A 92,074-nucleotide genomic window follows, 5' to 3' on the forward strand; every position below is an offset into this window, starting at 1 on the left:
CTTCTCCTCCACCCCGCGCACCCGGAGGCCGGAGTCGGGGAGCGGGCGCCTGGTGGGCTGCGTGCTCGGGTCGGCATGCCAGACCAGCGGCTCACCGGCCAGGTCGGCCTCGGTGACCTCCTCCTTGCCGGCCAACCGGTGGTCCGCGGGCAGCACCACCATGAACGGCTCGGTGTACAGCGGAGTCACGCGCAGACCGGTCTCGTCGATCGGCAGCCGCACGTAGCCGACGTCGACGCGGCCGTCGAGCAGCATCGAGGCCTGGTCGTCCCATTCCATCCGCTGCACGTCCACGACCACGTCCGGATGCCGGGCCCCGAACGCCCGCGCCGCCGGGATGACCGGAATGCCGGCCCGGAAGCCGACCACCAGCCGCTGACCGCCGCGGGCTGCCACGGACACCCGGCGGCGAACCGCGGCCGCGGACGCCAGCAGCGGACCAGCGTCGGCCAGCAGTTGTCGGCCCGCGTCGGTCAGCACCACGCCGTGGCGATCCCTGGTGAACAGCGGGGCGCCGAGATCCTGCTCCAGCGCGCGGATCTGGCGGCTGAGCGCGGGCTGCGCGATATGCAGCTCATCGGCGGCGCGGCCGAAGTGCAACCGGTCGGCCACGGCGACGAAGTAGCGCAGTTTGCGCAGGTCCAGATCCATGGCGCCTCCCGATCCGGTGATGCCTCGAGGGTATCACCACGACTGAAAGAGGTCTTGGACACCGACTCAAGCCAATGGCACCGTTAATGGGGCCCGAGCGAATTCGACACAAGAATTCGACAGCGGTTTTTGCGGCAGGGCCGACAATCAGAACAGGTACAGCAGAAATCGAGCCCGTCCAATCGCGTCATTCGACGGCGTCGACGACACCACCGTCAGGCATGGGTCCTGTCCAGCTCCAGAAAGCAGGCACAAATGAGCAGCATCAGCGTTATCGGCCTGGGGAACATGGCCAGCGCCCTGGCCGACCGGGCGCTCGCCGGCGGCCACGCCGTCGAGATCATCGGCCGCGACCCCGCCAAGGCCAGGGAAGTGGCCGCCGCGCTCGGCGGCGCCACTGTCGGGACCGCCGGCGACGGCCCGACCGGGGACATCGTTGTCCTCGCCGTGCCGTACGCCAGCGCGGCGGCGGTGGTCAGCGAGTACGGGGACGCACTACCCGGCAAGGTGATCATCGACATCACCAACCCCATCTCCCCCGATCTCACGGGCTTTGTCACCCCCGACGGCAGTTCCGGCGCGCAGGAGATCACCAAGGCGGCCCCCGGCGGCGCGCATGTCGTCAAGGCGTTCAACACCCTGTTCTCCCATGTGCTGGCCGCCGGCCCAGCCGAGGGTCACCTGTTGGACGTTTTCATCGCCGGCGACGACGCACGGGCGAAGACTCTCGTGTCAGCGTTCATCGAGAGCATGGGAATGCGCCCGATGGACGTTGGGCGGCTGCCAATGGCGCGGACGCTGGAGAACGTCGCCCTGCTGCAGCTGGGCCTCGTCGCCCACGCCGTCAAGCACACCAACTTCTTCCTCGGCGTCAGCGTTCTCAGCTGAGCGCACGCGCACCACCACTTCGCGCCACATCATTCACAAGGAGCAGTAGCGTGCGCGTTTTCGTCACTGGTGGGACCGGCCATTCCGGTTCGTACATCATCCCCGAGCTCATCGCCGCCGGGCACGAGGTCACCGGCCTGGCCCGGTCGGACACGGCCGCGGCGGCGGTGTCCGCGCTCGGCGCGAAGGTGCGTCGCGGCGACCTCCAGGACCTCGACGGGCTCAGGGAGGCGGCCGCGGATTCCGACGGCGTCATCCACGTCGCGCACCGGCAGGACCTGCTTCCGTCCGGCGGGCTCGACGCCGTGGCCGCCGCGGAGCTCCCGATCATGCTCGCCTACGGCGATGCGCTCGCGGAAACCGGAAAGCCGCTGGTCGCGGCCGGGAGCATTGGCTCGCCCGGGAACCTGGGCCGACCGGCCACCGAGGACGACCCCGCTCTTCCCGGCGGCCACGAGTACCAGGGCACCCTGCGGGTTCGTAACGTCGTGGAAACCGCGGTAGTCGGCCTCGCCGAGCGCGGAGTGCGGTCTTCGATCGTGCGGATCGCCAACATCGCGCACAGCACGACCGATCGTGCCGGGTTCCTCGTGCAGCTGATCGCGCTGGCGAAGGAGAAGGGCTTCGTCGGCTACCCCGGCGACGGCGCGAACCTGTGGAACGCCGTGCACGTCCGCGATGCCGCCTCCTTGTTCCGCCTGGCGCTGGAGAAGGGGCAGGCCGGCAGATACTGGCACGCGATTGCGGACGGGGCCATCCCCCTCCGCCAGCTCGCCGAGGCCATCGGCAGCCGTCTGGGCCTGCCCGCCGTAAGCATTCCCGCGGACGTACTGATGGTGCCGGGATACTTTGGGGTACTCGCGAACATAGTCACCCAGAACTACCCGGCGTCCAACCTCATCACCCGCCGGACCCTCGGCTGGGAACCCGCTCAGCCCAGCCTGCTCGCCGATTTGGACAACGGCAATTATTTCTCCGCCAGCTGACGGCATTGGCCGGAGCCGAATCCCAACGGGTTTCGGCTACCCATAAATTCAACGGAGTGATCATGGGAAAGCTCGATGGCAAGGTAGCGGTGATCACCGGCGGATCCACCGGCATGGCACTGGCCGGCGCCAAACTGTTCGTCGAGGAAGGAGCGCACGTCTTCATCCAGGCCCGGCGGCAGGAAGCACTGGACGAGGCCGTCAAGCTGATCGGCCGCAACGTCACCGCCGTCCAGGGCGACGCGGCCGACCTGGGCGACCTGGACCGCTTGTACGACAACGTCAAGCGGGAAAAGGGGTCGATCGACGTGCTGTGGGCCAGCGCCGGGATGGGCGAACCGGCCGTTCTCGGCGAGATCACCGAGGAACAGTTCCACCGCGCCTTCTGGCTCAACGCGCGCGGCACCCTGTTCACCGTGCAGAAGGCACTGCCGCTGATCAACGACAACGGCTCGATCCTCATGACCGGATCCAACGCCTCACTCGGCGCCTATCCCGGCTGGAGTCTCTACGCCGGAAGCAAAGCCGTCCATCAGGCCTGGGCCCGCGTCTGGCTCAACGAACTGCGCGACCGCAAGATCCGGGTCAATGTCCTGACCCCCGGCCAGGTCGCCACCGCCAAACAGGAAGAACTGTTCGACGAGTCCACCAAGGCCGCATTCGAGTCCCTGATTCCTCGCGGAAAGATGGGCCGCCCCGAAGAGATCGCCACCGTCGCCCTGTTCCTCGCCTCCGACGACTCCAGCTACGTCAACGGCCTGGAACTGGTCACCGACGGCGGCACCACCGCCATCTGAACCGCAGTCGCGGGCACACCCAACAACAACCCGGGCGCCACAACGAACCGGTCTCGAACGCGGACATCCGCAACACCGAAAGAAAGCACACCTCATGAGCAGCATCACCATCATCGGCACGGGAAACATGGCCCGCACCATCGGCACGCGCGCGGTAGCGGGCGACAACACCGTCGAGGTCATGGGCCGCGATCAGTCCAAGGCCGATGACCTGGCCAAGGCTCTCGGCGGCGGCGCGACGACGGGACAGTGGGGCGCCGTCCCGGCCGGGGACATCGTCATCACGGCCCTGTTGTACGACGGGGTCGTTCCGGTCGTCGCCGGGTACGGAGACGCCCTCGCGGGCAAGGTCATCGTCGACATCAGCAACCCCTTCAACGCCACGTTCGACGGACTCGCCCACAACGAGGAGACGTCGATCGCGCAGGAAGTCGCCAAGGTGGCCCCGGCCAGCGCCAGCGTGGTGAAGGCGTTCAACAGCATCTTCCGCAATGTCCTGGAGAAGGGCCAGCCCGACGTCTTCATCGCTGGCGACAATGCGCGGGCCAAGGCGGACGTGGCGGCATTCATCGTGAGCCTCGGGCTGCGCCCGCTGGACGTCGGCGGCCTGAAAATGGCGCACTGGCTGGAAGGAATGGGCGTGGTCACGGTGGGCCTCGCCAGCAACGGGGTTGGCCACTGGGACTTCGCCCTCGGCGTCACCGAATTCACCGGCTGAGCCCCCAGGGCCGCGCAGCAGCCTGCCCAAGCCGTGGCCCTTGTGCCGGCTGACCTGGCCATCGATCAGCGAGAACAGGGTCCTGCCGCTACCGGGTCACCGATGTGTGGGCGAGCGTGCACAGGGTATTCGACAGTACCCATCAGGAGGAGGTCACCGATGATCCTGCGTCGGATCGCTCGGCCGATGTTGACGGCCGTTTTCGTGTCCGGTGGGCTGGACACGTTGCGCAACCCGAAGTCCCGGGTGGACACCGCCGCGCCAGTGATCGACAAAGCGGTCGAGCAGATGAAGGAGAAGCTGCCAGCGCAGGTGCCGACGGATCCCGAGCTGCTGGTGAAGTTGAACGCGGCGACGCAGGTCGCGGCAGGGGTCGCGTTCGGCTTCGGGTGGTTCCCCCGGCTGTCGGCGTTGGTCCTGGCGGGGAGTCTGGCACCGACGACGTTGGCCGGTCACCGGTTCTGGGAACACGAGGACACCGCGGACCGCGCAGCGCAGCGGACCCACTTTCTGAAGAATCTGGGGCTGCTGGGCGGTCTCCTCATCGCGGCGGCCGACACCCACGGCGAGCCGTCGCTCTCCTGGCGCACGAGGCACGCGACCGACGCCGTGCTCGACTCGGTCCACGGCACCGTAGCGGACGCGGCCGCGTCGGCACGGAGCACGGCGAAATCGCTCAGGAAGAAGTCCGCCGCGGTCCTGCCCTGAGCTGACCCATGCTGTCCGGTCGGTCACCCAGCGCGGCGGGGACGCCTCGCCCGGAACAGCCGCGCACACGCGAGCTGTTCCGGGAACCAGCGTGGTTCAGACCTCGGCCGTGGGCTCGCCGGTGAAGGCGGCGGCCATGCGCAGCCAGGGAGCGGCCTCGTGGTGGCGGCCCTGGCGTTGCAGGGTGCGGCCCAGCATGAGGTGGGCGTAGTGCTCGACCGGGTCGCGCTCGACGATCTGGCGCAGCTGCTCCTCGGCACGCCGCAGCCGCGCCGAGTGGTAGTAGGCACGGGCCAGCAGCAGCCGGGGACCGACCTGGTCGGGGACCTCGTCGACGACGTCGGCGAGCAGCTTCGCGGCTCCAACGTGGTCCTTGGCCGCGAAGAGGAGTTGTGCGCGCTCCCAGCGCTCTGCGGTGGTCTCCTCGTGCGGGTCGTCGAACAGGTGCAGGGCGGTCGCCCACCGGTCCGCCGACACCTCACCGTTCGACTGGTAGTCGTTGAAGTTGTTGATCACGAGACCCTCCACTCCGAACATCCACCTGTTGAACGCTCAACTACCACGGATCATTCCGCCCCATGTCCGGCACCCGGCTCGCCGCCGCCGGAACCGTACTGGCATCGCCGCGGCGGGCGGTCAGGTGGCCGTGGCCAGCGCCGCAGCCGGACATCGGGCGACCGTCCAGGCTCTCGTTCGACTGACCGCGCACGAGACTCCCCGTCTCAACAGTAGTGATGGGCCCATTCTGGTTCATGCCACCAGAAACGCTCGTCGTGACGGTGCGCGGCCGGCGGGGCGTGCGTGGCGAGCGCGGGCACCCTGGCCGCGGCCGGGCTGGCGAACGGCGCCAGCAACTCGTCCACCGTGTGCGCGGCACCGCCAACCATCACCATCCGGACCTCGGCCGCCGCGCGGATGTCGACCAGCGGGTCGCCGGCCACGAAGCTCAGGTCGGCCACCGCACCCGGGCGCACCTCGCCCAGCCGACCCGCGAGTCCAAGCCACCGCGCCGGGTTCACCGTGGCCGTGGTCAACGCCTCGTGCGGGGTGAAACCGAAAAGCACCATGGCACGCAGGTTCGCGTGCAGCGACACCGCGACGTTGTCCAGCGGCGCGTCCGTGCCGGCGATCACGAACCCACCGCCCCGGTGGATGCGCAGCACCATGTCCACGTTCGCGGCGAGCAGCGCGCGGGTGGCCTCGTTCGCCGGGGTCCCCGCCGCGTCGGCCTTCTCCACGTAGCGTTCGTACTCCCACGCCGGGAACAGCGTCCTGGTCCGCGGATCCTCAACCAGCGAACGGTCATCGGCGTAGATCGCGCTGGAGTTGAACAACGTCGGGGTGATCGACATCCCGGAGCGCACGAACAACGTGACCGCGTCGGCGTAGGCCCGGCCGAGCCGGGACACCGTGTGTGAGTAGCCGAGCCGGTTGGTGGCGCCGGTGTGCTCCATTCCGTCCATGCCGATGCGCTCGGCCGGGTAAAGATAGTGGGAGGAAAGCGGTATCCCCGCGCGGTGCGCCGCGGCCACCGCGCGCCGCTGCGCCGAAACCGGTAGGCGCACATAGGTCTTGACCATGTCGTAGCCCAGCGCGCGGGCCCGCTCGAACTCGAGCGCCAGCTGCGCGGTGGACCGGGTGGGGCGCATGAAGTTGTAGTAGACCCGCGACCCGTCCACCGCCTCGCCGGTGCCGAACAGTCTCGGCCCGACCCGCGCACCCGACTCCAACGCCTCCTTCGTCTCGACCAGTTGGTAGGCCGGGTCGCCGGGGGAACGTGTCGTGGTGATGCCGTAGGCCAGCCACAGCCTGCCCTGCCGGTCGCCCCACTGCCGGCCGCGCAGGTGCCAGTGGTTGTGCGCGTCGATCAGTCCCGGCATCACGGTCAGCTCCCGAGCGTCCACTGTGTACGGACGGGAGCCCTGGGGCAGCACGGCCTCGACCCTGCCGTCAGCCAGCACGATGTCCACCGAACGCCGGAGCTCAGTGGACCTGCCGTCCCACAGCGCACCCGCGCGGATCACCTCGTGGCCGCGCACCCGTGCCGGACGCCAGCGAAGCGACAACGGGATGTCGGCCGGCCGGCCGCCCTCGACGCCGACCGACCGCAGCTTCCCGTTGTGCAGGTACAGCAGGCGATCCGGGCGCAGCCACGACAGCGAGTCGGTCACCTCGCGGGTCACCTGACTCGCCGGGCCGGTGAACCGGCCGGCGGCGTCGACCGGCACGACCCACGCGCACGACTCGACGACGAACGCGAGGTGCCGGCCGTCCGGCGACCAGACCGGGCCGTCGTCGCCTCTGGTCGCGATCGAGGCGTGCGGCATCGGCTCGGTGTAGGTGAGCGCCCCGGTGTCGAGGTCGACGGTCAGGACCTGGCTGGTGCCCTCCCGGAACCGGCGCGAGTACGGCTTCACCGCGGCCAGCGCGAGGGTCCGGCCGTCCGGCGACCACGTCGGCCTACCCGGCATGAACAGCGTCGGCGTCACCTGGGTCGCAGCGCCGGTCGCGAGGTCGAGCACCCACACCACACCATCGTGGTCGGTGTAGGCGACCCGGCCGCCGTCGGGCGAGAACCGCGGGGCCAACTGCGCGCCCGGCAACCCCGACAGCCGCCGCTCCTCGCCGGAGTCCAGGTCGCGCAGCCACAGGTCCGCGTCCCCGGCCCGGTCGGAGACGTAGCCGATCGCGCGCCCGTCGGGAGTGAAGTCCGGGTCGGAGTTGAAGTAGCCGTCCTCGACCAGCTTGACCGGCGATGGCTCGCCCACCGTCAACAGCCACAGCGCGCCCAGCGCGCGGAAAGCTACCCGCGTGCCGTCCGGGGACGCGACCGGCGAGGCGATGCCCAGCGCGGGGCGTTCCCTGGCCGTGACCAGATCGGGCTCGTTGCGGCGGTACCTCGGCCGCGCCACGACCGGCACCGCGGCCGTGAACGGCACGACCGCCGCCGCCACGCCGACCCGGCGGCGCTTGACGTGCCCGTCCGCGGTGTAGGCCAACTCGTCGGCAGACAACCACGTCGCCGCGAAGCCGAACACGTCCTCGCCGGTGTCACTGACCACCCGGTCACCGACGAGGAGTTCCGCCGTGGCGCCGGCGATCCGCACGTAGGCCAGGGCCGCGCCGTCCGGGGAGAACGACGGGCCAAACAGGCTCGCGCCGTCGGGCGCGGTGACCGTGCGGGTGACGGCGCCGGTGGCCAGGTCGAGCACGTCGATCGCTATGGCGTCCACGGTGTAGGCGAGTCGCCGGCCATCCGGTGACCAGGCCGGCATCGCCTCCTCGGCCGTGGTGTCGGTACGGGCGGTGAGCACACCGGTGGCCAGGTCCATGGTGTACACGCCGTAGCGCCCGGTGCCGCCACGGTCGGAGGAGAACGCGACGGTCGATCCGTCCGGGGAGATCCTCGGCTCGCGGTGGTCGAAGGGCCCGCTGGTCAGCCGCCGCATGCCGGAGCCGTCCGGACGGATGGTCCACAGGTGGTAGTTACCGTCGCCGTAGGCCTGGAAGACCAGCGCGCGCCCGTCCGGGAACCACGACGGCTGGGTCGCGTCGGTGTCATCACCGGTGAGCCGGACCGCGGGCCCGCCGGCGACCGGCACCGTCCAGATGGCGGTCACCAGGTCGATCGCCACCGTCGACCCGTCCGGCGAGACGTGCGCGGCGATGTTCGTGCCCTGCGCCAACGCGGCCGTGCCATCCCCGGTTTTCGCGGCGGCCGTCCCCCCGAGCACCGACGTGCCGGCGAGCACACCCGCGCCGACAAGAACGTTCCGACGAGTCAGTTCGGCCTCATGCATGTGCCCTCCCCGAAGAACCGGGTGCCGCGATCAAGGAAAATTGTCCCATCCGTGGCAACACTGTCACTTCCGGCGACGAGGCACATGGTGAGCCTTTTTCATCCTGTGGTGGGTTCGTAGTCACGGGGTCAGGTTGGCCGGACCGCCTCGGCTGGCTGCATGCGTGCCGCCCGGCTCGCCGGGTAGAGCCCGGCCAGGCCGCCCACGGCCAGTGCCGCGAGCACCCCGCCAGCCAGCCCGGGCAGCGGCAGATCGATGGGCCAGTCCATGACGAGCGCGTAGCCGACGGTGATGAGCGCGCCGAGCACCACGCCCGCCAGACCACCGAGTCCGGACTGGATGAGCGCCTCGGCGAGGAACTGGACGCGCACGTGCCTGCGGGTGGCGCCCAGTGCCCGCCGGACGCCGATCTCGGTGCGCCGTTCGAGAACCGAGATGACCATGACGTTGGCGATGCCGACGCCGCCGACGAGCAACGCCACCCCACCGAGGCCGAGCAGGAGCGTGGTGAACGCGGAATCGGTGACAGCGCGGGCTTCCAGCGCGTCCGACGGCCGGGTCACCTGCACCTCCACCGGGTTCCTCGGGTTGGCGGTGGCCGCGGCGACGCCGAGTACCGAGTCGATGTGCTCGGGATCGGTCTGGACGTAGACGGTGGTCGGGGCGCCGGTGTAGCCGAACTTCTCGGTCGCGACCGGCGCACCGACCAGCGCGGCACCGTCCAGCTCCGGCGCGAGCGGCATCGGGTCGAGCACCCCGACCACGGCGAACCACTGCTCGCCAAGCCACACCAGCTGGCCGTCGCCGGTCAGGTCGACGCCCTGGTGCTTCGCCGCGGTCGCGCCGAGTACCACGGTCGGGTACTCCCCCATCCCGTCGTCGAGCCAGCGTCCCTTGGCGAGGCTGCCGTTCAGGGTGTCGAGCAGGTTGGGGGCGACGGCGAGCACGACCGTGCCCTTGGTGTTGGTCGCGGGCAGCACGTCCGACCGGCGCACGGTGACGTCCAGCTGGGCGGTCGACGCCACCGCCGCCACATCGTCCACAAGCGACAACCGGCCCGGCGACTCGGCTGGCAGCTGGGGATTCTGGCCACTGGTCAACGACGGGCCCGGCGTGACGGTGAGATAGTTGGTGCCGAGGTTGTCCAGTACGGACAGGACATTCGCCTTCGAGGAGGCGGAAATGCCGACCACGGCGATGATCGCGGCGATCCCGACCGCGATCCCGACCGCGGTCAGCAGCGCACGCCCGCTCATGCCACGCATACCCAGCATCCCGGCGGCCACCGCATCACGCGGCGTGAACACCGAACGCAGTTCCGCCTCCCCGCGCTGGCCCGCCTCCCCGCGCTTCAGGGTGTTGGTTGCGTTGGGGATGGAGGGTGCCGGTTGGTCGCGTACTTGTGGCGGGGTTGCGTCACGTTCCCCTGAGGTGCGGTTGGGGAGGGCTTGGGATGGCTTCGGTTCTGGGGTGGACGGAGGGTGTTTCATGGCAGGGCCTCCGGCTGGGTGGGTGTTGGTGTGTCGCCGGTGACCTTGCCGTCGCGGACGTGTAGGCGGCGGGGTGCTGAGGCCGCGATGGCCTCGTCGTGGGTGATCAGTGCGATGGTGGCGCCCTCGTGGTGCAGTTCGGCGAACAGCGACAGGATCTCCGACCCGGCGCGCGAGTCCAGGTTGCCGGTCGGCTCGTCGGCCAGGACCAGTGCTGGGGCCCCGACGAGCGCGCGGGCGATCGCCACTCGCTGGCACTCCCCGCCCGACAGTTGCGCGGGCCGGTGGTCGACCCGGTGCTCGAGGCCGACTCGCGCCAGCGCCGCGGCCGCGCGGTCGTGCCGTTCGCGGGGCGGTAGTCCGCGGTAGGTCAACGCGGTGGCGACGTTGCCCAGCGCCGTGAGGTTCCGCAGCAGGTGGAAGGACTGGAACACGAAACCCAGCGCCTGCCCGCGCAACGCGGAGAGCCGCTCGTCGGAGAGGCTGCCGACGTCGTGGCCGTCGATGCGCACGGCGCCGGACGTCGGTTTGTCCAGCGCGCCCATGATGTTGAGGAGGGTGGACTTTCCTGAGCCGGACGGGCCGACGATCGTCACCCACTCCCCCGACGTGACCGTCAGGGTGACCCCGTCCAGCGCGTGCACCGGCGGCGTGCCGGGATAGGTCCGGACCACGTCGGTCAACTCCAGCACCGGTCGGCTCATGAGGGCACCTCGACGGTGTCGCCGTCGTCGAGGTCGCCGGTGACCTCGACGTAGCCGTCGCCCCACGTGCCCAGCGTGACCGGGACCCGGTCGGTGGTCCCGCCGCCTCGCACGACCGTGACCGCGTAGCCGCCGCCGGGGACGCCGATGATCGACGAGACCGGGACCGCGAGCACGTCCTTCGCCACGGTGGCGACGTAGTGCACGGTCACCGGGGCCAGCGCGAGGCTCTTCACCTGGTTCGGGTCGGCCAACTCGACGGTGACCTGGTAGATGTTCTTGCCGTCCGCGTTCTGGCTCAGCGTGGTGCTGACCGACGTGATCTTCCCCTTGACCGGGCCGCCGCCGGGCAGTTCCACGTTGACCGGCGCACCCTGGGTGACCAGGTCCCGCTTCAGTGGGTCGACCTCCAGGATCACCACGCGATCGGTGCTCTGCACGGTCACCACCGGCACCCCCGGGTTGTTCGTCCCGCCGACGTGCCCGTCGACCTTGGCGATGTGCACGTTCGTCGGGGTGAACACCACCTCGCCGAGCGTGAGCACGCCGTCGTCGGTCGCGCCGACCTTCCGCTGGAACGCCAGCACCGCGTCCGTGGTCGTCGTGCCCCAGTGGGTGTCCGGGTAGGCCGTGCTCTTCTCGCCGTAGCCGAGCGCGAGCAGCGACGACTCCAGTTGCTTCACGTCCGGCCCGTCCGGCATGCCCGCGTGCATGTCCCGCCACGCGGGCAGTACGCCGGTCAGCAGGACCACCGGCTGCGCGTTGACCGACAACAGGGTGTGGCCGGCGCCGAGGTCGGTGCCGACCACCGGCAGCCGGGTGATGACCCCGGCCAACGGCGAGGACAGCCCGCGCATGTCCTTGTACGCGACCACGCCGTCGAACGTCTCCGTACGGGTCAGGTCGATCGTTTTCGCGGTGGCGGTCGCCTGCGCGCCGGTGACCTCGCTGCCGGCGTCGGCGTCTCGGCCGGCCCACAGCACCGCGGCGACCGCGATCGCGGCGACGACGGTGAGTACCGAGGGCACCAGGATCCGCTTGCTCCTGGCGCTCACTTGCCCGGTTCCGTCCTGGCCTGCGTGCACTTCCCGAGTGCCTGCGCGACCGCGGGGTCGGTCCGGTCGAGGGAGTCCCCGAAGGGCTTCGACGTGCCGGGCACCGGGTCCGGCACGTCGATCCCGTTGTCCCGCAGGCACTTCGCCAGCGCGAGCAGCTCCTCGTGCTGCGCCGCATCGTCTCCGCCGCCCTCGTTCTTCCGCTCGTCCACGACGCCCTGCAGGATCGGCGAGCACACCTCGTCGGCGGACTGGAACGCGGCCGAGGCCTGGTCGACGCCCTCGTACATCGACCCGGCCGAGCCATCGACCGGGTCCGGCAGCTCGACTCCGTTGTCCCGCATGCACTGCGCGTACTTCAGCATCAGCTGCTGGCTTTCCGAACCCTGGTCCGCCGGCTTCTCGCCGGAGCTGTCCGCACCGCACGCCGTCAGCGCGAACACCAGCGCGACCAACGGCGGCACCACACGTAGCGTTTTCATGGTCGTTCTCCTCAACACGATCAACTGTCCGGTTGGGAACGACCTTGCCAACGCTTGCTGAAAACTGGCTTAGCCCACCTTGTCCTTGGCTGAACGGGGAAGGCGCACCAGGAAGCGTGCCCCGCCCAGCGGCGACACCCCCACGTCGACGGCACCGCCGTGTGCCTGGGCGATGCGGCGCACCATGGCCAGCCCGAGCCCCGTCCCACCGCTGTCGCGCCCTCTGCTCGAGTCCGGCCGGTAGAACCGGTCGAACACCCGATCCCGTTGTCCGGCGGGGATTCCGGGGCCGTCATCGTCCACTGTGAACACCGCGGCGTCCCCGTCGGCCGACAGGCGCACGACAACCCTGGTCGCCGCGTGCCGGTCGGCGTTGTCCAGCAGGTTGCGGGCCAGCCGCGCCAACTCCGGCACCACGCCGGTCACGACAACCGGCGTCACGTCCACGTCGAGCGCGGCCCGCCGCACCACCGCCAGCTCGCCCGCCACGACCTCGTCCAGCCGGACCCGCTCGAGCCGCCGCCCACCGGCGGCCCCGGTCGCGTCGTCCAGCCGGGCGAGCATCAGCAGGTCGCCGGTCAGCCGGTCGAGCCTGCGGTGATCGTCGATCAGGCGCCGCGCGGTCACCTGCCAGTCGGTGCCGTCCGGGTGGGCCAGTGCCACCTCCAGGTCCGCGCGCATCGCCGCGAGCGGTGTGCGCAGCTCGTGCGACGCGTCCGCGACGAACTCGCGCTGCCTTCGCGCGCCCTCACCGATCCGGTCCAGCATCTCGTTCAACGTCGACGTCAGCCTGGCGACCTCGTCCCGGGTGCTCGGCGGCGGCAGCCGATCGTCCAAAGAGGAATGACTGATCGCGTCGGCATGCCGCCGGACCGCCTCGATCGGCCGCAGCGCCCGGTGCACCGCGAACCAGGTCAGCGCGCCGACGAACACGACCAGCAGCGGCGCACCCACCAGCAGCGCGTCGACCACCACCTGCACGCTGGCGGTGATCGGCCCCAGCCGGGACAGCGCGAGCACCGTCCGCGTCCCGTCCGGTGTGGACACCGTGCGCCAGGCCAGCACCACGTCGTCGGTCGGCCGGGCCGCCCGCGACGTGCCGTCGCCGTCGCCGTCGTCCAGCGCCGCCGCCCGCGCGTCCCGCAGTTCCTTCGGCAACTGGTCGATGGTGATCGTCCTGGCCGGTGCGTCCGGGATCTGCTGGACGACCCGGCCGTGCCCATCCTGGATCTGGATGACCGTCAGCGCCTCGGCACGCGGCTCCGCCGGCAGGGCATGCCCCGACCGCAGCGCGTCGGCCACCTCGTCGACCTCGGCGCGCGCCAGTTCCTCGGCGTCGCCGACGAGACTGCGCGACAGCCCGGTGACCAACAGCACCGAGGCCGCCGCCAGCGCGAGGCCGACCGCGACCACGACCAGCACCGTCAGCCGCACGCGCAGCGACCCCGGCCAGCTAGGCATCGGGATCGACCAGCCGGTATCCGAGGCTGCGCACGGTCTGCACCCGTGTCGCGCCGATCTTGCGCCGCAGGTAGGACATGTGCACCTCCACGAGATTCGGCTCCGCGTCGGCCGCGATCCCCCACACCGCGTCGATCAGCCGGTCCTTGGACAGCACCCGGTCCCGGTTGCGCAGCAACACTTCCAGCAGCGCGCGCTCCCTTGGCCGCAACGCGACCGCCGCACCGTCCACAGTGCACTCACCGGTCGCCGGGTCGAGCGTCAGCCCGCCATGGGCGAGCAGCCGGGGCCGCGGCGTCGACCCCCGCCTCGCCAATGCCCGCAGCCGCGCCACCAGCACGACGAACGAGAACGGCTTGCGCAGGTAGTCGTCGGCGCCGACGTCCAGCCCGTCCGCCTCGTCGTACTCACCGTCCTTCGCGGTCAGCATCAGGATCGGCGTCCACACCCGGTCGGCACGCAACCGCTCCGCCACCACGTACCCGGACAGCGACGGCAACAGCACGTCCAGCACGATCACGTCGTGCGCGCCCTCCCGCGCCTGCCAGTACCCGTCGGCCCCGTCGTGGACGACGTCGACGTCGAACCCCTCCGCGGTCAGCCCGGACGACAACACGGCCGCCAACCGCACGTCGTCCTCCACCACCAGCACCCGCACCCCGCCAGCCACCTCCCTCGCCCCCACGATCACACGACGGCCTTAACGCTGGCTGAGCGGACCGGCGGCGGCGAGGAGAAGCTCTCAGCTGTCGCTGGTCAGCTGATCCCAGGATCCCGTTGGCGGGGCGCCCGTCAGTGGACTGGTGTCGAGATACCGTGGCTCGAGAACGCGCTCGGTGAACTTCCAGCCCTCCGCGGTGCGTCGGTAGCGGTCGTGGAACACGCCATGCATGACGACCGACGTGCCATCACGCTGGCGGCCGGTCTCGGAGACGAACTCCCGGCCGGACGCGGTGTCGCCGTCGAGCCGGATCGTGCCCGAGTGCGTGTTCTGCACCCAGAACTCCCACGCGCCCTGCAGACGTTCGATACCGGCGCGGATCGCCGTCCGCCCAGCGAGTTCGACGTTCGCGAAGGGAATCCGCCACACCGCGTCCTCGGTGAACAGCGAAGCGAACCGGTCGTAGTCACCGACCGTGGGCGCGTCGACATGCTCGCCGCGCAACGCCTCGATCTCGACCCGATCAGCGACCACCGCGAAATTCATCCGTGTCCTCCTCAGCTCAGAGGTACGACGACACGGCCCTACGGAATGTGATGGGCGAAGGGGCCGCCGCCCGCGAAGGCGAGTTTCGCGAAGCGGTCGCCGATGCGGCGGTGGGTGGCGGCGTCCGGGTGCAGCCGGTCCGGCAACGGAAGGTCGGCGAAGTCCGCCTCGCCGTACAGGTCGAGCCCGTCCAGGTAGTGCAGGTGCGGATCGTGTGCGGCGCGCCGCGTCATGATGCGGGCCAGTTCGTCGCGGATCACCCGCAGCGTCAGTTTCCCGGCGGCCCGGTCGGCGGGGTCGCCGGTGGCCATGAACCTGACCTGCCCGTCCCGTAGGGCGTCGGGGTCGAAGGCGCCGGGACCGGGGGTGTCCTCGTGGATCGGGCAGTGGATCGGGGAGACGACCAGCAGGGGCGCGGTGGGGTGCCCCTCCCGGATGGTGTCGAGGAAGCCGTGCACGGCCGGCGTGAAGGCGCGCAGGCGCATCAGGTCGGCGTTCACCACGTTGATGCCGATCTTGACGCTGATCAGGTCGGCCGCGGTGTCCCGCAGGGTCCTGGCGGTGAACGGGTCGAGCAGGGCGCTGCCGCTCAACCCCAGGTTGATCAGCTCCACACCGCCCTGGGCGGCGGCCAGCGCCGGCCAGGTCGTGGACGGGCTCGCGGCGTTGGAGCCGTGGCTGATCGAACTGCCGTGATGTAGCCACACCGGCCGGCCGGTGCGGGTGGCGGGCGCGAGCGGGGCGTCGGTACGCAGGGCGACCAGATCGGTCACCTCGTTGTGCGGCAACCAGATCTCGACGTCCTTTTCGGTGTCCGGCAGCCCGCTGAACGACACGGTGCCCACCGGGCCGGTCTGGTGATCGGTGGTGCCGGTACTCAGGTCGATGGTCAGCGTGTTGCCGCCGGGCACGCTGCCCTGCCCGGCCAGCCGGCCGTCGACGAGCAGGTCGTACACGCCGGCCGGCCGGGCCGGCAGGCCGGCGTGGACCCGCCGGGTGGCCACGGCGTCGAGTTCGACGGCCGTGGCACGGGTGCGGAAGCTGATCCGTACGCCGGAGGGCTGCGCCTCGACCATGGCCAGCTGCGGGTCGGGGCTCTGCGCCAGCGCCCAGGCCGGCAGCCGGTGCGGGCGCAGACCGCGCTCGACGCGTTCCACCTCGGCGGCGCCGCGGAGCAGGCCGGCGGTGATCGGGGTGGTGATCCAGGTGTTGATGAAGTCACCTCGGGGGTCGAAGCGTGGGGGTCACTCCGCGGGCCAGTTCCGCAGGAGGGCGTCGAGACCGTCCATGATGCGGGTCCAGGACTGCTGGGAGTCGGGGCTGCTGTGGTCGAAGCCGCCGGCCAGCTCGAGGCTGAGGTAGCCGTGGAAGGTGCTGCCGATCAGCCGGACGGCGTGGGTCTGGTCGGTCTCGCTCAGCTGGTAGCCGCGCAGGATCGCCCGGATCAGCTGCGAGTGTCGTGCCCCGGCGCTGGCGGCCGCGGTCCTCGGGTCGAGTCGCATGCGCGCCGCGGCGTACCGGCCGGGGTGTGCGCGGGCATAGTCGCGGTAGACGTTCCCCAGGGCGACCAGCGCGTCCTTGCCGGCCCGGCCGGCCAGCGCCGCGGCGCTGGCGTCGGCGAGCTCCTCGTGGGCGAGCAGGGCGATCCGGGTCTTGAGGTCACGCGAGTTCCTGACGTGTGAGTACAGGCTCGGGACCTTGACGTGGAACTGCCGGGCGAGCGCGGAGACGGTGACCTCGTCGAAGCCGACCTCGTCGGCCAGCTCCGCGCCGGCTCGCACCAGCCGTTCCGGCGTCACACCCGCTCGCGCCACAGTCACCTCCTTATTCCTAAGGCAACCGTACATCTACCTAATAGATTTAGGCAAGACTGGTCATCGGCGCTTGTCGAGACGGGCGTGCAGCTCGGTGTAGTCGTGTTCGGGGAAGAAGCGGGGGAAGACCGCCAGCATCTCCGCCAGTCCCTGGGAAAGGGGGAAGAAGCCAAGGCCGCAGTCGGCCGGATCGCAGTACAGGTACTGCCAGCCGATCACCCCTTTCGTGATCAGCAGGGCCTCCAGGTATCCGGGGTAGTCCAGTTCCGTCCTCATGGCGCCAACGCGCATGTCGAAGAACCAGATCTCGGGGTCGGTCGCGCCGGGGACGGCGCGCAACAGGGCGCCACGGCCCGAGCCGGTGACCGGCGTGTCGTCGATCCACCGCAGTTCCCGGTGGAGCGCGCGCTCCCGGTCGTCCTCGCCCTGCCAGACCTTGTCCAGGCGTCTGCTGGACACGGCGGTCGTGATGTGGTTGAGGTGGAACTCACCGACCAGTCTCGAGTCGGCACGCCCGCTTCGCCAGGCCGCCCGGATCGCGCCGTACCGGAAGAAGTACTCCCGCACCCGTTGGCTCAACGGCAGGTCGTCCTCCTCGACGAGGTCCTCGAAGACGCGCTCGGCGACATCGAGGGCGTAGACGACCTCGCCCAGTTCCGCCCGTTCCACCTCGAACTCGTCGGTCTCCCTGAGCTGCCGGAGAACCCCGGCGCAGCGTTCCTCGAAGGGATACCGGAACACCTCGTCACCTGACACGGCGGACAGCCTAGGAGGCTTCGCCCTGCCGTCGAGCGAGGCTTCTGGCCTGCCCTTCGTGGATGTCGTTCACCCACTCCCAGCCTGGCTTCGCCGACGGGCCGAGCCGCGGATCATCGGGGGTCTGGCCGGCACGCAGGGCACGCACGTACGCGCGGTCCTGGTCGATCCGTGCGCGGAGCTGATCAGCTCCGCCGACGGACCCGTGACCGGGGACGACGACCTCGACGTCGTCCGCAACGTCCTCGAGCAGCCGCAGTCCGGTGAGGTACTCCGCTACCGGGTCATTGGCGCTGCCGAAGTCGTCGAGCATCGGGATGAAGACATCGGAGAGCATGTCGCCCGCGACGAGAACCCCGCGTTCTTCGATCAACAGCGCCGCATGGCCCGGGGCATGAGCCGGATGCTCGATAATCCGGACCCGCGGGCCATCCCAGGGAATCCACGAGGTTTCGGCGGGCAGACCGGTAATGCGGCCGAACAGGTCCAGCGGTGTCTCCTCGGCGATTTCCGGCGGCAATCCCTCGGCGACACTGGTCCGCCAGTCCGCGCTCGACAGCCGATCTCGCATGAAGGCCGCGCAGCGGGCTGTGCCGTAACGGGGCGCTTCGCCGAGTTCGGCGTGCCAGAGCACGTGATCCCAGTCAGGATGCGTCGCGAAGCCGGCTACCACGGGCTGGTCAAGTTCGGACAGGTCGCGCGCGAGGCAGGTCAGTTCGTCGGCCGTGATCCCGGGGTCGACGAGCAACACGCCGGTCCTGCCGCGCACGACCACGGTGTTGTTCTGGAGTAGCTCGCTCTGGTGGACCAACACGCCCTCGGCGACCTGCTTCAGCATGGGATTCCCTCCGGATTGTGGCCGGCCGACGCTCAGGTGAGGGCGGACCGCCGCATTCGATCATGCTTTCGTGTGCTTTTGGTGCGAGACACACGGGTGGCGGATTGCGGGGGGAGTTTATGGCCGACAGGCTGGGGGTGGTCGCTCAACGTGTTTCCATGACTACGGTTGGGGCTGGGGCGGATGAACGTGCTGATGCGGCTTGCCACCGCCGCGGTTCTCGTGGTCGGGATGGCGCTGGTCGCCGCGCCGGGCGCGAGTGCGGAGGTGCGGGTCGGGCTTGGCTACGAGACCCGGCCGGCGCAACCGTATGCCAACAATCCGGACGCGGCGGACTGGATCGGGTCCTACCTCGTCGGCGGCGAGCAGGTGTGGTGTGTGCAGTTCGCCTATCTGGCACCGGACACCGACGAGCAGTACCAGCCGGGGCAGGAACTGCGCACCAAGTGGGGCACGCCGCTGCCGGTCGACGTCGCCGCGGACATCTCCTATCTGCTGTTGCGTTACGCGGAGACCGACAGCGCGGACGAGGCCGCCGCGCTCGCGCATCTGGTGCACACCTGGACCTCCGGGCCGCAGAACCCCGGACAACTCGACCCCGCCAACGATTTCCGGCATGTCGCGTATGACGCGCCCTTCCACCTGGCCAGGTTGCCCGCGACCGCGCAGGCCGCGGTGGCCGCGTTGACCGAGGACGCCGCGGCCAACCGTGGGCCGTGGAGCGCGTCGGTCACCGCACCCGAGACGGCACAGCAGATCGGGACCGCGGCCGAGTGGCGCTTCGAGGTGCGCAACGCCGCCGAGGTCGGCGTCGGCGACGTGCCGGTGACGGTGACGGCCACCGACGCGACCTTCACCGATCCGGTCACCGGCGAGCAGGTCGCCACCGCCACCCTGCCCACCCCGCAGGACGGCAGCCCGGTCGCCATCGACGTCACGCCGACCGGGGTGGCCCCGGCCATCGACATCACGCTCGCCGCGCCGGCCGCGGTCCCCGTGGTGCGGCAGGCGGTCGATGTCGACACCCAGCGGGTGGTCAGCACCGGCGGCGAGGAGGAGCTGACCGCGGCGGGCGACACCACCGCGAGCCCACCACCCACGACCACCACCACGACGACGACCACGCCACCGGAGGTGCCCTCGACGATCCCCGCCGGCGAGTCGCCGACGCCGGCCGTCGCCAAGGCCGCGGTGACCGGCACGCCCACCTCGTCGTCGCTCATGCTGCTGGCCATCGTGGCCGTCGTGGCGGCGGTGTTGGTCGCGCTGTTGGTCGCCCACGTGCCATCCGGCCGCGGCGGGCGACACCTGCGTCGCCGATGAGTGCGCGGCACGCCGCCACGGCCGTCGTCCTGGCGATGGTCGCGACCTGCGGCGGAACCGTCGCGATCGGCGGTGCCGGACCCGAGTCGGTGGCCGGCGCGGCGACCGCGACGCCCGTGCGGATGATCGGCGACCCCGGCGGACCACCCGGCGTGACCCCGACGGCGCCGCCAACGCCGATCCCGGCGCCCACACCGACACCGACACCGACACCGCCGCGGGCGACCGAGCACGCGCCCGAGCCGGCACCGCGACGTGCGCAGGCGGCGGGCACGGTGCGACTGGCCGAGGGCGGCACGGCGGTCCTGGTGCGTGCCGAAGTCCTCGACGGTGTGCTCCCGGTGCCGGACGACCTCGGCGAGGCCACCTGGTGGGGCGCGGACCCGGGCGCGGGCGACGGCGCGACCGTGCTCGCCGGCCACGTGAACTGGAACGGCGCGGTCGGCCCGTTCGCCGAGCTGTGGCGGGCCAGGACCGGCGATCTGGTGACGGTCGTCGACCAGGCCGGGGACGCCCTCGGCTACGAGGTCACCGACGTGCTCACCCTCGACAAGGACGAGTTGCCCCAACGCGCCGCCCAGCTGTTCGACCAGGCAGGCGCGCACCGCCTGGTCCTGGTCACCTGCGGCGGCAGGTGGGTCGGCGGAACCTCCGGCTACGCCGACAACCGGGTCGTCATCGCCACCCGGCGCTGACCATCCGGAGAAAATCGAGTCGCTGCCTCACCACGTGACGGGCAGGGCGCGCACGCCGTAGACGATGTTGGCCGCGCGGAAGTCCAGCGACTCGTACGGCTCGGCCAGCGCCAGCGCGGGGAACCGGCGCAGCAGCGCCGGGAACGCGATCCGCAGCTCGGTCCTCGCCAGCGGCGCGCCGAGGCAGTGGTGCAGGCCATGGCCCAGGGCGACATGCCGGGTCGCCGGCCTGGCGAGGTCGAGGCGGTCGGGGTCGTCGACGAGGGTGTGGTCGCGGTTGGCCGCCGCCAGCGAGGGCGCTACCAGTGAGCCGGCCGGAATGGTGGTGCCGGCCAGCTCGACGTCGGTCACGGCCCGGCGTGGGGGCATCCAGTTCACCACCGACAGCCAGCGCAGCAGCTCCTCCACGGCGGTGTCGACCAGGTCGGGGTCCGCGCGCAGCGCCGCGAGCTGGTCGGGGTGGCGCAGCAGGGCCAGGGTGCCGAGGCCGAGCATGTTCGAGGTCGTCTCGTGGCCGGCGAGCAGCAGCAGTTCGGCGATGCCGATCAGCTCGTCGGTGTCGAGGTCGTCGCCGTGGTCGCGGACGAGCATGCCGAGCATGTCCTCGCCGGGGTCGGCCTGCGCGCCGGCGACCAGGTCGGCCATGTAGGCCCGACCCTCGCCATGGACGACCATCCGGTCCGCCATCGACAGGGAGGTGTCCAGCAGCCGCACGGAGCGCTCCTGGAACGCGGCGCGGTCGGCATAGGGCACGCCGAGCAGCTCGCAGATCACCAGTGACGGCACCGGCAACGCGAAGTGCGCCACCAGGTCCGCCGGCCGGCCGGCGGCCTCCACGTCGTCGAGGGCCGCCTCGACGATCTCGGTGATCCTCGGCACCAGCCGGCGGATCCGGCGCGCGGTGAACTCCGGGGTCAGCATCCGGCGCAGCCGGGTGTGCTCCGGCGGGTCCAAGCTGATCAGCTGCCCGGCGCGCAACTTCGCCGCCTCCTGCTCGTCGAGCAGCTCGGCCCCCGGGATCGGGCTGGCCGCGCTGCTGAACCGGTCGGAGTCGGACAGCACCTCGCGGACGTCCTGGTGGCGGCAGACCAGGTAGGCGGGCCGGCCTGCCGGAGTCGTGATCGGCCGCACGCCCTCGTCGTCGCGGACCCTGCCCAGTTCGTCGACCGGGTCGAGGCCGTCGCGACGCATCGACATCGGCAGGTTCATGGCCTGGGTCATCGGTTGGTCGGTCGTCTGGTCGGTCGTCTGGTCAGTCGTCTGGTCAGTCGTCTGGTCAGTCGTCTGGTCAGTCGTCATCGTCGGCTCCCCGTCAGTCGCTGCGGCTGGTCACCTTATGACGAGACAGCACGACGATTTGTGATGGCGAGCCGGCTCAGCGCGCGAGGCGGTCCCGGGTCCTGCGGTGCAGTGGGGACGTGACGGCGCCGTCCAGGAGCGGGTCGCCGGTGCGGGCCATCCAGGTGTGCAGCCGGGCCGACAGCTCCTCGACCGTCGCCGCGTGTGCCGGCTCGGCCGCCAGGTCGGTCAGCTCGTGGGGGTCCTCGGCGAGGTCGTACAGCTCGACGGGCGGGTGGTAGGCCATGGGCTCGACCCGGGGCGTGCAGCGCCGGTTCCACGACTGGCTCGGGTCCATGAACGCGTAGGCGTTGCTGAAGTTGGCGATCAGCTTGTGGCGGTCGGTGCGGACGCAGCGGCGCGGGTCGTAGTAGTCGTGGTAGGTCAGCTCGCCGAAGATCTGCTCGTGGGGCCGGTAGTCACCGCCGTCGAGCAGGCCGAGGAAGCTGCGGCCGTGCAGCTGGCCACCGGGGTGCAGACCGAGCAGGTCCAGCAGGGTCGGCACGACGTCCACATTGGACAGCAGGTCGGCGTGCGCCCGGCCGCCGAGCCAGCCGCGCGCCGGGTACCGGACGATCATGGCGACCTCGAGGCCGGGATCGTAGAGGGAGCATTTGGCCCTTGGCAGGGCCAGACCGTGGTCGGTGGTGAACAGGACGAGCGTGTCGTCGGCTATGCCGAGACGGTCGAGCTGGTCGAGGATCCGGCCGGCTGCCTGGTCCATGTGGGCGACCGCTCCCTGCAACTCGGCGATCTCCACTCGGGCGGACTCGGTGTCCTCGAGGTAGGGCGGGATCCCGATTCCCCGCTCGTCGTCCGGCTCGACGTGGTCGCCGAGGAAACCCTTGGTCCCCACCGGATCGCGGGCGCCGCCCAGCCGATGCGGCTCGAAGAACCCCACCTGGAGGTAGAAGGGTTGGCCGCCCGCCAGTGCCGCCAGGTGCGCGCACGCGAGGTCGGCGACGGGCGTGGCCATGATCCGCGAGGTGTCGACATGATCGAACCCGAGCTGGGCGGCGATCTCGTTGTCCGGCAGGGCACGGGACTCGTGGTGCACGCCGAGGAGCTCGCTGCGGTAGCCGGCCGCGCGCAGCAGGCCGCCGAGGTGACGCTCGCCGGGATGCAGGTCCCAGGCGAAGTCGCCGTGGGTCAGGCCCATGACGCCGTTCGCGTGGGGCCACCGCCCGGTGAACAGTGACGCCCGCGACGGGCTGCACTGCGGCGCGGTGGCGAACGCGCGATCGAGGCGGATCCCGTCCTCGGCAAGGGAGTCCAGGTTCGGTGTGCGCACGGTCGGCTGGCCGTAGCAGCCGAGGAAACGCCCGAGATCGTGGCAGTGCAGGACGATGATGTTGGGGCGCGCGGTCGTCACCGGCCGACACGGTAACGCGATCAGGCCGCACCTGGCCAGATCGCGTCGTGCCGCGGCTCAGCCGAGCGGCACGTCGGTGGACTGTGATCGGGCGGCGGCCAGCGCGGCGATGGCGGTGTCGTCGAGCGTGATCGTCCCGGCGGTGATGTTGGCCTCGAGGTGGTCGGGGTTCGCGGTTCCGGGGATGAGGAGCACGTTCGGCGCGTGGTGGAGCAGCCAGGCGAGGCCGATCTGTGCCGGGGTATGGCCAAGGGAGCGCGCGAGGGCGGTGACGGCCGGGTCGTCGGTCACCTTCGGCATGGCGGGAAAGGCACCGCCCAGCGGGAAGAACGGAACCCAGGCGATGTGCTCGTCGGTGCAGAGCCGGAGCATGTCCTCGTCGCCGCGGGCCACCAGGCTGTAGGCGTTCTGGACGCAGGCGATCCCGGCGGGAAGGGCGTGGCGCAGCCCGTCCAGGGTGACGGCGCTCAGGCCGATCGCGCCGATCTTGCCCTCGTCGCGCAGCGCGGTCAGCACCGCGAGCTGGTCGTCGAGGTCGACCAGTTGGTCGCCATCGGCCCGCAGGCCCGGCCCGGTGTCCAGGCGCCGCAGGTTCACCACCGGGATCTGGTTGAGGCCGAGGGAGACGAGGTTGTCCTCGACGCTCGCCCTCAGTTCCGCTGGGCGCTGGGCCGGACGCAGGGGGATGGCGCCGCCGGGGTTGGGATCGGCGCCGACCTTGCTGACGATCACGACACCGTCCTCGGGGCCGAACGCGTCGCGGAGGAGCCCGTTGACGAAGCCGTCGCCGTAGAACTGGGCGGTGTCGACGTGGTCGACGCCGAGTTCCCGCGCGCGGCGCAGCAGGGCGATAGCGGCGGGGCGGTCGGCGTGCAGGCGCTCCAGCTGCATCGCGCCGTAGCCGATGCGGGACACCGTGTGGGCGCCGAGCGGTGCGGTGGTGGAGTCTGTGGTCATAGGAGGTCCTCCGCGTGCGACGATCGGTGAAGCGGAGGATCCTCCGCTTCACCACACTATAACGGAGGTGCCTCCGCTTTGAGCTCCGCCGACCCGAAGAAGCGGGCGCCCCGTGCCGACGCGCGGCGCAACCACGACACGCTCCTCACCGTCGCCAGGGCCGCGTTCGCGGCGGCCGGCGACGCCGTCGCGCTCGAAGGCATCGCCCGTGACGCCGGCGTCGGCATCGGCACGCTGTACCGCCACTTCCCCACCCGGGAAGCCCTGGTGGAGGCCGTGTACGCGGCCGAGCTCGACGAGGTCACCGGCTGCGTTCCCGCCCTGCTCGAGCAACTCCCGCCAGCCGCGGCGCTGCGCGCGTGGATGGAGCGCTACGCCGTCTTCGTCGCGACCAAGCGCGGCATGGCCGAGACGCTGCGCGCCGGCTGGGCCTCGGGACGGATCGCGACCCCGGCCAGCCGGGAACGCGTCTCCGCCGCCGTCGCCACGATCCTGGCCAGCGGTGTGGCCGCCGGCTCGCTGCGCGCCGACGTCGACCCACTGGATGTCACCGTGATGCTGCTGGGGATCCTCCTCGCCACCGCCGGCAACGCCCCCGACCAGACAGGACGACTCCTCGACCTGGTCATGGACGCGCTCCGGACGACGCCCGACCAACCCGGGGAGAAGCTCAGCGGGTCCCGGCGAGATGGTCGGCCAGGATCGCGGTGACCGCCAGCACGGTGTCGAAGTTCGGCACGAGCCGGGTCTTCGTCAGTGCGAAGGCGATCCCGCGCGCGGGGTCCGCGTAGGCGTAGCTGCCGCCCCCGCCCGGCCACCCGAAGGCCACGGAGTCCTCCTCCGCGGGGGCGCCGATCCTGCCGAGCGGGAAGCCGAGCGCCATCCGCGCCTGAGTGCCGAAAACCTGGTCCACACCGGCGAACGCGAGTGCGGACAGGTCCGCCAACCGGGCGGGATTCACGAGCGTGCCCCGCAGCACGGCGTTGTACATCGCGGCGAGTCCGTGCGCGGTGGCCACGCCCACCGACGGGATATCGGCGCGCAGGATCTCGACGTCGTTGCCGAAATCGGCGCTCGGCCGGCTTTCCCACGGCGCGAGGACGCTCGCATCACCGGGCCACTGCCCCGCCTGCTGCGCCAGGCGCGCCAACCCCGGCAGCGACTCGCGCGGAGTGGCGAAGTGGAGCTGCCCCTCGATACCGAGCGGCGTGGTGATCCACTCGCGCAGCAGCGCGCTCATGGAGCGCCCGGTCGCGCGGCGGGCCAACTCGCCGACGAGATAGCCGAAGGTGTAGGAGTGGTAGCCCACGGCGGTGCCCGGCCGCCAGCGCGGCTCGGCGGCGGCCAGCGCCGCGCACACCCTTGGCCAGTCCGCCAGCTCGCCCGGCGTGATCTCGCGCGGCATGGCCGGCAGACCGACCGTGTGGGTCAGCACGTGCCGCAGCGTCGCCGTGGCCTTGCCGTGCACCCCGAACTCGGGCCACAGGTCGGCGACCGGGGTGTCGCAGTCGAGGAATCCACGCTCGACGAGCAGCTGCGCGAGCGTGGCCGCGATGTTCTTGCCGGTGGAGAAGCTGAAGATCGGCGTGTCCGCGGTGAGCGGTCGCCCGGTGGCCGGGTCGGCCGTACCGGCCACCGCGTCGACGACCAGCGCGCCATCCCGGTAGACGGCGACCTGCACCCCGGTCTCCGCGCCGGAGTCGACCAGCTCGTCGAGCCGGCGCTGAACCTGTTCCTGGAGCACGCTCATCACCTCGTCCTGGTCGATGGAGTGGTCGTCAGGTGCCTGATCGCGGTCAGGGTCTGGGTGATGGTGGTCGGGAGGTCGGGGTCGCCGCGCTGGTTGAGCCAGCGGGTCACCGCTACCCGCAGCGTGGTCACGGCGAGCTCGGCCGCCAGTTGCGCGGTCGGGTCGTCGACGCCGCGGTCGCGGAAGCCCTGTTCCAGCGCCGCCGACATCAGCGAGAACTTACGCAGCTCGCGCTCGTGCAGGGCGGGTTCGGCGTCGATCGCGGCGCGTCGGCGGAGCAGGTAGTCGAGGCCGCGGCCCTCGAAGATCTCGGCCGCGGTGGGGCCGAGGCCCTCGGTGATCAGCTCCATCGGGCCAAGCGACGGCGGGGCCTCGGCCAGGAGGCGGGCCACCTGCTCGGGCACCAGCTCCTCGCCGGCGAACAGCACCTCCCGCTTGTCGGCGAAGTGCCGGAAGAACGTGCGGGTCGTGAGCCCGGCCCGCGCCGTGATCTGCGGCACAGTGGTCTCGGTGAAGCCCTGCTCGAGGAAGAGATCGAGCGCGGCCCGCTCGAGCCGTTCGCGCGCACCCGGCTGCCATCGACCCATGCGCCAGAGTCTAGTGATGACACGTCATGTCATGCTGTGCGATAGTGATGACATGACGTGCCATGACTGGTGGAGGCGACCATGACAGGTGAGATCTGGGTACTCGGCGCGACCGGACGGGTCGGCCGGGAGGCGGTGGCGCGCCTGCGACAGACGGGCGCCGAGGTGGTGGTCGCCGGCCGCGACCGGGAGCGGCTGGCCGGGGTGGGCCAGGACGCCCGGGTGGTGACCGGCTCGCTGCACGAGGTCTGCGCGCGACTGGCCACCGAGGCGCCGGCCGTCGTGATCAACACCGTGGGCCCGTTCACCCGCACGGCACCGCAGGTCGCGCTGGCCTGCCCGCCGGGCACTCACTACGTCGACGTCGCCGCCGAACTGAGCGCGTTCGCACTGCTCCACGACATGCACCGGGAGGCGGTGGCAACCGGTCGCACGTTGGTGTCCGGGGCGGGCTTCGGCGTGCTCGCGACCGAGGGCATCCTGCTGCACCTGCTGGCGGAGGAGGACACGCCGTCGCGCGTACGCATCGACGCCGTCGCGTCCGTCGCGATCGACGCCGGCGCCATCGGCGACGCCCTGGCCGCCACCATCGTGGACACGGTGCGCGCAGGCGGCCGCGAGGTGCGGCGGGGCCGGCTGGTCCGCGCCAGGGCAGGCGGTGCCGCCGAGCGACTGACCACGCCGGACGGCGACGTGGTCACCACCGCCTCCGTTGGCGGCGGTGAGCTCTTCGCGGCCTGGCGGGCCAGCGGCGCCCCGTCAGTGATCGGCGCGTCGGCGCTGGTCCCGGCCAACCCGGCCGCCCGCGCGGCGCTGCCGGCCATCGGTGGCCTGCTGCGGTTGCCCGGCGTGGCCGGCTTCGCCACCCGGCGCCTCGCCGGCATCACGACGGCCACGGCCACGCCGCGCCCGCGCCGATCGTCCTGGGCACGCGCCCGCGTCGAGTGGCCGGGCGGTCGCGTGCGGACGGGCTGGCTGCGCACCGGCGAGGGCATGACGTTCACCGTCGGCGCCGTCACCGAGGTGGCCCGGCGCCTGGCCAACGGCGACGGCCGCCCCGGGGCGTTCACCCCGGGCAGGCTCTTCGGTCCCGAGGTGGCGCTGGCCGCCGGCGCGGAATTCGTTGACACGACAGGCTGAACGCCACCGCGATTCGCCAGAGACATTCCGTGAAGCGGGGTTTCCGCAGTTCGAGCTGGCCGCTTCGGCCCACCGTCTCGTCTTCTTCGACAACCCGCTGATGCGGAACCCCACTCCGCCCGGCGATGACCGTGCCGGTCGCCTCAGCCTGCGGTGGTGGCGAGCCAGCGGGTGAGGTCGGCGGAGAGTTCGGCCGGGGCGTCGAGTTGGATCAGGTGGCCGGCGTTCTCGATGAGCGTCAGCGAGGCGTGCGGGATGGCCGCGCGGAGGCGGTGTGCCCGGTCGACGGGGATCCAGGTGTCGGCCGTGCCCCAGATGATGTGCACCGGCTCGTCGATCGACCCGTAGTCGGGTTCGATCTCGTCGGTGAAGCGTTCGTCCGCCTGGGCGATCTGCCGGTAGAACGCGTCCTGGCCACTCCTGTCCAGCCACGGGTTCACCAGCATCGCGAGATCATCATCGCGCAGGCCTCGGTGGCTCGCGCCGCTCACATACGCCTCGACCACACCGCGGTGGATGGCGGGCGGAAGCTGGGCGAAGACGTCCGCGTGTTGTCGCACGAGCGCGAAGAACGGCGAGCCCCACGGCGAGAGCGCCACGACGTCGACCAGGCAGACCGACGCGTACCGCGCGCCGTGCAGCAGCCGGGCGCGCAGGGCGACGGCGCCGCCGAAGTCGTGCGCGATGACCTGGGGGCGCTCGAGCCGCCACTCGTCGAGCAGGTGCGCGAACAGCTCTCCCTGGGTGGCGAGGTCGACCGCGTGGTCGGCGTCCTTCGACGAGGCGCCGTAGCCGGGCATGTCCCAGAGATAGACGGTGAACCGCCGCGACAGCGCCCCGGCGATCGTCCCCCAGAGCGCGGACGACCACGGTGTTCCGTGCAGGAACACCAGTGGCGGACCCTCGCCGAGGCGGTCCCACGCCACCAACCGTCCCCGCCAGCGCAGCGTGCGGGTGAGTGCGAAATGAGCCACCGCCCAATCTTCGCAGTTCCGCCTCCCCGGGATTGAATGTGTTGGTCACGTCGGGGACAGCGGGTGCTGTTTGGGTGCGACCGAGCGGTCACTCGCCGGCGATCGCGTCGCTGGTCCGGTCGGCGGCGCAGCTCAGTCGACCAGCAGCTCGACCGCGACGGTGAGGCGTTCGAGGTACTCCACGCGCGTCCGGACCTGATGCTTCAGCCCGACCGACACGCTGATCAGCGTCTCCGCGACCCGAGCCGCCGGCGCGGGCCCCCGCGCCAGCGCGCCGACGACGAGCTCCGCGAAACGGGTCGGGGAGGTGTCGACGATCGCGCCGAGCAGGTCCGGATGCTGCTCGATCAGGCCGGGGACGTCCCGGCTCAGCGGTCCGACGTATCGGCCGGCCCACAGGTCGAACGCGCCGACAAGCCGCTCCCGCAACGGCCTGCCGTCCTCGGCGAGCAGCCGCTCGGCCGCGGCCAGGTCCAGCTCCAGTGCCCGGGTGACCGCCGCCCGGAACAGCGCCTCCTTCGACTCGAACAGGAAGTACAGGCCCGGCCGGGAGATCCGGGCCGTGCGCGCCACCTCCTCCATGGAGGTCCTGCGGTAGCCGTAACGCGTGAAGGTGCGCAGCGCGGACTCGAGCACCGCGTCCCGACGACCGGTGTCGGCGATGACCATGCGGCCAGTATACGAACTTTACAAATAGAGTCCACTATGTAAAGTCGCGGCATGGCCACCGCGCTCATCACCACGCCGTTCACCGCCACCACCACCGCGGCCGAGGTGCTGGCGGACGTCGATCTCACCGGCCTCCGCGCGATCGTGACCGGCGCGTCCTCGGGTATCGGCGCCGAGACCGCCCGCGCGCTGGCCGCCGCGGGCGCCGAGGTGACCCTCGCGGTCCGGAACCCGACCGCCGGCCAGGCCGTCGCCGCCGCCCTCCCGCGCGCCCGGGTCCGGCCGCTCGACCTGGCCGACCCGGCGACCGTGCGCCGCTTCGTCGACGACTGGGACGGTCCGGCGCACCTGCTCGTCAACAACGCCGGCCTGGTCACCGGCGGGCTGGCCCGCACCCCGCAGGGGTGGGAGCTGCAGTTCGCGACCAACCACCTCGGCCACTTCGCCCTGGCCACCGGTCTGCACGACGCGCTCGCCCTCGGCGCGGCCGACCGGGGCGAGGCGCGGATCGTCGCGGTCAGCTCCACCGCGCACATGCGCGCCGGCATCGACTTCGACGACCCGCACTTCCGGCGCCGGGTCTACGACCCCCAGCTCGCCTACGCCCAGTCCAAGACCGCGAACTCGCTGTTCGCGGTCGAGGCGACCCGCCGGTGGGCGGCCGATGGCGTCGTCGCGAACGCCGTCAACCCCGGCGGAGTCGCGACCGGACTCCAGCGCCACTTCACCGCCGCCCAGCGGGAGTCCCTCGCCGCGGCCGAGGCCGCGGGCGTCTTCACCTACAAGACCGTCGCCCAGGCCGCCGCGACCAGCGTCGTCGCCGCCGTCGCGCCCCAGTTCGCGCACACCGGCGGCCACTACCTCGACGACGCCCAGGAGGCCTACACCGTGCCCGACGACGCCGACCTCGCCGACCATCCCCACGGCGTCAAGCGATGGGCCATCGACCCCGCCACCGCCGACCGCCTCTGGGCCGTGTCGGCCAGCATGATCCGCGGCTGACCCCGCCACGGCCCCGCGCGGAGGTCAGCCCTGCGCCGGCAGGGAGCTGAGCAGGGCCGCCATCCGCTGCGCCAAGTGGGGGCGGATCTCGTCGCCGGTGTGGATCCACGGTGACCGGGCCTCCATGCCGGCGACGACCATCTCGCCGACGGCGTCGATGCTGGCACCGCCCTTCAGGAACGCCTCGACGTCCGGCACGAGGTCGTCGTGCAACGCGACCGAGTCCCCGCCGTCCGAGGACCGGGTGTTGCGGACGATGTCGGTGTCGACCGGGCCGGGGCACAGCACGCTGACGTCGATGCCGTACTTGTCCACCGCCAGCCGCAGCGACTCCGACAGGCCGACCACCGCGAACTTGGCGGTCACGTACAGCACGCCCGGGTCGGCCACCAGTCCCGCGCCCGACGAGGTGTTCACGACATAGCCGCCCTCGGCGCGCTCGATCATGCGGGGCAGGAAGGTCTGGATGCCGTTGATCACCCCGGTGAGGTTGACCCCGAGGGCCAGGTCCCACTTGTCGTAGCTCAGCTCCGGGACCGTCGAGAACGGCACGATGCCGGCGTTGTTGAACAACAGGTTGACGTGCCCCAGTCGCCATTCGGCCTCGTCCGCGGTCGAGGCGAAGGCCACGCGGTCCCGCACGTCCAGCCGGAAGGTCTGCACGTCCGTCACCGCCGACAGCTCCTCGCCACCGCGGGACAACGCGGCCTCGTCGACATCGGCCAGCGCGAGGCGCACGCCGCGTTTGCCGAGTGCCCGCGCGATCCCCAGGCCGATCCCCTGGCCGCCGCCCGTGATGAAGGCGACCGACCCCTGCCAGTCCCGCATGAGGTCACGTTCCTCTCCGATATGCCCACCAACAGTCTCTATGCTGACTGACATAGTAGACTGCGATCCACGACCGCACCACTACGTCCGGAACCGTGACGAAGGGGCAACCGATGTCCGAAGAAGGTCACACCGCGATCAGCGATCCCCGAGCCGACGAGAGCACCCCGCCCGAGCCGACGATGACGTTCCGGCGGGTCCTGGCCGTCGGGGGGCCGGCGACGCTCGGCGTGCTCGTGGGCCTGCAGTTACTCGACAGCGTCGACAACGTGATGTTCGTCGTCTTCGCGCCCGAGATCCGGGACTCGCTCGGGCTCAGCTCGGCGGCGGTCGCCGTGGTCGGCGCGCTCGCCGGCGTGCTGGTGTCCCTGGCCGCGCTGCCGCTCGGCCTGCTCGCCGACCGCTACCGGCGCACCACCATCGCCGGGGTCTGCACCCTGGTCTGGGCCGCCGCGGCCGGCCTTCTCGGCATGGTCCAGAACCTCTGGCAGATCGTCGTGATCCGCATCCTCGCTGGCATCGGCAAGGCCAACGAGGGACCGGTGCAGAACGCGATCCTGACCGACACCTACCCACCAGGCGGTCGCGGCCGGGTGTTCGGCCTGCACCGCGGCGCCCAACCCCTCGGCATCGTCACCGGCCCGCTACTGGCCGCGGCCTGCGCGGCGCTCATCCCGGACGCGCACGAGCCGTGGCGCTGGGCCTTCGCCTTCCTCGCCGTACCGGCGCTGGTCCTCGGGCTGGCCGCCCTGCGCCTGCGCGAGCCGGTTCGGGGGCGATTCGAGCGGGAGGCGCTGCTCGCGGGCGCGCCGGCGCCCAGCGTCCGGCCGGGGTCGCCGCGGACCGCGTTCCGGCGGTTGCGGCAGATCCGCACCTTCTCCTTCGTGATGGTCGCGCTCGGCGCCTTCGGCCTGTGTGTGACCACGGCGCCGATCTACCTGAACCTCGTCCTGGAGGACCACCTCGGGCAGGGTGCCGCCGCGCGCGGCGTGATCACCTCGGTCAGCGCCGTCGGCGGGCTGGTCGGCGCGGCACTCGGCGGCGCGTTCAGCGACCGGTTGTTCCGGCGCAACCCCGCCGGGTGCCTGTACCTGGCCGCCGGGGCGCTCGCCCTGCTCGGCATCGGGTTCGCGGTGCAGGCCTACGCGGCGAACGTCGCGACGTTCGTCGTCGTCGGGACGCTCACCCAGGGGATCACCTTCGCCGGCATCGTCCCGCTGAGCCTCGTCGTGGCCTCGGTGACCCCACCGGCGATCCGCGCGACGGCGTTCGCGCTGGTCGGCGTGTACATGGCGCTGTTCGGCGGGCTCGGCGGCGCGCTGCTCACCGGCGTGGTCGAGGGCGTGTGGGGACCGAGGGCCGCGATCGCCGTGGTCGCGCCGACCGCGTCGGTCCTGGCGGGCCTCATCCTGGCGTTCGGCGCCGGCCACGTGCCGCGCGACATCCGCCGCGCCGCCGCCGACGTGCGTGGCCCCCGGTGAGGCCGGATTCGGCCACCGGGTCGCGGAAAACCGCTGCTCTACGATGGTCACCGTGAGTTCTCGAGCGCGGCGCCGGATCGACGAGATCGGCGAGGAGAGTCGTCGCCGCATTCTGGACGCCGCCGAGGAGCTGTTCGCCGAACGCGGGTTCGACCGCACGTCCTTCGTCGACATCGCCGAACGCTCCGGCATCAGCCGAGGGTCGATCCCGTGGCACTTCAAGAACAAGAACGGTCTGGTGATGGCCGTCGTCGAACGCGCCATCGAAGCCACGATGCCCCCGGAGCGCTACCACTCCACCACGCCGCTCACCGAGATGTTCGAGGACACCACCGAGCTGCTGCGCAGCGGCAAGTCAGCGCTGCTGTTCATGATCCTGGTCGAGGCCCTCGGGGACACCGGCATCGTGCACGAGCAGTACCGGGAGTTCTTCGCCCAGCGGCGCGCGGGTCTCGAGCTCTGGCTGCGCGCCCACCGCCCGGCCGACGCGGCCCCGGACACGGCGGCCGCACAGGAACGCGCGGCCGCGGTGGCGCTCAACGGGGCGCTGCTGGGCATCCACCTCCAGACGCTGGTCGACCCGGACAACGTGGACCTCGACGACGCCCTGCGGGCGGTCGGCGCGCTGTTCGACCAGAACCTGGCCGACGTGTGGTCCACCCCGCCACGGTCGAGCGGCGGCCGCGAGAGCACGAACGAACACGCCGGCTGACGGGTCGGGTGTCAGGTCAGCTGCCGGAAGGCGTCGACGGCCAGCCAGACGCCGAACAGGAAGAACAGCGCCGCCGCGCCGTAGCGGATGGTCTTCTCGGGAAGGTTGCGGCCCAACGCGCGCCCGATCACGATCGCGAGCGCGTCGGCGGCGACCATGCCCACGGTCGAGCCGATCCACACGCCGAGCCAGCCGTGGTCGGTAGCCAGGGTGATGGTGGCGAGCATCGTCTTGTCCCCGAGCTCGGCGAGGAAGAACGCGGTGCCCACGGCGATGACCGCCGACCGGGTGACGCGTTGGGCCTTGGCCTTCTCCTCGTCGGTGAGGGTGTCGCCGCGCAGCGTCCAGAACCCGAAGCCGACGAACGCGAGCGCCGCGGCGAGATTGATCCACCCGGTCGGCAGCGCGGCCCCGAGACCGTGGCCGATGGCGACCGAGGCGAGGTGCACGAGGGCGGTCGCCAGGGTGATGCCGAGCAACACCGGCCAGACCTTGTACCGGGTGGCGAAGGTCAACGCCATGAGTTGGGACTTGTCCCCCAACTCGGCGACGAAGATCACCCAGAACGACACGAGTGTGCCGGCGACTACCGCATCCAATGGTCCGGTCCTTCTGTTCGGCGCCGGACCGGGTTGCGCCGTGGGCGACCTCGATCCGGCACATGACTGTGCCTGGATCGAAGGTCTCGCCCGCCCCGTTCGACAGCGAACCGCCGACGAGGCCGTCCGGCCGGACCCGCGAGCGGATCAGTATGTCGACCGGGACGTTGGGGGCTACTCCCCTTCGCGTACGACCCGCACTCTAGGCCAGATCGGGGCGCACTGTCCAAATAGGTGTGACCCGCTTCACCGGGTAGTTCAGTCAAGCACGGCGAACGCTTCGACCTCGACGAGCACGTCGGGCTCGAACAGGTAGTCGACCCCGATCGCCGACAACGGCGGCAACGGGTCCGGGAGTCCGAGCTCGTCGGCCACCCGCTCGATACCCGCGACGAAGTCGGGGTACTTGTCCGGGTGCCACCGCGTGACGAAGAACCGCAGCCGCACCACGTCCGCGAAGCTCGCCCCAGCGCCGGCCAGGCCACGGGCGGTGCTCCGCAGCACGTGCGCGACCTGCCCGGCGAGGTCACCGGTGGCGACCGGGTTCCCCCGCTCGTCGCGCGCGATCTGGCCGGCCACGTGCACCTGACGGGCACCCGTGCCGATCGAGACGTGGTGATACGGAACGGGCGCGAACATGCCCTCCGGGGTCAGCAACCGCACTGCCATGAACTGTTCCCTTCACCGCGCGAGTAGGTATCCCACATCTACCTGGTATCCGAAGGAAACTTCAACGAGACTAGGTGTCGTGCAGGAAACCACTCCGTCTCCGCAGACCCAGCTCACCGAGCGACACCGCGAACTACTCGACCAGGTACTCGACAAGTGGTCACTACAGATCCTCGACGCCCTGTGCGAACAACCGTTACGTTTCAACGAACTCCGCCGAACGATCCCCCTCGTCACCCAGAAGTCGCTCACCGCGGCGACCCGACGCCTGGAACGCAACGGAATGGTCGACCGCGTCGTCACCAGCACTCGCCCCCTCGCCGTCGAGTACCGCATGACGCCGCTTGGCAAGTCACTCCAGGAACTCATCGACGCACTCCTGCACTGGACCACCCTCACCCTGCCCGCCGTCGAACGCGCCCGCACGCGCTTCGACGACCTCGCGTAGCGGCCGGCGGGCAGGGGCCCACCCGACTGCCCGCCGACGTCGGCGTGACTATCCACAGTGGACTTCGACTCCCGAAACTCAACACCCCGATTGGCGTCGCCCGTTACCGACTCGCTCGCGCTCAGGTCGATGACGGCGCCGGCCATGGCGGGTCGGGGATCTCGCGGCTGAGCACCGGTGCGATGTCGGCGCCGAACAGCTCCAGCGACTCGCGGTGTTGCTTGTCGGACAGGCCATCTGGCTCGGCGTGCAGGTGGATCACCTGGTGGCCGAACTGTTCGTGGTAGCGGTGCACCTTGTCGATGATCTGCTCCGGGCTGCCGATGAGCGCCGAACTGCGCTCGACGAAGTCCTCGAAGGTGGTGAAGACCGGTTCGAGGCCAAGTTGGCGCTGCAGCTCGAACCGGGACTCGACGATGGGCCGGTAGACCGCGAGCGCGTCCTGGGAGTTGCGAGCCGAGTAGTAGCCGGCGGTGCCGGCGCCGACGACCGCGTCGGCGGGGTCGTGGCCGTAGTGCGCCCAGCGTTCCCGGTAGTGGCGGATGAGTTCGGCGTAGGGCTCGATCGGGTTGGACACGTTCGCGGAGAACAGCGGGTCGCCCCATTTCGCGGCGAGGTCGACCGACTCCCTGCTCGTCGCGCTGCCGTGCCAGACCCGAACGGGTCGCTGCAACGGGCGCGGCCAGGTCTCGGCCTCGGTGAGCGATGGCCGGAACCGGCCGCTCCAGGTGACCTTGTCCTCCCGCCACAGCCTGCGGAACAGCTCGTAGCTCTCGATGTTGCGCGCCCACTGGTCGTCCTCGGTGACGTGGAACAGCTGGCGTTGCGCGGCACCGTTGCCCTTGCCGATGATCAGCTCCAGCCGGCCGCCGGAGAGGTGGTCGAGCGTGGCGTAGTCCTCGAAGGCGCGCACCGGGTCCAGCAGGCTGAGCGTGGCGACCGCGGTGAACAGCCGGATCGTCGACGTGCGGGCCGCGATGTGGCTCAGGATCACCGGCGGCGAGGAGGAGATGAACGGCCGCTCGTGCCGCTCGCCGACGCCGTAGCCGTCGAAGCCCAGCTCCTCGGCGAGCACCGCGTTGTCCACGACCGCGCGTAACCGTTGTGTGGTGGGCACTTTCTCGCCGGTCACCGGGTCTGGCACGTGGAACACGAGCGTGATCAGCAGGAACTTCACCCGAGCCCCCACTCCGCCGCGAGCAGCTCGTAGGACCGCACCCGGTCGGCGTGTTCGTGGGTGATCGTCGTGATGACCAGTTCGTCGGCGCCGGTGGCCTCCTGTAGCTGGCGCAGTTTCGCGGCCACTGTGGACGGTGTGCCGACGAACTGGGTGTCGACCCGGTCGGCCACCAGCGCGCGGTCCTCGTCGGTCCAGTCGAGCTCGGCGGCCTCGTCCGGGTTGGGGAACGGGATGGCGCCCTCGCCCCGGCGGATGCTGCGTACCCACGGCGCGTACCCGGCGGCGGCCTCGCGGGCCGTGTGCTCGTCGTCGGCCACCACCACGTCGGCCGACACGGCGACATAGGGCGCCGGCAGCCGCGCCGAGGGCTGGAAGGCGGCGCGGTAGGCGTCCACCGCCGCCAGCACCGCCGACGGGCTCACGTGGTAGTTCGCCGCGAACCGCAGCGCGTGCTTGCCCGCGACGGTGGCACTCTGGCCACCGCTGCTGCCCAGGATCCACACCTCGACGTCGGCGCCCTCACCGGGAACCGCGCGCGCCGCGATGCCCTCCGGCGAACGGTAGCTGCCGGCCAGCAGCGCCAGGATGTCGTCGACCTGCTCGCCGTAGTCCGGCGACTGTGCGCCAGGTTGCTGCAGCAGCGCGAAGTTCAGCGCGATCCTCGGCGACGCGGCCAGCGTCGAGAAGTCGAACGGCTTCGGGATCAGCAACCCGTTGTCCGGCTGGCGCCCCGGCGGTTTCGTTGTGCCGGCACGACGTTCCGTGAACAGTTGCTTGCCGCTGCGCCCGAGTCCGAGGTCGAGCCGGCCGGGATGCAGCGCGTCGATCAGGCCGAACTCCTCGACGACCGCGAGCGGTGTGCGGTGGGCGAGCTGGACACCGGCCGAGCCGAGCCGGATCCGTTCGGTCGCGGCCGCCACGAGCGCGATGACCACGGGCGGCGAGGTGCCGGCGACTCCGGGATTGAGGTGGTGCTCGGCGAACCAGTAACGCCGGTAGCCGAACCGTTCGGCCCGCTGGGCGAGGTCCACGGTGTTGCGCACCGCCGCGGCCGCGTCGCCGCCGGAGCTGATCGGGACGAGATCCAGTACGGACAGGGGAATGCGCGTCAACTTCACTCCTCAGGCAAGCGGTTTCCAGTGGACCGGCCGAGGTGGACTGCCTTGCTCACGAGCATGCGACGGGCACCGGCGGGATGTCCATGCCCGACGCACCCGTCTCATATCGCGGACAGAAGTGACCGCGCAGCACGGTTTTCCGGTATCCGGGCTCAGGGCATGCGGGTTTCGGCCCTGGCGCCGTGGAGGAACCGGGTGACCAACCGGTGGGCGGCGGCGACCCGCGCCGCTGTGGTCGGCACGGTGAGGCCCGCGTTGGCCATCAGGAGTACCGCGATGTCGTCGACGGTGAAGTCCTCGCTCAGTCCCGCGGTCTTGGCGCGGGCGATGAGTCGGGCAATGCCGCGCATTCCGACGGCGCGGTGGACGGTGAGGGTCTCGGCGTCGCCGTGCCGGGTGGCGGCGGCGACCAGGCGGGGTTGGGCCGCGTTGGCCGCGCAGAGGCGGTACAGGGTGGTGGCGAACCCGCGCCACGGGTCGCGGTCGGCAAGGCCCTCGTCGATGAGGGTGACGCAGTCGGCGACGCGGTCGGTGAACGCGGCGGTGACCAGCGCGGCCTTGGAGGGGAAATGGCGGTAGACGGTGGCGACGCCGACCCCGGCGCGGCGAGCGATCGCGGCCACCGGGACCTCGACCCCGTTCTCGGTGAGCACGGCCTGGGCGGCGGCGATGATCCTCGCCCGGTTGGTCACGACGTCGGAGCGGGTGGGGCGAGAAGGCTGAGCGCTCACCTTTCTCACTTTAGGCCGAAGCGGAACATCGGTTCTCCCGCGCCGGCTGGACTGGGCGAACCCACCCGCTCGACGACTGGAGAACCGATGTTCGCACTGCGCTTCCACACCTACGGCGATCCCGAGGTCCTGGCCGTGGACCACGATGTGCCAGAACCGCACCCCGGACCGGGACAGGTGCGCGTCGCCGTGCGCGCGGCCGGGGTCACCCCCGGCGACGCCAACCTGCGGCGGGGCCGGTTCCCGCTCCCCCGGGCGCTGCCCCACATTCCCGGGGTCGAGGCCGCGGGGATCGTCGACGAGCTCGGTGACGGCGTGACCGGGACCGCGGTGGGCGACGCGGTGTTCGGGATCGTGCCGCTGGACCTGCTCGGCGGGGCGGCGGCGCAGTTCGCCGTGCTGGACCTGTGGGCGCCGACGCCGCAGGCGTGGGACTGGGACCAGGCGGGCGGGGCCGCCGCCAACACCGAGACCGCGGCCCGCGCGCTGCGCCGCCTCGACCTGCGCCCCGGGCAGACGCTGCTGGTGGAGGGCGCGGCCGGCGGAGTGGGCACGATGGCCGTGCAGCTGGCGCTGGCCGCCGGGCTGGTGGTGGTCGGCACCGCCAGGACGGCCAACCACGAGTTCCTCACCGGCCTCGGGGCCGCCCCGGTGACGTACGGGCCTGGCCTCGCCGACCGCGTGCAGGGACGGACGGTCGACGGGGTCCTCGACGCCGCCGGGTCCGGGTCGCTGCCCGACCTGGTCGCGCTCGCCGGGTCCCCGGACCGGGTGGTGAGCGTGGCCGACATCGACGCCGCCGCGCACGGCGTGCACCTGAGCTCCACCGTCGGCCCCGGCGCCGACCCGCAGCACCCCACGGCCCTGGCCGACGCGGCCGCGCTCGCCGAGCGGGGGCTGCTGCGGGTGCCGGTGCACGCGGCCCTGCCGCTGGACCGGGCGGCCGAGGCACACACGATCAGCGAGTCGCGCCGGGTGCGCGGCAAGCTGGTGCTGCGTGTCGGGCGGCCGGACTAGGGCCGGGTCGCCGGTGATCGTGACCTGGCCAGCTCGCCGGCGAGGCGCCAGGTGCGCGCCCGGTCGGCGTCGGTGGTGAGGCCGGTCTGGGTGAACACCACCTCGGTGGCGCCCGCGTCGAAGTAGCGGGCCGTCTCGGCGGCCACGTGCTCCTCGTCGCCGATCACCACCAGCTCGGCCGCCGTGCTGGCGCCGGCCAGCTCGACCACTCGCTGGTAGGAGGGAATCCGGTCGTAGAACGCGGTCTGCGCCGCGGCGACGGCCCGCGCGGCGTTTACGTCCGAGGTCACCACGGCGGCCACGGCGGCGATGACCCGCGGTGCCGGGCGACCGGCGCGTTCGGCCGCGCCGGTCACCGCGGGCACGATGTGGTCGGCCAGCACCTTCGGCCCGGCCAGGAACGGCACGGTGCCGTCCGCCAGCTCACCGGTGACCCGCAACGCCTGCGGTCCCATCGCCGCGACCACCACCGGCACCGGTGGTTGGGCACCGGGCACGACGGCGGGCCACGGGGTGACCGCGGTCAGCGTCTCACCCCGGAACTCGACCGAACCGGTGTCCAGCACGCTGCGGATCGCGGTGAGGAACTCCCGCAGCCGCGCGATTGGCCGCTCGAAGGGCAGGCCGTACACCGGTTCGGTCAACGACTCCGCGCCGAGCCCGACGCCGAGGGTGAACCGGCCGCCGGTGGCCGCCTGCGCGGTCCGCGCCTGGCTGGCCACCAGGATCGGGTGCCGGCCGAAGATCGGCACCACCGAGGTCCCCACCGTGATCCCCGGAACCTCGCGACCCACGATCCCGGCCAACGTCACCGCGTCGAAGTCGAACCGCTGCGCGAACCACACCGAGCCGATCCCGGCCTCGGCCGCCTCCCTCGCGGCGATCACGACCTCGTCCACCACGTTCCCCGTCGGCGCGACCGCCGGCAACACCAGACCAATGCTCATGCCGGGCTCAACCCGTGCGGCTGTGGGTTTCGTCCACCGCCCAGCATCTGGGACGCCGCTCAACCCAGTTCGATCTCCCGACCGATCTGCCAGAGCGTGTCGATCTCCCGGCTGAGCTGCCGCCCCAACTCGCTGTCATTGCCCCTGATATCGAACTGCGGCGAGTCGATCGCCAACTGGCCGTGCATGAACATCGACGCGAGGTACCGGTCATCGGTCTGGTAGACGGCCATCGAGGGAATCGAGTCGAACATCCGCAGCCGCAGCCCCGACCGGCACCCAACAGGTAGCCGTCGATAGATGAGGCTGAGGATCTGCACGCAACGATCGACCTCGGCGTGCACGTCGAAGCCGACCCGGTCGACCCCGCCATCACGCAAGGCCTGGTCACGCAACTTGGCCACGTGCGATTCGGGTGCGACGAGCAGTACCCGCACCTCCCCACCGCGCCGAACCACACCTTCCAGGGCGTCTTCCAGGCGCACGAGGTAGGGAATCCAGGTGTTGAGGAGAATGACCCGATCAGCGGCCCGCACCCGCCGTTCGAAATCGGTGTGGTCGAGTCGGGTGTGTACTTCTTGCAGTCCGGCGTACGTGTTGTTCCTGGCCGCGGCGATTTCGGCGAGATTGCCACTGATCGAGTCGATCTGGTGGAACCGGTCCAGTTCCAGCAGCAGGAAGAGAGTGATGCCGCACAACACGAGCAGGGTGATCTTGGGTAGTGAGTCGGGTGGCAGTATCCGGTCGAGCCAGCCGAACTGATCGGTCACGACCGCGGCTATCGCCACGCCCGCCATGGTGAACATGCCGACGCGCTCGACGCGTCGTCGAAAACTGTTGGTCATCTGCGCCCCCAGAATCGATCCAGTATGACGACAGTCATATTCACCAATGCTCCATTCAGCTGTCAACCTCGTCACCCGGAAGACGTAACCCGCAGGGGTTAGGCGCGCCGATCTTCTCCGCAAATAATTGTTTTCCTTCTTTCGCGACCGTCTTCTCCTCGTCGATGCCACGCCTGACCAGGACCAGCATTTGACACCTTGTATAGTCACGAGTAGTTGCCGTACGGTGACGATGTGACATCACGGGCGGCGCGCGGAGAGGAGCAGAAGGCAGCCACCCGGCATCGCGTGCTGGACGCGGCGGTGCGGGTGTTCACCGAGACGCCGTTCGTGACCGCGAGCGTCGCCGATGTCGCGGCGGCCGCCGCGGTCACGCGGATGACCCTGTACGCGCACTTCCCCGACGGGAAGGCCGACATCGTGCGCGGCCTGATCGCGCGGGTCTACGCGACCGCGGACCAGCTCTACGCCGACCTCGCCGCCATGCGCTGGACACGGGACGCGATCCGGCACTGGGTGGCGGCCATGGCGGACGCCTGGCAGGAACTGGCACCCACCATCCGGGTCGTGACCACGGCCGGTCCCAGGGTGATCGCGCGGGAGCCGGGCGAGCGCGGCCAGTACGTCGAGGCGCACGAACGTTATGTGGCACAACTGTCCACCGGTCCTCGGTGGGCTGGCGTGCCCGCGGCGCAGGCACGCCAGCGCGTGCTGATGGCGGTGTTGCAGGTCGAGTCCGTGCTGACCGTGTCGGCGGTCGGCGCGTGGCCCGACGTCGGGCAGCCGCTCGACCTGCTCGCGGACGCGGTGTGCCACCTGCTCGGCCCCGCGCTCGAGTGAACCAACAACGGAGGAAAACCGGGGATGACCACCGCCGAAGTCAGGAACTACCCGTTCACCCAGTCCGACCGGCTCGACACCGACCCGCTGTTCGCGGTGCTGCGCAAGGAAGAACCGCTCTGTCGCGTGCAGCTGCCCTACGGCGAGCCGGCGTGGTTCGCCACCCGTTACGCAGACGTGAAGACCGTCCTCGGCGACGCCCGGTTCAGCCGCGCCGCCGCGACCGGCCGCGACCAACCCCGCGTCCGCGCGCACGCCGGGCCGCCCGGCAACATCATGAGCTTCGACCCGCCAGAGCACTCCCGGCTGCGCCGGCTGGTGATGAGCGCGTTCACCATGCGCCGGGTCGAGGCGCTGCGGCCCCGGGCCCAGGAGATCGCCGACGGCCTGGTCGACCGCATGCTCGAGGACGGCGCGCTGGGCGAGCTGGTCGAGGGGTTCGCGCTGCCGCTGCCGATCACCGTCATCTGTGAGCTGCTCGGCGTCCCGGTCGAGGACCGGCACGACTTCCGCGTGTGGTCCGACGCGTTCCTGTCCACGACCAGGTTCACCCCGCAGGAGGTGATGGACAACGTCGGCCGGCTGCGCGCGTACATGACCGGGCTCATCGCCGACCGCAGGCGGGCCACCCGCGACGACCTGATCAGCGCGCTCGTGGTCGCCAGGGACCAGGACGACCGCCTCTCCGAGGACGAGCTGCTGTCCATGGCGGAGGCCATCCTCGTGGCCGGGCACGAGACCACCGCGTCCCAGATCCCCAACTTCGTCTACGTGCTGCTGAACAACCCCGATCACCTCGCCGCGTTGCGGGCCGACCCCGACCTCGTGCCGAAGGCCGTCGAGGAGCTGATGCGCTGGGTGCCGCTGGGCATCGGCGGCAGCACGGCCCGCTACGCGACCGAGGACGTCGAGCTGGGCGGGGTGACCGTCCGGGCGGGCGAGCCGGTGGTGGTGGCGATGCACTCGGCCAACCGTGACGAGACCGTCTTCGCCGACCCGGACACCATCGACTTCGCCCGCGACGACGTCCCGCACATCGGGTTCGGTCACGGTCCCCACCACTGCCTTGGCGCGCCGCTGGCGCGGATGGAGCTGCAGGTCGCCCTCCGCACCCTGGTGACCCGCCTGCCCGGCCTGCGGGTGGCCGGCACAGACGCCGACATCAGGTGGAAGTCCGGCCTGGCCACCAGGGCGCCGGAGCACTTCCCGATCGCCTGGGACTGAGCACCCCGACACCACTCTCCCGATGCCACCGCCGCGGGCGCCCCAGCGGCTAACCTGCGGTGTCATGGCTCGCGCACGCCTCTACCGGCATGGTGTCCTGGAAGCGGAGGACTTCCCGCTGTCGGCGGCGCCGGACCATCTGCGGGATCCGGCCGCGACCGTGTGGCTGGACCTGTGCTCCCCGACCGCCGAGGATCTCGCCGTCCTCGGCGAGGAGCTGGACCTGCACGAGCTGGCGGTCGAGGACGCGGTCCTCGACGAGCGGCAGCGGCCCAAACTGGACCGCTACGCCGGTCACTCCTTCCTGACCGCCTACGCCGTGCGGCTGGACGCCACGACCGGGGTGCTCGCCGGCACCGAGTTGGCCGTGTTCATCACCGACCGCGCCATCGTGACCGTGCGCAAGGACGACTGGTTCGACATCGACGCCGTGACCGCGCGCTGGGACAGCGTGGCCGAGCTGGCCAGGGACGGCTCGGGGTTCCTGCTGCACGGCCTGCTGGACTACCTGGTGGACACCCATCTGGACGCGACCCGGGCGCTGGACGAACAGGTCGACGCGTTGGAGGACCTGGTGTTCGCCGACCACACCGACCAGACCGAGCTGCAACGAAGGTCCCTCGACCTGCGCCGGAGCCTGACCACGCTGCGGCGGGTGGTGCTGCCGATGCCGGAGGTGGTCGGCACGCTCATGCGCCACGACCACCTCGTCGACGATGACCTGCTGCCCTACTTCCACGACGTCAAGGACCACGCGCTGCGGGCCACCGAGTGGACCGAGTCGCTGCGGGACCTGCTGGCCACCATCCGCGAGGCCCAGCTCAACATCCAGAGCAACCGGCTCAACACGATCATGAAGAAGGTCACCGGCTGGGCCGCGGTGATCGCCGTGCCCACCGCGATCACCGGCTACTTCGGACAGAACCTGCCCTACCCCGGCTTCCAGCAGTACTGGGGATTCTGGATGTCCACAGTGGTCATTCTGGTGCTCTCCGGCCTGCTGTACGTGCTGTTCAGACGACGCGACTGGCTCTGAGCGACGGCAGGTGGTGCTCAGCGAACCCGGACCGCGGTGATGGCGAACCGCTCGACCTCGACCACGTGTCCCCCGGACCAGGCGACGACGGTCAGCGCCGGCGCGGTGGCCCCGGTGATCGAGACCTGGGTCGACCACGGGGTCGACTCGCCACCGGCGGGCACCCCCGCCGCCTCGCCCAGCGGCGCCGCGGTGTCCGGCTGGCGCACCCGCACCTTGATGTCCTCGTCGACGCCGGTGATCCGGCCGCCCACGGTGAACGGCGAGGAGACCACCTCGCCATAGCCGGGCTCGGTCAGCGTCAGCGTGGTGTCCCGGGTGCCGACCACCTCCCACGGCGCGTCCGCGCCCGCGCCGAACCTGGCCAGGTGCACCACGGCCGCGGTGCCCGGCTTGGCGTTCTCGATCGGGAAGCCCACCGTCACCCACGCCTCGTCGTCCTCGACCGTGGCCGACAGCACCTGGTCGATCCCGGTGAAGCCCAGGTATCCGGTGGTGAACTCGACCGCGGTGGCACGCGGGTCGAGGTGCCAGGCGTCCTGTCCGGTCGACTGGTGGGCGGCCTGCCATTCCTCGACCTCGGCCAGGCTGGTGAACGGCCACAGCGGCTCGTGGTCGAAGGTCGGTACGGCCTGCGGCGAACTGGCCGGCGTCGGCGTGGTCGAGGCGGTCGACGGGGGCACGGCGGACGTCGACGTCGGCGCGCTCGGGCCGGCGGCCGACTCCTCTTTCTGGGACAGCACCACGATCAGCGTAGTGGCCGCCGCGAGGAACGCGACGACGACCACCACCGTCACGATGACGGCCAGGCGACTACGGCGTGGTTCGGATTCGGTGTGCATGCTTTCCTCCGTCCCGTCGCCTCCACTATCCAGGCATTCCAGGCATCATGGTCGGCTCAGCACCACAATTCCCGTCCCCGTACCGGATTTTCGACCGCGGGAAACTCCAACGGCCGGTCACCGGTCGAGGGGCAGCCGGATCCGGAAGGTCGCGCCGTGCCCCGGCGCGGTGTCCACCTCGACCGTGCCGTCGTGCGCCGCGACCAGCGACCACGCGATCGCGAGGCCGAGACCCGCGCCGCCGACCCCGTCGCGGGCTCTGGACGTGTCCGCGCGGTAGAACCGTTCGAACACCAGCGCCGCCTGCTCGGCCGGCAGACCCGGGCCGGTGTCGGCGATCTCGAGCACCGCGTCGCCGCCGTCGGTGCCGACCCCGACGCGGACCGCGCTGCCGGCCGGGGTGTGCGCGACGGCGTTGCCGACCAGGTTGCTCACCACCTGCCGCAGCCGGGACTCGTCCCCCAGCACCGGGGCGGGGCCGGGGTCGGTCTCGGTGCCGAGGCCGGTCAGCCGCACCGGGCGAGCCGGGTCCAGTGCCCGCACGTCGTGCAGCGCGTCGGCGGCCAGCGTGCGCAGGTCCATCGGCGCCCGGCGCAACACCAGACCGTGCTCGTCGGCCTGGGCCAGCAGGAGCAGGTCGTCCACCAGGCCGGTCAGCCGCAACGACTCGCGCTCAATGCGGTCCATTGTGGACTCGATCTCGGCGCCGCCCATCCGGTAGAGCTGCGCGAACCCGCTGATGCCGGCCAGCGGGGTGCGCAGCTCGTGGCTCGCGTCCGCGACGAACCGGCGCAGCCGCTGCTCGGACCGGGTCCGCGCGGCCACCGCCGCCTCGATCTGGGCCAGCATCCCGTTGAGCGCGGCGGTCAACCTGCCCACCTCGGTGGCCGGTGCCGTGGTGAGCCGCACGCGCCGGGACAGGTCACCGCCGGCGATCGCGGCCGCGGTCTGCTCGATGCGGTGCAGCGGACGCAGCCCGGCACGCACCCAGAACCAGCCGACGCCGGCGAGCAGCACGAGCAACCCGGCGCCGACCAGCAGGCACAACAGGCGCACCCGGGCCATCGTCGCGTCCACTTGCGACAGTGAGCCGGCGACGACCACGCTGCCGTCGCCGGAGCGGGCGGGCAGCGCGAGCACTCGCCAGCCGGGCACCTCGAAGTGCTTCCCGGCCAGCGCGGCGACCTCCGCACTGTCCAAAGTGGGCAGTTCGGGTACCGATTCGCCGTGCAGTGACAGGGAAGTACGCCCATCCGGCGTGAGGTAGCCGAGGTAGATCTCGTCTGGCAGGTTCTCTCCCGTGGCGGCGGAGGTGGTCGCCGCCAGGTTGCGCACGAACTGCTCCGGCACGATCGTCAGCAGGCCGGTGGCGGCGGTCAACTGGAAGTCCACCCGGTCCACCAACGGTTTGCGCAACGCGACCAGCACGACCGTGTCGCTGATCACCATGCCGGTCACCAACAGCGTCATCGCGATGACCAGGATGCGGGCGCGCAGCGACAGCCGGCTCATCGTGGCCTGCGCAGCACGTACCCGACACCGCGCACGGTGTGGATCAGCCGGGGCTCGCGGTTGTCGACCTTGCGCCGCAGGTAGCTGATGTAGGACTCGACGATGCTGGCGTCGCCGCCGAAGTCGTAGCGCCACACGTGATGCAGGATCCGCCCGCGCTCGAGCACCCGGTCGGCGTTGTCCATCAGGAACCGCAGCAGGGTGAACTCCGTTGGCGACAACGAGATCGGCTCGCCGCCGCGGGTGACCAGCCGGGCGACCGGGTCCAGCTCGAGGTCACCGACGGCCAGCGCCGCCCTGGCCGCGCCCGCGGTTCGCCGCAGGATCGCCCGGATGCGCGCGATCAGCTCCTCGAGCCGGAACGGCTTGGTGACGTAGTCGTCGCCGCCGGCGGTCAGCCCGGTCACCTTGTCCTCCCCGGCGTCGCGCGCGGTGAGGAACAGCACCGGCACCTCCCGGCCGGCGACCGCGGCGCCGCGCAGCCTGCGCAGCACCTCGAACCCGTCGACGTCGGGCAGCATCACGTCCAGCACGACCAGGTCGGGTGGCCTGCTCGCGGCGATCCGCAGCGCCTCCGCGCCGCTCGCGGTGGTGGACACCGCGAACCCGGCGAAGCGCAGGCTCGCCGCGAGCAGCTCCCGCAGCGTCGGGTCGTCCTCCACCACGAGCAGGTTGGCGGTCATGTGCGCTGACCATGCCAGGACCGGAAGGCCCGCACGAGCAGACATGCCGCCGTCCCCGCGAGCAGCCCGACGCCGATGGCGACGAGCACGTCGCCCCGCACGCCGAGCGCGATGCCGAACGGCCCGGCCCGCAGCGCCACCTCTGCACCGCCAAGCGCCGTCATGCCGCCGAGGCACAGCGCGCCGACCCAGGGCGTGTGCCAGCCGGCGAACACCGCGACCAGGACCACGAGCACGGCGGCGGCCACGGCCAGCGGCCACCCGGGCACGGCCAGCGGCCCGAGCCCACCGGTGTCGATCGTCGGCATCGGCAGGTCCGGCCCGCGCACGGTCCACGGCACCCCGAGCCCCCTGGTCAGCGCGACGCAGAGCAGGTTGGGCGCGGCCAGCAGCATGGTGCCGAGCATCCGGGCGCCGCCGGCCACCGAGGCGACGGCGCCGACCACGGTCGCGAGCGCCGCGGCGCCGAGCAGCACGAGGACCACCGCCCCGACCCAGGGCCGCCACCACATCGCCACCCGCACCCCCAGGACCACGAACAGCCACGCCTGGCTGCCCAGCACCGTCGGCCAGGCCTGGACGGTCAGCTCACCGGCGGGCAGGGACGCGACCGCGACGAGCCCGGCGACCAGCACGACCAGGAACCCCAGCACCGCGCCGCCGACCCGCCGCCAGGACGTGAGCCATGCGGTCAGCAGCACGGCGCCGACCAGCGAGACCCCCAGGGGCAGCACGGAGATCGACCCGGTGAGTGCCACGTCCCGGGTGAGGCCGGCGGAGCCACCGACGGCCAGCGCCACCGCCGCGGGCGCGGTCGCCGCGCCGAGCCCGGCGAGCGTCACGCCCAGCAGCGCCCAGCCGGCCATGCCCGCCCACGCCAGGACGCCGGCCGCCACCCCGACGAGCACCTCACGGGCCGGCCGCATCACGCGTCCCTGGCGCGCAGCACCGCGTAGCCGCCGGCACCGATCAGCGCGACGAACCCGCACAGCAGCGCGAACCCCGACCACGGCGGGAGGTCGCCGGCCACCCACACCGCGGTGAAGATCTTCTCGCCGGCGGCCGTCGGCCAGTACCGGTCGAGCCACTCGGCCCACTGTTGGGGCAGCATCTGCGCGAGCAGCCGCACCAGCAGCGTGAGCGACACGAGCGTGCCGATCGCGCCCGCGGTCGAGCGGAACAGGGTGCCGAGGCCGAGCCCGAGCAGGCCGATCGCGGCGAGGTAGAGGCCGCCGCCGACGACCCCGCGCACCACCTCCGGCTGGCCCAGCGTCGCGTATGGCACGCCGGCGCCGGCGAACACCGCCTGGCCGACGAGGAACGAGGCGAACCCGATCACCTGGCCGAGCAGTACCGCCGCGGTCGCGAACACGCCGGCCTTGGCCGCGAGCAGCCGGCCTCGCCGGGGAACGGCCAGCAGGCTGGGCTGGATCGACCCCGACGCGTACTCGGCGGTGATCACCAGCACGCCGAGCACACCGATCGCGAGCTGCGCCAGGATGACGCTGGTGAGACTGTGCGCGGCCGGGTCCCAGGCGGCCAGGTCGGCCGGGGAGAGTTCGCCGTAGCCGCGCGCCAGGCCCGAGGTGGCCAGCGCGCTGACCCCGACGCCGAGTACCACGGTCACCGCCGCGGTGAGCCAGGTGGAGCGCAGGCTGCGGAGTTTGGTCCATTCCGCACGGAGGACGCTCACGCGCGCACCCCGTACTCGACCGAGTCGCCGGTCAGCGCCATGAACACGTCCTCGAGCGAGCCGCGCCGCGGGGTCAGCTCGAACAGCGCGATGCCCTCCTCGGCGGCGAGTTTGCCGACCTCGGTGGCCGTGAGCCGGTCGACGAGCAGCCCGTCGGCGTCCAGGTCGAGGTGCGCGCCCGCACGGCGCAGCACCCGCGCGAGCCGGTCCTGCTCGCCGGAGCGGACCAGCACGGTCTCCGCGCCGTGGCGGTGGAGGAACTCGTCGATGCCGGTGTCGGCCAGGAGTCTGCCCCGGCCGATGACCAGCAGGTGCTGGGCGGTCAGCGCCATCTCGCTCATCAGGTGGCTGGAGACGAGCACGGTGCGGCCCTGCGCGGCCAGGTCGCGCATGAGCGTCCTGATCCAGCGGATGCCCTCCGGGTCGAGGCCGTTGACCGGTTCGTCGAACAGCAGCACCGGCGGGTCGCCGAGCAACGCCGCCGCGATGCCCAGCCGCTGGCGCATGCCGAGCGAGAACGTCCCGGCCCGCCGCCCGGCGACGCCGTCCAGCCCGACGAGCCCGAGCACCTCGGCCACCCGCGCCCGGCCGATGCCGGCGGTCTGCGCGAGCGCGAGCAGGTGGTCGGCGGCGCGGCGGCCGGGATGGACCGCGCCGGCGTCCAGCAACGCGCCGACCGTGTGCAGCGGCCGGGGCAGGTCGGCGTAGCGCCTGCCGGCCACGGCGACGGTGCCCGCGCTCGGCGCGTCGAGCCCGAGCATCAGCCGCATGGTGGTGGACTTGCCGGCCCCGTTGGGGCCGAGGAAACCGGTGACCCGGCCGGGTTCGACGGTGAAGGTGAGCTCGTCGACGGCCAGCGTGCCGCCATAGCGTTTGGTGAGGCCGACGGCCTCGATCGTGTCGGTCATGGCGCCAGGCTGTCGCCGCCAGGTGACGACTTCCTGGGAACGAGGCGCCGTCCTCGGCGAATCGGCCGACGTTCCCAGGAAACTCCCAGGATCGCCGAACGGCTCAGGTGACCGGTAGCCGGATGGTGAACGTGGTGCCCGCGCCCGGCCTGCTGCGCACCTCGATCCGGCCACCGTGGGCGGCGACCAGGTGATGGGTGATCGCGAGGCCGAGGCCACTGCCGCCGGAGCTGCGGCTTCTTGACCGGTCGGCGCGCCAGAAGCGGTCGAAGATGTAGGGCAGCGACTCCGCGTCGATCCCGGAGCCGGTGTCGGCGACGTCGATGAGCACCTCGGCGCCGGTCTCCTGGCGTGCCCACAGGACCACCCGGCCGCCGGCCGGGGTGTGTCGCAAGGCGTTGGACACCAGGTTCCCGAGCGCCTGGCGCAGCCGGGTCGGGTCGGCGGACAGGTCGGGCTCGCCGTCGATCGCGACCCGCAGCTGGACGCCGGCCGCGTGCGCCTGGCTGTGGTGGGCCGAGGCGACCTGCCCCAGGATCGACCGGACCGCCACCTGTTCCGGGTGCATCCGCAGCTTCCCGGCGTCGGCCAGGGCGAGGTCCTGCAGGTCGTCGATGATGTGCTGGAGCAACACGGTCTCCTCGACCAGCGAGGCCACCAGCGCGGGCTCCAGGTGCGCCATCCCGTCCTGCGAGGCCTCCAGCCAACCCCGGATGTTCACCAGCGGGGTCCGCAGCTCGTGCGCGACATCGCTGACCATGGTCCGGCGCTGCCGTTCGGCGAGCTCGATCTGCTCGGACATCCGGTTGAACGCGGTCGCGAGCTCGCCGATCTCGCCCTTGGTGGTGGTCTCGACGCGCGCGGACCGGTCGCCGTCGCCCATCTTGCGGGCCGCGGAGGTGATCGCGTGGATGGGCCGGACGAGCCGAGTGGCGGCGAACGCGGTCACGCCGACGGTCAACACGAGCACCGCCAGCGCCGTCCACGCGAGCCTGGAGTACCCCACGGTGGACAGGTCGACCGGGGCGGCGGCGTTCGCGCCCGCTCTGCCGATGTACAGGTACGCGGGCGCGGACACGTGCGCCGCGAGCTGCTCGCGGCGCGCGGAGTCCACGCAGCGCTGGTCGTCGGGCGCGGGGCGCAGCTGGTCCGGCGAGGTCAGCTCGTCGGGCGTGATGGCCAGCGGGGCCGTGCCCTGCCGGTCGAGGCACGCGTTGACCAGGGTCAGCAGTTCGGTGCTCGCCGCGCGCTCGGTGTTGGTCGCGCGCGCCGGGTCGGTGCAGTCCATCCGGCCGGACGACTCCGCGGAGTCCCGGGGCTGATCGGTGGACGGCTCGACGGCCGGCGGCGGCCGCGCGGCGCCCGGCGGCTCCACGTTGACCGGCGCCTCCTGGTTCACCCCCGTATCCAGCTCCCGGTCCGGCTCCGGGTCCGCCGCCGGCGTCGGGGCCACCGGTTCGGCGGCCGAGTCGGTCACCTCGTCGACGACCGAGCGGCCGTTTGGCTGCTCGACGATCACCCCGGCGAGACCGAATCGGCGCATACAGTTCAGCTGTGCCTGCGCGGCCGCGCGCAGCTCGGCGCGCTCGGCGCTGGTCAGGCGGTACGGGCCGACGGCCCGCGTGTCGATGCCGGCCTTCCCGGCCGCCGGCTTGAGCACCGGGTCGACCGCCAGCGGATCGACCACCGCCGACGGCGTCTTCGGCAGCGGCGAGTCCTGGGCGCCGCCGGAGTCGGCGATCGGCGTCCGTGACGGGGTGGTCACCGTGATGCGCCGTCCGGTCTCCGCCGAGACGCGGGCCACCAGCCCCCGCACGCCCGACCAGTTCGGGTGCGTGGCGGCGTGGCCGAGCAGCCGGTCGTAGATCTCCGCGTCGGTGGCCAGCGACGCGGAGATCTCCTGGTTGATCGCGCCGCTGGTGGTCTGCGCGGCCAGCCACGCCGAGGCGCCGACCGCGCAGCCGGCCACGACCACCGACATCGCCAGCAGCCGGGTGAGCAGGTTATGCCGTCGGGTCATCGGCGGGGATTTCCCTCAGCTTGTAGCCGACGCCGTACACCGTCAGCAGGTGTACCGGGTTGCGTGGGTCGGGTTCGAGTTTGCGGCGCAGGTTCATCACGTGCACGTCGATGGTGCGCTCGGTGACGAACTTGTCCATGCCGAACGCCTGGCTGAGCAGCTGACCACGGCTGAAGGTCCGGCCAGGCTCGGCGACCAGCACCGCCAGCAGCCGGAACTCCGCCGGGGTGCAGTCCAGCATGGCCCCGCCGAACCGGACCTCGTGCCGCTGCTGGTCCACCACCAGGTCCCCGGCGCAGAGCACCGACTGCCCCCGGCCAGTGCCCCGGTGGGACCGGCGCAGCACCGCGCGGACCCGGGCGGCGAGCTGTCTTGGGCTGTAGGGCTTGGTGATGTAGTCGTCCGCGCCGAGGTCGAGGCCGAGCAGCACGTCGTCCTCGGTCGTGCGCGCGGTGAGTAGCACGATCGGCACGTCCGACTCGGCGCGCAGCACCCGGCACACGTCCAGCCCGTCGACCCTGGGCATCATCACGTCGAGGACCACGAGATCGGGTTTGCGGCGCCGCGCCTCGTCGATGGCCGCCCGCCCGTCGTGCACGACGATCACCGTGTGGTTGTCGTGCACCAGGTAGCGCCGGATCAGCTCGGCCTGCTTCGGATCGTCCTCGGCGACCAGTACCTGTGCATACACCAGCACAGTATCGGTGCCGTCCCGCCCGGGGTCTCGCGATGGGCCGCGAGTGGGCGCAAAACCGAACAGGTTCTTCACAGTTGGCACACAGGATCCTGAAAACGGCTCCCCAGACTGATCATCATCCGGCAACGGCCGGGTACCACCATCGAGGAAGGACATCCATGAAGCTGGGCCGAGCATGCGCCGCGGGCGCCGTGCTGTGGGCGGTCGCACTGCCGCTGACCGCTGGGACCGCACTGGCCGACGACGAACCGTCCGCGCCCGTGGCGACCACGCCACCGGCGACGGAAGCGCCCGCCCCGCCGTCGGCCAACGACCCGAAGGAGCCCGAGGCCGCGCCCCCTGCGCCGGACCGGGCGGACCCGACTGACAGGCGCGAACCGCCGAGGGCCGTCCCGGCTCCTGGCGATCCGCAGGTGTCCGTGCGGCCGGATGGTGCGCCGGAGACCGGGGGCGGGCCGGAGTCGGGCATCGACCTGGCCGTGGCCGGTGGCGCGGCCTCGGTCGTGGCCGTCGCGGCCGGTGGCGTCCTGGTGGCGCTGCGCCGCCGCGCTGGCGCGCGCTGAGAGTCCGGGCGATCACTGTGCGATTGCGCACCACGGGAGGCCGCGGCATGGTCGCGGCCTCCCTGTGCCTGGTGGTACTGGCGTTGGCCGGCTGCTCGACCGCCGAGACCGACGCGGAGCCGAAGACCCAGACCCAGTCCGAGTCCCAGTCCGGGTCCGCGCAATCCGCGCCGGCGTCGGGCACGCTCGACGCGTCACGTCCACTGTGGATCGACGTGCCCGGGATCGGCGCGCACTCGTCGCTGGTCCCGCTCGGGCTCAACGACGACCAGACGGTCGAGGTGCCGCCGGTGGACCAGCCGATGCAGGCCGGCTGGTACGAACACAGCCCGACGCCGGGCCAGCTCGGGCCATCGGTGGTACTCGGTCACGTCAACGGTGGCGGCAAGGACGGCATCTTCGCGCGGCTGCACGAGCTCGAACCGGGCGCCGAGATCAAGATCGGCCGCGAGGACGGGCAGGTCGCCCGGTTCGTGGTCGAGCGCACGGAACAGGTGCCGAAGAGCGGCTTTCCCGCCGACGAGGTGTACGGCAACACGACCGAGCCGCAGCTGCGGCTGATCACCTGCGGCGGCACGTTCGACGAGGCCGCGGCCAGCTACCGGGACAACGTCATCGCGTTCGCCGTCTACACCGGCGTGGTCGACGCCGCCGAGCCATCGTCGTAGCCGGCACATCCCGACGGTAGTCTGCCGGCGTGACCGAGGTGCCGGCGAACAGTGGCTTTCGGTGGCGGACCCGATATCCGCAGTACTGCGTGACTGTTGTCGAGGACAAGAGCGCTGCCGAGGTGCTGGCGGGGTTCGGCGCGGTGGCCGAGGACGCGGTCCGTGGTGGCCCGCGCGAGGCCGCAGCGCTGACGACGGCGCGGTACGGCTATCGGCCGGTCATCCGCGCCGTCGCCGTCGGCCACTGGGTGGTCGTCGTCGAGGAGCGCAGTCTCGAGGGGGTCCGCCCGGAGGTGTTGTGCCGGCTGTCCGCGACTGGGCGGGCGGTGTCGGTCGGCACGAGCGGCGACGGGATGCGCTGGCTGGGATACGGGGAGAACGGCACCGCCGGCCGGGTCGAGACCGCGAGCGCGGGCGCCGATGGCGATCGGGAATGGGACACGTTGCGCGCGCTGGCCGACCAGGCCGGGGTGTCGCTGGCGGACTGGGCCGTCGCGGATCTGCCGGCCAGTTCGCTGCGGTTCGTCGCGGCGGTGTGCGGGTTCGCGATCGACGACGAGATCGTGGGCGCGCCGGGACTGCTCGGCGTGGCGCTCCCGGTGCTTCCCCGGCTCACGCACGCCCCGGGTGCGCCGTGGGCCGCGGCCCTGCGGTCCGTGCCGGACACCGAGCTGGCGGCGGTGGCCACCCGGCACACCCGGGACCTGTTGGCCGAGGCGGGGATGGCTGAGCTGGCCGAGGTGCCGACTGCGCCGGCGCCCACCGACGAATCGGCGACCGGAGTGGCGTTGCGGGAGCTGATCGCGCGGGAGCTGGTGGCCATCGGGACGGCGACTGACCCGAATGGTCCCCCACTGCTGATGGCGGACCGGATCGCGCTGCACCGGCAGGCCGCCACCGGCCGCGTCGCGCATGCCCTGCTGGCCGGCGGTCCCCGGTCGGCCATCCAGACCATGCTCGAACAGAGCCGGTTCATCGGGTTGAGCCAGCGGCACCTGTTCGCCGAGTTGGGCATCGCCGACCAGGACGAGGAAGCCAGCCACCAGGCCAGACGGGCACGATCGATCCCGGTGGACCAAACTCGGACCACTCTTGAACCGGAAAGTCGCGGACTGTTAGGTTTTCCTGACAAAATGTGACGCATCTGGGGTGTGGTGTGGACGAGGTCGAACCGGTCTCTGTCGCGCGGACGCTCGGTGCCGCGCTCCGGCAGCACCGAATGGCCAAGGGAATGTCGTTACGGGCGTTGGCCAAGGAAATCGGGCTCAGCGGTCACGGCACGTTGGTCGACTACGAGCACGGCAGGCGGATTCCGCCGGAGGACCTGTTGGTCTCCTGCGAGAAGGTCCTTGACCTGGACGACGGAACGCTGCGGCGGCTACGACTGGAAGCGCTGGCCGAACGCGCCGGGACCCGGTCCGCGGCCCTGCTCAGCACCCCGGCCGAGGCGCCGCCACCGGATCCCGCGCCGGCGCCCGGTCCGCGACCGCGGTGGCGCTATCTGGTGCCGGCGTTGGTGGTGGTGCTCGCGGCCGCGGCCGGTGGGGTCTGGCTGGCCGGCCAGGACAGCGACGAGCAGCCCCCTCCTCCCAGGGTCGACACGCTCCGGTTCGGGTTCGAGGGCCCGGAGGCGGAATGGGAAATCCTGTGGGGCGGCCACAAGGCGACCGCGGGGATCACCACGGAGCGGCACTATGAAGGGTCGCACAGCTTCCAGGTCATCTCAGTCGGTCGGTCGGCCGAAGGACCGGAGGAGAACACCGGCTACGTGGGATTCGGGACCGACGACCGGGAGACGTTGGCGACTCTGCACGCGGGCATGCGAGTGACCATGAAACTCTGGGTCCTGCATCCCCACGACGGGTTCCAGTTCATCGTGCGCAATGAGAACGGCGATGACGTCAAATCGCTGGAAACGCCAACGGATGGCGCCGAGATGCCGATCAAGCCCGGTCCGGACGGCTGGGCCACGGTCACCTGGACCGTTCCGGACGTCAAGAAAGTAACCGCGCTCGTCCTGCAGCCCTACCAGAGCGACGGCACGTCCCGCACGTTCGCCGTGGACGCGGTCAGCTGGTAGCCGCTCTCCATCGTCGGGCACGCGTGGTCCGAGCCTGGTCCGCGATCGGTCCAGCAGCGGCAAACCACCGCGCACAGCGCGCACAGTCGACCGGTCATCGCTACCACCACCAGCATGTACCGGAGGACAACCATGTCCATAACCACCGCCCTGCGGCGGGTAACCAGCCTGATCGCACTGGCCGCCGCGCTGGCGACCGGCGCGGTCGTCGGCGCCTCGACCGCGGTCGCCGAGGACCCAGGATGCCGAGTGGTATCCATCAGGAACCAGCACAGCGGCACCTACGTGTCGGCCGAGTTCAGCTGGACCGGCAGCAACAACGGCATCCTCCGCGCCCGCGCCAACTCGGTCGGCCCGTGGGAACGATTCGAACTCTGCCTGTCCGACGGCATCCACACCATTCGATCACTCCACAACGGACTGTACGTGTCCGCCGAGTACAGCTGGACCGGCGACAACCACGGCATCCTCCGCGCCCGCGCCGACACGGTCGGCAAATGGGAGCGGTTCCACCTGAACGGCAACCTGTTGTCGTCCGCGCACACCAAGATGTACGTGTCGGCCGAGTTCAGCTGGACCGGCGATAGCCACGGCATTCTGCGCGCCCGCGCCGCGACACCCGGCCCGTGGGAACGGTTCACCGTGGAGCGAACCCCGTGACCCACCGCCACTGAGCCCGCGGGGAGGACACCGCAGGTGCCCTCCCCGCGGGGGTTCGCTGACCGAGGCTGTGGGAGCGCTCCCAGGGCAATCTCCACATAGTCACCCATGCGACCATGCCCTGGCAATACCGAAACAACTTTCAGGCCAAACGGCCCAACATCCTACGTCCACCGGTTCACAACCAAAGTAGGGTGCCGACCAGTCGGTTGACCCCTGGGCCGAGGCCATGAATTCGACCACCCGACGCCGACACGGTGGCACACCTACGAATCATTCGACGAATATCAGAAGCGATCGACAACCATACCGACAGCACCATTCATCCAGTCACCCGCCAGGCCGAGGCGACCCCGACCCTGGCAGCGTTCCGCGATCTTCCCGTCCCGGGCCCCAGCGGCCACCCATGGCCCAACCAGCATCTTTGCCCCCGAACGGAAGATAAGTGAAAACTATTCAGGTGTCACTCGGCCAGCGCGTCCAACCAGCCCGACCGGGCCACCAATCACCCTCGGCGCACAAGTCGACGCCGGAACCGAAACACACCGGCATGACCGGCCGCCGACGATCAGCATCGTCGCGCACATATAATCTCCAACAAAACCACAGAAAGACATTTGTTTCCGATTCAACAAATACCTCGATAATCGTTATCACAGTTGCCATCGAAGCGGTGGGGATTATTCCGTCCAAGCCCACGTCAGCCGCGCGGACGATGCAGTCCAACGCTTGTTCGAATGATGGCCCGAACGTAAGATAGGGCGTCGGCAGCACTTCGCCACCAGGCCCAAACGGGGCGGAGTCTCCCACATATCATGCGGTCCGAGTGTCGCAACTTTCTATTTTATTATCGGACAATTACCGAAAGGTCATTCAATGCTATCCATGATTGCTGCCGCGGGCATCGCGATGTCCCTGGCCGTCGCCCCAGCGGGCGCGCAGGACAATCCACCTGACGACCGGATAACCGTCGACATAGTCACGGTCAACGGTTCGGGTTGCCCCGCCGGCACGGCCGCGGTCGCCACCTCGACCGACAACACCGCGTTCACCGTGACCTACAGCGACTACGTCGCCCAGGTCGGCCAGGGCGCCGATCCGACCGACCTGCGCAAGAACTGCCAACTGGTCCTTCAGGTGCACATCCCCCAGGGCTTCACCTACGCCATCGCGCAGGCGGACTACCGTGGCTTCGCCCATCTGGCAAGAGGAGCCAGCGCGCTCCAACAAGCCAGCTACTACATCCAGGGCACCTCGCCGACGACAAGATCGAGCCACCCGATCAACAGCCCCGTCAGCGACAACTGGCAGTTCACCGACCGGACCGAGACGGCTGAACTGGTCTACGCGCCCTGCGGCGAGGAGCGCAACCTCAACATCAACACCGAGTTGCGGGTCAGCTCGGGCTCATCGGGTACCGCCAGCAGTTTCGTGACGATGGACTCCACGGACGGCGCGGCGAGCACGAAGTACCACTTCCACTGGCTGCAGTGCAACTGACGACGTGAGCGCACAGCGCGGCGACCGATCGGCGCCATAACGACGATCGGCCGCCGCGCTTAAAAAATCTCGGTGTATTACCGGTAACACATATCGTCTTATCTCCCCAAATATCGGAGGGCTTCAGCCTGCCCGAAAACAATCGCCCACTGGGCACGTAACTCGGAGGTAATCTTCCATGTTCGCCACGCTCACCGCCGCTGCCATCTCGGCCGCCCTGATCTCCGCACCCACCGCGGCCGGCTCCGGCTCGCACTTCACCGACCCGCCGACCGACCAGATCGTCATCGACATCGTGACGGTGAACGGATCCGGTTGCCCGGCGGGCACCGCCGCGGTCGCAGTATCAACCGACAACACAAGATTCACCGTGACCTACAGCGAATACATCGCGCTGGTCGGGGTGGGTGCGGGCCCACTCGACTTCCGCAAGAACTGCCAGCTCAACATGGTTGTGCATGTTCCGTCGGGCTTCACCTACGCCATCGCGCAGGCGGACTACCGCGGCTACGCGAACCTGGCGGCGGGCGCGAGCTTCACCGAGAAGGCGAACTACTACTTCCAGGGCATGTCCCAGACGACCCCGAAGTCCCACACCTTCAGCGGCGAGATGGACGACAACTGGCAGGCCACCGACCGGGTCTCGGTCGACCAGCTGGTCTACAAGCCGTGCGGTGAGGACCGCAACTTCAACATCAACACCGAACTCCGGGTGAACGCCGGCACGTCGAACACCTCCACCACAACGAGTCTCGCCATGATGGACTCGACCGACCTCGACATGAAGACGGAATACCACTTCAGCTGGATCCCCTGCCCATAGGGTTCAGCACCGCGGCGCCCAGCGAGGGACCCTCGCTGGGCGCCGCGTCCGAGGAAAGCGCGGACGCTGGTTGGCCACATCCTCCGCACTGGCGGAGGCCCCGATTCGAACGGGTTCTGGGAGGAAGCGTCCGCATGGCCTCGGCGGTCGTGCTCAGGCCGGGATCAGCTCACCGAGCCGGTCCACTGTGTACACCTCCGATCCGTCCGGCAGGTCCCTCGGGGCCTCGATGCCGATGAACGTCACCGGCTCATCGGGCACCTGCCCGTCCCAGGTCAGCACCTCGGTCCGCGTGCGCCACCGGTCGAGCAGGTAGGACACGGTCAGGTAGCGCCGTTCCACCAGCGCCCGCACCTGCTCGGCGACGGTGAAACCGTTCTCCTCCACCCGGTTGAACGCCGGCAGGCCGCGCAGGTACAGGTGCACCCACACCGCCTCCCAGCCGCGCTCCCCCCTGGCGAACACCACCGGCAGCGCCACCCGTCCCGAACCACGCATGCTCGACCGCGCCCGCACGGTCCGCGCGTCGAACGGCGCGCCCCGCTGGTCGGGCGCGCGGGTCTGGTACCCGAACATCGACTCCGCGACCTCGTCGAACGACTCGCCGGCGTAGATGTGGACCTGCGGCACCACGTAGTTCGCCTCGAGGTCCAGTGGCACGTCGATGAACTCGGTCGCCCCGTTCGCCGCCTCGGTGAGGTCGCCGGAGTGCACGACACCGCCGTGGTGGTAGTTCGTCCACGACACCTGACCGAGCGCGTGGAACCGTTCGTCGAGCAGCAGCACGGACAGGTCGTAGTCGGTGCGGCGCGCGGTCTGGCGCCAGTAGGTGAAGAACCGCAGCAGCGCACCGGCCACCGACGCCCGCGAACCCCTCGGCAGCACCGCGAACCCGCTCTCGGAGGCCTTGCCGGACAACGGCAACGCCACGTCGAGCACGTCCGGGTCCACCAGCACCGGCCGGTCGAACTCCCGCAGCCGCCCGGCGATCTCCGCGTCGAGCCGCGCCGAAAGCTCGGCCACCAGCCCGGCGGGCAGCGCGGGCCGCTCGTCCGGCCCGACCCACGCGCGCCGCGACCGACTCGCGTACATCCTGGCCGCCGCGGGTGCCAGCCGGTTGCCGACGTGCTCGCGCAGCGAACACAGCACCCGACCAGACGCCGAGCCGAGCGCGCCGGTGACCGCCTCGACCACCGTGGCCCGCTCCGCCGCCGAAGCCAGCCGCAGCAACCGGTCCGCGGACCGCAGGAGCAGTCCCGGCGCGGTCGACAGCACCGACGCCGCGGACCCGATCGCCCCGGCCCGGATCGCCGCCTCCGCCCGACCGGCGACACCGCGTACCGTGCGCTCGCCGCGCGCGACCGCGAACACGGCCCGCGCGTGCGGCCACTGGCCGTACTCGTGCGGATGCAGCCGCTCCCCGAGCCGCTTCCACGGCTCGGCGTACCGCGCGACGTCACCGAGCTTGCCCTGGTGCGCACCGACGATCTCGTTCAGCGCGGCCAGCAGGACCCGGCGCTCCCTGCGCCGGAACGACCGAAACCGCGTCGGCGTCGCGAGTGCGACATCACCACCGGAAACCTGACACGCCAAGCGAAGCACGTCGGTCGTGGTGTCCATCGCGACCAGCGGCCGGCCGAGGGTGAGCCGGATGCCGTTGAGCACGGCGCGGTTCTCCCGCACCGGGACCGCGGCCGGCTGCTCACCGTCCACACAGACGGCAGCCAGCTGGGACAGGATCGCGAGATCCGCCTCCCCGTGCGGGGTCACGGTCCCGGCCATGGCCAGGTAGAGGCGCGTCGCCTCCACGTCCACGGTGTCCCCGAGCCGCAGCCCGGTCAGCCGGTCGCCCACGGTCGCGATCAGCTCGTCGCGCGCGGCCAGCAGGTCGGCGTAGGTGTGCTGGTAGGTGCCGTAGCCGGGCAGCGAGAGCAGATCGATCCCGCCGGCAAGCTGTGCGTCACTCCCCTCGTGGTGTCCGGTCAGGACGGCGGCGCGCAGCCGCTCGACCCAGAACTCGACGGTGTCCGGCACGTCGTCCGGGAAACCGATGAAGTAGGCGTTGTGCTGGACGTGGTCGCCGACCAGTTCGCGAACCGCGGCCACGACGGTGGAACCGAGGTCCAACGCCGGCCCGATGGCCAGCCCGCCGACGTGCTCCAGCAGCGCGCGCGACGCCGAGAACCCGGCGTCGAGCAGCGCCGCGTCGAGCTGACGGGCCACCGGCGTGCCGTCGCCGGCCGCCCCGGTGCTCGCCGGCACGCGCAGGGTCCTGCTGATGATGAGTGTTTCGAGCACGGGTCCTCCTCTCGGTGGCGCTGTCTATCCACAGTGGAGCAGTCAGCGTGGGCCGCCGGGGACTCGAACCCCGAACCTGTCGATCAACAGAGGAGAAGGAAGCACCTCCATGCCCGCGTACGCGGAGAGCGGATGCGCTATCCATTCGACTGCTCTACCAGTTGAGCTAACGACCCAGGTCGATCTTCGTCAGTCGCGCGCCGTGGTGTCGATCCACGTCGGCGGGGCTTATGAGGCCTCGCTGGCTGCTGAACCGCGCGCGGTCGATCGCCGAGGACATCCACGGCGAGCTGGGGTGGCCGACCGGACTCGCACCGGCTTCACCCGGGGTCACAGCCCGGGGCCTCGTCTCCTTCGGCTTCGGCCACAGCTCCCCTGCCAGGACTCGAACCTGGTACCTCCCGAGTAACAGTCGGGTGCGCGGCCAGTCGCGCCTCAGAGGAAAGAACATGATGGTGCCCCCAGCAGGAGTCGAACCTGCGTCCCCGGCTTCGGACGCCGGTGTCGTGTCCGTTGGACCACAGGGGCGTGGTGCCCTTACCAGGATTCGAACCTGGACTGGCCGGATTCTGAGTCCGGTGCCTCTTCCGTTGGGCTACAAGGGCTTGGCGATAACACAGTGCGGCTCCGGGGAGTCGAACCCCGACTGGGCTGGTTCTCGACCAGGTGCCTCTGCCAGTTGGGCTAGAACCGCGTGACGACGTACCCCTACCAGGACTCGAACCTGGAGCCTCCGCGTTCGTAGCGCGGCGCTCTGTCCACTTGAGCTACAGGGGTGTACCTGGCGGGAAGCCAGGAACGTGGTGGAGGAGGGAGTCGAACCCCCTGTGTCACAAGGACGCCCGGGTTACAGCCGGGTGAGGCTCCACAGCCCCGTCTCCACCGCGATGTGCTCCACTGTGTAGATGTCAATGATCAGCACCCGACCAACGTCAATTGGGCAGGGGTAAGCACAAACAGAAAGAATTGTTTTCGGGTACCCAAAACAGAGAAAACCGCCCGGATCGGTTACCCGATGGGCGGCTCCCTCGACATGACGTGGACTACATCATGACGGGAAGCCTTCGCAGCTCAGATAGCACCACGACAGCCGGGGCAGCAGATGCGACCCTGGCTTTCGCATGTTCGTCATGACTGCTCCTCGGTTGATTGTGTGCACACATCATCGCGCAGACCACAGCGGACGTCAACGCCGTTTACCGGCGACCACTACGGCTGCGTCAAGGAACTGTGCACGCCCGGTCAAGGACAGTCCGCGCGGGCCGGGTCATGGTGGAGGCATCCACACCGGAGAGGACCTGTTCATGTCTCGTACCTACCGGCGCGTGTTCGCGCGTATCGGTCTGACCATGGGTCTCGCGCTCGCCTCGGTCACGCTCGGGGCCGCACCCGCCTCGGCCCACACCCTCGGCGAAGCCGTCGTCTCGGCGCAGGGTTGCGGCTGGTCGAACGGCGCCTACACCGAACTCACCAGAACCGATATCTGGGATGACGGCAACAACATGCCGCTCGGCGAGGTGTACGTGTTGTGGAGCGGCAGCTACCAGGAGAACTGCGTGGTCACCCTGCGGGTCGGCCGGGCACACGGCGTCGCCAGCTACACCGAGGCCGTCCTGGAGCGCCAGGGCAGGCCGACCATCACAGATGAGGGAAACTACGCCCACTACGCGGCGGCCAGCGGCAAGGCGGCCGGCACGTGCATCAGGTGGACGGGCTCCATCGGCGCGATCTACGGCGGCGGGATCCACGGCATCACCACCACCGAGTGGCAGTACTGCGATTAGCTCCAATGTGGACACTCCGATTTGTCCGGGACTTTGTTCGCGCATTGATCAACAAAATCATGATCGTCGACCAACCCGCACGAAATGCTCACGTGGAGTGTTCGGACAGATACGGAAATATCTTCAGTTGGCTACCGGGTCGAACCTCTGGTACTAGTGGAATCAGGCGCGCAGGGGGCGAGCCGGTCTGGATTATCGAATGATCCAGACAGAGCATTCTTGGGGGAAATCCATGAAACGCCATGCTCGCGACAGCTTCTTCGTCGTCGGCGAAGGAGTGCTCGAGTTCGACCGGACCGGCACCCCGACAGCCAGAGAACCGCTGACCGCCGAGGAACTGCGCCGGTTCCGGTTCTCCCGGCTCGGCCCACGGGGCGCGCAGATCGACGAGGAGACCAGGATCGCACTGGCCACCGCGATGACCGACCCGCAGGTGGCCCAGCCGGACTCGGCGGAGCCGGCGATCCCGGCCGGCTTCACCTACCTCGGCCAGTTCGTCGACCACGACCTGACCCTGGACCGAACCGAGGTACAGCTCGGCGAGGACGTCAACCTCGACGAACTGGTCCAGGGCCGGTCGCCCGCGTTGGACCTGGACTCGGTCTACGGTCGCGGACCAGCCGACCGGGAGGACCGCAAGTTCTACAACGAGGACGGCGTGACCCTCAAGCTCGGCCGAACCACGGCGGCCGCCATTCCGCCCAACGACCAGGGAGTGAGCGTCGAACTCGACGGTTTCGACCTCCCCCGGGTCGGCGGCACCGAGGGCACGCTGGCCGACCGCAGGCTGCCGCTCATTCCCGACGCCCGCAACGACGAGAACCTCGTGGTCGCGCAGACCCACCTGGCGTTCATCAGGTTCCACAACCGGGTCGTCGAGGAACTGGCCCTCAAGGGCCTGAACGGCAGGCGGCTGTTCGACCAGGCACACGAGCAGGTCGTCCGGCACTACCAGTGGATGCTGCGCACCGACTTCCTGCCGCGCATCGTCGACCCGGCGATCGTGTCCGATGTGTTCACCAACGGGCGCCGGCACTTCGAGGCGCGGGGCCGCCAGGGAATCCGGCCGACCATGCCGCTCGAGTTCGCGGTCGCGGCCTATCGTCTTGGCCACAGCATGATCCGCGGCGCCTACCAGTGGAATCGGGTGTTCCAGACCGGCGGTCCCGCGCTCGGCACGCTCGAGTTGCTGTTCACCTTCACCGGGGTCGCCGGCAACTTCGCGGGCGGCGACCTGGACGACCCCAACTCGGGGATCGTCGACCGGCTGCCGACCAACTGGATCGCGGACTTCCGTCGGCTCTACGACTTCAGCACGGCGGGCCGACCGGACCTGGCGCCACCGGCCGCCACCGGTGGCAACGTCACCAAGCGCATCGACACCCTGCTGGTCGATCCGCTCCGGCGCCTGCCGGCCGGCACGTTCGGCGGCCGGGGAACCGAGTTCCCCGAGATCCAGCGCAACCTCGCGTTCCGCAACCTCACCCGCGCGAACATGGTCAACCTCGCCAGCGGCCAGCAGATGGCGAAGATGTTCCGCGTCGAACCGCTGTCCGCCGAGCAGATTCTGCGGGGCAACGAGGGTGTGCTCCTGGATACGCTCACCGACAAGCAGAAGTCCGTCGTGACCACCACGACTCCGTTGTGGTTCTACATTCTGCGGGAGGCCGAGTTCAACGGCGGACGACTCGGTGCCGTCGGCGGCCGGATCGTCGCCGAGGTGTTCCACCGGTCCATTGAGGGCAGTCGGGTCTCCATCGTTCGGGATCCGTCCTGGCGGCCGAGTTTCGGGCCGGACCGGAACACTTTCCGGATGACCGACCTGATGTTGTTCGCTTTCGACGGAAAGACCGACCTGCTCAACCCACTTGGCGACTGAGGGGGTAGTTCGCCACCATGACAGGGCGCCCCGACACGTCTCGGGGCGCCCTGTTCTCCGGCTACCAGATGCCGGCCGCACGCAATGTGTCGGCCCACTGCCGCTGGTTGTCCCATTCTCGGGGCAGACCGGAGATGACGCCGGTCTCCGGACTGGCGCGCACCGCGAGGTACCGCGGTGCGCCGGCGGGGTTGACCCTGACGATCCTGGCGACCCACTGGTGGCGGTATCGTCGCCACAGCACGGCGGTCAACCTGCTGACGACGAGGTCACCTACCGTCTTTCGGGGTTCGAGCGCAGGGGTGCCCTGTCGCAACAGGCGATCCGGCGAATCGGGGGCCACCAGGCCGTGCACCAGGTCCATGAGGACGGTGGCGGACAGCGTCTCGGTCTCGCTGACGAACCCGGCCGGCACCGACATGGGCTGCCACGGCGGGGGACCGGATGGCGGCGCCAGGCTCACTTCACGGCGACCGTGCCGGGTGAGTACCAGGCGGTCGGTTCCGCCGCCGAGACCGACCAGGGCCGCGCGGATCAGCGCCTCGGCACTGCCGAGCAGCACCGTCCGTGGCATGGTGAGCACCGACGCCAGCTCGTCCACGGTGGCGCCGTTCTGGCCACACGCGTCCAGCGCGCGCAGCATGAACTCCTCCACCAGGGTGAAAGGTTCGCCCGCGGCCAGGACATAGGTCACCGCGAGCCGCTGGGTGGGCACGCGCACGCGCACGCTCATCAACGAAACCCCGCTCCCCTGGCCTGTTCGAACAACTCTCGCTGCTCCCGGTCGGCGTAGCCGGCGTGCACCGGGACGCGGGTCGCCCAGCCCTGGTCGAAGCCGTCGGCCAGCAACGCGAGCAACTTCCGCCAGTGCCACAGCGGATGCGTGAGCCCGCGGAGCGGCACGTTGCTGACCTGGGCGTGGAAGAACTCCCAGTTTCCCGCGAGCACGAGCAGTCGCTCGGCTCTGGAGACCAGTACGTTGATCCGCTGCGCCCGTCGCAGGAAACCCAGCCCGGTGCCGGGGAACCGGTGGTTGGCGCGGGTGAGGCTGACCACCACGACATCGGCCTGGTTTCCCTGGAAGGAGTCCACTGTGAACACACCGAGGCGGCCGCGTGCGCTACGGGACACCGCTCCGGCCGCCATCACCGGCTCCAGCCCGGCGGGAAGCCGGCACCGGTTGGCAAGCAACCACGACAGCAGCTGCACCTGTGGCGCGTACGGCGAGAGCAACGCGAGATCGAGCGGATGCGCCGCCGACAACCGCACCGACGCGAGGAAGTCCATGATCGCCAGCCCTTCCCCGACATTCACGTACTCCGCGACGTTCTGCTCTGGCCCCCACTCCACCGCGCTGTCACCGAGGTGGGAGGTGTCCAGCCAGGCGACCGCCCGGCCGGCGAGTTCGACCGGCGCGGTGAGGTGATGGTGAACCGAGTCGAGCGGCACCCCGGTCTCGTCGACGGTGCTGTGCCGCAGCCGGCCGTTGTAGTACACAGTGGACACGAGGTCACCGATCCTCGGATGCATGCGGTGCTGCACGGTGAGCACGCCTGCCTGGGCGGCCACCGGGCGGGTGACGGTGCGCCGCCGCGCCTCGCCGAGGCAGCGGTCGCGCACCTGCCGAAACGGTTGCAGCCATCGCCGACACTCGGCGACGAGCTCGGCTCGACTCCGGTCATCGCGCTGGTCCCAACTCCGGATGAGGCCCCGGTCGATGAGGTCCTCGTCGTTGGCGCGCAGGTCGCGTAACGCGTCGATGATCTCCTCCGGCCGGTCGAGGGCGGCCTCGTAGTCCTCGACCCGGTAGGGCAGCAACTGTGCGGTGTCGCCGATGAGCAGCCACCGGCGCGCGGTCGCGAGCGGCGTGCACAGCTCGAAGCCGGGGATCTTGCCCGCCTCCTCCAGCACGCACCAGTCGTAGCGGTTGCGGGTGTCGGCGATGTCCAGGTCGGGAGCGCTGGAGGTGCAGAACACGACGGCGGCCGAGGTCTCGACCCGGCGGACGAAGGCGGGAAAACGTCTGGTGCGCCAGTTCTCGGTCTCGTGGTCGGCGAGCTTCTGCCGTTCGACCTCATCGAGGGTGTCCTGGCACGCGTCCAGCCACGCCTGCCGTACCGCGGCCAGTTCCGGACGGGGTACCGGCAGTTCCCAGCCGGCGACGACGCGGTCGAGCAGTTCGTTGGCGAGTTCGCCTCCGGTCCCGATGTCCTGTGACTCACCGTCCTCGGAACGGTTGCCCCGCCGCAACATCAGCGGGCCCGCCTGCTCACAGACCGCCTGCGTGCGTGCCATCAGGACCTCGATCGCGGCGTGGGACTGGGCGGCGACGAGGATGCGGGTATCCGGGGCCTTGTCGAGCAGCCAGCGGATCAGCCAGGCCACGAAGGTGGTCTTGCCGGTGCCCGGCGGGCCCTGCAGGGCATACAGCGGTTCGGCGGCGGCGATGTCGGCGAGGGCGGCGCGTTTGCTGTCATCCAGACCGGCGTCCGCCGGCAGCGCCACCGGTGTCCGGAGGGTGCCGACGCCCCGCAGGGTTTCGGGACTGGTGAGCCCACGCAGCAGGTAACGGTTGTCGCCGACCGCCCGCACCGTCCGCTGGTGGCGGCCGACCAGGTTGAGCTGGCCGGGCGCGTCCACGACGCGAATGGTGCCGGTTTCCGGCAGTGCGCGCGGCTTGCCGTCGCGGTCCCAGACCAGGCGCACCGTGTCGGCGGCGACGTCGACCTCCTCGACCCGCCAGCCCTTGCTCTTCCTGTCCGACTTCGGATCGACGGTGTCCTCTTCGTGCTCGACCAACACCGGGATGGCGGGATTACCGCCGGCACGACGCCGCATGAGCTGTTCGAAGAACCGCGCCACCGTCGGCTGGGTGCGCAACAGATCGAGTGGTTCCCGACCGCGTGGGGTGCCACGCACCACGACGCGCCGGTCCTGAGAGGACACCAGCGTGTATCCATAGGACTCCGCGTCCTGGAGCAGCAACTCGATCTGTGCGGCGAACCGGAGCGCCTCGATGATCAACGTCCGTTCGGGCACCGGTTCCGGCGGCGTCAGCGGAGGCAGGAACGGAGTCCACGGCTGGTGACCGGTGGTCTCTGGTTCGGATCGCACGACGACCCTGGTCGGCACGACAACCCCGGCCGAGGACGCCGGCACCTCGGCCGGTGAGATCGCGCCGGCACACCGCGCCGCCTGCCAGCCGCCGGAGTCCTCCCCGGCAGGCGAGAGCCGCAACGTGAGGTCGGTGCCCGACAGGGCGAGTTCATGGCCGTTCGCGTAACCGCCGGACAAGGTGCGCAACAGCACACCGTGCGTGTCGAGATCGTCCTGGACGGCGCCGAGGACATCCGCCGGTGTCGGGTTGGGTGAGGTCAGGCCGGCGCGTCGAACCGCGCTCCGCAACGTCGGCTCCGCCGGGTCCACGAGCAGCGACAGCGGTTGCCCATCGGGCGGAGGCGGCGTCCACGATCCGACGTGCTCCGCCAGCGTCGCGCGGATCTCGCTGATCCGCGAGACGATGCTGCCGCGCGGCACGATGGCGCGTCCCGGTCCGGTGCGCACGAGATGCCGGATCAGGTCGCGCTCGGCCGGGACGAGATGTGCGGCCCGCGCCAGCATCGCGTCGATCCACCCGGCCCGCTCGGCGGCGCCGGTGTCCGCGAGCGCCTCGAGGTCGAGCAGGCACCGTGCGGCGAGCATGCCGAAACCGAACCAGTCCTGGCCGGTGTCGCACAGCGTCGAGGCGTCCGGGTCACTCGCCCAGTTCTCCGGTAACGGCTCCACCGGCTCGCCAGGACGGGCAGCGTGCGCGAAACCGCCCAGCCGCAACGAGACCGGACCGACCGCCGGGGAGACGAACACGCTCTCCGCGCTCACCAGGCGATGCAGCACGGCCTGGTCGTGCAGCAGGTCCAGGCCGGCGGCGATGCCCGCGAGCCCGCCCCACAGCGCGGCCCGGGAAGCGGGGTCCGTTGCCACCAGCCACGGGCAGGTGGCCCGTTCGGCCAGCAGGTCGACGAGGCGGTGCCCTCCGGGCGCGGCGTACACGAGGACCCCGTGCCCGCCGCTGACACCGCAGGCGTGCAGGGTGAGCAGGCCCGACTCCGAACCCGGGGCGGCGGAGATCCGGCGCAACAGATCGACCCGATGGGTCCACTTGGCACGCCCGGTCTGGTCGTCGTCCCAGGTCTGGAGCAGACGTTCGGTGCCGGAATGGTCGCGGGCCAACCACAGCGCACCGCCACGCTCGTGGGCCATCGGTCCACGAAGGATGTCGTAGCGCTGGTCCAGGACCCGAACCAGGCTACCGCGGCGAATCGCCATCGGTGGCCCCGGCGGAAGGCTCTTCTTCCCGCGCGGTTCGTTGTGCGATATGGGTTTTGAGCATGACTGCCAGTCGGGTCAGGCTCCTGCGCCGATACTTCAGCTTGCTTCGCCTGCTGGCCTTGCGTTTCGTCCTGGCTACCGGCACCACCGGCGCGGAGTCCGCTGTGGACCATGGCCAGACCAGCAGCTCGAACCGGAGGATGCCCTGGCGAGCCGCCACCATGACCGCGTGCTCGTCCGGCACCGCGGCCAGGTCCGTGACGGCCCCTCTGGTGGGTACCGCCCGCCAGTCGGGCCGGGTCACGTCGTAGAGGTGGATCGTGCCGTCCGCGCTGCCGATGACCGCGATGGGCCGGGTCGGGTCGCCCGGTGCGGTCGTGATCGCGATGGCCCGGACCGGGCCGCGGCCGGCGAGCGTCGGCGGTCGCATCGTCCCCCGGACCCGGTTGCCTTTGGCGTCGCGGCGCGGTTCTGGGCTGCCGAGGCCGATGACGTCGATGTCACCGCGGGCGGTGCCGAACAGCACCAGCGAGGCGGTGTCGGTCTGGGCCACCGCCAGTGCGGTGATCGGTTCACCGATCCGTGGAGGGTTTTTGGCAGCCTGACAGAGGACGTGCTCGCCCTTCACCCTGCGCACCTGCCAAGTTTTCAGCACGCCGTCCCGGCCGCCGGTGACGAACGTCGTCGGCTGGCTGCCCGCCGCCAGGCTCAGCACGGGACCGGCGTGTGCGGCGGGCTCCCTGGCAAGCTCGCACCCACCGAGCAGGTCCCACAACCGGACACCGCCGTCGTCACTCGCGGAGATCACGACCGGCCGCCTGGCCGAACCGTCCTCGAGGATGCCCGCCGCGAGCGCGTTGATCGTGCGCGTGTGCCCGCTCATCGGTCCACCGACGGCTTCGCCGGACAGTCGCCAGGCCAGCAGGTTGCCCGTCTCGTCGCCGGCCACGACGATCGGCTCCCCCGACTCGTCGCGCACGGAGGCCAGTGCGGTCACCTTCCCGTACGCCGGCGGCAACCGGTCCGGGCTCCGGAAGCCGGACGTGGCGTGCCATTTCGCCAGTTCGCCTCGACGCCGCCCGGTGACCGTCCACTTGTGACCGTCCGCCTGCGCGACGACGACCGCGTTCTCCCCATCCTGTCGAGGGTTCCGCGCCTCGGTCAGGTGCCCGCCATCGTGGTCAGGAAGCCGCCACAGCAACACCGCCCGGTCGTGTCCACCGGAGGCGAGCACCGGACGTCCGGCCACCGAGGTGAAGGCGAGCGCGGACACCTTGTTGGTGTGGCCACGCAGCGGTTCGGCGGCCGGTTGACCGGTGTTCAGGTCGTACACGCGGACCAACTGGTCGCGCCCGCTGACCGCGGCCAGGGCGCCGGCCGTCGCGATGGCCGAGATGCCCCGGGAGCCAACGTCGATGACCCGACTGCGGCGCCGGGACTCCACATCCCACACGTCGATGGTGCCCTCCGGCGTTCCGAGGACGAACCGGCTCGTACCGTCCACTGTGGCCATTCGGCTGTTCTTCGCGACGACCGGCGAGGAGATCGACCACAATGGTCGGATCGAGCCGAGCAGCCAGGCGCTGAGCCGGCCACGGTAGTCAACGCCGAGCAGCACCGGTTCACTGATCCCGCCGTCCCCCGGGGCGAGGACGCGCAGGGTGACGAGGCCAGCCTCGGTGAGCTGGAACGAGTCACACACCTCGGTTCCGTCGGTCAACGAGACGATCTGGACCACGCCGTGGTTGTCCCCGACGATCGCCACCGGCGTGCCGTCCCGGTCGGCGACGGTCATCGCCGTGATCTTGCTGTCCGCGCAGAGTCGATCCGCGATCGGCTCGTTGTCCACCAGGTCCCACACGCCGAGCCCGGCCGCCGTCGCCGCGACCACGTGCGGCTTGTCGTCCACGACCGCGAAGGCCAGGTGGTTGACCGACCTGCTGGGGAACAGCTCGGCGGCCGGCCACAGCGTCGTGCCGTCCTCGGCCAGCCAGGTGCGCGTCATCCCGTCCGCGAACACGGCCAGCACCACCGGTAATCCCTGCCAGGAGATCGTCATCAGCTTGGCGACCGCGCTTCGGTGATATCCCAACGGCAGGTGGGAACTCGGCGTCCGCCAGTCCGCCCACGGCACCCGCCACGGCTGGGCCACCGGGAGCTCACCGAGCCGTTCGGCGAGCTTCGGCCGGTCGAAGTAACGCGACCCGAGTTCGAGGAGTGCCGCCCGGTGTCCCGGACTCTCGGCCAGGTCATCGGCCGCCCACCGGTAGATCGCGGCGGGTACGCGGTTGACATCCTCGTCGGACGCTCGCCTGCCCGACGCCGAGGCCAACGGGGCCAGGCTGTGCGGCGCGGCCGCCACCAGGAACCTCGGGTCCGTCAGCAGGCGCCCGTCCGCGCTCATCCCGGACTTCCTGAGGTGGGTCGGCAGATGGGCGCGGATGTACGGGTCGGCGCGCAGCCAGTCCCGGCCGCCGGCCATGGCCTGGCCACCCGTGACCTCGGGCGTCAGCTTGATCAGCGCGGAGGCGATCCGCTGGTGTGACTTGGCCACGTCGTGCCCCGGGGCCTCCAGCAGCGCACCCGCGAAGTTGTCGTGCCGCAGCCGGTACACCGACTGTTGCTCGAACAGGTCCTCGACGATGTAGGTCGGTGCCTTCCGCTGGATCCACCGCACGTCGTCGCTGGTGTAGTGCTCGCCGGAGAGTTCGGAGGCGACTTTCGGCCAGATGTCCCCCCATGGAAGACCGTTGCCCTCGGCCATGGCCAGCGGCAGGAGCAGGTCACGTGCCCGGCGGGGGCGATCGGGGTCCATGGTCTCGACGGTGTCCGCGAAGAGCCGGAACGGGTTGGGAATCACCGTGTCGAGCAGTTCGTCGGGACGCATGACGTCGTCGAACGCCAGCTCGGGTAGCCGGGGCACCAGCCGGTCGACGTGCAGGCGCGCGGCGACGAAGTCGGCCCCCACCCGGGTGCCGACCGCCATGGCCAGCCCGTGGGCGGTGCCCGGTGCACCGTGCCCGACCCAGCCCGGTGTGTCCGCCAGCCTGCGCCTGACGTAGGACACCAGATCGGTGCGCCCGTCGGCCTCGTCGACCCGGACCAGGACGTGGTCGACGACGTCCAGGCCGGCGACCGCGTGCGGCTGACCGCCGACCACCAACCGCGCATGCTCGTGCAAGGCCAACGGGATCAACAGGTTGTCCCGGATTCGGCCGAGCTCGGCGGCCTCGTCCAAGGCGTCGACAATGATCGTCACCGGGCTCGTGAGCTCGTCCAACGCATTCAGGAACGCCTCGGTGCCTGGATACCTGACGGCGAGCCAGTCGCACAGTTCGGCCACCAGCTCGGTGACTCCCTTCTGTCTGGCCGTCACCGCCACCCCGGCGAGCGACGAGTCAGCCTCCCGTTCGGTGGCGAACCGCACCAAGTGCCCGAGGATCGCGGACTTCCCCGAGCCGGGGGCGCCGGTGACGATCCGCACCCGGTGATCGGTGCTGGCGGCGGCGAGCCATTCGGTGAGCCGGCGCAGCACGTCCTCCCGGCCGGTGAAGTAGTCGCCGACGTCCTCGGCGCGATCCACCGAACGGGCCAGGACGCTCCAGTGCTCGGCGTCACGTGCCCGGAACACACCATCCGACGGCGCCGGTCGGCGCATCGGTCGATACCGCGGGTTGGGCAGCGCCTTGCAGGCCTCGGCCCAGGTGGACGGGCTGAGCGAGACTCCCTGCCCGGGAGCCAGCCGATCCCGTACCTCCTCGACGATGCCGTCGATATTGAGGTAGGGCGACTTGGGGCCGCCGTGGGCCTCATTGCCGACAGCGGCCACGAACGCCTCGCTGAACGCCCCCTCGGCCGCGCGCTCGAACGCCTGGGCGGCGGACAGCACCCGGTAGGTGCGCCCCTTGCTTTCTCCGTCCCAGCAATAGCTCTGCAGCAACGAGTTCGCCTCAGCGGCGGCCTGCTCGGCGAAACAACAGTCCAGGATGAACAACGCGTACCGAACCGCCGTGTCCCGCACGGCGTCCACGATCTCGCTGAGCTTGACGCCGTCATCGGTGAGAAACAGTTGGTGCGCGTTCTCCGCCCGCCCTCCGTGCCCGGAGAAGTAGCAGACGAGGACGTCGTGTTCGGTACGGTCCTTGCCCGCCCACCGCGCCAGTGCCTGCGCGAACTTCGCCTTGCCGATGTCCGAGTCGTGCACGACATCCGCGCCCAGCCGCTGGTAGAGCGTGGTCATACGCCGCACATCGTCGTCGACCGACGGCAGGGTCTGCAGACGCAGGTCCTCGTGATAATGGGTCGCGCCGACGATCAGCGCGTGAATGCGGAGATCCGGCCGTTCAGTGGAGAGCATCACAGATCACCTTGCCGACCAGTCGATCGGTCAGATAGGACGCGATGGCGTGCGCGCGGGCCCCGTTGTGCACGATGCGGTCCACCACCGGCCCGTCCGCGCACTCGGACAGCCGCAACGGCACCGCCACGAGATCCGCGGTGTCCGCCACGTTGACCCACCGGCGCACACACCCCGGGCGCGGCAACCGCGCCAGCCCCGGCGCGCCGCGCAGCCGATCGCGGAACAGCCGGTTCCCCAACGGGGATCCGAGAGTCAGGAAGGTGTCGATCCGCCATTCGGGGTGGGCGTACAGCACCTCGTAGGCCACGACCGAGCCGAGCGAATGCCCGACCACCACACGCGTCCCGCCGTTGATGGCCACCGCCACCCGGCGCCACACCTCGTGCCGGACGGCGTTGTCCTCCAGGTAGCGCCGGGTCTGGCGCGCGCTGTCGACCAGTGGCCGGATGGTCTGGAAGTACCTGGTCCTCGCCAACCGAAGGACCCGCCCCGCCGACTGGCCATGGCCCTTGCCCTTGCCCTTGCCCGGGAACTGCCGGAGGCGGTCGGGCTCCACCTCCATGGCCCGCTGCCAGTACACCTCGAACAGCGCGCGCTCGATGGCCGTCAGATCGTCCAGTTCGGACTTGTCGGCGAACTCGCCGGTCGCCTTGCCATCCTGGCGAAAGACGTCCCCGTAGAACGGGACCGACAGGCCAACCCCGTCCGGATCATGACAGCCCGCGAGTGCCAACCCGTCGCGCGCCGAGTTGCCCCACTCCGCCGACAACGTGCGCGGACCCTTCACCTGCTGGCCGACCCCGTGCACGATCACCAGCTCGGCCGCGATCGGGTCGGACATCGGCTCCCCCCTGACCTCAGGTATCTGGTCGCCGACGCTGCCAGCGGTCAGCACCCGGTCGACAGCCGATGGACCAACCGCGGACCAAACGCGGACCAGCCGGCTACCAGGGTCAGGAGGAGGGTGTCAGCACGATCCGGCCGAACACCTCGCCGGCTTCCAGTTTCTGGTGCGCCAACGCGGCCAGCGCCAACGGCAGCACCTCGTGCGTCACCGCGGTCAGCTCGCCGCGATTCGCGGCCGCGAACAACTCGGCGGTCGCCGCGCTCCGGTCGGCCGAGGACACGGTGTCCGCGCTGAAGGTCGCGAACGACATCGACTTGCGGAACGCGGTGAACAGCTCCATGCCGAAGTCCGCCGGCGGATGGCCCGCGACCGCGCCGAGCGCCACCAGCCGGCCGTTCGGGTTGAGCCTGGCGAAGAACGACGGCAGGTCCGCACCGGCGACGATGTCGATGATGACGTCATAGCTCCCGCCGCCATCGCCCGCGCGGTCGAGCACCCGCGTCGCGCCGAGCGCGCGCAGCCGGGCACCGCGCTCGGCCGACGAGGTCGTGACCGCGACCGCGCTCGCCCCGCCACGAGCCGCGAGTTGCACGGCCAGCACCCCGATACCGCCGGCCGCGCCGCGCACCAGCACCGACTCACCGGCGGTGAAGTGCGCGTGCCGCAGACCGAAGTGGGCCACCGCGCCGGAACCGCCGAGGGTCACCGCGTCCACCGCCGAGATGTCCGCCGGGAGCGCGACGAGCGTCTCGACCGGGACGATCGCCTGCTCGACGTAGCCGCCGCCGACACCAGTGAACGCCCACACGCGCTGACCGGCCCAGGACGGGTCGACGCCCCCGCCGACCGCGGTCACGGTGCCCGCGACCTCGCCCCCGAGCACGTAACCCTCCTCGAACCCGTACGCGGACAGCACCCCGCTACGGATCATGGCGTCACCGCCACCGACCCCGATGGCCTCGGTCGTGACCAGTACCTGCCCGTCGCCGGGGCTCGGGTCGGGAAGGTCGATGACCGCGAGACCGTCGGGACTTCCGAATGCCCTGATCGCTACTGCCTTCATGTCACCGACGCTAACGGACGCCCCCGTCCGGTTAGCTAAAGTGAGACAGTGCCCCACCGTTCACCCCAGATCCTGCGCTCCGACGCCCAGGACAACCGGGAACGCATCCTCGACGCCGCCCGCACGGTGTTCGCCGCCGACGGCCTCACCGTGCCGATGCGCGAGATCGCCCGCCGCGCCGGCGTCGGGCCCGCCACCCTGTACCGCCACTTCCCCACCAAGGAAGTGCTCGTCACCGAGGCGTTCACCGACCAGATGCACGCCTGCTACACGATCGTCGACGACGGGCTCGCCGACCCGGATCCCTGGCGCGGCCTCTGCTTCGTGATCGAGAAACTCTGCGAGCTGCACGCCCTCGACCTCGGCTTCACCACCGCGTTCATGTCGACCTTCCCCAACGCGGTGGACCACACCACCAACCGCCGGCAGGCGAGGCGCTCCCTCGCCGAGCTCACCCACCGCGCCAAGGAGACCGGCCGGCTACGCGCCGACGTCGTCCCGGACGACCTGATCCTCATCCTCCAGGCCAACAGCGGCATCCACGCCCCAACGCCGGCGGCCAGGGTCGCGGCCTCCCGCCGCTTCGCCGCCCTCGCGATCCACGGCCTCCGCGCCTGACCCAGCACCGGTCAACCGCCCTGAATGCCCCATTCAGGACGTTGAGCGTCGCCAATGCCTCATTCAGGGCATCGCAGCCGGGGGGTGACGGGGTCAGGTGAGTGGGTCGGCGAACAGTGGGACCGCCTTTTCCACGGCGTACAGCGTGCCCAGCGCCGAACCGCTGGAGAACGCGTTGGCCAGCGCCGGGTCGTCCAGGATCACCAGCCGGCCGGCGGTGGCCGACGGCAGCTGGTTGAGCACCCGGTCGGCGCGCAACGCGGAGGCGTCCGCGCCGATCGGGAACACCACGGTCAGGTCCGCGTCGAGCAACTCCACCTGCTCGCGGGCCAGCTCCACGTAGAACGAGTCCCCGGCCAACGCCTGGATCTCGGGCTTGAGGCCGAACCCGAGGCTCTCCATCAGGTCGACCCGCGCGTCGCCGCGCACGTAGGCGCCGTACTGGTCGGAGAAGTAGGCGCCGACCGCGACGGACTTGCCGGCGAACTCCGGGTGGTCGGCCTCGGCCCCGGTCAGGCTGTCCTCGACCTTCGTGATCAGCGCCGCGCCCTCCTCCTCCTTGCCCAGCGCGGCGGCCACCAGCTCCACCTGCTGGCGCCAGGTCGTGCCGTAGGCGATCACGTCCGCTGGCGCGGCGACCGTCGGCGCGATCTTGGCCAGCTCCCGGTGCTTCTCCTCGCTGTTGTCCGACCGGGTGTTGAGGATGACGTCCGGGTCCAGCTCGTGGATCTGCTCGTAGTCCAGCTCCTGGGTGCCCAGGATGGTCGGCGCCGTGTCGTACCGGCCGCCCGCCCACGGGCCGACGCCCTCGCCGCCGAAGGCCAGCCAGTCGCTCGCGGCGACCGGCTGCACGCCAAGGGCCAACGCGGTTTCCGCGTCCGACCAGCCGACCGCGACCACCCGCTTCGGGTCGGCCGGCACGGTCACCGCGCCGAACCTGGTCTGCACGGTCGCGCCGTCCGGCTTCGCGTCGGTCTCCTCGACCTGACCGCAGGCGGTGCCAAGCAGGCCGACGGCGGTCAGTGCCACCAACAACTTCCTCACGACGGGTGCTCCATTCGGTGTCGGCCCCTCGGCACGACCATCGGGGTACGGGACAGCGGATCGGGGATGATCTGGCAGGCCATGCCGAACACCTGCTCGATGACCTCGGCGGTCACCACGTCGGTCGGCGCGCCCCGCGCGACGATCGCGCCCTCGCGCATGGCGATCAGGTGGTCGGCGTAGCGGCAGGCCAGGTTCAGGTCGTGCAGCACCACCACGACGGTGGTGCCGGCGGTGTGGTTGAGGTCCAGGAGCAGGTCGAGCACCTCGACCTGGTGGGCGACGTCGAGGTAGGTGGTCGGCTCGTCGAGCAGCAGCACGTCGGTGCGCTGGGCCAGCGCCATCGCGATCCACACCCGCTGGCGCTGCCCGCCGGACAGCTCGGCCACCGGGCGGGCGGCCAGCTCCAGCGTGTCGGTCGCGCGCATCGCCTCGGTGACCGCGACCTCGTCGGCCGAGGTCCAGCGCCGGAACCAGCCCTGGTGCGGGTACCGGCCGCGACCGACCAGGTCGGCGACCGTGATGCCCTCCGGCGCGGTCGGCGTCTGCGGCAGGATGCCGAGCACGGTGGCGACCTCGCGGCCGGGGATCGCGTTGATGTCGCGGCCGTCGAGCTCGACCACGCCCCCGGTCGGCGCCAGCAGCCTGGCCAGCCCGCGCAGCAGCGTCGACTTCCCGCACGCGTTCGGGCCGACGATCATGGTGACCTGTCCTGGTGGCACGGTCAGCGTGAGCCCGTGCACGACCTCGCGCCGGTCGTAGGCCAACCGCAGGTCGGTGGTGGTCAGGGTGTGCGTCGCGGTCATCCGCCGTGGCCTCCTCGGTTCATCCTGGCGAGCAGGACCAGCAGGTAGGGCGCGCCGATCGCGCCGGTCAGCACGCCCACCGGCACCTGCGGCAGGCCGGGGGTGTGCTGGGCGGCGAAGTCGGCGATCACCACGATCGACGCGCCGACCAGCGCCGATGGCAGCAGCGCCGGGCCACCGTCGCCGGCCAGCCGCCGGCCGATCGGCGCCGCGAGCAGGGCGACGAACGAGATCGGCCCGGCCGCGGCGGTCGCCGTGCCGGCCAGCGCCACCGCGCACAGCAGCAGCCGGAACCGAACGCGGCGCACCGGCACGCCCAACCCGCTCGCGGTGTCGTCGCCGAAGCCGATGAGGTCCAGCGCGCGGGCGCCGGCTGCGGTGGCCGGCACCAGCAGGGCCAGCGCGACCGCGAGCGGGACGAGCTTCTCCCAGGCGCTGTTGTTGAGGCTGCCGGTGAGCCAGATCAGGGCGTCCTGCGCACTGGTGACCTGGGAGCGGGTCATGAAGTAGCTGGTGACGCTCAACAGGATCGCGGCCAGCCCGATGCCGACCAGCACCAGCCGGTACCCGGTGACCCCGTCGCGCCAGGCGAGCAGGTACATCAGCAGCGCGGTGCCCAGCGCCCCGGCCAGCGCGGCCGCGGCGATCCCCGCCCCGCTGAGTCCGAACGCGACGATCCCGGTGACCGCGGCCGCGCCGGCACCCGCGCTGATGCCGATGACGTCCGGGCTCGCGAGCGGGTTGCCGAGCAGGCTCTGCAGGATGGCGCCGGAGAGCCCGAACGCGGCGCCGACCAGGACCGCGGTCAGCGCCCGGGGCAACCGCCGGTCCAGCACGATGTAGTCGGTGTCGGCGCTGCCCTGACCGGCCAGTGTGGACAGCACGTCGGGCAGGGACACGAACGCGGTGCCCACGCTGAGCGCCAGCAGGAACGCCCCCGCCACGACCAGCGCGAGCAGCAGCGCGACCAGCCGGGCCCGTCGGCGGCGGGCGCCGATCACCGTCAGCGGGGTCACCGTCAGCGGGGTCACCGCCGCCGCACCAGCGCGATGAAGACCGGCGCGCCGAGTACCGCGGTGACGATGCCGACCTGCACCTCCCCCGGCTTGGCCACCACCCGCCCGAGGATGTCCGCGGCCAGCACCAGGATCGGCGCGAACAGCAGCGCGGCCGGCAGCACCACCCGGTGGTCGGTGCCCGCGACCATCCTGGCCACCGGCGGCACCGCGAGCCCGACGAACGCGATCGGGCCGGCGGCCGCGGTGGCCGCGCCGCACAGCAGCACCACGGTCACCCCGGCGATGCCCCGGGCGAGCGCGATGTTCTGGCCAAGCCCGCGGGCCACGTCGTCACCGAGGGTCAGCGTGTTCAGCAGGCGTCCCGAGACCAGCGCCAGCACGATCCCGGCGAGCAGGAACGGCGCGACCTGCGCGAGCACCTGCCCGTCGCGCCCGGCGAGCGACCCGACCTGCCAGAGCCGGAACTGCTCGAAGGTGTCGGTGTCCGACAGCAGGACGGTAGTCGTCAGCGACACGAAGGCCGCGTTGGCGGCCGCGCCCGACAGCGCGATCTTCACCGCCGTGGCGCCCTCCCGGCCCAGCGCCCCCACGCCGTACACGAGCACGGTCGCGAGCATCGCCCCGGCGAACGCGAACCAGACGTACCCGGTCAGCGAGGTGACGCCGAACACGGTGATCCCGACGACCACCAGGAAGGAGGCGCCGGCGTTGATCCCCAGCACGCCGGGGTCGGCGAGCGGGTTACGGGCGACCGCCTGCATCACCACCCCGGCCAACCCGAGCCCGATCCCGACGAGCAGGCCGATGAGCGTCCTGGGCAGCCGCTCCTCCCGGACGAACAGGTGATCGTTGTCGGTCGGGTCGAAGTCGGTCAGCGCGTCGATCACGGTGCCCACCGGGATGGCCTTGGACCCGACGAGCAGGCTCAGCGCCACCAGCCCGACGAGCGCCACGGCGGCCCCGCCGAGCCACCCCCCGCCCCGCACCCGCCGCCGGGCAGGGGAGGACTCAGTGGACACCACCTCACCACCGCCTCCCGGAAAACTTAGGTGAGGCTACCCTGCTGCTCGCCCGCCATCGGCAGCTGTGGTGTAAATGGCCGACTACCACCACTCCGCGCGCCGAGGTGCGATAGCGAGCGACACCAGCACACCGAAGCGAGGACACGCATGGACTCGGGATTCCAGCTGGACCTGGAGAACCTGGAGACGGCAGCCGTCTACGTGCAGAACGAGAGCGACCGGGTACAGAGCGCCAAGGAGGCGCTCACGCACACCGTGGCGTTTCAGCACGACGCCTACCACCTGACCTACCTCCACGGCGGAGTCGAACAGAAGTACGACGACCTGCGAGTGGCGTACAGCGTGGTGCTGAGCTCAACCGCCGAAACCCTGCACCGCTCGTCGACGGCGCTGACCGAGATCGCACGCCGCTACGAGGAAGCCGACCAGGAGGCGAGAGACAACCTGGCCCGCCAACATCCCTGACCGTGAGCGAGGTAGAACCATGATCAGCGCGGCAGACGACCTACTGCTCAGTGAGGTCACACACTGGTTCCTGACCAGAGAGGGACCAACAGGTTTCGTCGCGGAGGCCGAGGTGGACGCCTTCGAAACCGAGATCTACAAGCTCTACTCCGGTAGTCCGGCGGATGCCGAGGACCTGGTCCACGAACTCGGCTATGTCAGCGATGCCATGGACGCCAAGTCGAGCGGCGGCATCCTTGATGTCAAGAACGGCCTGCTCGACAACTGGACAGGCGCGGCCGCACAGAACTACAAGATGTTCAACGACGACATGTGTAACGCCGTGGAAAACTACATCGCCATCGCGGAGGGCATCCGCGCCGTCCAGACCGCGTACGCGCGACTGGTCGCGTCGACGCACAGCGACGTCACCAAATTCCTGGAGGAGGTCAGGGCAAAACAACAGGACGCGCAGAATGCGTGGCCAGGGCTTTTTGCTCACGCTCACCACCAGCGTTGTCGGACTGGTCGGCGGCTTCGTCTCGTTCACGGCCACCGCGGCCGCGACGACCGCGGAGATGATCGCGGGTCTCACTCTGGCCGCGGAGAGCCTCGGTCAGGCGACCGAGGTCACCATCGCCATGACCGGGTTCTGGCCGTGGGAGGTCATGCAGAGCGCCACCGCCAACGTGCGCAAGATCCGCACCGCCGTGGAGGAGGAGATCAAGCGGCTGGACAAGATGCTCGACTACCTGCACAAGAGAGTCATCCGAAAGCCCGAGTCGTCCTACGAGGTCAATCCGCCGCCGCCAATGGTGGTCACCGATGACTCGTTCACCCCGGACGACTTCGAAAGCGTCAACTCTTCCGGAGACCAACCGATCGACACCAGTGCACTGGTACCGGAGGAGGAGCCCGTCATTCCGGACAACCGCATCCCGGTCTGAGAATCCGGTCAGTAGAACCGCCGTCATCGACCGGTCTGACAAAATACCCGCCATGACGGTGGACGAACTGCCGGGCTGGCTGCCGGGCTGGTGTGTTGACCAGTTGGCGGCCGAGCCGGTCAGCGTGCTGTTCGAGCGCCGGTCGATCTCGGCGGTGTACGGGCTGCGGTTGGCCGACGGCCGGGACGTCGTGGTCAAGGCGCGGGCGGACGACGGCCGGGCCGCCTCCTGTGTCGCCGCGCAGGATCGGTTGGCGCGGCGGGGGTTTCCGTGCGCCCGGCCGATCACGCCGGTGACCGGCGTCGGCGCGCTGGCCGTGCACGCCGAGGAGTCGCTGGCCGGCGGTGAGGTGTTGCGCGGCGACTCGCCGGACATCGCGGTGCGCTACGCCGAGGTGTTCGCCAGGCTGATGACCGAGCTGGCCGACGTGACCGTCGCGCCGCCGCTGCCCAACCCGCGCTGGGCCCGGTGGGACCACACCGGTTCCGGGCTGTGGCCGGCGATCGACTTCCTCGACGACCGCGACCAGCGCGCGGTACCCGCCTTCGTCGTCGACACCGCCGACCGGGCCCGCCAACGACTGCTGGCCACCGACCTGCCGTGCGTGCTCGGCCACGCCGACTTCGAGGCGCAGAACCTCCGCTGGCACGGCCGGCGGGTGTTGGCCGTGCACGACTGGGACAGCCTGGCCTGGCAGCCGGCGGCGGCGCTGGCGGGTGCCGCCTGTGGCACCTTCGCCAACGCCTCCCCACCGACCCTGGCCCCGATCGACAGCTCCGCCGCGTTCCTGGCGGCCTACCAGGACCGCCGAGGACACCGGTTCACCGTGGCGGAGCAGGAGATCGCGTGGGCGGCCAGTCTCTGGCCGGCCGCGCACAACGCCCGCTGGGAGGCCCTGCACGGCGACCGCCCGGTGTGCGGCGACGCCCTGCGCGCACAGGCGGCCGAACGGCTCCGCCGCGCGCACGCCTGACCGGCCTCACACCCCCACGGCGCTGTGTGCGGCGAGCTGGCCGGGGAGCCGGACCGACGTGCTCCAGGTGCCGAGCGCGATCTCCGCGGTGATGCCGGGGCCGAAGCCGGCGATCACCCCACGTGCCCCGTTGGCGGCGCCGCCCTCCTGGAACAGCCTGTCCAGCGCGTCGAACACGACGGCGCTGGCGATGTTGCCGCGCTCGGTGAGCGTCGCCCTGCTGTAGCGGAAGGTGTCCGCCGGCAGGTTCAGGTACTTCCCCAGGTCGTCCAGGATTCGCGGGCCGCCGGCGTGCACGATGTAGAAATCGAGGCCGGCGATGTCCCAGCCGTGGGGTTCGGCCGCGTCCCGCATGGCGGGCGCGAGCACGGCCATCGTGCCGGGCACCCGTTTGTCCAACAGGAAGTGAAAGCCGGTGTCCTTCACCTCGTAGGCGATCCAGTCCTCGGTGTCGGGGACCAGGTGCGAACGGTTCTGCTCGATCGACACCCCCACACCGCCCTCACCGCGCACCACCGCCGCGGCCACCGCGTCCCCGAACAGCCCGTTGGACAACAGGTTGCCGACCCCGAGGTCGGTCGGCTGGTAGAGCAGCGAGCAGAACTCACACGCCGCGATCAGCACGTTGGCCCTCGGGTAGGCGGTGCAGAAGTCGTGCGCCCGGTTGATGGCCGCGCCGCCGCCGGCACAGCCGAGCTGCGCGATCGGCAACTGTCTTGTCTCCGAACGGAATCCCATGGTGTTGATCAGCCAGGCGGTCATCGACGGCATCATGAAGCCGGTGCACGAGACATAGACGATCATGTCGATGTCCCTGGCCGTCAGGTCGGCGTGGTCCAGCGCCCGCTCGATCACCTCCGGCATCCTGGCCTTGGCCTCCGCCTCGTAGCGGGCGTTGCGCGCGGTGAGGCCGGGATGCTTGAGGGTGTCCTCGATCGGCTGCACGAGGTGGCGGGTCTGGACGCCGGTGTTGCCGATCAGTCGGAGCGCGAGGGGCAGCTGCGGGTGGTCGCGGTGGATGGTCCTGGCGAGCTCGAGGGTGTGTTCCCTGGAGATGGTGTGTTCGGGAACAGCGATCGCCGGCCGACACAGTGTTGCCATGACAAGCCCCTTACCAGGCGACCGGGAGTGTGAGCGGGTACCGCCAGATGGAGACCTCGTTCCACCGCACCTCTTCCGGCGCGACGGCCAACCGCAGGTCGGGGAACCTGGCCAGCAGCCTGCCGATGGCGGTCTGGAGCACCATGCGGGCCAGGTGCGAACCGAGACAGTGGTGGCTGCCGTAGCCGAAGGCCATGTGTGGTGCCGGCGCCTCGCGGTCGAAGTCGAGCTCGTCGGGCCGCGCGTAGGCGAGCTCGTCGCGGTTGGCGGTCAGGTACGACACGTGCACCGCGTCGCCCGCCCTGATGGTCACCCCGCCAAGCTCGACGTCCTCGGTGGCCACCCGGGGAATGCCGACGCCCTGGCGGAACGGGATGAACCGCAGCAGTTCCTCGATCGCCTTGGGCACCAGCTCCGGCTCGCGCCGCACCCTGGCCAGATGCTCGGGGTAGGTCAGCAGCGTGTAGACGATGTTGCTGATGTCGTAGGTGGTGGTGTCGTGGCCGGTGATCACCAGCAGCATGGCCAGCACGGACAGTTCCGCGTCGGTCAGCTGCTCGTCGCCGATCCGCGCGGTGGCCAGCCCGCTCAGCAGATCCGTGCCCGGGTTGCGGCGGCGCGCCGCGGTGAGCTCGTCGAAGTAGGCGCGCAGGCCGGCTTTCGCCTCGGCGGCCGCCTCCCGGTCGCCCACGCTCATGGACATCATGCTCATCGCCCACCGCCGCAGCTGTGGCCGGTCGGGCTCGGGCACCTCCAGCAGCTCGCTGATCGTCATCAGCGGCAGCTTGCCGGCGAGGTGCTCGGCCACGTCGGCCGGCGCCCCGTGCTCGACCATCTCGTCCAGCAGCCTGTCCACCGTGCGCTCGGTCCACGGCCGCAGCGCCTCGACCTGGGGGGTGGTGAACGCCTTGATGACCAGCCTGCGCACCCGGTTGAGCGCGGGCGGGTCCATCAGGTTGATCGCCTCGGACTGGGCGATGGGTGCCGGGGTGATCCGCGGGAAGTCGCGCCCGATCAGCGCCGCCCGGCTGAACCGCCGGTCGGAGGTGACTGTCTGGACGTGGTCGTAGCTGGTCACCAGCCAGGCGTCGCCGTCCCCGTAGGGCATCCCGACCTTGACCACCGGCGACTCGGTCCGCATGCGGGTCATGAAGGGGTCGGGCTCGAGCGCGTCGTCGTGGCGAAAGGGACAGGTCGGCGCCGATTCCGCTGGTTCGGCGCGCGGCACGTTTTCCGTGGTTGGACCGGATTTGACATCCTGATCATGAATCTGGGTATTCACGACAACCTTTCCCTTCGCGCGACAATTCTCGTCCGATCCATGAGACCCATCATGCCGCCGCATTCCGGGTCAGACCGCACGGTTCATCAGGTTTTAACGGAGCCCACCTGTCCGTGCGATGCGCCAGCGACTGTTATTTACTCTCCGACACTGACCTGTCCTTCATTCAGGGGCGCAGAAAACCCGTCCTGAACACGAGTAGGTGGTCCTGTCGGGGTATCGAGTAGCGGGATGATGTGCCGCTCCTCGAAATCCAGGTGTGCTTCCAGCTCGGCGACCAACTGGTCCACATCGGTGAGCAGATCCGGTTTGCCCGAGTTCACCGCGTCGCGCAGCCGGCCGAGCCGGGCCGCCATGAGCTCGTGCTCGGCTCGCAGGCGCACGAGCGTGTCGGTCAGCTCCGGGTGGCGGGTGTCGAGGGCGGCGAACGTCCGGGTGTCCTCGTGGTGGTGGTGGAGATCGAGAACGGCGCACAACGTCAGGCAGTTCACCCTCAGCTGGGCCCCGAGCGTCGACCCCGAGCCCGCCACCTCGGCGCGCACCAGCCGCAGCTCACGCCGGAACGCGTCGTGGGCCAGCAGGATCCCGGCGCCCACCGTCGACGCGTTCGGCGGGCCGGGCGTGAGCCGGCGCAACGTGACGACCGGGATGACCCGCGAGGTCCCGCGCTGGTACTCGCCCCACACCGGATCGGCCTCGACCGCCCTGGCGAACGCCGCGTCCCGCGCGGCGTCGTCGAGCACGGTGGCGTGCGCGTCATAGACGAACACGCCGTCCTCGACCACGACCCTCGGCTCGGCGACCAGGTCGTGGAACCACGCCGGGTGCCGCGCCGCACCCCCGGCGTCGGCGATCACGAGAACCTGGCCAGCGCCGTCTGGCAGATACCTGATCGGCACGGTGGTGGCGGTATCCGACCGTGCTTTGGTGGTCAACAGGAGCAGCCGGACATCCGCGAGATCACCGCCAACCCGGCCATTGTTTGCCCGAAAATCCGCAATGACCTGCCGATCCTCCATATCGCCCCAATCGTCGCCCGAAGAATCCAGTTCCTGACCGTCACACGAACATCGGGCATCGGGAATCCCAAACCCCCACATTCACCCCGTTCGGGTGAAAAAAGTGGGGCCGGAAAGCGTGAACCGGCACGATGGCCACCATGTCCAGCGACACCGAGCTGATCGTCAACCAAGACACGTATCTCACCGGCGTGCCGCACGCGGCGTTCGCCCGGCTGCGCGCCGAGTCCGCGGTGGTCTGGATGGACGAGCCGCCGCAGCCCCCTGGGCCCGGTTTCTGGGGCGTGCTGCGGCACGAGGAGATCAAGCAGGTGCTGCGGGACCCGGCCACCTACTCCTCCCACGCCAAGGCGACGCAGATCCTGGACCCGCCAAACGAGCGGGCACTCCAGTTCATCCGGCAGTCGCTGATCAACCAGGACCCGCCCCGGCACGCCGACCTGCGCAAGCTGATCTCCAAGGCGTTCACCCCGAAGGCCATCGCCCGGCTGGAGGACCGGATCACCGGCTGGGCCGACGAACTGGTGGCCGAGGTGGCGGCGCAGGGGGCGTGCGACTTCGCCGGGCTGGTCGCGGACCTGCCGCTGCGCACGATCGCGGAGATCTTCGGGGTGCCGGAAGAGGACCGCTGGCTGATGAGCGACTGGAGCAACCGGATCATCGGCTACGTCGACCCGGACTTCGCCACCAAGGTCAAGGCGAACGCGGACAGCTCGACCGCCATGGCGCTGCGGGCGCTGGCGCTGCGCCCGCAGCCGGACGAGCAGGGCAGGCTGCCCAACCAGCGCACCCGTCTCGGTATGCCGGACCTGTACGCCTACGCCCGCGACCTGGCCGAGTGGAAGCGCGGCAACCCCGGCGAGGACGTGCTGAGCAACCTCGTGCGGGCGGGGCTGCCGACGGCCGAGTTCGAGAACATGTTCTGGCTGTTCCCCGTCGCCGGGATCGAGACGCTGCGCAACGGGCTGCCGGGCGGCATGCACGTGCTCATGTCCGACCGGGACGCCTACCGGGCGGTGCGCCAGGACCGGTCGCTGCTGCGCGGCGCGATCGAGGAGATGCTGCGCTGGTGGTCACCGATCATGCACTTCCGCCGCACGGCCACAGTGGACACCGAGCTGGGCGGCCGGCTGATCCGCGCGGGCGACAAGGTGGTCGTCTGGTTCTCCTCCGGCAACCGGGACGAGCGGGTGTTCACCGAGCCCGACCGGTTCGACATCACCCGCCAGCCCAACGACCACCTGAGCTTCGGCCACGGGCCGCACTACTGCGTCGGCGCGCACCTGGTGAAGGTCCAGATGCGGGCGATGTTCACCGCCGTGTTCGACCAGCTCGGCGACGTCGAGCCGGCCGGCGAGCTGGTCGGCCTCCGGTCGAACTTCCAGCACGGCGTCACTCACCTGCCCATCAGGTGGTGAGCGCGGCTAGCCGCGCACGCGGAACGTGTACCTCCCGGAGCCGACCGCCACCCGCACCTCGCCGTCCACTTCGGACACCTCGCGGACGCCGTCGCCTGGCCGCAGCGGCCGGCCGCGCTCGGTGACCGCGTCGCGGTCCTCGGCGGGGACGTGCACGGTCGCCGTCGCGCCGACGGGCACGGTGACGGTGATGGTCAGTGCCTCGCCGGTGCGCCGCCACTCGCTGCCGAGCACGCCGTACTGGGTCCTGGTCGTGGCCCTGGCCCAGCTCAGCCTGTCGGTGACCGCGGGCGCGATGGTGAGGTCGCGGTATCCGGTCGACTCGCCGGCCCGGATACCGGCGACGTGCTGGTAGAACCAGTCGTCGACGGTGCCGAGGAAGTAGTGGCCGCGCGAGCGCGCCGCCAGCGCCCAGTGCTCCCACATCGAGGTGGCGCCGTTCTCGATCATGTAGCCCCAGCTCGGGTAGCCGGTCTGCAGGGCCAGTTCGTAGGCCACGTCGGCGTAGCCGTGCTCGGTCAGCACCGGCAGCAGGTACTTCGTGCCCAGGACGCCGGTGTTGAGCTTGGTGCCCTTGGCCCGCACGTCGGCCACGATGCTCGCGGCCACCCGGTCGGCGGTCTCCTGGTCCGGCGTCAGCCCGAAGGCGATCGCCAGCACGTTGTGCGTTTGCCGGTAGCCCCGGTCGCCGGTGCCGCGGTAGTACCCGGCCGCACTGTCCAAAAAGGTCTCGTTGAACGCCGCCCTGACCACCCGCGCCTGGTCGGCGAACCGGGCAGCGTCCGCGTCCCGGTCGAGGAACTCGGCACTACGGCGCATCGAGGTGAGCATCGCGTACAGGTAGGCGGTGCCCGACACCCGCAGGTCCTCTGGCGCGTTGCCGCCGTTGGGGCTGGCCTCCGGGCTCACCCAGTCGCCGAGGCGGGGGTTGGTCACGATCCCGTTGACCGCACCGGCGAACTCCAGGTCCACATAGGACTTCATACCGTCGTAGTTCTCCCGCAGCACCCGGCTGTCCCCGCCGTACTGGTACAGCCACCACGGGATCATCACGTACGCGGAGTGCCACGGCGGGGCAACGCCCCACACTCCCCAGTCGCCGGAGCTCGGCGCGATCACCATCGGCCGGCCGTCGCCGTCGCGGGTCTCGTGCACGTCGCGCAGCCACTTCGCGAACAGCTCGCTCACGTCGAGGTTGGTCAGGAACATCTCGGCACCCAGCGCGGCGTCCCCGGTCCAGCCGTTCTTCTCGAACATCGGCGTGTCGGTCGGGATGCCGTGGATGTTGTTCTTCAGCGTGTCGACCACCGCGCGGTGGGTGCGGTTCATCAGCTCGCTCGAGCTGTCGAACGTGCCGATCTCCTCGGCGTCGGTGTGCACCACCCTGGCGGCGAACGCGGACAGTGGCGGCGGGTGCTCCCCCGGCCAGCCGGTGACCTCGATGTACTGGAATCCCTTGTAGGAGAACCGGGGTTCCCACGACTCGGCCTCGCCGGTGCCGGCCAGCACGAAGCGGTCGGTCTGGAAGCCCGCCTGGAAGCCGCCGTTGTTGCTCATGTTCACCCGCCCGTCGGCGGTGAGCTTCTCGCCGTGCGCGGCCCGGATCGTCGTGCCGCGTGGTCCGGTGGCGGTGAACCGTACCCAGCCGGCGATAACCCTGGGGAACTTCACCACGTACGTGCCCGGCACGGGCTCGGTGATCTCCGTGGCGGGCAACGACTCGGTCACCCGGATCGGTTGCTGGCGCTGGTTGACCAGCACACCCGCCGGCCCGCGCACCTCGCTGGCCGGCGCCCACGCGCTGTCGTCGAAACCCGCGGTGTCGTAGCCCGGCTGGACCTGGCCGGCGTCGTAGGTCTCGCCCGCGTACAGGTCGTCGAACACCGTCGGGCCGTCGTGGACGCGCCAGGAGTCGTCGGTGACCAGCCGTTGCACCCGGCCGTCGGTGTACTCGAGGTGCAGTACCGCGCGCACGACCGGATCGTCGTGCCACGGGGGCGATTCCCACCGCCACACGTTGCCCCCGGTCATGCCGTAGAAGCCCCGGCCGAGCTCCATGCCCAGCGCGTTGGTGCCCGGCCGGAGCGCCGGACCGAGGTCGATGGCGGTGTACTGGACGGTGTCGTCGTAGTCGGTGAACCCGGGCGAGAGCACCTGGTCGCTGGCCGGCCTGCCGTTGAGCGAGACGTTGGCGTAGCCGCCGGCGGCCAGGTACAGCGTCGCGTCCCTGACCTGGGCGTCCACCTCGAACTCCCGGCGCAGCAACGGCGCCGGCAGCGGCTCCCTGGTCGGCGGCCGCACCTGGTCGCCCCACGGACCGCTGCCGTAGTCGGCGATCTCGGTGGCGTTGGCCCAGGCGGAGTCGTCGAACTCCGGACGCGCGAAGTCGGCCGGCACGCTCTGGGTGGCCTTCCAGCCGGCGCCGGTGGTGAACGTCGAACTCGTACCGTCCGAATAGGACACTCGGACCACCGCGATCAGGCCGCCCGCGCTGTCGGCGTCGTTGGTCACCCGTGCGGCGAACACGTTGCGGTCGGCCGCGAGGTCGGTCTCGTAGTAGTGCGACTGCTGCCAGCCGTTCTCGGCACTGGTGCTGCGCCCGATCTCGGTGCCGTTGACCAGGAACTGGTAGGAGTCGTCCGCGGTGACCAGGACCTCGGCGCCGGTCGCCGTCTTCCCGTCCTGGCTGACCAGGCTGGTGCGGAAGGCGCGGTCGGCGCCGGGCGCGCTGTCGGCGGCCACCCAGATCCACGCGGCGCCGGTGAGGGTCAGGTCGGTCACGTCGGCCGGCACACGCTCGTTGCCGATCCACTTGCTGCCCGACCAGTCGCGCTCGTCGTACAGGCCGGTGCGGAACCTGGAGCCGGCGGTGCTCGCGCCGTGTGTGGTCACCACGTCCACCCGCCAGGCGTAGTCGGTGGCCGCGCGCAACGCCGGCCCCGGATACTCGACGTTGGCCGACTCCGGCGACGCGACGACGCCGCTGTCCCACACCTGAGCACCGTCGCCGGTCAGCCGGAGCCGGTAGGAGACCTGCTCGACCCCGCGCTGTGCGGACTCGATGGTCCACGAGAACCGCGGCCGGTCGACGTCCAGGCCGATGGGCTCGACCTTCTTCTCCACGAGCAGGTTCGTCAGGCGTACGTCTCGCGCGCCCGGTTGTTCGGCCGGTGCCGGTGATCCGGTCGCGAGCAGGACCAACGACAGGACGGCGACCAGCGCCGCACGGATGCCGCGGCGGGTACCGGCGTGGATCGGCAACGCTGCCAACACGGGCCCTCCTCCGAATTGGAACGTTTCACCGAGGAATGTAACCGACGCTTCCGCCGAACACCATGGTTCGCCGGCGGGCGAACGCTCAGCAGCGGCGGTAGACGTGGCCCGGCTCGCCCGGCGCCACCAGGTCGCGGTCGCGGACGATCGTGGCGGGTGGCGCGTCGACGCAGGCCTCGGCGGGATCGGCCCAGTCGTCGGTGTACTCGACCGGGAGGACGCGCTCGCCGTAGACCTCGGCGTACGCGGCGCACTCGTCGTGGCGCACGCACTCCTCGACCACGGCGAAGTCGAACCCGGCCGCCCGGCCGCGAGCGCCGAGTTCCACGGTGTTCTTCTGCCCGGCCGCCAGCCCGTCCTCGTGGGCCACCGCCACGAGCGCCTCGGCGACCGCCAGGTTGTCCGCGAGCGTGAGCGCGCCGGCCGACCGGAGGTAGGAGTCGAGGTTGTCGAACTCGACCGCGTCGAACCCGGAGTCCGCGCACCGGTGGAGGTTCGGGGCGAGCACCTCGACCAGGGCGTCGGTGTGGCGAGTGTCGAGGATCATCTCGTCCGGCCAGTTCTCGTCCACCAGCGGGACATCCGCGTCGTCGCGCAGGACGAGGTCCGGGTGGTCGGCCAGCCAGCGCGCCCGCGCGGCCGGCTGGGTCTGGAAAACGTTGACATAGCAGATGTTGTAGCGGTCGGGCGCGGGCTCGGCCCCGCCGTCGCGCACCACCACCGTGACCTCGTCGGCCGGTGGATAGGCCCCGCCGAGCTGGTAGTCGAACACCGGATGAGCCGGCAGCGCCGGCCATCGCGCCGGTGGAGTCGACGGTGAAGTCGACGGTGAACAGGCCACGCCGAGCAGTACCAGTAAAGGGATCGCTCGTACCCAGCCGTTCGCCACGGGGAGGACTCTAGTCGGGGACCCGTCCCCGACACCCTGGTTCATCATGGCGCGGAACGACAACGCCCGACGGGCACAGAATCGCACAGTCAGGGGACGAGATGGACGGATACACCTTCAGCTCGGGTGCATTCCACGAAGTGCGGCAAACCTGGGAGGACCTGCGCGCCGGTCTGGAGCAGGACCGCACGGAGGCGGAGAAACTGGTCGGCGTCCAGGCGCCGGGACACGAGCCGGCGAGTGGTTTCGTGGCCAAGGACCAGAATGACTCCGGCCAGGCCCTGCTCACCTCGATCACCCAGATGCAGGCTTTCGTGGACAGCTATCTTGCCGGCCTCAACGAGTCCGAAAAGGAATACCTGGCGCAGGAGGACACCGGCAGCCGGACCTTCGAGAGCGGGAGGCACTGACATGAGCGACGAGATCATCGGCGGCATGGCGATCGGCGGCGCGGCCGGCGCCGCGGTGGCCGGGCTGCCCGGCGCACTGGTCGGCATTCCGATCGGCGGGCTCCTTGGCGACGCCTATTCGAAGAAGCCGCAGGTCGGCAATTTCGCGACGTCACTGCAGAACGACCTCGCGCCGGAGAACGTCACCCTGGACGCGCACCAGATCTATGAGCGGATCACCACCGGGTTCGGCACGCAGTCCCTGCTGACCGCCCATGCCGCCGCGCAGACGATGTCGGGCACCTTCGGGGACCGCGCCAACCAGATCGCCGCGGCGCGCGCCGCGGCCGCCGGGGCCTGGGAGGGGACCGCGTCCTCGTCGGCCGCCGAGGCGACCGCACCGCTGGCCGACAGTTTCGCGGTGGCCCAACAACAACTCACCGCGAACGCCACCGCACTGGACGCCGAGGTCGTGGCGTTCGACCACATCCGGTCCCAGGTCGAGCCCGTGCCGGCGACCCCGCCGCAGAGCAGCCTGGCCAACGACGTGAACCCGTTCCAGACCGACGCCGACGCGGCCATCAACGAGTACAACGCCAAGGCGGCCAAGAACATCGCGCTGTACGAGGCGTACGTCGCGGACACCACCGCGGCCCGCGGTCAGGTCCCGCTCAGCTACGCGCAGCCGGCGCCGCTGAGCGCGACCGCGTCGGCGGTCACCAGGACCGCCTCCCCCATCGGCGCCGAGTCGGTGCCACCGCCGCAGGTCGGCGCCGGCGGCGCC

General features: G+C 70.8%; 86 protein-coding genes, 8 tRNA genes and 1 pseudogene (1 of these 95 running past the window's edge). 33 read left to right on the forward strand and 62 right to left on the reverse strand.

Features of this window, described 5'->3' with window-relative positions; translation table 11 throughout:
- A protein-coding gene (locus ACYVIP_RS01690; RefSeq protein WP_460391188.1) for a LysR family transcriptional regulator crosses the window boundary here: on the reverse strand, positions 1–651 show its 5' portion. 243 nt of this gene lie to the left of the window's left edge; the window shows 651 of its 894 coding nt (coding positions 1–651); the start codon lies at positions 649–651; the stop codon falls past the left edge of the window.
- Between the two features lie 255 nt (positions 652–906).
- Here ACYVIP_RS01690 and ACYVIP_RS01695 point away from each other — a divergent pair, with 255 nt between their 5' ends.
- From ACYVIP_RS01695 to ACYVIP_RS01715, 5 genes are all read left to right on the forward strand, one after another.
- Complete coding sequence (locus tag ACYVIP_RS01695; protein WP_460391190.1) at positions 907–1,539, forward strand: NADPH-dependent F420 reductase; 633 nt, start codon at positions 907–909, stop codon at positions 1,537–1,539.
- A 50-nt stretch (positions 1,540–1,589) separates the two neighbouring features.
- A complete protein-coding gene (locus ACYVIP_RS01700; protein WP_460391192.1) occupies positions 1,590–2,525 on the forward strand; it encodes an SDR family oxidoreductase in 936 nt (311 codons plus the stop codon).
- 62 nt (positions 2,526–2,587) lie between these two features.
- Entirely contained in the window at positions 2,588–3,322 is a 735-nt protein-coding gene (locus ACYVIP_RS01705; RefSeq protein ID WP_460391194.1) for an SDR family NAD(P)-dependent oxidoreductase, read from the forward strand.
- A 94-nt stretch (positions 3,323–3,416) separates the two neighbouring features.
- Positions 3,417–4,040 (forward strand): NADPH-dependent F420 reductase, encoded by a 624-nt coding sequence (locus ACYVIP_RS01710; protein WP_460391196.1) that lies wholly within the window; start codon positions 3,417–3,419, stop codon positions 4,038–4,040.
- Positions 4,041–4,199: 159 nt separating this feature from the next.
- Complete coding sequence (locus ACYVIP_RS01715; RefSeq protein WP_460391198.1) at positions 4,200–4,748, forward strand: DoxX family protein; 549 nt, start codon at positions 4,200–4,202, stop codon at positions 4,746–4,748.
- 96 nt (positions 4,749–4,844) lie between these two features.
- Here the strand turns inward: ACYVIP_RS01715 and ACYVIP_RS01720 are convergent, their stop codons facing one another.
- The 13 genes from ACYVIP_RS01720 to ACYVIP_RS01780 all read right to left on the reverse strand — a co-directional run bounded on the left by ACYVIP_RS01720 (position 4,845) and on the right by ACYVIP_RS01780 (position 18,355).
- Positions 4,845–5,264, reverse strand: a complete 420-nt coding sequence (locus ACYVIP_RS01720) for a tetratricopeptide repeat protein (RefSeq protein WP_460391200.1) — start codon at positions 5,262–5,264, stop codon at positions 4,845–4,847.
- 206 nt (positions 5,265–5,470) lie between these two features.
- Positions 5,471–8,548 carry an amidohydrolase family protein gene (locus tag ACYVIP_RS01725; RefSeq protein ID WP_460391202.1) on the reverse strand — a complete coding sequence of 1,026 codons (3,078 nt, stop codon included), beginning with the start codon at positions 8,546–8,548 and terminating at the stop codon, positions 5,471–5,473.
- A gap of 128 nt (positions 8,549–8,676) precedes the next feature.
- On the reverse strand, positions 8,677–9,855 hold the full coding sequence (locus tag ACYVIP_RS01730) for an ABC transporter permease (protein WP_460391204.1): 1,179 nt from the start codon (positions 9,853–9,855) through the stop codon (positions 8,677–8,679).
- A gap of 179 nt (positions 9,856–10,034) precedes the next feature.
- On the reverse strand, positions 10,035–10,742 hold the full coding sequence (locus tag ACYVIP_RS01735) for an ABC transporter ATP-binding protein (protein WP_460391206.1): 708 nt from the start codon (positions 10,740–10,742) through the stop codon (positions 10,035–10,037).
- Positions 10,739–11,797 (reverse strand): peptidoglycan-binding protein, encoded by a 1,059-nt coding sequence (locus tag ACYVIP_RS01740; protein WP_460391208.1) that lies wholly within the window; start codon positions 11,795–11,797, stop codon positions 10,739–10,741. Before ACYVIP_RS01740 ends, ACYVIP_RS01735 begins: the two co-directional genes overlap by 4 nt.
- Complete coding sequence (locus ACYVIP_RS01745; protein WP_460391210.1) at positions 11,794–12,279, reverse strand: hypothetical protein; 486 nt, start codon at positions 12,277–12,279, stop codon at positions 11,794–11,796. Before ACYVIP_RS01745 ends, ACYVIP_RS01740 begins: the two co-directional genes overlap by 4 nt.
- A gap of 69 nt (positions 12,280–12,348) precedes the next feature.
- The gene (locus tag ACYVIP_RS01750; RefSeq protein ID WP_460391212.1) at positions 12,349–13,740 is read right to left on the reverse strand and encodes a HAMP domain-containing sensor histidine kinase; all 1,392 of its coding nucleotides are present in this window, start codon (positions 13,738–13,740) and stop codon (positions 12,349–12,351) included.
- The gene (locus ACYVIP_RS01755) at positions 13,733–14,398 is read right to left on the reverse strand and encodes a response regulator transcription factor (protein WP_460391356.1); all 666 of its coding nucleotides are present in this window, start codon (positions 14,396–14,398) and stop codon (positions 13,733–13,735) included. Before ACYVIP_RS01755 ends, ACYVIP_RS01750 begins: the two co-directional genes overlap by 8 nt.
- A gap of 84 nt (positions 14,399–14,482) precedes the next feature.
- Entirely contained in the window at positions 14,483–14,947 is a 465-nt protein-coding gene (locus ACYVIP_RS01760; protein ID WP_460391214.1) for a nuclear transport factor 2 family protein, read from the reverse strand.
- A gap of 38 nt (positions 14,948–14,985) precedes the next feature.
- Complete coding sequence (locus tag ACYVIP_RS01765) at positions 14,986–16,161, reverse strand: GDSL-type esterase/lipase family protein (RefSeq protein ID WP_460391358.1); 1,176 nt, start codon at positions 16,159–16,161, stop codon at positions 14,986–14,988.
- Positions 16,162–16,191: 30 nt separating this feature from the next.
- On the reverse strand, positions 16,192–16,761 hold the full coding sequence (locus ACYVIP_RS01770) for a TetR/AcrR family transcriptional regulator (RefSeq protein ID WP_460391216.1): 570 nt from the start codon (positions 16,759–16,761) through the stop codon (positions 16,192–16,194).
- A gap of 60 nt (positions 16,762–16,821) precedes the next feature.
- Positions 16,822–17,517 carry a hypothetical protein gene (locus tag ACYVIP_RS01775; RefSeq protein ID WP_460391218.1) on the reverse strand — a complete coding sequence of 232 codons (696 nt, stop codon included), beginning with the start codon at positions 17,515–17,517 and terminating at the stop codon, positions 16,822–16,824.
- A 10-nt stretch (positions 17,518–17,527) separates the two neighbouring features.
- The gene (locus ACYVIP_RS01780; protein WP_460391220.1) at positions 17,528–18,355 is read right to left on the reverse strand and encodes an MBL fold metallo-hydrolase; all 828 of its coding nucleotides are present in this window, start codon (positions 18,353–18,355) and stop codon (positions 17,528–17,530) included.
- A 183-nt stretch (positions 18,356–18,538) separates the two neighbouring features.
- Here ACYVIP_RS01780 and ACYVIP_RS01785 point away from each other — a divergent pair, with 183 nt between their 5' ends.
- Positions 18,539–19,678 (forward strand): hypothetical protein, encoded by a 1,140-nt coding sequence (locus ACYVIP_RS01785; protein WP_460391222.1) that lies wholly within the window; start codon positions 18,539–18,541, stop codon positions 19,676–19,678.
- Positions 19,675–20,373: a class F sortase gene (locus tag ACYVIP_RS01790; RefSeq protein WP_460391224.1), complete on the forward strand. Its 699-nt coding sequence runs from the start codon at positions 19,675–19,677 to the stop codon at positions 20,371–20,373. The genes ACYVIP_RS01785 and ACYVIP_RS01790 overlap by 4 nt, the downstream gene beginning before the upstream one ends.
- A 27-nt stretch (positions 20,374–20,400) precedes the next feature.
- On the opposite strand, the gene ACYVIP_RS01795 is transcribed toward ACYVIP_RS01790, so the two are convergent.
- The 3 genes from ACYVIP_RS01795 to ACYVIP_RS01805 form a co-directional block, all read right to left on the reverse strand.
- Complete coding sequence (locus ACYVIP_RS01795; RefSeq protein WP_460391226.1) at positions 20,401–21,672, reverse strand: cytochrome P450; 1,272 nt, start codon at positions 21,670–21,672, stop codon at positions 20,401–20,403.
- A gap of 76 nt (positions 21,673–21,748) precedes the next feature.
- Positions 21,749–23,083 carry a sulfatase family protein gene (locus tag ACYVIP_RS01800; protein ID WP_460391228.1) on the reverse strand — a complete coding sequence of 445 codons (1,335 nt, stop codon included), beginning with the start codon at positions 23,081–23,083 and terminating at the stop codon, positions 21,749–21,751.
- A gap of 57 nt (positions 23,084–23,140) precedes the next feature.
- Entirely contained in the window at positions 23,141–24,040 is a 900-nt protein-coding gene (locus ACYVIP_RS01805) for an aldo/keto reductase (RefSeq protein WP_460391230.1), read from the reverse strand.
- A gap of 78 nt (positions 24,041–24,118) precedes the next feature.
- On the opposite strand from ACYVIP_RS01805, the gene ACYVIP_RS01810 reads away from it, so the two are divergent.
- Positions 24,119–24,751 (forward strand): TetR/AcrR family transcriptional regulator, encoded by a 633-nt coding sequence (locus tag ACYVIP_RS01810; protein ID WP_460391232.1) that lies wholly within the window; start codon positions 24,119–24,121, stop codon positions 24,749–24,751.
- On the opposite strand, the gene ACYVIP_RS01815 is transcribed toward ACYVIP_RS01810, so the two are convergent.
- Together ACYVIP_RS01815 and ACYVIP_RS01820 are read right to left on the reverse strand one after the other, a co-directional pair.
- Complete coding sequence (locus tag ACYVIP_RS01815) at positions 24,711–25,790, reverse strand: serine hydrolase domain-containing protein (protein WP_460391234.1); 1,080 nt, start codon at positions 25,788–25,790, stop codon at positions 24,711–24,713. The two genes, ACYVIP_RS01810 and ACYVIP_RS01815, sit on opposite strands and share 41 nt — an antisense overlap.
- On the reverse strand, positions 25,790–26,377 hold the full coding sequence (locus tag ACYVIP_RS01820) for a TetR/AcrR family transcriptional regulator (protein ID WP_460391236.1): 588 nt from the start codon (positions 26,375–26,377) through the stop codon (positions 25,790–25,792). The genes ACYVIP_RS01815 and ACYVIP_RS01820 overlap by 1 nt, the downstream gene beginning before the upstream one ends.
- Positions 26,378–26,458: 81 nt before the next feature.
- On the opposite strand from ACYVIP_RS01820, the gene ACYVIP_RS01825 reads away from it, so the two are divergent.
- On the forward strand, positions 26,459–27,517 hold the full coding sequence (locus ACYVIP_RS01825) for a saccharopine dehydrogenase family protein (protein ID WP_460391238.1): 1,059 nt from the start codon (positions 26,459–26,461) through the stop codon (positions 27,515–27,517).
- A gap of 143 nt (positions 27,518–27,660) precedes the next feature.
- On the opposite strand, the gene ACYVIP_RS01830 is transcribed toward ACYVIP_RS01825, so the two are convergent.
- Both ACYVIP_RS01830 and ACYVIP_RS01835 read right to left on the reverse strand, forming a co-directional pair.
- On the reverse strand, positions 27,661–28,491 hold the full coding sequence (locus tag ACYVIP_RS01830; protein WP_460391240.1) for an alpha/beta fold hydrolase: 831 nt from the start codon (positions 28,489–28,491) through the stop codon (positions 27,661–27,663).
- 132 nt (positions 28,492–28,623) lie between these two features.
- Positions 28,624–29,160: a TetR/AcrR family transcriptional regulator gene (locus ACYVIP_RS01835; RefSeq protein ID WP_460391242.1), complete on the reverse strand. Its 537-nt coding sequence runs from the start codon at positions 29,158–29,160 to the stop codon at positions 28,624–28,626.
- Between the two features lie 51 nt (positions 29,161–29,211).
- On the opposite strand from ACYVIP_RS01835, the gene ACYVIP_RS01840 reads away from it, so the two are divergent.
- On the forward strand, positions 29,212–30,162 hold the full coding sequence (locus ACYVIP_RS01840) for an SDR family NAD(P)-dependent oxidoreductase (protein WP_460391244.1): 951 nt from the start codon (positions 29,212–29,214) through the stop codon (positions 30,160–30,162).
- Positions 30,163–30,186: 24 nt separating this feature from the next.
- Here the strand turns inward: ACYVIP_RS01840 and ACYVIP_RS01845 are convergent, their stop codons facing one another.
- Positions 30,187–30,990 carry an SDR family oxidoreductase gene (locus ACYVIP_RS01845; protein ID WP_460391246.1) on the reverse strand — a complete coding sequence of 268 codons (804 nt, stop codon included), beginning with the start codon at positions 30,988–30,990 and terminating at the stop codon, positions 30,187–30,189.
- A 113-nt stretch (positions 30,991–31,103) separates the two neighbouring features.
- Here ACYVIP_RS01845 and ACYVIP_RS01850 point away from each other — a divergent pair, with 113 nt between their 5' ends.
- A complete protein-coding gene (locus ACYVIP_RS01850; protein WP_460391248.1) occupies positions 31,104–32,471 on the forward strand; it encodes an MFS transporter in 1,368 nt (455 codons plus the stop codon).
- Positions 32,472–32,523: 52 nt separating this feature from the next.
- Positions 32,524–33,183, forward strand: coding sequence for a TetR/AcrR family transcriptional regulator (locus ACYVIP_RS01855; protein WP_460391250.1), 660 nt, complete (start codon positions 32,524–32,526; stop codon positions 33,181–33,183).
- A gap of 11 nt (positions 33,184–33,194) precedes the next feature.
- On the opposite strand, the gene ACYVIP_RS01860 is transcribed toward ACYVIP_RS01855, so the two are convergent.
- Both ACYVIP_RS01860 and ACYVIP_RS01865 read right to left on the reverse strand, forming a co-directional pair.
- Positions 33,195–33,782: a TMEM165/GDT1 family protein gene (locus ACYVIP_RS01860; protein ID WP_460391252.1), complete on the reverse strand. Its 588-nt coding sequence runs from the start codon at positions 33,780–33,782 to the stop codon at positions 33,195–33,197.
- Between the two features lie 258 nt (positions 33,783–34,040).
- Positions 34,041–34,451: a Rid family hydrolase gene (locus tag ACYVIP_RS01865; RefSeq protein ID WP_460391254.1), complete on the reverse strand. Its 411-nt coding sequence runs from the start codon at positions 34,449–34,451 to the stop codon at positions 34,041–34,043.
- Between the two features lie 79 nt (positions 34,452–34,530).
- On the opposite strand from ACYVIP_RS01865, the gene ACYVIP_RS01870 reads away from it, so the two are divergent.
- Entirely contained in the window at positions 34,531–34,899 is a 369-nt protein-coding gene (locus ACYVIP_RS01870; RefSeq protein ID WP_460391256.1) for a winged helix-turn-helix transcriptional regulator, read from the forward strand.
- Between the two features lie 121 nt (positions 34,900–35,020).
- On the opposite strand, the gene ACYVIP_RS01875 is transcribed toward ACYVIP_RS01870, so the two are convergent.
- From ACYVIP_RS01875 to ACYVIP_RS01885, 3 genes are all read right to left on the reverse strand, one after another.
- On the reverse strand, positions 35,021–36,076 hold the full coding sequence (locus ACYVIP_RS01875) for an LLM class flavin-dependent oxidoreductase (protein ID WP_460391258.1): 1,056 nt from the start codon (positions 36,074–36,076) through the stop codon (positions 35,021–35,023).
- Positions 36,073–37,197 carry an LLM class flavin-dependent oxidoreductase gene (locus ACYVIP_RS01880; RefSeq protein ID WP_460391260.1) on the reverse strand — a complete coding sequence of 375 codons (1,125 nt, stop codon included), beginning with the start codon at positions 37,195–37,197 and terminating at the stop codon, positions 36,073–36,075. Before ACYVIP_RS01880 ends, ACYVIP_RS01875 begins: the two co-directional genes overlap by 4 nt.
- A 152-nt stretch (positions 37,198–37,349) precedes the next feature.
- On the reverse strand, positions 37,350–37,928 hold the full coding sequence (locus ACYVIP_RS01885; RefSeq protein ID WP_460391262.1) for a TetR/AcrR family transcriptional regulator: 579 nt from the start codon (positions 37,926–37,928) through the stop codon (positions 37,350–37,352).
- A gap of 87 nt (positions 37,929–38,015) precedes the next feature.
- Here ACYVIP_RS01885 and ACYVIP_RS01890 point away from each other — a divergent pair, with 87 nt between their 5' ends.
- Positions 38,016–38,945 carry an NADP-dependent oxidoreductase gene (locus ACYVIP_RS01890; protein WP_460391264.1) on the forward strand — a complete coding sequence of 310 codons (930 nt, stop codon included), beginning with the start codon at positions 38,016–38,018 and terminating at the stop codon, positions 38,943–38,945.
- Here ACYVIP_RS01890 and ACYVIP_RS01895 read toward each other — a convergent pair.
- The 3 genes from ACYVIP_RS01895 to ACYVIP_RS01905 are packed head-to-tail and all read right to left on the reverse strand — an operon-like array spanning position 38,942 to position 40,927.
- Complete coding sequence (locus ACYVIP_RS01895; protein ID WP_460391266.1) at positions 38,942–39,892, reverse strand: TIGR03564 family F420-dependent LLM class oxidoreductase; 951 nt, start codon at positions 39,890–39,892, stop codon at positions 38,942–38,944. The genes ACYVIP_RS01890 and ACYVIP_RS01895 overlap by 4 nt on opposite strands.
- Before the next feature lie 59 nt (positions 39,893–39,951).
- Positions 39,952–40,803, reverse strand: coding sequence for a hypothetical protein (locus ACYVIP_RS01900; RefSeq protein WP_460391268.1), 852 nt, complete (start codon positions 40,801–40,803; stop codon positions 39,952–39,954).
- Entirely contained in the window at positions 40,793–40,927 is a 135-nt protein-coding gene (locus tag ACYVIP_RS01905; protein ID WP_460391270.1) for a hypothetical protein, read from the reverse strand. The genes ACYVIP_RS01900 and ACYVIP_RS01905 overlap by 11 nt, the downstream gene beginning before the upstream one ends.
- A 44-nt stretch (positions 40,928–40,971) precedes the next feature.
- Between ACYVIP_RS01905 and ACYVIP_RS01910 the strand changes: the two genes are divergently transcribed.
- From ACYVIP_RS01910 to ACYVIP_RS01920, 3 genes are all read left to right on the forward strand, one after another.
- Complete coding sequence (locus ACYVIP_RS01910; RefSeq protein ID WP_460391272.1) at positions 40,972–41,577, forward strand: TetR/AcrR family transcriptional regulator; 606 nt, start codon at positions 40,972–40,974, stop codon at positions 41,575–41,577.
- A 24-nt stretch (positions 41,578–41,601) separates the two neighbouring features.
- Entirely contained in the window at positions 41,602–42,801 is a 1,200-nt protein-coding gene (locus ACYVIP_RS01915; protein WP_460391274.1) for a cytochrome P450, read from the forward strand.
- Between the two features lie 64 nt (positions 42,802–42,865).
- On the forward strand, positions 42,866–43,837 hold the full coding sequence (locus ACYVIP_RS01920) for a magnesium transporter CorA family protein (protein ID WP_460391276.1): 972 nt from the start codon (positions 42,866–42,868) through the stop codon (positions 43,835–43,837).
- Positions 43,838–43,854: 17 nt separating this feature from the next.
- On the opposite strand, the gene ACYVIP_RS01925 is transcribed toward ACYVIP_RS01920, so the two are convergent.
- From ACYVIP_RS01925 to ACYVIP_RS01960, 8 genes are all read right to left on the reverse strand, one after another.
- The gene (locus ACYVIP_RS01925; protein WP_460391278.1) at positions 43,855–44,679 is read right to left on the reverse strand and encodes a hypothetical protein; all 825 of its coding nucleotides are present in this window, start codon (positions 44,677–44,679) and stop codon (positions 43,855–43,857) included.
- 117 nt (positions 44,680–44,796) lie between these two features.
- The gene (locus ACYVIP_RS01930) at positions 44,797–46,191 is read right to left on the reverse strand and encodes a sensor histidine kinase (protein ID WP_460391280.1); all 1,395 of its coding nucleotides are present in this window, start codon (positions 46,189–46,191) and stop codon (positions 44,797–44,799) included.
- Positions 46,188–46,874: a response regulator transcription factor gene (locus ACYVIP_RS01935; RefSeq protein WP_460391282.1), complete on the reverse strand. Its 687-nt coding sequence runs from the start codon at positions 46,872–46,874 to the stop codon at positions 46,188–46,190. The genes ACYVIP_RS01930 and ACYVIP_RS01935 overlap by 4 nt, the downstream gene beginning before the upstream one ends.
- Positions 46,871–47,800: a hypothetical protein gene (locus ACYVIP_RS01940; RefSeq protein ID WP_460391284.1), complete on the reverse strand. Its 930-nt coding sequence runs from the start codon at positions 47,798–47,800 to the stop codon at positions 46,871–46,873. Before ACYVIP_RS01940 ends, ACYVIP_RS01935 begins: the two co-directional genes overlap by 4 nt.
- Complete coding sequence (locus tag ACYVIP_RS01945; protein WP_460391286.1) at positions 47,800–48,567, reverse strand: ABC transporter permease; 768 nt, start codon at positions 48,565–48,567, stop codon at positions 47,800–47,802. Before ACYVIP_RS01945 ends, ACYVIP_RS01940 begins: the two co-directional genes overlap by 1 nt.
- Positions 48,564–49,475, reverse strand: a complete 912-nt coding sequence (locus tag ACYVIP_RS01950) for an ABC transporter ATP-binding protein (protein ID WP_460391288.1) — start codon at positions 49,473–49,475, stop codon at positions 48,564–48,566. The genes ACYVIP_RS01945 and ACYVIP_RS01950 overlap by 4 nt, the downstream gene beginning before the upstream one ends.
- A gap of 103 nt (positions 49,476–49,578) precedes the next feature.
- Positions 49,579–51,495, reverse strand: coding sequence for a sensor histidine kinase (locus ACYVIP_RS01955; RefSeq protein WP_460391290.1), 1,917 nt, complete (start codon positions 51,493–51,495; stop codon positions 49,579–49,581).
- Positions 51,479–52,186, reverse strand: a complete 708-nt coding sequence (locus tag ACYVIP_RS01960; protein ID WP_460391292.1) for a response regulator transcription factor — start codon at positions 52,184–52,186, stop codon at positions 51,479–51,481. The genes ACYVIP_RS01955 and ACYVIP_RS01960 overlap by 17 nt, the downstream gene beginning before the upstream one ends.
- A gap of 164 nt (positions 52,187–52,350) precedes the next feature.
- Here ACYVIP_RS01960 and ACYVIP_RS01965 point away from each other — a divergent pair, with 164 nt between their 5' ends.
- The 7 genes from ACYVIP_RS01965 (at position 52,351) to ACYVIP_RS01995 (ending at position 58,486) form a co-directional block, all read left to right on the forward strand.
- Entirely contained in the window at positions 52,351–52,755 is a 405-nt protein-coding gene (locus ACYVIP_RS01965; RefSeq protein ID WP_460391294.1) for a hypothetical protein, read from the forward strand.
- A 47-nt stretch (positions 52,756–52,802) separates the two neighbouring features.
- Positions 52,803–53,423: a class F sortase gene (locus ACYVIP_RS01970; protein WP_460391296.1), complete on the forward strand. Its 621-nt coding sequence runs from the start codon at positions 52,803–52,805 to the stop codon at positions 53,421–53,423.
- Between the two features lie 29 nt (positions 53,424–53,452).
- A complete protein-coding gene (locus ACYVIP_RS01975; protein WP_460391298.1) occupies positions 53,453–54,562 on the forward strand; it encodes a DUF6461 domain-containing protein in 1,110 nt (369 codons plus the stop codon).
- A 17-nt stretch (positions 54,563–54,579) separates the two neighbouring features.
- Positions 54,580–55,503 carry a helix-turn-helix domain-containing protein gene (locus ACYVIP_RS01980; protein ID WP_460391300.1) on the forward strand — a complete coding sequence of 308 codons (924 nt, stop codon included), beginning with the start codon at positions 54,580–54,582 and terminating at the stop codon, positions 55,501–55,503.
- Positions 55,504–55,635: 132 nt separating this feature from the next.
- Positions 55,636–56,163, forward strand: coding sequence for a fascin domain-containing protein (locus ACYVIP_RS01985; RefSeq protein ID WP_460391302.1), 528 nt, complete (start codon positions 55,636–55,638; stop codon positions 56,161–56,163).
- 876 nt (positions 56,164–57,039) lie between these two features.
- Positions 57,040–57,663, forward strand: a complete 624-nt coding sequence (locus ACYVIP_RS01990; protein WP_460391304.1) for a DUF4360 domain-containing protein — start codon at positions 57,040–57,042, stop codon at positions 57,661–57,663.
- Positions 57,664–57,841: 178 nt separating this feature from the next.
- Positions 57,842–58,486, forward strand: a complete 645-nt coding sequence (locus tag ACYVIP_RS01995) for a DUF4360 domain-containing protein (protein WP_460391306.1) — start codon at positions 57,842–57,844, stop codon at positions 58,484–58,486.
- 153 nt (positions 58,487–58,639) lie between these two features.
- Here the strand turns inward: ACYVIP_RS01995 and ACYVIP_RS02000 are convergent, their stop codons facing one another.
- The 9 genes from ACYVIP_RS02000 to ACYVIP_RS02040 form a co-directional block, all read right to left on the reverse strand.
- Complete coding sequence (locus tag ACYVIP_RS02000) at positions 58,640–60,784, reverse strand: TerD family protein (protein WP_460391308.1); 2,145 nt, start codon at positions 60,782–60,784, stop codon at positions 58,640–58,642.
- Between the two features lie 48 nt (positions 60,785–60,832).
- Positions 60,833–60,960 (reverse strand) — tRNA-OTHER (locus ACYVIP_RS02005).
- A 115-nt stretch (positions 60,961–61,075) separates the two neighbouring features.
- Positions 61,076–61,152 (reverse strand) — tRNA-His (locus tag ACYVIP_RS02010).
- 2 nt (positions 61,153–61,154) lie between these two features.
- Positions 61,155–61,227: transfer RNA gene (locus ACYVIP_RS02015), tRNA-Asn, on the reverse strand.
- A gap of 10 nt (positions 61,228–61,237) precedes the next feature.
- Positions 61,238–61,312 (reverse strand) — tRNA-Arg (locus ACYVIP_RS02020).
- 1 nt (position 61,313) lies between these two features.
- Positions 61,314–61,389, reverse strand: a tRNA-Leu gene (locus tag ACYVIP_RS02025).
- A gap of 15 nt (positions 61,390–61,404) precedes the next feature.
- A tRNA-Leu gene (locus ACYVIP_RS02030) sits at positions 61,405–61,478 on the reverse strand.
- 9 nt (positions 61,479–61,487) lie between these two features.
- Positions 61,488–61,561: transfer RNA gene (locus ACYVIP_RS02035), tRNA-Arg, on the reverse strand.
- 24 nt (positions 61,562–61,585) lie between these two features.
- A tRNA-Tyr gene (locus ACYVIP_RS02040) sits at positions 61,586–61,668 on the reverse strand.
- A gap of 420 nt (positions 61,669–62,088) precedes the next feature.
- Between ACYVIP_RS02040 and ACYVIP_RS02045 the strand changes: the two genes are divergently transcribed.
- Positions 62,089–62,568, forward strand: coding sequence for a hypothetical protein (locus ACYVIP_RS02045; RefSeq protein ID WP_460391310.1), 480 nt, complete (start codon positions 62,089–62,091; stop codon positions 62,566–62,568).
- 232 nt (positions 62,569–62,800) lie between these two features.
- Entirely contained in the window at positions 62,801–64,447 is a 1,647-nt protein-coding gene (locus ACYVIP_RS02050) for a peroxidase family protein (protein WP_460391312.1), read from the forward strand.
- Positions 64,448–64,508: 61 nt separating this feature from the next.
- On the opposite strand, the gene ACYVIP_RS02055 is transcribed toward ACYVIP_RS02050, so the two are convergent.
- The 5 genes from ACYVIP_RS02055 to ACYVIP_RS02075 all read right to left on the reverse strand — a co-directional run bounded on the left by ACYVIP_RS02055 (position 64,509) and on the right by ACYVIP_RS02075 (position 75,046).
- The gene (locus ACYVIP_RS02055; RefSeq protein WP_460391314.1) at positions 64,509–65,180 is read right to left on the reverse strand and encodes a hypothetical protein; all 672 of its coding nucleotides are present in this window, start codon (positions 65,178–65,180) and stop codon (positions 64,509–64,511) included.
- Positions 65,180–68,707: an AAA domain-containing protein gene (locus ACYVIP_RS02060; RefSeq protein WP_460391316.1), complete on the reverse strand. Its 3,528-nt coding sequence runs from the start codon at positions 68,705–68,707 to the stop codon at positions 65,180–65,182. The genes ACYVIP_RS02055 and ACYVIP_RS02060 overlap by 1 nt, the downstream gene beginning before the upstream one ends.
- Positions 68,708–68,753: 46 nt before the next feature.
- Positions 68,754–73,133 carry a caspase family protein gene (locus ACYVIP_RS02065; RefSeq protein WP_460391318.1) on the reverse strand — a complete coding sequence of 1,460 codons (4,380 nt, stop codon included), beginning with the start codon at positions 73,131–73,133 and terminating at the stop codon, positions 68,754–68,756.
- The gene (locus ACYVIP_RS02070) at positions 73,120–73,977 is read right to left on the reverse strand and encodes a hypothetical protein (RefSeq protein WP_460391320.1); all 858 of its coding nucleotides are present in this window, start codon (positions 73,975–73,977) and stop codon (positions 73,120–73,122) included. The genes ACYVIP_RS02065 and ACYVIP_RS02070 overlap by 14 nt, the downstream gene beginning before the upstream one ends.
- A gap of 112 nt (positions 73,978–74,089) precedes the next feature.
- Positions 74,090–75,046: a zinc-binding dehydrogenase gene (locus tag ACYVIP_RS02075; protein ID WP_460391322.1), complete on the reverse strand. Its 957-nt coding sequence runs from the start codon at positions 75,044–75,046 to the stop codon at positions 74,090–74,092.
- Positions 75,047–75,094: 48 nt separating this feature from the next.
- Between ACYVIP_RS02075 and ACYVIP_RS02080 the strand changes: the two genes are divergently transcribed.
- Positions 75,095–75,664 (forward strand): TetR/AcrR family transcriptional regulator, encoded by a 570-nt coding sequence (locus ACYVIP_RS02080; protein ID WP_460391324.1) that lies wholly within the window; start codon positions 75,095–75,097, stop codon positions 75,662–75,664.
- Between the two features lie 93 nt (positions 75,665–75,757).
- Here ACYVIP_RS02080 and ACYVIP_RS02085 read toward each other — a convergent pair whose 3' ends face one another.
- From ACYVIP_RS02085 to ACYVIP_RS02100, 4 genes are read right to left on the reverse strand one after another with little or no spacing between them, the layout of a single operon-like run.
- Positions 75,758–76,708 (reverse strand): iron-siderophore ABC transporter substrate-binding protein, encoded by a 951-nt coding sequence (locus tag ACYVIP_RS02085; RefSeq protein ID WP_460391326.1) that lies wholly within the window; start codon positions 76,706–76,708, stop codon positions 75,758–75,760.
- Entirely contained in the window at positions 76,705–77,514 is an 810-nt protein-coding gene (locus ACYVIP_RS02090; RefSeq protein WP_460391328.1) for an ABC transporter ATP-binding protein, read from the reverse strand. The genes ACYVIP_RS02085 and ACYVIP_RS02090 overlap by 4 nt, the downstream gene beginning before the upstream one ends.
- Positions 77,511–78,545 (reverse strand): FecCD family ABC transporter permease, encoded by a 1,035-nt coding sequence (locus ACYVIP_RS02095; RefSeq protein WP_460391330.1) that lies wholly within the window; start codon positions 78,543–78,545, stop codon positions 77,511–77,513. Before ACYVIP_RS02095 ends, ACYVIP_RS02090 begins: the two co-directional genes overlap by 4 nt.
- Positions 78,542–79,552 carry a FecCD family ABC transporter permease gene (locus ACYVIP_RS02100; RefSeq protein ID WP_460391332.1) on the reverse strand — a complete coding sequence of 337 codons (1,011 nt, stop codon included), beginning with the start codon at positions 79,550–79,552 and terminating at the stop codon, positions 78,542–78,544. Before ACYVIP_RS02100 ends, ACYVIP_RS02095 begins: the two co-directional genes overlap by 4 nt.
- Before the next feature lie 150 nt (positions 79,553–79,702).
- Here ACYVIP_RS02100 and ACYVIP_RS02105 point away from each other — a divergent pair, with 150 nt between their 5' ends.
- Positions 79,703–80,020 carry a hypothetical protein gene (locus ACYVIP_RS02105; RefSeq protein ID WP_460391334.1) on the forward strand — a complete coding sequence of 106 codons (318 nt, stop codon included), beginning with the start codon at positions 79,703–79,705 and terminating at the stop codon, positions 80,018–80,020.
- 40 nt (positions 80,021–80,060) lie between these two features.
- Here ACYVIP_RS02105 and ACYVIP_RS02110 read toward each other — a convergent pair whose 3' ends face one another.
- Entirely contained in the window at positions 80,061–80,501 is a 441-nt protein-coding gene (locus ACYVIP_RS02110) for a hypothetical protein (RefSeq protein WP_460391336.1), read from the reverse strand.
- On the opposite strand from ACYVIP_RS02110, the gene ACYVIP_RS02115 reads away from it, so the two are divergent.
- Together ACYVIP_RS02115 and ACYVIP_RS02120 are read left to right on the forward strand one after the other, a co-directional pair.
- Positions 80,476–80,946, forward strand: coding sequence for a hypothetical protein (locus ACYVIP_RS02115; protein WP_460391338.1), 471 nt, complete (start codon positions 80,476–80,478; stop codon positions 80,944–80,946). The two genes, ACYVIP_RS02110 and ACYVIP_RS02115, sit on opposite strands and share 26 nt — an antisense overlap.
- Before the next feature lie 52 nt (positions 80,947–80,998).
- Positions 80,999–81,919, forward strand: a complete 921-nt coding sequence (locus ACYVIP_RS02120; RefSeq protein ID WP_460391340.1) for an aminoglycoside phosphotransferase/kinase family protein — start codon at positions 80,999–81,001, stop codon at positions 81,917–81,919.
- Between the two features lie 6 nt (positions 81,920–81,925).
- Here the strand turns inward: ACYVIP_RS02120 and ACYVIP_RS02125 are convergent, their stop codons facing one another.
- The 3 genes from ACYVIP_RS02125 to ACYVIP_RS02135 form a co-directional block, all read right to left on the reverse strand.
- Positions 81,926–83,020 carry a type III polyketide synthase gene (locus ACYVIP_RS02125; protein ID WP_460391342.1) on the reverse strand — a complete coding sequence of 365 codons (1,095 nt, stop codon included), beginning with the start codon at positions 83,018–83,020 and terminating at the stop codon, positions 81,926–81,928.
- Positions 83,021–83,030: 10 nt separating this feature from the next.
- The gene (locus ACYVIP_RS02130; RefSeq protein ID WP_460391344.1) at positions 83,031–84,161 is read right to left on the reverse strand and encodes a cytochrome P450; all 1,131 of its coding nucleotides are present in this window, start codon (positions 84,159–84,161) and stop codon (positions 83,031–83,033) included.
- Between the two features lie 278 nt (positions 84,162–84,439).
- The gene (locus tag ACYVIP_RS02135) at positions 84,440–85,321 is read right to left on the reverse strand and encodes a nitroreductase/quinone reductase family protein (protein WP_460391346.1); all 882 of its coding nucleotides are present in this window, start codon (positions 85,319–85,321) and stop codon (positions 84,440–84,442) included.
- 140 nt (positions 85,322–85,461) lie between these two features.
- Here ACYVIP_RS02135 and ACYVIP_RS02140 point away from each other — a divergent pair, with 140 nt between their 5' ends.
- Positions 85,462–86,739 (forward strand): cytochrome P450, encoded by a 1,278-nt coding sequence (locus tag ACYVIP_RS02140; RefSeq protein ID WP_460391348.1) that lies wholly within the window; start codon positions 85,462–85,464, stop codon positions 86,737–86,739.
- A gap of 6 nt (positions 86,740–86,745) precedes the next feature.
- On the opposite strand, the gene ACYVIP_RS02145 is transcribed toward ACYVIP_RS02140, so the two are convergent.
- Both ACYVIP_RS02145 and ACYVIP_RS02150 read right to left on the reverse strand, forming a co-directional pair.
- Positions 86,746–90,012, reverse strand: coding sequence for a family 78 glycoside hydrolase catalytic domain (locus ACYVIP_RS02145; RefSeq protein WP_460391350.1), 3,267 nt, complete (start codon positions 90,010–90,012; stop codon positions 86,746–86,748).
- 85 nt (positions 90,013–90,097) lie between these two features.
- Positions 90,098–90,784 (reverse strand): endo alpha-1,4 polygalactosaminidase, encoded by a 687-nt coding sequence (locus ACYVIP_RS02150; protein WP_460391352.1) that lies wholly within the window; start codon positions 90,782–90,784, stop codon positions 90,098–90,100.
- A gap of 218 nt (positions 90,785–91,002) precedes the next feature.
- On the opposite strand from ACYVIP_RS02150, the gene ACYVIP_RS02155 reads away from it, so the two are divergent.
- A complete protein-coding gene (locus ACYVIP_RS02155; RefSeq protein WP_460391354.1) occupies positions 91,003–91,311 on the forward strand; it encodes a PE domain-containing protein in 309 nt (102 codons plus the stop codon).
- Between the two features lies 1 nt (position 91,312).
- A pseudogene (locus ACYVIP_RS02160) lies at positions 91,313–92,074 on the forward strand (hypothetical protein); the annotation flags it as partial.

It is taken from the genome of Actinophytocola sediminis (genome assembly GCF_054779715.1).

What these genes read in the sequence shown, in the direction of transcription:
- ACYVIP_RS01785 (WP_460391222.1), top strand. Translation starts at nt 18,539, where the DNA reads ATGAACGTGCTGATGCGGCTTGCCACCGCCGCGGTTCTCGTGGTCGGG.
- ACYVIP_RS01990 (WP_460391304.1), top strand. Translation starts at nt 57,040, where the DNA reads ATGCTATCCATGATTGCTGCCGCGGGCATCGCGATGTCCCTGGCCGTC.
- ACYVIP_RS01955 (WP_460391290.1), bottom strand. Translation starts at nt 51,495, where the DNA reads ATGACCCGACGGCATAACCTGCTCACCCGGCTGCTGGCGATGTCGGTG.
- ACYVIP_RS01845 (WP_460391246.1), bottom strand. Translation starts at nt 30,990, where the DNA reads ATGCGGGACTGGCAGGGGTCGGTCGCCTTCATCACGGGCGGCGGCCAG.
- ACYVIP_RS02090 (WP_460391328.1), bottom strand. Translation starts at nt 77,514, where the DNA reads ATGACCGCGACGCACACCCTGACCACCACCGACCTGCGGTTGGCCTAC.
- ACYVIP_RS01750 (WP_460391212.1), bottom strand. Translation starts at nt 13,740, where the DNA reads ATGCCTAGCTGGCCGGGGTCGCTGCGCGTGCGGCTGACGGTGCTGGTC.
- ACYVIP_RS01795 (WP_460391226.1), bottom strand. Translation starts at nt 21,672, where the DNA reads ATGACGACTGACCAGACGACTGACCAGACGACTGACCAGACGACTGAC.
- ACYVIP_RS02065 (WP_460391318.1), bottom strand. Translation starts at nt 73,133, where the DNA reads ATGCTCTCCACTGAACGGCCGGATCTCCGCATTCACGCGCTGATCGTC.
- ACYVIP_RS01950 (WP_460391288.1), bottom strand. Translation starts at nt 49,475, where the DNA reads ATGACCGACACGATCGAGGCCGTCGGCCTCACCAAACGCTATGGCGGC.
- ACYVIP_RS02075 (WP_460391322.1), bottom strand. Translation starts at nt 75,046, where the DNA reads ATGAAGGCAGTAGCGATCAGGGCATTCGGAAGTCCCGACGGTCTCGCG.
- ACYVIP_RS01835 (WP_460391242.1), bottom strand. Translation starts at nt 29,160, where the DNA reads ATGGTCATCGCCGACACCGGTCGTCGGGACGCGGTGCTCGAGTCCGCG.
- ACYVIP_RS01965 (WP_460391294.1), top strand. Translation starts at nt 52,351, where the DNA reads ATGAAGCTGGGCCGAGCATGCGCCGCGGGCGCCGTGCTGTGGGCGGTC.
- ACYVIP_RS02045 (WP_460391310.1), top strand. Translation starts at nt 62,089, where the DNA reads ATGTCTCGTACCTACCGGCGCGTGTTCGCGCGTATCGGTCTGACCATG.
- ACYVIP_RS01865 (WP_460391254.1), bottom strand. Translation starts at nt 34,451, where the DNA reads ATGGCAGTGCGGTTGCTGACCCCGGAGGGCATGTTCGCGCCCGTTCCG.
- ACYVIP_RS01805 (WP_460391230.1), bottom strand. Translation starts at nt 24,040, where the DNA reads ATGACCACAGACTCCACCACCGCACCGCTCGGCGCCCACACGGTGTCC.
- ACYVIP_RS01695 (WP_460391190.1), top strand. Translation starts at nt 907, where the DNA reads ATGAGCAGCATCAGCGTTATCGGCCTGGGGAACATGGCCAGCGCCCTG.
- ACYVIP_RS01725 (WP_460391202.1), bottom strand. Translation starts at nt 8,548, where the DNA reads ATGCATGAGGCCGAACTGACTCGTCGGAACGTTCTTGTCGGCGCGGGT.
- ACYVIP_RS02120 (WP_460391340.1), top strand. Translation starts at nt 80,999, where the DNA reads ATGACGGTGGACGAACTGCCGGGCTGGCTGCCGGGCTGGTGTGTTGAC.
- ACYVIP_RS02055 (WP_460391314.1), bottom strand. Translation starts at nt 65,180, where the DNA reads ATGAGCGTGCGCGTGCGCGTGCCCACCCAGCGGCTCGCGGTGACCTAT.
- ACYVIP_RS01995 (WP_460391306.1), top strand. Translation starts at nt 57,842, where the DNA reads ATGTTCGCCACGCTCACCGCCGCTGCCATCTCGGCCGCCCTGATCTCC.
- ACYVIP_RS01930 (WP_460391280.1), bottom strand. Translation starts at nt 46,191, where the DNA reads ATGAGCCGGCTGTCGCTGCGCGCCCGCATCCTGGTCATCGCGATGACG.
- ACYVIP_RS01710 (WP_460391196.1), top strand. Translation starts at nt 3,417, where the DNA reads ATGAGCAGCATCACCATCATCGGCACGGGAAACATGGCCCGCACCATC.
- ACYVIP_RS01940 (WP_460391284.1), bottom strand. Translation starts at nt 47,800, where the DNA reads ATGCGGCCGGCCCGTGAGGTGCTCGTCGGGGTGGCGGCCGGCGTCCTG.
- ACYVIP_RS02050 (WP_460391312.1), top strand. Translation starts at nt 62,801, where the DNA reads ATGAAACGCCATGCTCGCGACAGCTTCTTCGTCGTCGGCGAAGGAGTG.
- ACYVIP_RS01905 (WP_460391270.1), bottom strand. Translation starts at nt 40,927, where the DNA reads ATGCTGGTCCTGGTCAGGCGTGGCATCGACGAGGAGAAGACGGTCGCG.
- ACYVIP_RS02070 (WP_460391320.1), bottom strand. Translation starts at nt 73,977, where the DNA reads ATGTCCGACCCGATCGCGGCCGAGCTGGTGATCGTGCACGGGGTCGGC.
- ACYVIP_RS01825 (WP_460391238.1), top strand. Translation starts at nt 26,459, where the DNA reads ATGACAGGTGAGATCTGGGTACTCGGCGCGACCGGACGGGTCGGCCGG.
- ACYVIP_RS02115 (WP_460391338.1), top strand. Translation starts at nt 80,476, where the DNA reads ATGCGTGGCCAGGGCTTTTTGCTCACGCTCACCACCAGCGTTGTCGGA.
- ACYVIP_RS01850 (WP_460391248.1), top strand. Translation starts at nt 31,104, where the DNA reads ATGTCCGAAGAAGGTCACACCGCGATCAGCGATCCCCGAGCCGACGAG.
- ACYVIP_RS01915 (WP_460391274.1), top strand. Translation starts at nt 41,602, where the DNA reads ATGACCACCGCCGAAGTCAGGAACTACCCGTTCACCCAGTCCGACCGG.
- ACYVIP_RS02105 (WP_460391334.1), top strand. Translation starts at nt 79,703, where the DNA reads ATGGACTCGGGATTCCAGCTGGACCTGGAGAACCTGGAGACGGCAGCC.
- ACYVIP_RS01745 (WP_460391210.1), bottom strand. Translation starts at nt 12,279, where the DNA reads ATGAAAACGCTACGTGTGGTGCCGCCGTTGGTCGCGCTGGTGTTCGCG.
- ACYVIP_RS02130 (WP_460391344.1), bottom strand. Translation starts at nt 84,161, where the DNA reads ATGCGGACCGAGTCGCCGGTGGTCAAGGTCGGGATGCCCTACGGGGAC.
- ACYVIP_RS01735 (WP_460391206.1), bottom strand. Translation starts at nt 10,742, where the DNA reads ATGAGCCGACCGGTGCTGGAGTTGACCGACGTGGTCCGGACCTATCCC.
- ACYVIP_RS02155 (WP_460391354.1), top strand. Translation starts at nt 91,003, where the DNA reads ATGGACGGATACACCTTCAGCTCGGGTGCATTCCACGAAGTGCGGCAA.
- ACYVIP_RS01895 (WP_460391266.1), bottom strand. Translation starts at nt 39,892, where the DNA reads ATGAGCATTGGTCTGGTGTTGCCGGCGGTCGCGCCGACGGGGAACGTG.
- ACYVIP_RS02140 (WP_460391348.1), top strand. Translation starts at nt 85,462, where the DNA reads ATGTCCAGCGACACCGAGCTGATCGTCAACCAAGACACGTATCTCACC.
- ACYVIP_RS02060 (WP_460391316.1), bottom strand. Translation starts at nt 68,707, where the DNA reads ATGGCCCACGAGCGTGGCGGTGCGCTGTGGTTGGCCCGCGACCATTCC.
- ACYVIP_RS01935 (WP_460391282.1), bottom strand. Translation starts at nt 46,874, where the DNA reads ATGACCGCCAACCTGCTCGTGGTGGAGGACGACCCGACGCTGCGGGAG.
- ACYVIP_RS02125 (WP_460391342.1), bottom strand. Translation starts at nt 83,020, where the DNA reads ATGGCAACACTGTGTCGGCCGGCGATCGCTGTTCCCGAACACACCATC.
- ACYVIP_RS02135 (WP_460391346.1), bottom strand. Translation starts at nt 85,321, where the DNA reads ATGGAGGATCGGCAGGTCATTGCGGATTTTCGGGCAAACAATGGCCGG.
- ACYVIP_RS01985 (WP_460391302.1), top strand. Translation starts at nt 55,636, where the DNA reads ATGTCCATAACCACCGCCCTGCGGCGGGTAACCAGCCTGATCGCACTG.
- ACYVIP_RS01925 (WP_460391278.1), bottom strand. Translation starts at nt 44,679, where the DNA reads ATGCACACCGAATCCGAACCACGCCGTAGTCGCCTGGCCGTCATCGTG.
- ACYVIP_RS01705 (WP_460391194.1), top strand. Translation starts at nt 2,588, where the DNA reads ATGGGAAAGCTCGATGGCAAGGTAGCGGTGATCACCGGCGGATCCACC.
- ACYVIP_RS01715 (WP_460391198.1), top strand. Translation starts at nt 4,200, where the DNA reads ATGATCCTGCGTCGGATCGCTCGGCCGATGTTGACGGCCGTTTTCGTG.
- ACYVIP_RS01780 (WP_460391220.1), bottom strand. Translation starts at nt 18,355, where the DNA reads ATGCTGAAGCAGGTCGCCGAGGGCGTGTTGGTCCACCAGAGCGAGCTA.
- ACYVIP_RS01840 (WP_460391244.1), top strand. Translation starts at nt 29,212, where the DNA reads ATGGCCACCGCGCTCATCACCACGCCGTTCACCGCCACCACCACCGCG.
- ACYVIP_RS01790 (WP_460391224.1), top strand. Translation starts at nt 19,675, where the DNA reads ATGAGTGCGCGGCACGCCGCCACGGCCGTCGTCCTGGCGATGGTCGCG.
- ACYVIP_RS01890 (WP_460391264.1), top strand. Translation starts at nt 38,016, where the DNA reads ATGTTCGCACTGCGCTTCCACACCTACGGCGATCCCGAGGTCCTGGCC.
- ACYVIP_RS01815 (WP_460391234.1), bottom strand. Translation starts at nt 25,790, where the DNA reads ATGAGCGTGCTCCAGGAACAGGTTCAGCGCCGGCTCGACGAGCTGGTC.
- ACYVIP_RS01760 (WP_460391214.1), bottom strand. Translation starts at nt 14,947, where the DNA reads ATGAATTTCGCGGTGGTCGCTGATCGGGTCGAGATCGAGGCGTTGCGC.
- ACYVIP_RS01970 (WP_460391296.1), top strand. Translation starts at nt 52,803, where the DNA reads ATGGTCGCGGCCTCCCTGTGCCTGGTGGTACTGGCGTTGGCCGGCTGC.
- ACYVIP_RS01920 (WP_460391276.1), top strand. Translation starts at nt 42,866, where the DNA reads ATGGCTCGCGCACGCCTCTACCGGCATGGTGTCCTGGAAGCGGAGGAC.
- ACYVIP_RS01820 (WP_460391236.1), bottom strand. Translation starts at nt 26,377, where the DNA reads ATGGGTCGATGGCAGCCGGGTGCGCGCGAACGGCTCGAGCGGGCCGCG.